The sequence below is a fragment of the Streptomyces sp. NPDC001604 genome (assembly GCF_042893475.1).
In the GTDB taxonomy this organism is placed as follows: Bacteria; Actinomycetota; Actinomycetes; order Streptomycetales; family Streptomycetaceae; genus Streptomyces.
The window spans coordinates 1-115,343 of the sequence record NZ_JBIAUY010000027.1; the positions used below are offsets into that span (position 1 = coordinate 1).

At 69.6% G+C, this 115,343-nt stretch carries 76 protein-coding genes and 3 pseudogenes (1 of these 79 running past the window's edge); 30 read left to right on the top strand and 49 right to left on the bottom strand.

Going from position 1 to position 115,343, the window contains the following annotated elements:
- The 10 genes from ACFY1E_RS44140 to ACFY1E_RS44185 all read left to right on the top strand — a co-directional run bounded on the left by ACFY1E_RS44140 (position 1) and on the right by ACFY1E_RS44185 (position 36,405).
- The gene (locus ACFY1E_RS44140; RefSeq protein ID WP_389087234.1) at positions 1-9,009 is read left to right on the top strand and encodes an SDR family NAD(P)-dependent oxidoreductase; all 9,009 of its coding nucleotides are present in this window, start codon (positions 1-3) and stop codon (positions 9,007-9,009) included.
- A gap of 37 nt (positions 9,010-9,046) precedes the next feature.
- Complete coding sequence (locus ACFY1E_RS44145) at positions 9,047-23,719, top strand: SDR family NAD(P)-dependent oxidoreductase (protein ID WP_389087236.1); 14,673 nt, start codon at positions 9,047-9,049, stop codon at positions 23,717-23,719.
- A 138-nt stretch (positions 23,720-23,857) separates the two neighbouring features.
- Positions 23,858-26,956, top strand: coding sequence for a condensation domain-containing protein (locus tag ACFY1E_RS44150; RefSeq protein WP_389087239.1), 3,099 nt, complete (start codon positions 23,858-23,860; stop codon positions 26,954-26,956).
- A 73-nt stretch (positions 26,957-27,029) separates the two neighbouring features.
- On the top strand, positions 27,030-27,896 hold the full coding sequence (locus tag ACFY1E_RS44155; protein ID WP_389087241.1) for a 3-hydroxyacyl-CoA dehydrogenase family protein: 867 nt from the start codon (positions 27,030-27,032) through the stop codon (positions 27,894-27,896).
- A 106-nt stretch (positions 27,897-28,002) separates the two neighbouring features.
- Positions 28,003-28,638: a DUF1707 domain-containing protein gene (locus ACFY1E_RS44160; RefSeq protein WP_389087244.1), complete on the top strand. Its 636-nt coding sequence runs from the start codon at positions 28,003-28,005 to the stop codon at positions 28,636-28,638.
- A 440-nt stretch (positions 28,639-29,078) separates the two neighbouring features.
- A complete protein-coding gene (locus ACFY1E_RS44165; protein ID WP_389087246.1) occupies positions 29,079-32,273 on the top strand; it encodes an amino acid adenylation domain-containing protein in 3,195 nt (1,064 codons plus the stop codon).
- A gap of 312 nt (positions 32,274-32,585) precedes the next feature.
- Entirely contained in the window at positions 32,586-33,422 is an 837-nt protein-coding gene (locus ACFY1E_RS44170) for a hypothetical protein (RefSeq protein WP_389087249.1), read from the top strand.
- 70 nt (positions 33,423-33,492) lie between these two features.
- Positions 33,493-34,173 (top strand): O-methyltransferase, encoded by a 681-nt coding sequence (locus ACFY1E_RS44175; RefSeq protein ID WP_389087251.1) that lies wholly within the window; start codon positions 33,493-33,495, stop codon positions 34,171-34,173.
- An 83-nt stretch (positions 34,174-34,256) separates the two neighbouring features.
- Positions 34,257-35,783: an FAD-dependent oxidoreductase gene (locus ACFY1E_RS44180; protein WP_389087254.1), complete on the top strand. Its 1,527-nt coding sequence runs from the start codon at positions 34,257-34,259 to the stop codon at positions 35,781-35,783.
- 307 nt (positions 35,784-36,090) lie between these two features.
- Entirely contained in the window at positions 36,091-36,405 is a 315-nt protein-coding gene (locus ACFY1E_RS44185; protein WP_389087256.1) for a hypothetical protein, read from the top strand.
- A 70-nt stretch (positions 36,406-36,475) separates the two neighbouring features.
- Here ACFY1E_RS44185 and ACFY1E_RS44190 read toward each other — a convergent pair whose 3' ends face one another.
- Both ACFY1E_RS44190 and ACFY1E_RS44195 read right to left on the bottom strand, forming a co-directional pair.
- The gene (locus ACFY1E_RS44190; RefSeq protein ID WP_389087258.1) at positions 36,476-38,656 is read right to left on the bottom strand and encodes an MMPL family transporter; all 2,181 of its coding nucleotides are present in this window, start codon (positions 38,654-38,656) and stop codon (positions 36,476-36,478) included.
- A gap of 179 nt (positions 38,657-38,835) precedes the next feature.
- Positions 38,836-39,273, bottom strand: a complete 438-nt coding sequence (locus ACFY1E_RS44195; protein WP_389087260.1) for a hypothetical protein — start codon at positions 39,271-39,273, stop codon at positions 38,836-38,838.
- Between the two features lie 265 nt (positions 39,274-39,538).
- Between ACFY1E_RS44195 and ACFY1E_RS44200 the strand changes: the two genes are divergently transcribed.
- From ACFY1E_RS44200 to ACFY1E_RS44220, 5 genes are all read left to right on the top strand, one after another.
- A complete protein-coding gene (locus ACFY1E_RS44200) occupies positions 39,539-39,991 on the top strand; it encodes a cold-shock protein (RefSeq protein ID WP_389087263.1) in 453 nt (150 codons plus the stop codon).
- Positions 39,992-40,090: 99 nt separating this feature from the next.
- Positions 40,091-40,378, top strand: coding sequence for a biotin/lipoyl-binding carrier protein (locus tag ACFY1E_RS44205; RefSeq protein WP_389087266.1), 288 nt, complete (start codon positions 40,091-40,093; stop codon positions 40,376-40,378).
- A 14-nt stretch (positions 40,379-40,392) separates the two neighbouring features.
- Positions 40,393-42,222 (top strand): molecular chaperone HtpG, encoded by a 1,830-nt coding sequence (htpG, locus tag ACFY1E_RS44210; RefSeq protein WP_389087268.1) that lies wholly within the window; start codon positions 40,393-40,395, stop codon positions 42,220-42,222.
- Between the two features lie 268 nt (positions 42,223-42,490).
- Complete coding sequence (locus ACFY1E_RS44215; protein WP_389087271.1) at positions 42,491-42,898, top strand: hypothetical protein; 408 nt, start codon at positions 42,491-42,493, stop codon at positions 42,896-42,898.
- A gap of 1,244 nt (positions 42,899-44,142) precedes the next feature.
- Positions 44,143-44,946 carry a transcriptional regulator gene (locus ACFY1E_RS44220; RefSeq protein ID WP_389087273.1) on the top strand — a complete coding sequence of 268 codons (804 nt, stop codon included), beginning with the start codon at positions 44,143-44,145 and terminating at the stop codon, positions 44,944-44,946.
- Between the two features lie 153 nt (positions 44,947-45,099).
- Here the strand turns inward: ACFY1E_RS44220 and ACFY1E_RS44225 are convergent, their stop codons facing one another.
- From ACFY1E_RS44225 to ACFY1E_RS44250, 6 genes are all read right to left on the bottom strand, one after another.
- Positions 45,100-46,014, bottom strand: a complete 915-nt coding sequence (locus tag ACFY1E_RS44225; protein WP_389087276.1) for an ABC transporter ATP-binding protein — start codon at positions 46,012-46,014, stop codon at positions 45,100-45,102.
- A gap of 233 nt (positions 46,015-46,247) precedes the next feature.
- The gene (locus tag ACFY1E_RS44230; protein WP_389087279.1) at positions 46,248-46,913 is read right to left on the bottom strand and encodes a LuxR C-terminal-related transcriptional regulator; all 666 of its coding nucleotides are present in this window, start codon (positions 46,911-46,913) and stop codon (positions 46,248-46,250) included.
- A complete protein-coding gene (locus ACFY1E_RS44235) occupies positions 46,898-48,226 on the bottom strand; it encodes a sensor histidine kinase (RefSeq protein ID WP_389087281.1) in 1,329 nt (442 codons plus the stop codon). Before ACFY1E_RS44235 ends, ACFY1E_RS44230 begins: the two co-directional genes overlap by 16 nt.
- A gap of 189 nt (positions 48,227-48,415) precedes the next feature.
- The gene (locus ACFY1E_RS44240; protein WP_389087284.1) at positions 48,416-49,096 is read right to left on the bottom strand and encodes a 4'-phosphopantetheinyl transferase; all 681 of its coding nucleotides are present in this window, start codon (positions 49,094-49,096) and stop codon (positions 48,416-48,418) included.
- 339 nt (positions 49,097-49,435) lie between these two features.
- The gene (locus tag ACFY1E_RS44245; RefSeq protein ID WP_389087287.1) at positions 49,436-49,711 is read right to left on the bottom strand and encodes a hypothetical protein; all 276 of its coding nucleotides are present in this window, start codon (positions 49,709-49,711) and stop codon (positions 49,436-49,438) included.
- 1,091 nt (positions 49,712-50,802) lie between these two features.
- Complete coding sequence (locus tag ACFY1E_RS44250; protein ID WP_389087289.1) at positions 50,803-57,138, bottom strand: AAA family ATPase; 6,336 nt, start codon at positions 57,136-57,138, stop codon at positions 50,803-50,805.
- A gap of 455 nt (positions 57,139-57,593) precedes the next feature.
- Here ACFY1E_RS44250 and ACFY1E_RS44255 point away from each other — a divergent pair, with 455 nt between their 5' ends.
- The 3 genes from ACFY1E_RS44255 (at position 57,594) to ACFY1E_RS44265 (ending at position 60,803) form a co-directional block, all read left to right on the top strand.
- Positions 57,594-58,190, top strand: coding sequence for an SLATT domain-containing protein (locus ACFY1E_RS44255; protein WP_389087291.1), 597 nt, complete (start codon positions 57,594-57,596; stop codon positions 58,188-58,190).
- A complete protein-coding gene (locus ACFY1E_RS44260; protein ID WP_389087294.1) occupies positions 58,187-59,506 on the top strand; it encodes a nucleotidyltransferase in 1,320 nt (439 codons plus the stop codon). The genes ACFY1E_RS44255 and ACFY1E_RS44260 overlap by 4 nt, the downstream gene beginning before the upstream one ends.
- Positions 59,507-59,828: 322 nt before the next feature.
- Positions 59,829-60,803, top strand: a complete 975-nt coding sequence (locus ACFY1E_RS44265; protein ID WP_389087296.1) for a hypothetical protein — start codon at positions 59,829-59,831, stop codon at positions 60,801-60,803.
- A 91-nt stretch (positions 60,804-60,894) separates the two neighbouring features.
- Here ACFY1E_RS44265 and ACFY1E_RS44270 read toward each other — a convergent pair whose 3' ends face one another.
- A complete protein-coding gene (locus tag ACFY1E_RS44270; protein ID WP_389087426.1) occupies positions 60,895-61,050 on the bottom strand; it encodes a hypothetical protein in 156 nt (51 codons plus the stop codon).
- A gap of 74 nt (positions 61,051-61,124) precedes the next feature.
- Here ACFY1E_RS44270 and ACFY1E_RS44275 point away from each other — a divergent pair.
- Positions 61,125-61,270, top strand: a pseudogene (locus tag ACFY1E_RS44275) (IS5/IS1182 family transposase); the annotation flags it as partial.
- A 392-nt stretch (positions 61,271-61,662) separates the two neighbouring features.
- Here ACFY1E_RS44275 and ACFY1E_RS44280 read toward each other — a convergent pair.
- Positions 61,663-62,178: a hypothetical protein gene (locus tag ACFY1E_RS44280; RefSeq protein ID WP_389087299.1), complete on the bottom strand. Its 516-nt coding sequence runs from the start codon at positions 62,176-62,178 to the stop codon at positions 61,663-61,665.
- A gap of 357 nt (positions 62,179-62,535) precedes the next feature.
- On the opposite strand from ACFY1E_RS44280, the gene ACFY1E_RS44285 reads away from it, so the two are divergent.
- The gene (locus ACFY1E_RS44285; protein WP_389087302.1) at positions 62,536-62,859 is read left to right on the top strand and encodes a hypothetical protein; all 324 of its coding nucleotides are present in this window, start codon (positions 62,536-62,538) and stop codon (positions 62,857-62,859) included.
- A gap of 122 nt (positions 62,860-62,981) precedes the next feature.
- The gene (locus ACFY1E_RS44290; protein ID WP_389087304.1) at positions 62,982-63,491 is read left to right on the top strand and encodes a hypothetical protein; all 510 of its coding nucleotides are present in this window, start codon (positions 62,982-62,984) and stop codon (positions 63,489-63,491) included.
- On the opposite strand, the gene ACFY1E_RS44295 is transcribed toward ACFY1E_RS44290, so the two are convergent.
- From ACFY1E_RS44295 to ACFY1E_RS44310, 4 genes are all read right to left on the bottom strand, one after another.
- On the bottom strand, positions 63,488-63,667 hold the full coding sequence (locus tag ACFY1E_RS44295) for a hypothetical protein (protein WP_389087306.1): 180 nt from the start codon (positions 63,665-63,667) through the stop codon (positions 63,488-63,490). The two genes, ACFY1E_RS44290 and ACFY1E_RS44295, sit on opposite strands and share 4 nt — an antisense overlap.
- A gap of 215 nt (positions 63,668-63,882) precedes the next feature.
- Entirely contained in the window at positions 63,883-65,481 is a 1,599-nt protein-coding gene (locus ACFY1E_RS44300) for a restriction endonuclease (protein WP_389087309.1), read from the bottom strand.
- Between the two features lie 373 nt (positions 65,482-65,854).
- Positions 65,855-67,336: a UvrD-helicase domain-containing protein gene (locus ACFY1E_RS44305; RefSeq protein WP_389087311.1), complete on the bottom strand. Its 1,482-nt coding sequence runs from the start codon at positions 67,334-67,336 to the stop codon at positions 65,855-65,857.
- Positions 67,329-69,596, bottom strand: coding sequence for an ATP-dependent endonuclease (locus ACFY1E_RS44310; RefSeq protein WP_389087314.1), 2,268 nt, complete (start codon positions 69,594-69,596; stop codon positions 67,329-67,331). The genes ACFY1E_RS44305 and ACFY1E_RS44310 overlap by 8 nt, the downstream gene beginning before the upstream one ends.
- Positions 69,597-69,815: 219 nt before the next feature.
- On the opposite strand from ACFY1E_RS44310, the gene ACFY1E_RS44315 reads away from it, so the two are divergent.
- Positions 69,816-70,781: a hypothetical protein gene (locus ACFY1E_RS44315; protein WP_389087316.1), complete on the top strand. Its 966-nt coding sequence runs from the start codon at positions 69,816-69,818 to the stop codon at positions 70,779-70,781.
- A gap of 92 nt (positions 70,782-70,873) precedes the next feature.
- Here the strand turns inward: ACFY1E_RS44315 and ACFY1E_RS44320 are convergent, their stop codons facing one another.
- Positions 70,874-71,089 (bottom strand): hypothetical protein, encoded by a 216-nt coding sequence (locus ACFY1E_RS44320; protein ID WP_389087318.1) that lies wholly within the window; start codon positions 71,087-71,089, stop codon positions 70,874-70,876.
- 89 nt (positions 71,090-71,178) lie between these two features.
- Here ACFY1E_RS44320 and ACFY1E_RS44325 point away from each other — a divergent pair, with 89 nt between their 5' ends.
- The 4 genes and pseudogenes from ACFY1E_RS44325 (at position 71,179) to ACFY1E_RS44340 (ending at position 73,708) form a co-directional block, all read left to right on the top strand.
- The gene (locus tag ACFY1E_RS44325; protein ID WP_389087320.1) at positions 71,179-71,469 is read left to right on the top strand and encodes a transposase; all 291 of its coding nucleotides are present in this window, start codon (positions 71,179-71,181) and stop codon (positions 71,467-71,469) included.
- 92 nt (positions 71,470-71,561) lie between these two features.
- Positions 71,562-71,774: pseudogene (locus ACFY1E_RS44330) on the top strand (IS3 family transposase); the annotation flags it as partial.
- Positions 71,707-72,399 carry an IS3 family transposase gene (locus ACFY1E_RS44335; RefSeq protein ID WP_389087418.1) on the top strand — a complete coding sequence of 231 codons (693 nt, stop codon included), beginning with the start codon at positions 71,707-71,709 and terminating at the stop codon, positions 72,397-72,399. The pseudogene ACFY1E_RS44330 and the gene ACFY1E_RS44335, both read left to right, overlap by 68 nt.
- A gap of 604 nt (positions 72,400-73,003) precedes the next feature.
- A complete protein-coding gene (locus ACFY1E_RS44340) occupies positions 73,004-73,708 on the top strand; it encodes a hypothetical protein (protein WP_389087322.1) in 705 nt (234 codons plus the stop codon).
- 196 nt (positions 73,709-73,904) lie between these two features.
- Here the strand turns inward: ACFY1E_RS44340 and ACFY1E_RS44345 are convergent, their stop codons facing one another.
- The 4 genes from ACFY1E_RS44345 to ACFY1E_RS44360 all read right to left on the bottom strand — a co-directional run bounded on the left by ACFY1E_RS44345 (position 73,905) and on the right by ACFY1E_RS44360 (position 82,307).
- Positions 73,905-75,896 (bottom strand): serine/threonine protein kinase, encoded by a 1,992-nt coding sequence (locus ACFY1E_RS44345; protein ID WP_389087325.1) that lies wholly within the window; start codon positions 75,894-75,896, stop codon positions 73,905-73,907.
- A gap of 559 nt (positions 75,897-76,455) precedes the next feature.
- Positions 76,456-77,079 (bottom strand): hypothetical protein, encoded by a 624-nt coding sequence (locus tag ACFY1E_RS44350; RefSeq protein WP_389087327.1) that lies wholly within the window; start codon positions 77,077-77,079, stop codon positions 76,456-76,458.
- A 914-nt stretch (positions 77,080-77,993) separates the two neighbouring features.
- Complete coding sequence (locus ACFY1E_RS44355; RefSeq protein WP_389087329.1) at positions 77,994-81,869, bottom strand: AAA domain-containing protein; 3,876 nt, start codon at positions 81,867-81,869, stop codon at positions 77,994-77,996.
- Between the two features lie 6 nt (positions 81,870-81,875).
- Positions 81,876-82,307, bottom strand: a complete 432-nt coding sequence (locus tag ACFY1E_RS44360; RefSeq protein ID WP_389087332.1) for a hypothetical protein — start codon at positions 82,305-82,307, stop codon at positions 81,876-81,878.
- A gap of 569 nt (positions 82,308-82,876) precedes the next feature.
- On the opposite strand from ACFY1E_RS44360, the gene ACFY1E_RS44365 reads away from it, so the two are divergent.
- The 3 genes from ACFY1E_RS44365 to ACFY1E_RS44375 are packed head-to-tail and all read left to right on the top strand — an operon-like array spanning position 82,877 to position 88,084.
- Positions 82,877-83,299, top strand: a complete 423-nt coding sequence (locus ACFY1E_RS44365; RefSeq protein WP_389087334.1) for a hypothetical protein — start codon at positions 82,877-82,879, stop codon at positions 83,297-83,299.
- Positions 83,296-85,365 carry a DEAD/DEAH box helicase family protein gene (locus ACFY1E_RS44370; RefSeq protein ID WP_389087337.1) on the top strand — a complete coding sequence of 690 codons (2,070 nt, stop codon included), beginning with the start codon at positions 83,296-83,298 and terminating at the stop codon, positions 85,363-85,365. Before ACFY1E_RS44365 ends, ACFY1E_RS44370 begins: the two co-directional genes overlap by 4 nt.
- On the top strand, positions 85,355-88,084 hold the full coding sequence (locus ACFY1E_RS44375; protein ID WP_389087339.1) for a TerD family protein: 2,730 nt from the start codon (positions 85,355-85,357) through the stop codon (positions 88,082-88,084). The genes ACFY1E_RS44370 and ACFY1E_RS44375 overlap by 11 nt, the downstream gene beginning before the upstream one ends.
- Positions 88,085-88,093: 9 nt before the next feature.
- Here ACFY1E_RS44375 and ACFY1E_RS44380 read toward each other — a convergent pair.
- Positions 88,094-88,226, bottom strand: a pseudogene (locus tag ACFY1E_RS44380) (IS110 family transposase); the annotation flags it as partial.
- Between the two features lie 13 nt (positions 88,227-88,239).
- Entirely contained in the window at positions 88,240-89,580 is a 1,341-nt protein-coding gene (locus tag ACFY1E_RS44385; RefSeq protein ID WP_389087342.1) for a hypothetical protein, read from the bottom strand.
- A 1,334-nt stretch (positions 89,581-90,914) separates the two neighbouring features.
- On the opposite strand from ACFY1E_RS44385, the gene ACFY1E_RS44390 reads away from it, so the two are divergent.
- Entirely contained in the window at positions 90,915-91,802 is an 888-nt protein-coding gene (locus ACFY1E_RS44390; protein ID WP_389087344.1) for a transporter, read from the top strand.
- A 443-nt stretch (positions 91,803-92,245) separates the two neighbouring features.
- On the opposite strand, the gene ACFY1E_RS44395 is transcribed toward ACFY1E_RS44390, so the two are convergent.
- The 28 genes from ACFY1E_RS44395 to ACFY1E_RS44530 all read right to left on the bottom strand — a co-directional run.
- Complete coding sequence (locus tag ACFY1E_RS44395) at positions 92,246-93,373, bottom strand: DnaB-like helicase N-terminal domain-containing protein (protein ID WP_389087347.1); 1,128 nt, start codon at positions 93,371-93,373, stop codon at positions 92,246-92,248.
- Entirely contained in the window at positions 93,373-94,644 is a 1,272-nt protein-coding gene (locus tag ACFY1E_RS44400; protein WP_389087421.1) for a DNA cytosine methyltransferase, read from the bottom strand. The genes ACFY1E_RS44395 and ACFY1E_RS44400 overlap by 1 nt, the downstream gene beginning before the upstream one ends.
- Positions 94,645-96,105: 1,461 nt before the next feature.
- Positions 96,106-97,902, bottom strand: a complete 1,797-nt coding sequence (locus tag ACFY1E_RS44405) for a type IV secretory system conjugative DNA transfer family protein (RefSeq protein ID WP_389087349.1) — start codon at positions 97,900-97,902, stop codon at positions 96,106-96,108.
- A 273-nt stretch (positions 97,903-98,175) separates the two neighbouring features.
- Complete coding sequence (locus ACFY1E_RS44410) at positions 98,176-98,994, bottom strand: DUF317 domain-containing protein (RefSeq protein WP_389087352.1); 819 nt, start codon at positions 98,992-98,994, stop codon at positions 98,176-98,178.
- Entirely contained in the window at positions 98,991-99,344 is a 354-nt protein-coding gene (locus tag ACFY1E_RS44415) for a hypothetical protein (RefSeq protein ID WP_389087354.1), read from the bottom strand. Before ACFY1E_RS44415 ends, ACFY1E_RS44410 begins: the two co-directional genes overlap by 4 nt.
- A gap of 164 nt (positions 99,345-99,508) precedes the next feature.
- Positions 99,509-100,315: a DUF317 domain-containing protein gene (locus tag ACFY1E_RS44420; protein WP_389087356.1), complete on the bottom strand. Its 807-nt coding sequence runs from the start codon at positions 100,313-100,315 to the stop codon at positions 99,509-99,511.
- Entirely contained in the window at positions 100,312-100,704 is a 393-nt protein-coding gene (locus ACFY1E_RS44425) for a hypothetical protein (RefSeq protein WP_389087359.1), read from the bottom strand. The genes ACFY1E_RS44420 and ACFY1E_RS44425 overlap by 4 nt, the downstream gene beginning before the upstream one ends.
- A gap of 307 nt (positions 100,705-101,011) precedes the next feature.
- A complete protein-coding gene (locus tag ACFY1E_RS44430; RefSeq protein ID WP_389087361.1) occupies positions 101,012-101,383 on the bottom strand; it encodes a hypothetical protein in 372 nt (123 codons plus the stop codon).
- A gap of 25 nt (positions 101,384-101,408) precedes the next feature.
- Positions 101,409-101,819, bottom strand: coding sequence for a hypothetical protein (locus ACFY1E_RS44435; RefSeq protein WP_389087364.1), 411 nt, complete (start codon positions 101,817-101,819; stop codon positions 101,409-101,411).
- A gap of 29 nt (positions 101,820-101,848) precedes the next feature.
- Positions 101,849-102,514 (bottom strand): hypothetical protein, encoded by a 666-nt coding sequence (locus ACFY1E_RS44440; protein WP_389087366.1) that lies wholly within the window; start codon positions 102,512-102,514, stop codon positions 101,849-101,851.
- Positions 102,511-103,269: a hypothetical protein gene (locus ACFY1E_RS44445; protein ID WP_389087368.1), complete on the bottom strand. Its 759-nt coding sequence runs from the start codon at positions 103,267-103,269 to the stop codon at positions 102,511-102,513. Before ACFY1E_RS44445 ends, ACFY1E_RS44440 begins: the two co-directional genes overlap by 4 nt.
- A 30-nt stretch (positions 103,270-103,299) precedes the next feature.
- Positions 103,300-104,010 carry a hypothetical protein gene (locus ACFY1E_RS44450; RefSeq protein ID WP_389087370.1) on the bottom strand — a complete coding sequence of 237 codons (711 nt, stop codon included), beginning with the start codon at positions 104,008-104,010 and terminating at the stop codon, positions 103,300-103,302.
- A gap of 21 nt (positions 104,011-104,031) precedes the next feature.
- Positions 104,032-104,937, bottom strand: coding sequence for a hypothetical protein (locus tag ACFY1E_RS44455; protein WP_389087373.1), 906 nt, complete (start codon positions 104,935-104,937; stop codon positions 104,032-104,034).
- Entirely contained in the window at positions 104,934-105,704 is a 771-nt protein-coding gene (locus ACFY1E_RS44460) for a hypothetical protein (protein WP_389087375.1), read from the bottom strand. The genes ACFY1E_RS44455 and ACFY1E_RS44460 overlap by 4 nt, the downstream gene beginning before the upstream one ends.
- On the bottom strand, positions 105,701-106,123 hold the full coding sequence (locus ACFY1E_RS44465; RefSeq protein WP_389087378.1) for a hypothetical protein: 423 nt from the start codon (positions 106,121-106,123) through the stop codon (positions 105,701-105,703). Before ACFY1E_RS44465 ends, ACFY1E_RS44460 begins: the two co-directional genes overlap by 4 nt.
- A 109-nt stretch (positions 106,124-106,232) precedes the next feature.
- Positions 106,233-106,730: a hypothetical protein gene (locus ACFY1E_RS44470; RefSeq protein WP_388818343.1), complete on the bottom strand. Its 498-nt coding sequence runs from the start codon at positions 106,728-106,730 to the stop codon at positions 106,233-106,235.
- 119 nt (positions 106,731-106,849) lie between these two features.
- The gene (locus ACFY1E_RS44475) at positions 106,850-107,182 is read right to left on the bottom strand and encodes a hypothetical protein (protein ID WP_389087380.1); all 333 of its coding nucleotides are present in this window, start codon (positions 107,180-107,182) and stop codon (positions 106,850-106,852) included.
- Between the two features lie 8 nt (positions 107,183-107,190).
- Positions 107,191-107,808 (bottom strand): hypothetical protein, encoded by a 618-nt coding sequence (locus ACFY1E_RS44480; RefSeq protein ID WP_389087383.1) that lies wholly within the window; start codon positions 107,806-107,808, stop codon positions 107,191-107,193.
- 111 nt (positions 107,809-107,919) lie between these two features.
- Positions 107,920-108,270, bottom strand: coding sequence for a hypothetical protein (locus ACFY1E_RS44485; protein WP_389087385.1), 351 nt, complete (start codon positions 108,268-108,270; stop codon positions 107,920-107,922).
- Complete coding sequence (locus ACFY1E_RS44490; RefSeq protein WP_389087388.1) at positions 108,267-108,668, bottom strand: hypothetical protein; 402 nt, start codon at positions 108,666-108,668, stop codon at positions 108,267-108,269. The genes ACFY1E_RS44485 and ACFY1E_RS44490 overlap by 4 nt, the downstream gene beginning before the upstream one ends.
- 434 nt (positions 108,669-109,102) lie before the next feature.
- Positions 109,103-109,840, bottom strand: coding sequence for a glycosyltransferase family 2 protein (locus ACFY1E_RS44495; RefSeq protein ID WP_389087423.1), 738 nt, complete (start codon positions 109,838-109,840; stop codon positions 109,103-109,105).
- A gap of 77 nt (positions 109,841-109,917) precedes the next feature.
- A complete protein-coding gene (locus tag ACFY1E_RS44500) occupies positions 109,918-110,646 on the bottom strand; it encodes a hypothetical protein (RefSeq protein WP_389087390.1) in 729 nt (242 codons plus the stop codon).
- 474 nt (positions 110,647-111,120) lie between these two features.
- Entirely contained in the window at positions 111,121-111,639 is a 519-nt protein-coding gene (locus ACFY1E_RS44505; RefSeq protein ID WP_389087392.1) for a hypothetical protein, read from the bottom strand.
- 34 nt (positions 111,640-111,673) lie between these two features.
- The gene (locus tag ACFY1E_RS44510) at positions 111,674-112,471 is read right to left on the bottom strand and encodes a hypothetical protein (protein ID WP_389087395.1); all 798 of its coding nucleotides are present in this window, start codon (positions 112,469-112,471) and stop codon (positions 111,674-111,676) included.
- Positions 112,472-112,771: 300 nt separating this feature from the next.
- Positions 112,772-113,290 (bottom strand): hypothetical protein, encoded by a 519-nt coding sequence (locus ACFY1E_RS44515; protein WP_389087397.1) that lies wholly within the window; start codon positions 113,288-113,290, stop codon positions 112,772-112,774.
- A gap of 23 nt (positions 113,291-113,313) precedes the next feature.
- Complete coding sequence (locus ACFY1E_RS44520) at positions 113,314-114,105, bottom strand: hypothetical protein (protein ID WP_389087399.1); 792 nt, start codon at positions 114,103-114,105, stop codon at positions 113,314-113,316.
- Positions 114,106-114,147: 42 nt separating this feature from the next.
- On the bottom strand, positions 114,148-114,819 hold the full coding sequence (locus ACFY1E_RS44525; protein WP_389087401.1) for a hypothetical protein: 672 nt from the start codon (positions 114,817-114,819) through the stop codon (positions 114,148-114,150).
- Positions 114,729-115,343, bottom strand: partial view of an ATP-binding protein gene (locus ACFY1E_RS44530; protein ID WP_389087404.1) — the final stretch only. The gene runs 900 nt beyond the window's last position; 615 of the gene's 1,515 nt are visible here — the last part of the coding sequence; its start codon lies off the right edge, out of view — the gene reads right to left on this strand; it ends in the stop codon at positions 114,729-114,731. Before ACFY1E_RS44530 ends, ACFY1E_RS44525 begins: the two co-directional genes overlap by 91 nt.

A 115,343-nucleotide genomic window follows, 5' to 3' on the forward strand; every position in this document is an offset into this window, starting at 1 on the left:
CTGCGGTGGCGGGTTCCGGAGACGGATTTCGTGGCGCATTCGGCGGCGGTGGAGCCGTTGGAGGGTGTGCTGGCTGCGGAGCTGGCCGGGATCACCCCGGTGGCGGGTCGGGTGCCGATGGTGTCCACGGTGACCGGGGAGTGGGTGACGGGCGAGGAGCTGGACGCCGCCTACTGGTACGCGAACCTGCGGAACATGGTCCGTTTCGAGCAGGCCACGCGTGTGCTGCTCGACGATGGCTTCGACGCGTTCGTCGAGGTGTCCACGCATCCGGTGCTGACCGGGCCGGTGGCGGAGACGGCTGAGGACGCCGGTATCCCGGGTGTCCTGACGGTCGGCACGCTGGAGCGTGACAACGGCGGCGCGGCCCGTCTGGTGCGCTCCTTCGCCCAGGCGTATGTCGGCGGGCTCCACGTCGACTGGAAGACGATCCTCCCGTCCGGCGACCGGCTGGACCTGCCGACCTATGCCTTCCAACACGAGCGCTACTGGCTCCAGGCCTCCATGGCCAGCGACACGGCCGCCGTCGGCGGAGACGGCGCGGGCACCGAGACCGAGGCCCGGTTCTGGGCCGCCGTCGAGGGCGGCGACCTTACCGGCCTCGCCGACACCCTCGCCATCGAGGACCAGGAGCAGTTGAGCGCCGTACTGCCCGCTCTGGCGTCCTGGCGCCGCCGTGAGCAGCACCGGTCCGCCACCGAGAACTGGCGCTACCGCGTGCGGTGGACGTCCGTCGCCGAGCCCGGCTTCGCCCGGCTGTCCGGCACCTGGCTGGTGGTCGGCCCTGAAACGCCGGCCGGCGAGGAGACCACGCGTCAGTGCGCGTCCTTCATCGCCGCGCGAGGCTCGGCACCCGTCACCGTCCTGATCCCGGCCGGGGTCTCGGACCGGGTCGGCGTCGCCTCACTGCTCGTGTCGACTCTGCGGGAGGCCGGCACGGACGTGGGCCAGGTGGCAGGCGTGCTCTCGCTGCTGGCGCTGGACGAGACGGACATGGACGACCACCCCGTGGTGGCCGTGGGCCTGGCGGCCACACTCGGCCTGGTGCAGGCCCTCGGGGACGCCCGCGTGGACGCCCCGCTGTGGCTGCTCACCAAGGGTGCCGTCGCCGCCGGCCCGGCCGACGCGCTCACCAACCCGGCGCAGGCGCAGGTCTGGGGCTTCGGCCGGGTCGTGGCCCTGGAGCACCCCGACCGCTGGGGCGGTCTCATCGACCTGCCCGCCGCCCCGGACGCCCGGACGGGAGAGCAACTGGCCGCCGTACTGGCCGGCTGCGACGAGAACCAGGTCGCGCTGCGGCCGTCCGGCGTCTTCGCCCGCAGGCTGACCCGCGCCCAGCAGGTCACCGCCACCAAGCGGCACCCGGTCCGGGGCACCGCCCTGATCACCGGCGGCACCGGTGCCCTCGCCGGGCACACAGCCCGCTGGCTGGCCGGCCGAGGCGTGGAGCGGCTCGTGCTGACCAGCCGCTCCGGGCCCGCCGCCCGAGGCGTCGCCGAACAGGCGGCCCACCTGGCCGCGCTGGGCACCGGCGTGGACGTCGTGTCCTGCGACGTCAGCGACCGCTCGGCGGTGACCGGGCTGGTGGACTGGACCGGCCGCAGCGGCCCGGCGCTGTCCACCGTGGTCCACACGGCGGGCGTGATCGACGACGGCATCATCGAGCACCTCTCGCCCGAACGGCTGGCAACGGTCCTGGCGGCCAAGAAGGCGAGCGCGTCCTATCTGGACGGTGCCACCGCCGGGCTGGACCTCGACGCGTTCGTCCTGTTCTCTTCCGTGGTCGCTACCACCGGCGGACCCGGCCAGGCCAACTACGGCGCGGCGAACGCCTATCTGGACGCCCTGGCCGAGAACCGGCACAGCCGGGGGCTGCCCGCCCTCGCCGTGGCCTGGGGGCCGTGGTCCGGCGACGGCGTGGCGCAGAGCAACGAGGCGGCCCGGCAACGGCTCGCCCGCACCACGTGGGAAGGCACGATGGACCCGGAGCTGGCCGTCCAGGCGCTCGGCGAGGCGCTCGACGGCCCGGACTCCGTCCTCACGGTGACCAACATCGACTGGTCCAAGGCCCTGGCGGACCCGCAGGAGGCGGCCGGCCTCCTCAAGGTGCCCGTCATGCGGGACCTGCCAGAGATCAAGCGGCTCGCCACGATCCTCGCGGACCGAGCCGCCGCCCCGGCGGAGGACGAACTCCTGCGCCGGCTGGCCGGGCAGAGCCGGGCCGAGCAACTCCGCACCCTGACCGAACTGGTCCACGCCAAGGCCGCCAAGGTGCTGGGCTTCGCCTCCTCCGAGGCCATCGAGAGCGACCGCGCCTTCAGCGATCTGGGCTTCGACTCGCTGACCGCCGTGGAACTCCGCAACGACCTCGGCGCAGCCGTGGGCCGACGGCTCCCCGCGACCCTCCTGTTCGACTACCCGAATGCGTCGGCGCTGAGCGAGTACCTGTACGACGAACTGCTCGGCGATCTGCCGGACGACACCGCGACGCCGGTCACCGGCGTGGTCGCGGCGACCGACGACGAGCCGATCGCCATCGTCGGCATGGCCTGCCGCTACCCCGGTGGAGTGGCCGGCCCGGACGGCATGTGGGCGCTGCTGTCCTCCGGCACCGACGCGATCTCCGGGTTCCCGGACGACCGCGGCTGGGACCTGGACGCGCTCAATTCGAGCGAGAACTACTCCTCCTACGTCCACGCGGGCGGCTTCATCGAGGACATGGCCGGCTTCGACGCCGACTTCTTCGGGATCAGCCCGCGTGAGGCGATGGCGATGGACCCGCAGCAGCGGCTCCTCCTCGAAGTGTCCTGGGAGGCGCTGGAGCGGGCCGGCGTGGACCCGGAGAGGCTGCGCGGCAGCACGACCGGCGTCTTCGTCGGCGGATACTTCTCCGGCTACGGCATGGGCGCGGACATCGAGGGCGCCGCACACCTGATCACCGGCAACGCCACCAGCGTGCTGTCCGGCCGCGTCTCCTACGCGCTGGGCCTCGAAGGCCCCGCCGTCACGGTGGACACCGCCTGCTCCTCCTCCCTCGTCGCCATGCACATGGCCGCGCAGGCCCTGCGGTCCGGCGAGTGCTCGATGGCGCTGGCCGGCGGTGTCACGATCATGATCACCGCCGACGGCTTCGTCGGCTTCAGCGAAAACAGCGGCCTGTCCCAGGACGGGCGCTCCAAGGCGTTCTCCGCCCAGGCCGACGGCATGGGATTCGCCGAGGGCATCGGCATGCTGGTGGTGGAGCGGCTGTCGGACGCCCGCCGCAATGGTCACCCGGTGCTGGCGGTCATGCGTGGCAGCGCGGTGAACCAGGACGGCGCGTCCAACGGCCTGACGGCTCCCAACGGCCCCTCCCAGCAGCGGGTGATCCGCGCCGCGCTGGCCAACGCCCAGCTCTCGCCCGCAGATGTGGACGTGGTGGAGGCGCACGGTACGGGGACCAAGCTCGGTGACCCGATCGAGGCGCAGGCGTTGTTGGCCACCTACGGACAGCAGCGTCCGGAGGACCGGCCGCTGTGGCTGGGTTCGGTGAAGTCGAACATCGGGCACACGCAGGCCGCCGCCGGTGTCGCGGGTGTCATCAAGATGGTGCTGGCGTTGCAGCACGAGCAACTGCCGCGCACCCTGCACGCCGACGAGCCCTCGCCGCATGTGGACTGGACCTCGGGCGACGTCAAACTCCTGACCGAGCCGGTGGAGTGGCCCGCGGGCGAGCGGGTCCGCCGGGCGGCGGTGTCCTCGTTCGGCCTGAGCGGGACCAACGCCCACGTCATCCTGGAACAGGCCCCTGCCTCCCCCGACGCCGCCGCCTCCGACGAGGAGCCGGACGGGATCGAGTCCATGGAGCGCGCCGCCGAGGCGGTGGCCCCGGTGGTGTCGGGTGCCGGCGCCTGGCTGGTGTCGGGACGTTCGGCCGCCGGTCTGTCGGCGCAGGCCGAGCGACTGCTCACCTGGACGACCGCCCGCCCCGAGCTGGAACCGGCCGACGTGGCCTGGTCGTTGGCCGCGACGCGTTCGGTGTTCGAGCACCGGGCGGTGGTGGTCGGTGCTGGTCGGGCCGAGCTGGTGGCCGGTCTGGAGAGCGTCCGAGGTGAGGTGCTGACGGGTTCTGCGGTGTCGGGGGTGGCGCGGTCCGGCGTACGTCCGGTGTTCGTCTTCCCCGGTCAGGGTTCGCAGTGGCTGGGTATGGGCCGGGAACTGGCTGAGGTGAGTCCGGTGTTCGCGGCGCGGCTGGCGGAGTGTGCGGCGGCACTGGCGCCTCATGTCGAGTGGTCGCTGATGGATGTGCTGGCGGGGACGGAGGGCGCTCCGGCGCTGGAGGCCGCCGATGTGGTGCAGCCGGTGCTGTGGGCGGTGATGGTGTCGCTGGCCGCCGTGTGGGAGGCGGCCGGTGTGGCACCGGCCGCCGTCGTCGGGCACTCGCAGGGTGAGATTGCGGCGGCGACGGTGGCGGGGATGCTGTCGCTGGAGGACGCCGCCCGGGTGGTGGCCCTCAGGTCGCAGTCGCTGAAGGTGCTGGCGGGTGCGGGCGGCATGCTCTCGGTCGCCGCCTCTGCCGAAGTGGTGGAGAGCCGTCTGGACGAGCGTCTGTCGCTGGCGGCGGTCAATGGCCCTGCTGCGGTGGTGGTTTCGGGTGAGCCGCAGGCCCTGGAGGAGCTGAAGGCGCAGTTCGAGGCCGAGGGCATCCGGGCGCGGATGGTGGCGGTGGATTACGCCTCGCACGGTCCCCAGGTCGACCGCTTGGAGACGGAGATCCGCGAAGTCCTCTCGGGCATCTCCCCGCGCCAGGGCCGGGTGCCGATGGTGTCGGCGATGTCGGGCGAGATCCTGACCGGCGAGGAGCTGGACGCCGGGTACTGGTACGACAGCCTTCGCAACACGGTCCACTTCGACCGCGCGGTCCGGACCCTGGCCGACCGGGGTCACGAGGTGTTCATCGAGGTCTCCCCGCACCCGGTCCTCACCGGCGCCATCACGGACACGCTGGAGGATGCCGCTGGTCTCACCACGCTGCCCGCAGCGGTGTGCGGCACCCTGCGGCGGGACGACGACAGCGCGGCCAGGATCGTGACCTCGTTCGCCGAGGCGTGGGTGCAGGGCGCTTCCGTCGACTGGACGAAGGTCCTGCCCGCCGCGAAGCGCATTGAACTCCCGACGTACGCCTTCCAGCACGAGCGCTACTGGCCGAAGGCGGCCGTCTCCTCGGGCGGCGACGCGTCGTCGCTGGGCCTGGGCGCGGTGGAGCACCCGCTACTGGGTGCGGCGGTGGAGCTGGCCGACGGCGCTGGGGTGGTGTGCACCGGTCGGCTGTCGGTGCGGTCGCAGCCGTGGCTGGCCGATCACCGGGTCGGTGGGGTGATCCTGCTGCCGGGTACCGGTTTTGTGGAGCTGGCGGTCCAGGCGGGCGACCAGGTGGGCTGCGGGGTGCTGGAGGAACTCACCCTCCAGGCGCCGCTCGTCGTCCCCGAGTCCGGCGCCGTCCAGGTACAGGTCGTGGTGGCCGCGGCGGACGGCGACGGACGTCGGGGGGTGGAGGTCTTCTCGCGGACCGCCGGTTCCCAGGAGCCGTGGGTCCAGCACGCCGAGGGTGTGCTGGCGCCGGCCGGGCGGACCGTGGACGCCGGTGAGGAGTTCACCGTCTGGCCGCCGAGCGGGGCCGAGGCGGTGGACGTCAGCGGCATGTACGACGCGCTGGACTCGAACGGGTACGGCTACGGCCCGGCGTTCCAGGGGCTGAAGGCGGTGTGGCGGCGCGACGGCGACGTGTTCGCCGAAGTCGAGCTGGCGCAGGACGAGGCCGCGCAGGCCACGGCCTTCGGTCTGCACCCGGCGCTGCTGGACGCGGTGCTGCACGCCGCTCCGCTGGCAGGCGTCGAAGAGAGCGGTTCCGACCAGGTGCGGCTGCCATTCGCGTGGACCGGCGTGGAGCTGCACGCCACCGGCGCGACGGTTCTGCGGGCGCGGATCCGGCGGGACGAGCAGGGCAGCCTGACCCTGGCCGCCGCGGACGCCACCGGCGCTCCGGTGGTCTCGGTGACGTCGCTGATCACCCGCGCGGTGACGGCCGAGCAGCTGAAGGCGGCCGAATCCGGCCCGGCGGACTCGCTGTTCACCATCGAGTGGGCCCCGCTCGCCGAGAGCGCCGTCCCGGTCGGGGAGTGGGCGCTGGTCGGTGAGGACCGCTTCGGCCTGGTCGAGGCGCTGGCCGGTACCGGCGTTCAAGTGCGGCCGTTCACCGACTTGACAGAGCTGGCCGAGGCGGCGGAGTCCGCTCCCGGCGTGGTGCTGGCATGTGCCGGTACCGGGCAGCCGGCCGGCGCCGACGCGGCGCGGGCGGCGCAGGAGGCCACCGGTGAGGCGCTGGCGCTGGCGCAGGACTGGCTGGCCGAGGAGCGGCTGGAGTCGGCCCGCCTGCTGGTCGTCACCCGTGGCGGTGTGTCCGCCTCGGCGGGCGAGCGTGCCACGGACCTGGCGGCAGCCGCCGTATGGGGTCTGCTGCGTTCCGCGCAGTCGGAGAACCCGGGCCGGATCGTCCTGGCCGACCTGCCTGCTGACGGCGCCGAGGCCCGGTCCGCCGCGCTGCTGCCGTCCTTCCTGGACAGCGGTGAGGCGGAACTCGCCGTCCGGGGCACGACCGCCTACGGCAGGCGTCTGACCCGCCCGTCCGGCGAGCCGGCGGTGCCGGAGGGCGCGTGGCGGCTGGTGCCGGACGAGGGCGGCTCGCTGGACGGGCTGCGGCTCGAGTCCGTTCCCGAGCCGGCCGGCGCGGTGCCCGCCGGGCACGTCCGGGTGGCGGTGAAGGCCGCGGGCCTGAACTTCCGGGACGTGCTGATCGGCCTGGGCATGTACCCGGGCGGCGGGGTGATGGGCAGCGAGGTCGCCGGTGTCGTGGCCGAGACCGGACCCGGGGTCAGTGGCCTCGCGGTCGGCGACCGCGTGATGGGGGTCGCGGACGGCGGGTTCGGCCCGCTGGCCGTCACCGACGCCCGGCATCTGGTGTGCATACCGGAGCAGTGGACCTACGCCGAGGCCGCATCGGTGCCCAGCGCCTTCATGACGGCCTGGTACGCGCTGGTCGAGCTGGCGGGTGTCCGTGCAGGTCAGCGGGTGCTGATCCACGCGGGTGCCGGTGGCGTGGGGATGGCTGCCGTGCAGATTGCGCGGCACCTGGGCGCGGAGGTGTTCGCCACGGCGAGCCCGGCTAAGTGGCCGGTGCTGGAGCGGATGGGTCTGGACGCGGAGCGCATCGCGTCGTCGCGGGACGCGGGCTTCGAGGCCCGGTTCCTGGAGGCGACCGGTGGCGCGGGTGTGGACGTGGTCGTCAACTCGCTGGCCGGTGAGCTGATCGATGCGTCGCTGAGGCTGCTGCCTCGCGGCGGGGCGTTCGTGGAGATGGGCGCAACCGACCTGCGCGACGCGGACGTGGTGGCGGCCGAGCACCCGGGGGTGACCTACCGGGCGTTCAACCTCGCAGAGGCCGGTCCCGAGGGCCTCGGTGCCATGCTGTCCCAGGTCAGCGCGCTGATGGCGAAGGGCGCGCTGTCGCTGCTGCCGGTGCGGGCGTGGGACGTGCGGCGCGCGAGGGAGGCGTTCCGGTTCATGTCGCAGGCCAAGCACACCGGCAAGATCGTCCTGACGATCCCGGCGACCCCCGTCGCCGCCCGCCTGTCGGCGCCGGTGACCGCGCGGACGGCCCTGGTGACCGGCGGCACCGGCACCCTGGGCAGCCTGGCGGCACGTCACCTCGCGGCGACCGGCCGCGCCGACTCGGTCGTACTGACCAGCCGTTCGGGAGCCGGTGCTGTGGGAGTTGCCGAACTGGCCGCGCAGCTCGCGGAGTCGGGCACCTCGGTGCACGTGGTCGCGTGTGACACGGCCGAACGCGACGGGCTCGCGACGGTTCTCGCCGGCATCCCGGCCGAGGCCCCGCTGCGCACCGTCATCCACACCGCCGGTGTGCTGGACGACGGCACGATCGGCTCGCTGACGGCGGACCGGGTGGCGTCGGTGATGCGGCCCAAGGCGGACGGCGCGTGGAACCTGCACGAGCTGACCCGTCACCTGGACCTCGACCACTTCGCCCTGTTCTCCTCGGCGGCGGCGGCGTTCTCCAGCCCCGGCCAGGGCAACTACGTGGCCGCCAACGCGTTCCTCGACGCGCTGGCCGCCGACCGCAGGGCCGCCGGTCTCCCGGCGACCTCCCTGTGCTGGGGTCTGTGGGCCGAGGCCAGCGCGCTGACCGGGCAGCTCACCGACGCAGAGCGGGCCCGCATCAACCGGGGCGGCATCAGCGCGCTGAGCGCCGAGGAGGGCCTGGCCCTGCTGGACACGGCGCTCGCCCGCGACGAGGCCGTCCTCGTCCCGGCCCGCCTCGACCTGGCCGGACTGCGCGCACAGTCCGCGCGCAGCACCGAAGTCCCGCCTCTGTGGCGGGCACTGCTCGGTGCGGGCACCGGCCGACGGGCGGCGGCGTCCGGCAGCACCCCGGCCGGACCGGAGGCGCTGCATCGGGAACTGGCCGCCCTGTCCGAGCCGGAACGGCAGGTGCGGCTCATGGACCTGGTCCGCGCCCACGCGGCGGCCGTCCTCGGACACGCCTCGGTCGGCGCGGTCGAGACCACCCGGGCCTTCACCGACCTGGGCTTCGACTCACTGACCGCTGTCGAACTGCGCAACAGGCTGAGCGGCGCGACCGGGACCCGGCTCCCGGCCACCCTCGTGTTCGACTACCCCAACCCGGCCGAACTGGCGGTGTTCCTCGGGCAGAAGCTGGCGCCGAAGCTCGGCGCCAGCGCTCCGACGGACACGCCGGACGACTCCGAGTCCACGCTCCGCAAGGCTCTCGCGACCGTGCCGCTGGCCCGCTTCCGCGAGGCGGGGCTGATGGAGGCCCTGATGCAGCTCGCGGGCGTCCGCGAAGAAGCCCTGGCGTCCGACACGGTCGAGGACATCGACGCCCTCGATACCGAGAGCCTGATCCGTATGGCCCTGGACGGCGAGTCGGAATGAAGTCTCTGAACATCAGCGCGTTCGCGTGGAGGAAGCGATGACCGGAACACCTGACAAGCTCCTGGACGCGCTGCGGGCCTCCGTCAAGGAGACGGAGCGCCTCCGGCAGCGCAACCGCCAGCTTGTCGAGGCGTCGTCCGCACCCGTGGCCATCGTCGGCATGAGCTGCCGGCTCCCGGGCGGGGTGACCTCGCCCGAGGAGCTGTGGGAGCTGCTGGGCGCGGGCGGCGACGCCATCTCCGGCTTCCCCACCGACCGGGGCTGGGACACCGAGAGCGTGTACGACCCGGACCCCGACCACCAGGGCACCTCCTACGTGGTCGAGGGCGGGTTCCTCGACGGCGCGGCGGACTTCGACGCCGGACTGTTCGGGATCAGCCCGCGCGAGGCCCTCGCCATGGACCCCCAGCAGCGGCTGCTCCTCGAAGCGTCGTGGGAGGCGCTGGAGCGCGCGGGAGTCGCCCCCGCCTCCCTGCGCGGCTCGACGACCGGTGTCTTCGTCGGCGTCGCCCCTACCGACTACGTGGGCCACCCCGGCCTGCGGACCGTCGAAGGCATCGAGGGACACCTGACGACGGGAGGAGCGGCCAGTGTGATGTCGGGCCGCATCTCGTACCTGCTCGGCCTGCAGGGGCCCGCGGTGTCCATCGACACCGCGTGCTCCTCCTCGCTGGTGGCCCTGCACATCGCGGCCCAGGCCGTGCGCTCCGGGGAGTGCTCGCTCGCGCTGGTCGGCGGTGTCACGGTGATGGCCTCGCCGCTGGGCTTCATCGGCTTCTCCCGGCAGCGCGGCCTCGCCGAGGACGGCCGCTGCAAGGCGTTCTCGGCGGACGCGGACGGCATGGGCATGGGCGAGGGCGTCGGCATGCTCGTGCTGGAGCGGCTCTCCGACGCCCAGCGCAACGGTCACCCGGTCCTCGCCGTGATCCGCGGCTCGGCGGTCAACCAGGACGGCGCGTCCAACGGCATGACCGCCCCCAATGGCCCCTCCCAGCAGCGCGTCATCCGCGCCGCCCTCGCCAACGCGCACGTGGCGGCGACCGACGTCGACGTCGTCGAGGCACACGGCACAGGCACCGCCCTCGGCGACCCCATCGAGGCGCAGGCGCTCCTCGCGACCTACGGGCAGGACCGTCCGGAGGACCGCCCGCTGTGGCTGGGTTCGGTGAAGTCGAACATCGGGCACCCCCAGCAGGCGGCCGGTGTGGCCGGCGTGATCAAGATGGTGCTGGCGTTGCAGCACGAGGAACTGCCGCGCACCCTGCACGCCGACGAGCCCTCCCCGCACATCGACTGGACCGAGGGTCACGTACGGCTCCTCACCGAGGCCCGGCCGTGGCAGCCCGGCGAGCGACCCCGCAGGGCGGGCGTCTCCTCCTTCGGCATCAGCGGCACCAACGCCCACGTCATCCTGGAGGAGGCACCCGCCGCCGAGCCTGTCGAGCCGTCCAGCGAGGTCGAGCCGGTCGTGTCCGGGGTCGGCGCTTGGCTGGTGTCGAGCCGCTCGGCTGCCGGTCTGTCGGCACAGGCGGACCGGCTGCGGGAGTGGGTGACCGCCCGTCCCGAGCTGCAACCGGCCGATGTGGCGTGGTCGTTGGCGACGTCGCGTTCGGTGTTCGAGCACCGGGCCGTGGTGCTGGGGGCGGAGGGGCTGGGGGCTCTGGCCGGGGGTGCGGCCAGCGGTGATGTGGTGTCGGGGGTGGCGCGGTCCGGCGTACGTCCGGTGTTCGTGTTCCCGGGGCAGGGTTCGCAGTGGCTCGGCATGGGGTGTGAACTGGCCGCGGCCAGCCCGGTGTTCGCGGCGCGGCTGGCGGAGTGCGCGGCGGCACTGGCGCCTCATGTCGAGTGGTCGCTGATGGACGTCCTGGCCGGTGTTGAGTCAGCCCCGGCGCTGGAGGCCGCGGATGTGGTGCAGCCGGTGTTGTGGGCGGTGATGGTGTCGCTGGCTGCGGTGTGGGAGGCGGCCGGAGTGGCGCCGGCCGCTGTGGTGGGTCATTCGCAGGGTGAGATTGCGGCGGCGACGGTGGCGGGGATGTTGTCGCTGGAGGACGGCGCGCGGGTGGTGGCGCTGCGGTCGCGGTCGTTGAAGGTGCTGGCGGGTGCGGGGGGCATGCTCTCGGTCGCCGCCTCTGCCGAGGTGGTGGAGGGCCGGCTGGGTGAGCAGGTCGCGCTGGCGGCGGTGAACGGTCCTGCGGCGGTGGTGGTTTCGGGTGAGCCGCAGGCTCTTGAGGAGCTGAAGGCGCAGTTCGAGGCCGAGGGCATCCGGGCGCGGATGGTGGCGGTGGACTACGCGTCGCACGGTCCGCAGGTCGATCGTCTGGAGGCGGAGATCCGTGAGGTCCTGGCCGGGATCTCTCCCCGTCGGGGCCGGGTGCCGATGGTGTCCTCCATGTCGGGTGAGACGCTGACCGGCGAGGAGTTGGACGCCGGTTACTGGTACGACAGCCTCCGCAACACCGTCCACTTCGACCCCGCCGTCCGGACCCTCGCCGACCAGGGCCACCAGGTCTTCATCGAGGTCTCCCCGCACCCGGTCCTCACCGGTGCCATCACGGACACCCTGGAAGAGGTCGCCGAAGTCGGTGCAGTGCCGGGTGCGGTATGCGGGACGCTGCGCCGGGATGACGACAGTGCGGCCCGGATCGTGACTTCGCTGGCCGAGGCGTGGGTGCAGGGCGCTTCCGTCGACTGGACGAAGGTGCTGCCCGCAGCGGACTCTGTCGAACTGCCCACCTACGCCTTCCAGCACGAGCGCTACTGGCCGAAGGCGGTCATGGCCTCAGGCGGTGACGCGTCGTCGCTGGGCCTGGGCTCCCTTGCCCACCCGCTGCTCAGCGCTGTGGTGGAGCTGGCCGATGGTGCCGGGGTGGTGTGCACCGGTCGGCTGTCGGTGCGGTCCCACCCGTGGCTGGCCGATCACCGCGTCGGCGGTGTGACCCTGCTGCCGGGCACCGGCTTCGTGGAGCTGGCGGTCCAGGCGGGCGACATGGTGGGCTGCGGGGTGCTGGAGGAACTCACCCTCCAGGCGCCACTCGTCGTACCGGACGGCGGCGCGGGTGTTCAGGTGCAGGTGGCGGTGGGGTCCGAGGAGGTCGACGGGCGCCGGTCGGTGGAGGTGTATTCGCGGACCGACGGCGCCGGGGAGACGTGGATCCGGCACGCGACCGGCGTGCTCGTGCCGACCGGCCGGGCCGTGGACGCCGGTGAGGAGTTCACCGTCTGGCCGCCGAGCGGGGCCGAGGCGGTGGACGTCGGCGGCATGTACGAGGCGTTGGCTGCGGCGTCGTACGAGTACGGCCCGGTGTTCCAGGGGCTGAAGGCGGTGTGGCGGCGCGACGGCGACGTGTTCGCCGAAGTCGAGCTGGCGCAGGACGAGGCAGCGCAGGCCACGGCCTTCGGTCTGCACCCGGCGCTGCTCGACGCGGTGCTCCAGGCGGGCGCGCTGGCCGAGACACCCGGGGGTGCGGCGCAGGCGGACGCGGGTGAGGTGCGGTTGCCGTTCGCGTGGACCGGCGTGGAGCTGCACGCCACCGGCGCGACGGTTCTGCGGGCGCGGATCCGCCGGGACGCGCAGGGCAGCCTGTCGTTCACGGCCGTGGACGTCGCCGGTGCCCCGGTGGTCTCGGTGGCGTCGCTGATCACCCGCGCGGTGACGGCGGAGCAACTGCGCTCGGCCGGTACGGAATCCGGGCTGGCGGACGCGCTGTTCGCGATGGACTGGGTGCCCGTCCCCGAGTCGGCACCCGGCGTCCCGGTGGGGGAGTGGGCGCTGGTCGGCGCCGACCGTTTCGGCCTGGTCGAGGCGCTGGCCGACACCGGCGTCCAGGTGCGGCCCTTCGCGGACCTGGCCGAGCTGGCCGAGGCGGCGGAGTTCGCTCCCGGTGTGGTGCTGGCATGTGCCGGTACCGGGCAGCCGGCCGGCGCCGACGCGGCGCGGGCGGCACAGGAGGCCACCGGCGAGGCACTGGCGCTGGTGCAGCGGTGGCTCGGCGAGGAGCGGTTCGAGGAAGCCCGGCTCGTCGTGGTCACCCGGGGCGGCGTCGCCGCGTCCGGAGGCGAGGGCGTGGTCGACCTCGCGGCGGCGGCGGCCCGTGGTCTGCTGCGTTCGGCGCAGTCGGAGAACCCGGGCCGGATCGTGCTGGCCGACCTGCCTGCTGACGGCGCCGAGGCCCGGTCCGCCGCGCTGCTGCCGTCCGTCCTGGACAGCGGCGAGCCCGAGCTGGCCCTGCGCGACACGGTCGCGTACGGCAGGCGTCTGACCCGCCCGTCCGGCGAGCTGGTGGCGCCCGAGGGTGTGTGGCGGCTGACGCCGGACGAGACCGGCTCGCTGGAGGGGCTGCGGCTGGCGGCGGCGGAGGACGTGGACGGCCCGCTGCCGGACGGCTGGGTGCGGATCGCGGTGCGGGCGGCCGGCCTGAACTTCCGGGACGTGCTGATCGGCCTGGGCATGTACCCGGGCGGCGGGGTGATGGGCAGCGAGGTCGCCGGTGTCGTGACCGAGACCGGACCCGCGGTCAGCGGCCTCGCGGTCGGCGACCGGGTGATGGGCGTGGCGGCAGGCGGGTTCGGCCCGCTGGCCGTCACCGACGCTCGACAGGTGGTGCGGATCCCGGACGGCTGGTCCTTCACGGACGCGGCCTCCGTCCCGGTCGCCTTCATGACGGCCTGGTACGCGCTGGTCGAGCTGGCGGGTGTCCGTGCAGGTCAGCGGGTGTTGATCCACGCGGGTGCCGGTGGCGTGGGGATGGCTGCCGTGCAGATAGCGCGGCACCTGGGCGCGGAGGTGTTCGCCACGGCGAGCCCGGCGAAGTGGCCGGTGCTGGAGCGGATGGGTCTGGACGCGGAGCACATCGCGTCGTCGAGGGACGCGGGCTTCGAAGCGGCGTTCGCGGCGGTGACCGGTGGCGCGGGTGTGGACGTGGTGGTCAACTCGCTGGCCGGTGAGCTGATCGACGCGTCGCTGCGGCTGCTGCCTCGCGGCGGGGCGTTCGTGGAGATGGGCGCGACCGACCTGCGCGACGCGGACGCGGTGGCGGCGGAGCACCCCGGGGTGACGTACCGTCCGTTCAACCTGGCGGAGGCCGGTCCCGAGGGCCTCGGCGAGATGCTCGGCCGGATCAGTGCGCTGATGGCCGAGGGCGCGCTGTCGCTGCTGCCGGTACGGGCGTGGGATGTGCGACGGGCGCGGGAGGCGTTCCGGTTCATGTCGCAGGCCAAGCACACCGGCAAGATCGTCCTGACGATCCCGAGCGCGCCGCACACGGGTGCCGCGTCGGCCCTCGTCACCGGCGGCACGGGCACGCTGGGCGCCTTGGTGGCGCGTCACCTGGTGGACACGGGCCGCGCCGACTCGGTGGTGCTGACCAGCCGTTCGGGAGCCGGCGCGCCGGGCGTGGCCGAACTGGCCGCGCGGCTCGCGGAGTCGGGCGCGTCGGTGCGCGTGGCCGCCTGCGACGCGGCCGACCGCGACGCGCTGGCCACCCTGCTGGCCGGCCTCCCGGCCGAGGCCCCGCTGCGCACCGTCATCCACACCGCCGGTGTCCTGGACGACGGCACGATCGGCTCGCTGACGGCGGACCGGGTGGCGTCGGTGATGCGGCCCAAGGCGGACGGCGCCTGGAACCTGCACGAGCTGACCCGCCACCTCGACCTCGACCACTTCGCCCTGTTCTCCTCCGGGTCCTCGGCGTTCTCCAGCCCCGGCCAGGGCAACTACGTGGCCGCCAACGCGTTCCTCGACGCCCTCGCCACCCGGCGCCGCGCCGACGGCCTGCCCGCCTCCTCGCTCGCCTGGGGCCTGTGGGCCGACACCAGCGCGCTGACCGGGCAGCTCACCGAGGCCGAGCGGGCCCGGATGAACCGGGGTGGAGCCGTCGCGCTGAGTGCCGAGGAGGGTCTGGCCCTGCTGGACGCGGCGCTCGCCCGCGACGAGGCCGTCCTCGTCCCCGCCCGCTGGGACATCGCCGGGATGCGTGCCCAGGCCGCCCGCAGCGTCGAAGTCCCGCCTCTGTGGCGGGCGCTGGTCGGTGCAGGCACCGGCCGACGGGCAGCCGCCTCCGGCAACACCGGGGCCGGCGCGGACTCGCTGCGCCGCCAGTTGGCCGCGATGGCCGAACAGGACTGCAGGCGGCTGCTCATGGACCTGGTCCGCACGCACGCAGCCGCCGTCCTCGGACACGCCGCCGTCGACGCGATCGCGCCCACCCGGGCCTTCACCGACCTGGGCTTCGACTCGCTGACCGCCGTGGAGATGCGCAACCGGCTGACCGGCGTGACCGGACTGCGGCTGCCGGCCACCCTCGTCTTCGACTACCCCAACCCGATCGCCCTCGCCGGCCACCTGCTGGCCGAACTCGTCGGCGACGGCACGCGGCTCGAAGCGCTCCCGCCGGTCCGCACGACCATGGCGACCGACGACGAGCCGATCGCCATCGTCGGCATGGCCTGCCGCTTCCCCGGCGACGCCGACGACCCCGACGCCTTCTGGCAGTTGCTCGCCTCCGGCAAGGACGCGATCAGCGACTTCCCGGACGACCGGGGCTGGGACGAGGGGCTCTACGATCCCGACCCCGACAAGGAAGGCACCGTCTACACCCGCTCCGGTGGATTCATCTCGGATGCCCGGGGCTTCGACGCCGACTTCTTCGGCATCAGCCCGCGTGAGGCACTCGCGATGGACCCGCAGCAGCGGCTGCTCCTCGAGGTCTCCTGGGAGGCGCTGGAGCGGGCCGGTATCGACCCGGAAACACTGCGCGGCAGCCAGTCCGGAGTCTTCGTCGGCGGCTTCGCCTCCAGCTACGGGCTGGGCGTCGCGGCGGGCGCCGAGGGACACGCGACCACCGGCTTCGCCACGAGCGTGATGTCGGGCCGCGTCTCCTACACCCTCGGCCTGGAGGGCCCGGCGCTCACGGTGGACACCGCGTGCTCGTCCTCCCTGGTGGCGCTGCATCTGGCCGTCCAGGCGCTGCGCGGCGGCGAGTGCACGATGGCACTGGCCGGCGGGTCCACCGTCATCGCGAGCCCGGAAGGAATCATCGGTTTCTCCCGGCAGCGCGGCCTGGCCGAGGACGGGCGCTGCAAGGCGTTCTCCGCGCAGGCCGACGGCATGGGATTCGCCGAGGGCGCGGGCATGTTGGTCGTGGAGCGGCTGTCCGACGCCCGCCGCAACGGCCACCCGGTCCTCGCCGTGGTGCGCGGCTCGGCGGTGAACCAGGACGGTGCGTCGAACGGCCTGACGGCCCCGAACGGCCCCTCCCAGCAGCGGGTCATCCGCGCCGCCCTGGCCGACGCGAGACTGACGCCCGCCGACGTGGACGTCGTCGAGGCGCACGGCACCGGCACGACGTTGGGCGACCCGATCGAGGCGCAGGCGCTGCTCGCGACCTACGGCCAGGACCGTCCGGAGGACCGGCCGCTGTGGCTGGGTTCGGTGAAGTCGAACATCGGTCACACGCAGGCCGCCGCCGGCGTGGCGGGTGTGATGAAACTGGTGCTGGCACTCCAGCACGGCGAGTTGCCGCCCACGCTGCACGCCGACGAGGCGTCGCCGCACATCGACTGGTCGGCGGGTGAGGTGTCCCTGCTGACGGAACCGGTGGAGTGGCCTGCCGGTGAGAGGGTGCGCCGAGGGGGTGTGTCCTCGTTCGGGATCAGCGGCACCAACGCCCACGTGATCGTCGAGGAGGCGCCTGCCGCCGAGCCTGTCGAGTCGTCCGGCGGGGTTGAGCCGGTGGTGTCGGGGGCCAGTGCGTGGCTGGTGTCGGCGCGTACTGCTGCGGGTCTCGCGGGTCAGGCGGACCGGTTGCGGGAGTGGGTGGCCGCCCGGCCTGAGCTGGAACCGGCCGATGTGGCTTGGTCGTTGGCGACGTCGCGTTCGGTGTTCGAGCACCGGGCCGTGGTGCTGGGGGCGGAGGGGCTGGGGGCTCTGGCCGGAGGTATGGCCAGCGGTGATGTGGTGTCGGGGGTGGCGCGGTCCGATGCGCGGACGGTGTTCGTGTTCCCGGGGCAGGGTTCGCAGTGGCTCGGCATGGGGTGTGAACTGGCCGAGACCAGCCCGGTGTTCGTGGCGCGGCTGGCGGAGTGCGCGGCGGCACTGGCGCCTCATGTCGAGTGGTCGCTGATGGATGTGCTGGCGGGAGCGGAAGGCGCTCCGGCGCTGGAGGCCGCCGATGTGGTGCAGCCGGTGCTGTGGGCGGTGATGGTGTCGCTGGCCGCCGTGTGGGAGGCGGCCGGAGTGGCACCGGCCGCCGTCGTCGGGCACTCGCAGGGTGAGATCGCGGCGGCGACGGTGGCCGGAATGCTGTCCCTGGAGGACGCCGCCCGGGTGGTGGCCCTCAGGTCGCGGTCGTTGAAGGTGCTGGCGGGTGCGGGCGGCATGCTCTCGGTCGCCGCCTCTGCCGAGGTGGTGGAGGGCCGTCTGGACGAGCGTCTGTCGTTGGCGGCGGTCAATGGCCCTGCGGCGGTGGTGGTTTCGGGTGAGCCGCAGGCTCTTGAGGAGCTGAAGGCGCAGTTCGAGGCCGAGGGCATTCGGGCGCGGATGGTGGCGGTGGACTACGCCTCGCACGGCCCTCAGGTGGACCGTCTGGAGGCGGAGATCCGTGAGGCCCTGGCCGGGATCTCTCCCCGTCGGGGCCGGGTGCCGATGGTGTCCTCCATGTCGGGTGAGACGCTGACCGGTGAGGAGCTGGACGCGGGCTACTGGTACGACAGTCTGCGCAACACGGTCCACTTCGAGCGCGCGGTGCGGACTCTGGCCGACCAGGGCCACCCGGTCTTCATCGAGGTCTCCCCGCACCCGGTCCTGTTCGGCGCCATGACGGACACGCTGGAGGAGGTGGCCGGGGCTGCGGGACCCGGTGCTGTGCCGGGTGCGGTGTGCGGAACCCTGCGCCGGGACGACGACAGTGCGGTCCGGATCGTGACTTCGCTGGCCGAGGCGTGGGTGCAGGGCGCGTCCGTCGACTGGACGAAGGTGCTGCCCGTCGCGGAACGCACAGAACTGCCGACGTACGCCTTCCAGCACGAGAGTTTCTGGCCGAAGGCGGGGGTCTCTTCGGGTGGCGACGCGTCGTCGCTGGGCCTGGCTTCCCTGGCCCACCCGCTGCTGGGTGCGGCGGTGGAGCTGGCCGATGGTGCCGGGGTGGTGTGCACCGGTCGGCTGTCGGTGCGGTCGCAGCCGTGGCTGGCCGATCACCGGGTCGGCGGCGTGATCCTGCTGCCGGGTACCGGTTTTGTGGAGCTGGCGGTCCAGGCTGGCGACCAGGTGGGCTGCGGGGTGCTGGAGGAACTCACCCTCCAGGCGCCGCTCGTCGTCCCCGAGTCCGGCGCCGTCCAGGTCCAGGTCGTGGTGGCCTCGGCCGACGACGGGCGCCGGTCGGTGGAGGTGTATTCGCGCACCGACGGCGCCGCGGAGTCGTGGGTTCGGCACGCCGAGGGTGTGCTCGCGCCGACCGGGCAGGCCGTGGACGCCGGTGAGGAGTTCGCCGTCTGGCCGCCCAGCGGGGCGAGTGCGGTGGACATCGGCGGGATGTACCGGGCGCCGGAGTCGTCGTACCAGTACGGCCCGGTGTTCCAGGGGCTGAAGGCGGTGTGGCGGCGCGACGGCGATGTGTTCGCCGAGGTGGCGCTGCCGGAGTCGGTCGTGCAGGAGGCCGGTGCCTTCGTCCTGCACCCGGCGCTGCTCGACGCCGTACTCCAGGCCAGCGGCCTGGCCGAGGCACCCGGGGGCGCCGCGCAGGACGACGCGGGTGAGGTGCGGTTGCCGTTCGCGTGGACGGGCGTGGAGCTGCACGCGGCGGGTGCGACGGTGCTGCGGGCGCGGATCCGCCGGGACGCACAGGGCAGCCTGAACCTGGCCGCCGTGGACGCGGCAGGCGCCCCGGTGGTCTCGGTGGCCTCGCTGATCACCCGCGCGGTGACGGCGGATCAACTGCGCTCGGCAGGTACGGAATCCGGGCTGGCGGACGCGCTGTTCGCCGTCGAATGGGCCCCGCTCGCCGAGAGTGCCGCCTTGACGGGGGAGTGGGCGCTGATCGGCGCCGACCGCTTCGGCCTGGTCGAGGCGCTGGCCGGCACCGGCGTGCAGGTACGGCCCTTCGCCGGCCTGGCGGAACTCTCCGCCGCAGCCGAGGCCCGCGAGATCGACCCGCAGGCGGTGCTGGTCTGCGCCGGGGAGCCGGAAGCGGCCGACGGCGACGCGGCGCGAGCCGCCCGGTACGCCACCGGCGAGGCGCTGGCGCTGGCGCAGGACTGGCTGGCCGAGGAGCGGCTGGAGTCCGCCCGGCTGGTGGTCGTCACCCGTGGCGGGGTCGCCGCTTCGCCCGGTGAGCGTGTCGCGGATCTGGCCGCTGCCGCCTCCCGGGGCCTGTGGTGCTCGGCGCAGGCGGAGCACCCGGACCGGATCGTCCTGGTCGACCTGCCGGCCGACGGCGCCGACGAGCGGTCCGCCGCGCTGCTGCCGTCCGTCCTGGACAGCGGTGAGCCCGAACTCGCCCTGCGCGGCGAGGCCGCCTACGGGCGCCGGCTGACGCGTGCGTCTGTCGCCGGGACGTCAGTTGAACACCCCCACGGCCCGCGCGTCGCCCCCTCGGTGCTGGTGACCGGCGGCACCGGCACGCTCGGCGGACTGGTCGCCCGGCATCTGGTGACCACGGGTCGCGCCGACGGCGTGGTGCTCACCAGCCGCTCGGGCCCGGCCGCCGCCGACGTGCCCGCGCTGGCCGCCGAACTCGCCGGGCTCGGTGCGGCCGTCGACGTCGTGGCCTGTGACGCGGCGGACCGGGACGCGCTGGCCTCGGTACTGGCGGCGATCCCCGCCGAGCGCCCGCTCAGGTCGGTCGTCCACGCGGCCGGTGTGCTGGACGACGGTGTGATCGCCGCGCTCACTCCGGAGCGGCTGGACACCGTCATGCGGCCCAAGGCCGACGCGGCCTGGCACCTGCACGAGCTGACCCGTGACCTCGAGCTGGACCACTTCGTCCTGTTCTCCTCGGCGGCGGCCACCTTCGGCGTCGCCGGGCAGGGCAACTACGTGGCGGCCAACGCGTTCCTGGACGCGCTGGCCGTCGAGCGCCGGGCCGCGGGACTGCCGGGCACCTCGCTGGCCTGGGGGCTGTGGGCCGACACCAGCGCGCTGACCGGGCAGCTCACCGAGGCCGCCCGGTCCCGGATGAGCCGCGTCGGTGCGCTCAGCGCGGCTGAGGGCCTGGCCCTGTTCGACGTGGCGGTGGCCCGCGACGAGGCGGTGCTCGTCCCGGTCCGGATGGATCTGGCCGACCTGCGTGCACGGGCCGCCCGCAGCGGCGAGATCCCGGCGCTGTGGCGGACGCTGGGCGGCGCCCCGGCCCGGCGCGGTGCCGCGTCCGGAAGTCCGGGCGCGGACTCGCTGCGCCGTCAGCTCGCCGCGCTGTCCCCCGCGGACGCGGACGAGATGCTGCTGGACCTGGTGCGCGCCCAGGTGGCGGTGGTGCTGGGGCATGCGTCCGGGGACGCCGTGGAGCCCGGCCGGGCCTTCAACGACCTGGGCTTCGACTCGCTGACGGCGGTCCAGCTGCGCAACCGGCTGGGCATGGCCACCGGACTGCGGCTGCCGGCCACCCTCGTCTTCGACTACCCGAACCCGATCGCGCTCGCCGCGCACCTGAGCGAGAAGCTGGGCGGCGGCACCGGCGCGAGCGCCGCCGCCGCGCAGCCCGCGCCCGTCGCGGCCACCGACGAGCCGATCGCGATCGTGGGCCTGAGCTGCCGCTTCCCCGGCGGCGTGGACGGCCCCGAGGACCTGTGGCGGCTGCTCGCCGAGGGCCGGGACGCGGTCACCACGTTCCCCGCGGACCGCGGATGGGACCTGGACGGCCTCTACGACCCGGACGCCGAGCACCTGGGCACCTCGTACACCCGGGCCGGCGGATTCCTGGACGACGCCAGCGCCTTCGACGCCGGCTTCTTCGGGATCAGCCCGAAGGAGGCCCTGGCGATGGACCCGCAGCAGCGGCTGCTCCTCGAGCTGTCCTGGGAGGCGTTCGAACGGGCCGGTATCGACCCGGTCTCCCTGCGCGGCAGCCGGACCGGCGCCTTCATGGGCGGCTACACCTCGGGCTACGAACTGAGCGTCCTCGCCGACCCCGACTCAGGGGCCGAAGGCCACCTGATGACCGGCATCGCCACCAGCATCCTCTCCGGCCGGGTGGCGTACGCCCTCGGCCTGGAAGGGCCGACGATGACCGTCGACACCGCCTGCTCGTCCGCCCTGGTGGCGCTGCACCTGGCCGCGCAGGCGCTGCGGTCCGGCGAGTGCTCGCTGGCAGTGGCCGGCGGTGTGACGGTCATGGCGACGCCGGGCACCTTCGTCGAGTTCTCCCGGCAGCGCGGGCTGGCGCCGGACGGGCGGTGCAAGGCGTTCGCGGCCGACGCGGACGGCACCGGCTTCGCCGAGGGTGCCGGCCTCCTCGTCGTCGAGCGGCTCTCCGACGCCCGGCGCAACGGGCGCCGCGTGCTGGCGGTGCTGCGCGGCAGCGCAATCAACCAGGACGGTGCGTCGAACGGTTTGACGGCGCCGAACGGACCGTCGCAGCAGCGGGTCATCCGCGCCGCACTGGCCAACGCCGGACTGCGGGCCGACGAGATCGACGCCGTGGAGGCCCACGGCACCGGCACCACGCTCGGCGACCCGATCGAGGCGCAGGCGGTCCTGGCCACCTACGGCCAGAACCGTCCGCAGGACCGGCCGGCCTGGCTGGGCACGGTGAAGTCCAACATCGGACACACCCAGGCCGCCGCGGGCGCTGCGGGCGTCATCAAGATGGTGCTCGCCCTCCAGCACGGCCTGCTGCCCGCCACGCTGCACGTGGACGAGCCGTCGCCGCACATCGACTGGACCGAGGGTCACGTGCAGCTGCTCACCGAGGCCCGGCCGTGGCCGGCCGGCGAGCGCCCGCGCCGGGCCGGCGTCTCGTCCTTCGGCATCAGCGGCACCAACGCCCACGTCGTCCTGGAGGAGGCACCGGCCCCGCAACCGCCCGCGAACGCCGAGCCGGCGCCCGTCGTGGTGCCGTGGGTGCTGGCCGGGCGCACCGACGAGGCGTTGAGGGCGCAGGCCGCGCGGCTGCGCGCGTTCCTCGCGGACCGGCCGGACGTGGACCCGGCCGACGTCGGCCGCACGCTGGCCCTGCGCACGGCCTTCGACCACCGGGCGGTCGTGCTCGGCGAGGACCGGGAGTCCCTGCTCGTCGGGCTGGCCATGGCGGCGGCGGGCGTGCCGGCCAGGAACGTGCTCATCGGCACAGCCACAGGGGAGGGCAAGGCGCTGTTCTTCTTCCCTGGCGACGCGGCTGACGAGGCGTCGGGCGAGGGGCCCGGCAACTCGCCCGGGAACGTGCCCGGATGGCTTGCCTCGGCCGCCCGGCTGCTCGACGAGTCTCCGGTCTTCGCGGCCTCGATGGCCGAATGCGCCATGGCCCTGGCCCCGTTCACGGACTGGAAGCTGAGCGAGACGGTACGCGGAGGGTCCGGCGCCGCGGCGGTGGACCGGCCCGAGGTGCGCGGTCCCGTGCAGTGGGCGGTCATGGTGTCGCTCGCCGCGCTGTGGCGCTCGGCGGGCGTGCGCCCGGCCGCGGTCGCCGGGCACGGCGTGGGTGAGATCGCCGCCGCCCAGGCGGGCGGGGTGCTGTCCCTCGCCGACGCGGCCAGGATCGCGGTGCTCACCACCCGGATCGCCGGCGCCCCGGACCCGGCCGACCTGGCCGTGATCGCCCCGCGGACGCAGGACGTGCCGGTCTTCTCCGGCCGCGACGCTGCGTGGATCGACGGTACGTCGATGGGGGCGGGCCACTGGTGCCGCCCGCCGCGGCCGGCCGCGCCCGCGGCCGAACTCGCCGAGGCCCTGGCGGAAGGCGGATACGGCATCTGCGTCGAGGTCGGCCCGTCTCTGGCGTCCACCGCCGAGATCGGCCGCGCCCCCGTGGCCGCGGACGACCCGTCCCGATCCGTCGCCGTGGTCGCGACGCTGCGCGGCGACGGTTCGGCACTCGGCGCCGTCACAGCGGCGCTGGCCGCCGCCCATGTCCGCGGTGTCGCGGTCGACTGGCCCGCGGTGCTGGGCCGCGGGCAGCACATCGATCTGCCCACCTACGCCTTCCAGCATCAGCGGTTCTGGCCCGCCGCGCCCCGGCCCGCGGCCACGCCGCCCGCGGCCGCTCCGGGCGAGGACCGATTCTGGACGGCGGTGGAGGGCGGCGACCTGGCCGCACTGGCCTCCGTACTCGGTGTGGACGAGCCGCTGCGCGAGGACATGCCGCTGAGCGAGGTGCTGGCGGGCCTGACGGCGTGGCGGCGCCGCGAGAGCGGGGACGGGCGGCCCGGCGGTCCGGCAGGTGACGAGGCGTCAGCCGACACCCTGGGCTGGCTGCGACGGCTGCTGGACCTGCCGTCGGACAAGCGTCTCGACCTGCTGGTCGACCTGCTGCGCGGACAGTTCGCCGAACTCCTCGGCTATGAGACGGCGGAGCAGATCCGGCCCGACGCGGATGTGTTCGAGTTGGGAATGACGTCGATGACGGCCGTGCAACTGCAGGTGAGCCTGATTCGGCAGCTGGGCGTGCAACCGCCCGAGGGCTTTGTTTATGATTACTATTCGCCGGCAGCGTTGGCCGATTTCCTCTCCGAGATTCTTCCGGCTTCACTCGCGGAGGCCGATCCGGGCCCTGAGGTTCTCTAGGAATCCCGCCGAATTCCATTGATGGGATGGTTAAGTGCCGAACGAAAATTCAGCGTCCGTCATATCCGTCGGCGTGTCGAACCGCATTTTCCTTTCCGCGGGCCGCCCCCTCGTCGACCTCGTCGGGTTCTGAGCGCCGTGACCTCCGACACGAGCATCCCGCCCGCGGCCCCGGCGGTCGCCCGCATCGCGGCCACCGCCAAAGAGAAGTCCATGTGGATGGTGGACAAGCTGGCTCCGGACACCGCGGCCAACAACATAGGAGTCGCCCTCCAGGTAGGCGGACGGCTGCGGCCGGACGCCCTGCAGGCGGCCATGGCCATCGTGCTCGGGCAGTACGAGGCACTGCGCACCGTCTTCCTCGAGTCCGGCGCGGACCTGTTCAAGCAGGTCGTCCCCGTCGGCGAGTCGGGCGTCGAGATCGAGCCGCTCGACCTGTCCGGAGGCCGTCCGGAGCAGGACCTGGCGGCCTTCGTCAGCCGGCCGTTCCGGTTCGACGGACGGCCGTTGGCCCGGATCGGGGCCACCGGCCACCCGGACGGCGACATCCTGTGCGTCGCCGTGCACCACCTGGTCTTCGACATGACGTCCGCGGTCCTGTTCCTCCAGGCGTTCCTCTCCGCCTACGACGCGATCGCGGCAGGCCGGCCCGTGCCCGCGCCGCCGGCCGGCGCGACCCTGACCGAGACCGGCCCGAAGCCCGCGGACCTCACCCACTGGCGGGAGGCCCTCAGCGGGTTCTCGCTCGGTGAGCTCGACCTGTGGTGCGGCCTGCCGCGCGGGCGCCGGCCCGCCATGACCGGCGCGAGCGCCGGCCATGTCCTCTCCGCCGAGGCGCAGCGGGCCGTGCAGCAACTCCAGCGCACCGCCCGCGCGCCGGTCGCGGCCATCCTGCTGGCCGGGTACACCGCCCTGCTCGCCGCGCACGGCGCCGGACCGGACCTCGTCGTCGGCTCGCCGGTCGACGTCCGCGGCTCGCGCGAGGGCGCCATCGGCAACCACGCCAACGTCGTCCCGCTGCGGGTCACGGTGGACTTCGCCGAGGGTTTCCGGGCCCTGGTCCGCAAGGCTCGCGACGCCTTCCTCGGCGCCATGGCGCACCCGACCTCCGTGGACGACCTGGCCGGCTCGGCGGTCGGCGTCGAGCAGTCCTGGCAGCGCCCGCTGTTCCGGCACCTGTTCAACTTCCTGCCCGAGATGGCCGTCGGCGAGCTGACCGTGGCCGGCCTGCCCGCCAGGCTGCTGCCGATCGAGAGCCCGCACAGCAAGTACGACCTCGAACTCGTCGGCAGGCCGTCCGGCGGCGAGCTGCTGTTCCGGTACTCCCGCGAGATCTTCTCCCGCGCCGACGTGGAGGCGCTGCTGCGTCGGTTCGACGCGCTGCTGGTCGCCGCCGCCGAGGACCCCGACCGGCCACTGGGCGAGACGGCAGGATGGAGCGGCCCCGACCGACAGGCCGTCGACCGGGCCAACGACACGGCCGGCCGCCCGCCCCACCCCCTCGTCCCCGAGGCGTTCGCCGAGCATGCGGCGAACACGCCGCGGGCCGTGGCCGTGGCCGTGGCCGTGGCCGGGGACGATCGTGTCGTCAGCTACCAGGACGTGCACGAGCAGGCGGAGGCGGTCCGCGCGCTGCTGGCCGCCGTCGGCGTCCAGGCCGGAGACGTGGTGGCGACCGCCGTATCCCCCGCGGAGCAGGCGGCCGCCGCCCTCGCCGTGTGGCGGTCGGGTGCCGTCCTGCTGCCGCTCGACCCCGGACAGGATCCCGCCTGGCTCGACCGTCGGATCGAACAGGCCCAGCCCGCCGCGGTGCTGACCGGAGCGGGCATCGACCTGGCCGACGTGCGTCTGACCCGCTTCCTGCCGGGCGACCTGGCCGGTCTCGACCTGCCCGTCGTCGTGTCGACGGACACCGCCCCGGCGCCCGGCACCGCCACGCCCGGTGACGCCGCTCCCCTCGACCCGGCCGCGCCCGCCTGCCTGTTCCACGACGGCGGGGACGACGGGCAGCCGGTTCCCAGGGTGCTGAGCCACGCGGGACTCGCCGACAGCGCCGGGCACTTCGCCGCCGAACTCGGCGTGACGCCCGCAACGGGCCTGCTCTCCCTCGCCCGGCCCGCCACACCCGGCGCGATCCTCGACCTGGGCCTGGCACTGGGCGCGGGTGCTCGGCTCGTGCTCGCCCCCGAACAGGCCCGTACCGGCGGCGCCGCCCTGCGCGCGGCGGTCGACCGGTACGACGCGTCCGTCGTGCTCGTCCCGTCCGGCACCCCGGCCCGCATCCTGGAGGATCTCGGCGACCGGCTGCCGGGACTCACCGTCCTCGTGCACGCCGGGGAGATCACCCGCGCCACCGCCGGGCGGCTGCTGGCGACGGGCTGCCGACTGCGCTGCGTCGACGGCATCGACGGCGCCACCGGCCGGGTACTGTCAGGGCCCGTCGACACGGACGACCACGCGCCCCGCCTTGCGCCCATCACCCGGATGCGTGCCCTGGTCACCGCCCCGGACGGGCGCGAGCTGCCGATCGGCGTGCGCGGCGAGTTGCGCCTGGCGGGCACCGGTCTCGCCGGCGGCACGGCCGAGGAGCCGTACGGACGGCGCCTGCGCACCGGAGTGCAGGCCCGTTGGCGTTCCGACGGAACCATCGAACTGCTCGGCCGGACCGGTCGGCAGACAGCCACCCCGGACGGCCCGGCCGACCTCGACCAGGTCGAGGCGGTGCTGCTGGACCACCCCGGCGTGACCGCGGCCGCAGCCCTGGCCGTCGCCCGCCCCGACGACACCCAGGCGATCGTCGCCTTCGCCGAGCACACCGAAGCCCCGCACACCGAAGCCGATCTCGCGCAGCAACTGCTCGCGCACGCGGCGGCCGGCCTGGACGCGCCCGCCGTTCCCCGGCGGGTCGTCCCCCTCGACGTCCTGCCCCGCGCCGTCGACGGCCGCCCCGACCGGATCGCCCTGGAACGGCTGGCCGACAAGGCACTGGGCGAGGCGCCCGCCCCGGACCCGGCCGAAGACGACCCGCTGTGCGCCGACCTGATCGGGCTGTGGCGCAGCCTGCTGCCCGACGCGGAGGTCACCGCACGGACCCACTTCTTCGAGTCCGGAGGTCATTCGCTGGCCGCGGCGATCCTGGCCGACCGGGTTCAGGAGCTGACCGGCACGTCCCTCGAACTGAAGGAGATCTTCGAGCATCCGACCCCCGCGGCCCTGGCCGCGAGGCTGCGCGGGTGACCGAGGCAAGGCAGCTCGCGGCGCGGGAGAACCGGCCGTCGCCAACCGACCACGACACCGCAGGGATGAGTCAATGACCGCTGAATTCACACAGCACCGCCTCGCCGTCATCGGCGCCGGCGTGATGGGCACGAACATCTCGACGCTCGCCATGGGGCACGGCGTCGACGTCGTACTGGTCGAGACCGACGAGTCCGCGCTCGCCGCTGCGAAGACGACGATCCGGCAGAAGCTGCGGCACGCCCAGCTGATGGACGTGCTGCCGGCCGACCGCCCGCAGGGTTCGCTGACCGTCACCGCCTCGCTCGATGACATCGTGGACGCCACCACCGTGGTCGAGGCCGTCACCGAGGTCGTCGAGGTCAAGGAGCAGGTCCTGACCGCGGCCTCCGCGCTGGTGCGGCCCGGCACCACCCTGATATCCAACACGTCCTGCATCTCCATCGACGAGATGGCCGCCTGGGTCCAGCGCCCCGAGGAACTGCTCGGCGTCCACTTCATGAACCCCTCCTACATGATCAAGATGGTGGAGGTCATCCGCGGCACCCGGACCTCCCCCGAGATCCTGGAGGCGGCCGTCGGGCTGCTTTCCGTGCTGGGCCGCGAGTCCCTGGTCATCAACGACTCCACCGGCTTCGTGATCAACCGGCTGCTGCACCCGCTGATCAACACCGCGGCCATGCTCGTGCAGGAGGGCGTCGCCTCGGTGGAGGTCGTCGACGGCCTGCTGGAAGGCTGCCTCGGGCACTCGACCGGTCCCCTGCGCACCGGTGACCTGATCGGTCTGGACAACCTGGTCGACTCGCTCAACGTGCTCTACGAGAGCCGCGGCGACGAGAGCTGCCGTCCCTGCGACCTGATGCTCCAGCTCGTCAAGGACGGCCACCACGGCCGCAAGACCGGCCGGGGCTTCTACGACTACGGTACGGCGACGGCGTGATCCGTACGGCCGTCACGGTGGGCGCCGTGCCACTCGGCGCCCACGGGCCGCCGCGCAGAACTGCCGTGAACGCAAAGGGAATTCAAGCCGGGCGGTCTTGTGCTGCGTGGGACGGACCGGCAAGGCTGGCTTGGTGGACAAACAACAGTCATCAGCCGATGCCACCGGGCCCGTGGCCGCAGAGGACATGAGGGCGTCGAACGCCGATCGAGACCAGGTGGTGGAGATCATCCGCGAGGCGGCGGCCGAGGGCCGGCTGACTCTGGAGGAACTCGAGGAGAGAGTGCAGTCGGCGCTGACGGCGCGAACCCTGCGGGATCTGGCAACACTGACCAGAGATCTGCCGGAGCAGCCGAAGCGCGCGAAATCGCCCATCCCGGTCAAGGACCTCGTGAAGATCGAGAAGCGCATCGGCTCGGTCGAGTGGGTCGGGCCCTGGGTGGTCCCGCGCCGGATGGAGATCAAGCTGACGGTCGGCAACGCCAAGATCGACTTCAGTGACGCGGTGGTGACCGATGACGTGCTGTCGATCGACGTCGACCTCGGCATCGGAGGCGATCTGCTGCTGATCACCAGGCCGGGCATCGTGGTCGTGGCCAACGACGTGATCGTGCGCATGGGCGATCTGAAGGTCCGTCCGCCGCAGCAGGACCCGAATCACCCGGTGGACCTGCGGATCGAGGTCACCGGCCGGCTGCGCGGCGGCGACTTCGTCGTGCGCTATCCGCGGGACCTGCGCTGACGGCGGGTTCGCCGCGCGGGCCGAGCGGCGCACACCGTTGAGGCCCTGCGTTCCCAGGTCGCCCTCGTCGGGTCGGAACCCGACGAGGGCGACCTGTCTCATGAGGTCATTCGCGGTGCCCGCCGAACGCCCCGGACCGCTGCGCGAGCCGGTGAGCACTGTCCCGTCCGCCCGGCGGAACGCGATGCGTGCTCAACCCTCCGTGTTTCCTTGATTCCGGTTCGCCGATCTAAAGTCAGTGCGATTTCTCAGCCGACGGACAAGCCCGCGGAGGCGGACGAGAAGTGGCGCCGTGAGCCGCCCTCGCCCGCGGCGCGGCCGCCTTCCCTCCGGCTTCGCCTGCAGCTGCCACATACCGAGGGCTTCCGCGAGATCGGCGCTGCCACCGACGGCGAAATATCCGACCTCACCGACAAAGAGCTGGATTCCTGGGGGAGCCCGTGGTCAGCAACGTGGAGCAGGACACAGAGGCTGTGGTCGGCGGCGGCGCAAGCGCTCGGCAGGACGCGCTGTGGCTGCTGGAGGCGCTCGTCCCGGGCACGGCCGTCAACAACCTGTCCGTCGCGTTCCGGGTCGGCGCGGCCGTGGACCCGGCGGCGCTGCGGGCCGCGCTGGCCGCCGTCGTACGACGGCACGAGGCGCTGCGCACCGTCTACCACTCCGACGGCGCGCGGCTGTCGGCCAGGGTGACCGCGCCCGGTGAACTGAGGCCGGAGCTGACCGAGGTCGCGACGGCCGCCGCCCCGACTGCCGCCGATCTCGAGCCATACGTCACCGCGCCGTTCCGGATCAGCGGCGAACCGCTGATCCGGGCGGCGCTGCTGCACCATCCGGACGCGGACATGTGCGCGGTGACGGCGCATCAGCTCGTCCTGGACGCTCCTTCCCTCCGCATCCTGCTGGAGGAACTCGTCGCCGAGTACGAACGTGCCGCAGCGCAACCGGCGTCGGCCGAGCCGCAGCCCGTCGAGCCCCCGTACGTGGCCCCTGCGCCGAGCCCGGCCGGCCTGGAGTACTGGCGTGCGCGCCTGGCCGGTGCCGTCACCGACGCGCTCGATCTCGGCTGTGCGCTGCCCGACCCCGAGCGGCCGACCCTCTCCGGCGCGGTCGAGCGCGTCGAGCTCTCGCCCGGGGCCGCCGCCGCGGTCCGGCGGCTGAGCGAGGACCTGGCCGTCTCCGAGCGCTCGGTACTGCTGGCCGGGTACTGCGCACTGCTCGAGGCGCACGGTGCCGGGCCCGATCTGGTCGTCGGCCTTCCCCACGACCTGAGGCCGCCCGCATCCGCGCGCACGATCGGCCCGCACGTCAATGTGCTGCCGCTGCGCATCCCGGTCGACCCCGACGAGCCCATCTGCGACCTGATACGACGCAGCCATGAGGTGGCCGGGGAGGCCGAGGCCCACGCCGACGTGGCCGTGGATGCGCATGCGCCGGAACTGCTGCGCTCCCGGTCCGGACGGCTGAGCGCGATGTTCCGCCTGCTCTTCGACTACGCCTCCGCCGCGGACGCACCCGCTGCACGGTTCACGCTCGCGGGCGCGCCGGCCGACCTCGTCGAGGTGGAGAACGGCTGCGCGAAGCCGGACCTCGAACTGCGGGTGGAGTCCACGGCCGACGGCGGACTGCGCGTGCGGGCCGTCTACCGGACCGAGGTCCTGGCGCAGGCCGACGTCCGGTTCCTGCTGGAGCGCTACGACGCGCTTCTGTGCTCGTTCGGCGCCCGGCCCGGCCAGACCGTGGGCGCACTGCGCGGCTGGAGTGCCCGGGACCACGCGGTCATCGACGCCGCGAACGACAGCGCCGGGCCGGTCGAGCCGGACACCGTCCTACGGGCGATCTGGCGGCGCGTGGCAGCCGCGCCCGATGCCGTCGCCGTGGTGGAGGACGAGCGTGAGGTGACCTACCGCGCGCTCTGGCTCGCCGCACAGCGCATCCGCTCCCTGATCGAGGCGGCGGGCGTGGCACCCGGCGGCGTCGTCGCCGTGGCACTGCCGCGCGGTGCCGCCCTGGCCGCCTCGGTGCTCGGCACATGGCTGGCAGGGGCGGCCTACCTTCCCGTCGACACGGCTCATCCCGAGGAACGGATCAGATACCAGCTCTCCGACTCCGGCGCGCGCCTCGTGCTCGGCGAACCACAGCTCGCGGGACTGGCCGAGCCCGGCGCGCAGCTGACCGTGCTGCAGCCCCCGCCGGTGGACGGGACGGCCCACGACTCGACGCACCCGCTCGACGAGCCCGACGAGCCCCAGTGGACCGATCCGGACTCCTGCGCCTACCTCATGTACACGTCCGGCTCGACGGGCCGGCCGAAGGGCACGCTCGTCCCCCATCTCGCCCTGGCCAATCTCGTCCTGCACTTCGTCGAGGAGCTGCGGGCCACGCCGCAGGACGCGACGTTGTGGACGACGACGTTCGCATTCGACATCTCCGGCCTGGAGCTGTTCGTGCCGCTCGTCTCCGGCGGGCGCGTGGTCGCCGGCCCCGATGCGGCACGCTCCAGTGGCCGGGTGCTCGGCGCGCTGCTGGACCGGCACGCCATCCGGATCGTGCAGGCCACACCCACCACCTGGCGGCTGGTGCTCGACCGGGCCGCCGACCGGCTGTCCGGCCGCATCGTGCTGTGCGGCGGCGAGCCGGTACCGGCCTGGCTGGCCGGGCGCCTGGTCGCCGCAGGCGCCGAGCTGCACCACGTCTACGGCCCGACCGAGACGACCATCTGGTCGACCTCGGCCGTGGTGACACAGGAACCGACCGGCCGGCTGGATGTCGGCCGTCCGATCCGCAACACCCGCCTGCTCGTCCTCGACGGCCGGGGCCGGCCGCTCCCGGTCGGCCTGCGCGGCGAGCTGTGCATCGCTGGAACCGGCGTGGCGATCGGCTACCACGGCCGCCCGGAACTGAACGCCCAACGCTTCGGCGTGCACCCCGAATACGGGCGCTACTACCGGACCGGCGACATAGCCGCCTGGCGGCCGACCGGCGTCATCGATCTGATGGGCCGAAGCGACCGGCAGGTCAAGCTGCGCGGCAACCGCATCGAGCTCGGTGAGATCGAGTCGACGCTGATGACGCACCCCCACGTCCGTGGTGTCGCGGTGGTCCTGGTCGGCGACCCGAGCGGCGACGGCGTCCTCGTCGCCTGGCTGGAACCCGCCACCGGGCTCGAAGCGCTCGATCCGGACGACGTCGCGGCCCACGCACGTGAGCGGCTGTCCAGGGCCATGGTCCCCGGTGAGTTCCTGCCCCTGGACGCCCTGCCGATCAACGGCAGCGGCAAGATCGACTATCCGCTGCTGGAGCGGCGCGCCGCGCAGCGCCGCGGTGCCGGCCATGCCTTCGGCGCGGGCGCCGACGCGCCCGGGGACGCCTCCGCCGGGGGCTCGGGCCCCGGTTCGGGCGACGGGCTGCTCGACGAACTCGTCGCGCTCTGGTCCGCGCTCCTGCGCCGCAACGACGTGGACGCCGACACCGACTTCTTCCAGCACGGCGGTCACTCGATGCTGGCCGCCGTCGTGCTCCAGGAACTGGAACGGATCAGCGGCGTCTCGCTCGAGCTGTCCCAGATGTTCGAGCAGCCCGCCACCCCCCGCGTCCTCGCGGCCCGCGCCCGCAGCGTCGCCGAGGACGCCGGCTGACGCGACCGTCTGTGGCCGAGACGTCAGTTGAACATCCTGTGGGCCTGCCGACCGCACCCGCGGTGCGGCATTCGCCGCGGACGTCTTTGAGCGGGGACGACCCCCAAGACCGCTGTTCAATTGCGGGACACCGGCGTCCGGCGTATCCGGGTTAATCTGCCGAACGGCTTTGGATATGACCACTCTTCGCAGGCGGCGCCGGCCGACTTCCTGTTCGCGCAACTCCCGGCGTCCGTCGAGGACGCCGATCTCGCGCAGTTGTCGAATTCGTGGCGGAAATACCCTCCGCCTTAGGACGATGGGATGAAACACATGCCGAACGCACAGTCCTGGAGCGTCATATCCGCGCCCCCCTCGAACCGGATCATTCTCGGCGTCGACTTCCCGGCCGCCGGGCGGCGCGAGGCCGGGTTCGACGAGCTGGTGGCCGGCATGGGCTCCGCATGGTCCGAGTACGGGTTCCTGCAGACCGTGCCACCGGCGGTGGGACTGGCCGACCGGCCCACCGGCGACTACTACACCGAGCACTGGATGCGGGCCGGCGACTGGGAGCAGTACGAGGTCGTCGCCGTGTTCGGGTACTGCGTCGGCAGCGTCTACGCCGCCGAGATCGCCCGGCGGCTCACCGGGACGCAGAGCACCACGCCCAAGGTCGTCCTCTTCGACCCGCAGCTGACCGACGTCCAGCTGCTCGCCAACGAGATGCACAAGATGATCGCCATGGCCGGCCCCGTCTTCTCCGAGGAAGAGGCCGAACAGGGCCGCCGACGCGCCACCGCGATCGTCGAGGGCACGTCCGCCGTCCTGGCGGAGGCAGCCGTGGAGATCGTCGACCTCTACCGCGAACTGGCGACCCTCGCCTTTCAGCGGATCGGTCTGTCCGGCAGCCGCCGAGACGAGGTCGTCCGACTCTTCGAGTCGTACATGACGTGGCTTTCCGCGGCAGCCCAGGTCGACCCCAGCGACGTCTGGCAGCGCTCCGTCGGCATCACGTCCGACGACTTCGCGGCGCAGGAGGAGGCCGGGGACCCCATGGTCGTCGACGCCGTCAAGGTCCTCGGCCGGCGGTTCCCGCTCAGCCTCGGCCACGCCGACCTCATGCGCGACGAAGCCGCGGTCCGTGTGCTTGTCGACCACGTCGGACTGTGAGCGTGCCCCACCCCGCTGTCGAACAGTGGCGTTCCGCCTCATCGAATTCACCGTACGAGAGGACGAAAAAATGAGCGATGTTGCAGATGTCCTGTCTGCCATAGCCGGTGTCGACATATTCCTCAAGGATCTCTTCGTCGGTGATGACGAGCATCTGAAGTCAGCTCTTGACCGGATCGATGAGAACGGCCTGCCGCCGGCCAGCGTTTCGCCCTCGCAAGGCAAGTTCCTCTATGTGCTCGCGAAAATCGCGAACGCGCGTAACATCCTGGAAATCGGCACACTCGGCGGATACAGCACGATCGCGATGGCCCGGGCGGTCGGCCCGAACGGGCACGTCATCACGCTCGAATACGAGCCGAAGCATGCCGAGATCGCGAAGGAAAGCATCGCACGCGCGGGCCTCGCGGACATCGTCGACGTACGCATCGGGGCGGCACTGGAGTCCCTTCCGAAGATCAAGGAAGAAGGCTTGGCCCCGTTCGACCTCGTGTTCATCGACGCGGACAAGGAAAACAACGTCGAATACATCTCGTGGGCGGTCGAGCTCTCTCGTCCCGGCGCTGTCGTCGTGGTGGACAACATCATCTGGAACGGCGCGGTCCTGGACGAGAAGAGCGAGGATCCCAATGCGATCGGCGCTCGCGAGGCACTGCTCGCTCTGAGCGCCGACGACAGGTTGGAGACCACCGTGCTGCAGACCGTGTCCTGGAAGGGCTGGGACGGATTCGCCGTGGCGGTCGTGAAGTAGGGCGCCGGCAGGCGTCTGCACCGAAGGTGACATCCAGGATCCAGCGCCGGGCACCACAGGCGACTGAAAGGTAGGCAACTCCCATGGCATCAGCAACGGTCCTTGTGGTGGGATCCGGGCCGACGGGGCTTTCACTGGCGTACGACCTGACGCGCCGCGGTGTGCCGGTGCGCATCATCGACCGACAGAAGCAGTTCACCACCGCGTCGCGCGGCAAGGCCGGTGTGCAGCCCCGGACGCTCGAAGTCTTCGACGACTTCGGGGTCCTCGACAGGCTGCTCGAAGCCGGCACCACACGGCTGCCCTTCCGGCGGTACCTCCGGGACCAGCTGATCAGCGAGGTGGTCCCGTACGAGGACAACGAGCCGCGCCCCGATGCGCCGTATCGCCGAATGCTCTACATCCGCCAGAACGACGTCGAGGAGATACTGCGCGGCCTGCTGAGCGAGGTCGGCTGTGAAGTGCAGCGGGACACAACGCTCACCGGCTTCACGCAGACCGACACCGCAGTGGTCGCCACACTGGAGGGCCCGTCCGGAACGGAGGAGGCCGAGTTCGGCTACCTGGTGGGGTGCGACGGCGGCGGCAGCACCGTCCGCAAGCAGCTGGGACTGGAGTTCCGAGGCTTCACGGACAACACCCAGTGGCTGTACGTCGGGGACGTGGAGGTCGACGGGCTGCCCAATGACGCCTGGTACCAGTGGTACGACCTGGAGCGCGGCCTGCTCCTGATGTGCCCGCTGCCGGGGTCCGACTCCTGGCAGGTCCAGGGATCGGCACCGGCCGCCCCCGACGGCACGATCCCGCCCCCGTCGCTGGAGGCCCTGCAGGACGCGGTCGACCGCATCAGCGGAATGCCCATCAAACTGAGCAATCCGACCTGGCTGTCGGTGAACAGGAAGAACGTCCGGATGGTCGATTCACTGCGCTCCGGCCGGGTCCTGCTGGCCGGCGACGCGGCCCATGTGCACCCCGTGGCGGGTGCGCTCGGCGCCAACACCGGCGTACAGGACGCGTACAACCTCGGCTGGAAACTCGCCAGGGTGGTCAGGAACGGGGCCCACCAGAGCCTGCTGGACACCTACCAGGAGGAGCGCCTGCCGATCGCGGAGTGGACCCTGCGTACGTCCCTCGCCTCCGCCGACCGGATCGCGGAAGCCGTGATCGGAGGCAAGGGCGGCGCCGAAGCGGGACTGACCGAGGAGACGATGCAGCTCGGGCTGAACTACCGCGACAGCTCCCTCAGTTGGAACCTCGCTGCTCGCGGTGGTGAGGACGGTCCGGGGATACGCGCCGGCGACCGCGCCCCGGACTCACCGTGCTCGGACGGCACCCGGCTGTTCGATCTCTTCCGCGGACCCCATACGACCCTGCTGGGCATGGGGGCGGGTTGCCGTGAGGCCGTGGCCCGGGTGCATTCCGTCGGCATCGCCGGACTGCGCACCGTGGACCTCGAAGAACGTCCTGCGACCTACGGCTATGCCGAGGACACCCTGGTTGTGGTGCGGCCGGACGGCTATATCGGACTGGTGACGACAGCTGACGACAGCGCCGGGGTCCTCAAGTACATGGACTTCCTGCAGGCCCCTCAGTCTCTCCAGGGCCGATAACCGGATCACAGGCGCGTCGACCAGGCAGGCGGCCCTCGCCTGCGCGCACGGCACCGGGGTGGGGTGCAGCGACCAGTTGCTGCACCCCCGACCCGTATCCGGGGCGGTGTCCGGTGCAGGGACCGGGGCCACCGCCGCGAGGGTGGGGCCAGACCCACCGGCAACGGGGCGTAGCGGGATACCGGGTGCGGTCCGGCCGAACGTACCTTTTCCCGGTCGGCCGACGTGTTCGCCTGCCGGCCCGCGGATCAGCGCAGCCGTAACGAACCCGTTCCCCTTTCAGGAACCAGACGTCAGGAGGGTCCCAGTGAACCGCCCTGGGTATTTCGTCGCATGTGTTCTGGCCGCTGCTCCGCTGCTCGCACTGGGCGGCTGTGGCGTGCCCGACCAGGTCGATTCGCGGTGTGCGAACAGCTCCTGCACCGTTCATGTGCACTCCGGGACGTCCGTCGACGTCCAGGGCATCCGACTGAACGTCAAAGAGGTCAGCGACGACCACGTCACCCTCAGTTCCCATGGCGTGAGCCTGCAACTGAGCAAGAAGCTCGACCTCAAGCTGGGCAGCCACACCCTTCGCCTGGTCCAGACGGGGGGCGAAACGGCGGACATCCAGATCAAGTAGGGCGCGACATACGACGACCGCCACCTCCGGGGAGGTGGCGGTCCTTTGTGTGCGGTTCTGCCGGAGGCCCTCAGCTGCGCAGTTCTGAGGAATCCTGCACGGACCGGTCCTCGGTCTCCTCGGAGGGGGAGGCGGAGTCGTCTGCCTCGGGGGCCGCGTCGCTCGCCCGGTCCGCATGGCCCGGCCACCACGCGGCGTGGCCGATGAGCGCGGTGAGGCTCGGGGTGAAGAACATCGCCATGATGAAGGCGGCGATCGCGATACCGAAGGAGACCGCGAAGCCCATCTCCCTGAGCAGTGCGTTGCCCGCCAGCATCATCGTGGCGAAGGTGGCCGCCAGGATGAAGCCGGCCGCGGCCACCGTCGGACCGGCGTGGCGAAGCGCCACCCCGGCCGCCTCACGCGGGTCGCGGCCTTCACGGGCCTCCTCGCGGAGCCGGGCGATCATGAGGATGTTGTAGTCCGTGCCGATGGCGACGACGAACAGATACATGATCACCGGGAGCAGGAACATCAGGCCCGAGTGCCCCTGCCCGTTCTGGAAGATCAACACCGTGGCCCCGAGGGTGGCGCCGAAGCCGAGCCCCACCGAGGCGATCAGGTACCAGGGCGCGACGACACTGCGCAGCAGCAGTCCCAGAATGACCATGATCAGCACAGCGGCGACGGGGAAGACCGTCCGGTAGTCGTGGTTGACCGCGGAGTCGATGTCCTTGTAGACCGAGGAGAGGCCGCCGACGACGGCTTCGCTGCCGTCGGGGGCTTGGGAGTGTGCGACGTCGCGCACCCTTTGCACCGCGGCGATCGCCTGGTCCGTCGACGCCTCGTACTTGAGCGTGACGGTGAAGTCCGCGCTGGTGCCTTCCTTGTTCAGCTGGGACATGCGGGCACTGGTGACGCCGTCTACGGCGGCGAGCTTCCCGGTGTACGCGTCGAAACCGGCCTTGTCCAGCGGCTTGCCGTCGGTGCTCGACAGGTAGACGTCGGTGGGCGCGGCGGCGCCGGCCGAGTACGCCTTCTGCATCCGGTCCTGGACGACCATGGACTCCTTCGTCTTGGGCATCGAGCCGGATGCCAGGTCGAAGGTGGCCTTGTAGCCGAGCGCGCCAAGAGCCAGTACGACCAGGACGAGGCCGGATGCCACCGCGGTGAGCGCCGGGCGGCGCTGTACGCCCCGTCCGAGGGCGGCGAAGCGGGCGTTGCTCGCCTCGTGCTTCCAGGACTTGGAGGGCCAGAAGACCTTCGGCCCGATGAGCGACACCACGGCCGGGATCAGGGTCAGCGCCGCGACCAGGGTGGCGGCCACCGCGATGGCGAGCGCCGGGCCCATCTGCTTGAGGAAGCCCAGAGTTGACAGCACCAGCGCGAGGAAGGCGATGACGACCGCCCCCGCCGCCGAGGCGATGGCCTCGCCGACCCGCGCGACCGCATTGACCATGGCCTGCTTGGGCTCGTCACCGGCGCGCAGGCGTTCGCGGTAACGGAACATCAGGAAGAGGAAGTAGTCCGTGCCCACGCCGAACAGGACGACGATCAGGATCGACGAGATCGAGCTGTTGGCCTCGAGACCGAACAGCTTGGTGGCATAGGCGATCAGGCCGTTGGCGACGGCGGACACCAGACCGATCAGGATGAGAGGCAGTACGGCCAGGATCGGCGCCCGGAAGATGATCAGCAGGCTCACCAGGATGATCGCGAAGGTACCGAACCCGACCAGGGCGTCGCCGCGCTTGGACGCGTCCTGCTGGTCGAGTGCCTGCGCGGCGGGACCGCCCAGCTGGACCTGGAGATGTGTGCCCTTGACCAGTTGCTTGACGTCGTCGCGCAACACCTTGGCAGCGTCGATCTGCGCGGGCTGACCCGCGGTCTTCCTGTTCATCTGAACCAGGGTCATGGTGTACCTGCCGTCCTTGGACGGCGGCCCGGGTACGACCTTCTGCACCTGGTCGACGTGCTTCTGGCCCAGCTCGGTGGTGATCCGGGCGGCGTCCCGCTGGTCGTCGGCGGTCAGCTTGCCGCCGTCGGTGCGCTGGTACAGCGCGATGGCCGACGGAGTGAAGGCGCCGGGGAACGCCTTTTGCTGGACGTCTGACGCCCTGATGGATTCGTAGCTCTTGGGCAGGAAACTGCTCTCGTCACTGTTCGAGGGCAGGCTGGGCGCGGTGGCCACGATGGCCACCGCCGCGATCAGCCAGGCCACGATCGTCCAGACGGGGTGCCGGACGACAGCGCTCCCAACGCGTCGGAACATGCGGGGGTCCTCCTGGATGGCAAGGTCACCGCTGCTCGGGAAGCGGCCCCGGGCATCGGCGGAGTCGGCCGGCGCTCCTCGTCGGGCCGGCCGAAGGATTGGCTTGGGAGTGGTTGCCTTGCGGTCTGATCGCACCAGTGCCTCGTACCGGACTCGCGACCTGAAAGGCAGAGCCGTTCTCAGGAATTCTTCGGAAAGGCGGCGCGCAGCACGGAGCCGCGGGCGATGACGGCGGCCCCGATCAGGCCCAGGGCGGACACACCCTGCATCCCGGCGTACCAGGTGGGGCAGAGACCGGGAATCAGGTCGATGCCGATGATCGCGATCGGCAGGATCACGCAGAACTTGCTCAGACGCTCGTAGTCCCGTCGCACTCCCTGCGAGGCGCGGACGGCGCTCCGGTAGAGCACCGGGGCGAGGGCGAGCAGAATGGCTCCCCGAATCCACATGAAACCGGTCGTCGTGTGGCCGGTGAGCGCCATCACGGCGGTGGTCGCGAGCACGATGGCGCAGACCATGCCGTAGAGGCCGACGTATTTCTTCAGCTGGCTGAAGGCCTCCTGGGTGCGGGCGCCGTCGAAGTACGCCGATCCGGCAGGGGTGTCGCTGGCGTTCATGATGTCCTTCTTTCTCCGTCTCGTCGTGGTGTCGACGCTACGGAGCGCGGGCGTGTGGCGGTATGGGCCTGGACGTACGGGGGAGTGGGGCCAGCCCCACCTCCGAATCCAATATGGCGATGGCAAGGTGTTCCCCGGAGCGTTCAACTTCGGCGGTCGCCCACGGAACCACGCGTTCAACTGGAGCGAACCGTGGACGTGACCGTTGTTACGCTCCAGCGCAGGTGGTCGGGCAGGGTGCCCGGTGTTGTGCAGGGGGTTTGTGGTGACTGTCGGTCAGGTGATCCGCTTCGACGGGACGCGCGGCTATGGGTTCATCGCGCCGGAACATGGCGGTGAGGACGTCTTCCTGCACGTGAACGATCTGCTCATTCCCGAGTCGTCCGTGCGCTCGGGACTCGCGGTGGAATTCGAGGTCGAGGACGGTGACCGCGGGCTGAAGGCCTCCCGGGTCCGGCTTGCGCAGACGCTCGGTTCGGCGGGGCAGGCGGTGGTGTCCCGGCCGCGCATCCCAGCGGCATCCGAGGGGGCGACGGGCGGTCCGTCGTCCGAGGAGAACCAGGAAACGATGTGCGACGTACTCGGTTCGGCCGAGTACACACGAGAGGTGACCGAGCTCCTACTGGCCTCGGCGCCAGAGCTGACAGGACGTCAAATTGTGGAGATCCGGGCGCAGTTGGTGCAGTCCGGGAGGCGGCACGGCTGGGTCGAGGACTGACGGTGAGCATGTGACGCGTGCCGATCCGCTCGGGGCAGCCGCCTCGTGCGGCGCCGCACCCTTGTGGCGAAGCGAGGCGTCACCGACGCGAAGCGGACCATGACGGAGGCGGCAGTGGAAGAAGTACGGGCTGAGATCGTGGCCGTCGTGAGCCAGGTGCTCACGGCGGCCGGCGACGACGTTGTCGAGGGTGAATCGCTGTTCATCCTCGAATCGATGAAGATGGAGATCCCCGTTCTCGCCGAACACCAGGGCCGGATACTGCGGGTTCCGGTCGCACCCGGTGACACGGTTCAGGAAGGTGACCTCCTCGCGGTGATCGGCTTCGACGGCCTCTGTGCAGACGAAAGGCCGTTGGCGACCGCTGTCTCGAAACGGCGGTGTTGACGAGAAGGGACGACATGAGCACCGAGACGCTGGAGTTCCAGGCGGAGGCGCGGCAACTCCTGCAGCTGATGGTCCATTCGATCTACTCGAACAAGGACATCTTCCTGCGTGAACTGATCTCCAACGCGTCCGACGCCCTGGACAAGCGCCGCCTCGCAGGCCTCACGGACGACCGCCTCGGGGCCGAGAACCTGCGCATCGACGTCGAGGTGGACAACGACGCCCGCACGCTGACCGTGCAGGACAACGGCATCGGCATGTCGCGCGACGACGTAGTGGGGCTGATCGGCACCATCGCCCGGTCCGGCACCGCCGAGACCCTGCGCCGGCTCCGGGAGAGCAAGGAGTCGGCGGAGCTGATCGGTCAGTTCGGCGTCGGCTTCTACTCCGTCTTCATGGTCGCGGACAACGTTGTGCTGAGCACGCGCAAGGCCGGCGAGGAGACGGGTGTGCGCTGGGAGTCGGACGGCGGCGGGACTTACACGATCGAGACCGTCGAGGATGTGCCGGAAGGCACTTCGGTCACCCTTCACCTGCGTCCCGCGGACGAGGAGGACGGGCTTCACGACTATGCCGACGAACGCAGGATCCGGGAACTCGTCAAGCGCTACTCGGACTTCATCTCGTTCCCCATCACCCTGGGCGACGAGACCCTCAACTCGATGAAGGCCCTGTGGGCCCGGCAGCGTTCCGAGGTCAAGGACGAGGAGTACCAGGAGTTCTACCGGCGCATCAGCCATGACTGGACGGACCCGCTCGAGATCATCCAGATGCGGGCAGAGGGCACCTTCGAGTACGAGGCGCTGCTGTTCCTCCCCTCACGTGCCCCGCACGACCTCTACCAGCGGGACGCCCGCCACGGCATCCAGCTGTATGTCAAGCGCGTGTTCATCCTGGACGACAGCCGTGAACTCCTCCCCGACCACCTCCGCTTCGTCAAGGGAGTCGTGGACGCGGCCGACCTCTCCCTGAACATTTCCCGCGAGATGCTCCAGCAGGACCGGCACATCCAGCTGATCCGCCGCCGCCTCGCGAAGAAGGTCCTGTCGACCGTCAAGGACCTCATGAAGAACGACGCCGAGAAGTACCGCACGTTCTGGCGTGAGTTCGGACCCGCGGTCAAGGAGGGCCTCCTCGACGGATCCGAGGATCACAGGGCCATCCTCGACATCGCGTCGTTCGCATCCACCGCCGGGGACGAACCCGTCGGCCTGGCCGACTACGTGGCCCGGATGAAGGACGGCCAGGACAAGATCTACTACATGACGGGCGAGAGCCGCGCGCAGGTAGAGAACTCCCCGCACATGGAGGCGTTCAGGGCCAAGGGGTACGAGGTCCTGCTGCTCACCGACCCGGTGGACGAGATCTGGGTCGAGGCCGTGCGTGACCACGACGGCAAGGAATTTCAGTCCATCGCGCGCGGAGAGGTCGACCTGCCCTCCGAGCAGGACCCGTCGCCGGAGAGGTCCGGCCAGTACACGTCGCTGCTGGCCTGGCTCAACGAGACCCTCGACGAGGTGCAGGAGGTACGTCTGACGACCCGTCTGACCGATTCGCCGGCGTGCCTCGTCAGCGATGCCGAGGGCATCACACCGGCCCTGGAGAAGGTGTACAGGGCCATGGGCCAGGCAGTTTCGCCGGTCAAGCGCATCCTTGAGCTCAACCCCGACCACCCGTTGGTCAGCGGTCTGAACTCCGCTTACGAACAGCGTGCCGCGGATCCGGGCCTGACCGAAACGGCCGAGCTGCTCTACGGGTGCGCCCTGCTCGCCGAAGGCGGCGACCTGAACGATCCGGCGCGCTTCGCCAAGCTCTTCACCGACCGCCTCGTCCGGACTGTGTGACCGACCTCCTCAGCGCCCCTTCCGCGACAGCCGACCGGCTGACGCGGAAGGGGCGCTGCCGTGTGCGAAGCAGTCGGAAATTACGGAACGTCGGCAACGGGCTTAATTTTTGTCGCGAGCCGAGTTTCCGGAATCAGACAGTTGAACGGAGACCGCTGAGCCTTTCTGATGGTACATATTTTATGGAGGACGCGTGGCTGGTTGCTGCATCGTCCCAAGGGTCCAGTCACTGTTCCAAAAAATGCGGCGACAACGAGAGGTGACGTACGTGGGGCACAAATTCTCCCTGGTTCTCAGTCGGCAGATCACCGATGAGGAGTCGGTCATCCTGCGAGAGGCCGGTTTCGCCGACGCGGCTTTCCTGAGCGATTCACTTCCCACCAACGCCGATGTCGCCGTTACGAAGATAGATTTCGATGACACGGCATCGCCCACACTGGCCGAGGCGATCGAAACGGCCCTGGAGACGGTGAAGAAGGTCCCCGACCTCACCGTTCCGGGGCTGAGTGTCCCGGCCGTGCCGAAGGAGTCCCCGGCCGACGAGCCGACCGTGCTGGTCGGCGAGGTGGTGGACGAGGCGGTCGCAGCTGAACAGCCGCCGGCGAAGAAGACGGCCGCGAAGAAGCGCAGCGCGAAGAAGGTGAGCGCCGCGGTCGAGGGGGCGGGCGGGGTGTAACCGCCGGGAACACATCGGGGCTCCGGCTGAGAGGTGACCATATGAGTCGCCTGGAACAGCCGGAGCCTCGTCGCGTTTGCCGTCTCTCGGAGTCGTACTGCTTTCAATAAAGGCGTTCAACTGGTGCGCCGTCAGGGTTGAACGCTTCTTCGGGTTTGAGTCGCGTGTATGACTGGGGTTGGCGATGGGCCTCGAGCGTCCCGAGCTCGACGAGCCCAAGCCACCGGAACTACTTGAATTTCCTACTGACATCGATGTCGACGGTGGTAAACAGCGAATGGCCCTGAGGAATTCGGTCGGTGTGGCCAAGTCTACGGTGATGTCCGATGTGCGGCGAATATTGCGTATCGGGTCCCTGTCTACCGGCAGGAGGGATACGCCCAGGTCGGGCCCCTTGTCACAGTGTCGGACGGAATGCGAGGCAGAGGTCTTGGAGTTCTGGATCGCCGCCGTTGTGTCCCAGGTGCTGCAAGCCGTCGGCATGCTGGCGCATTGTGGACCGGCGCTGAACTCGCTGGATGGGCCGAATACCGTGGGAATCTGGCCGTCGGGGCCCGGAGGAAAACCGCGCCACGCGGGTTGGGAAGATGGCCAAGATGCGTGTTGACACCCTGTCGGTTTGCTGTCGCCGGCCAATAGTCGACGCCCTAGTCCCCGCCGTTCGTATGCGGGTGTCTTCTTCGATAATTTTGGGTAATACCTGCGTGCTGCAGTTCCGTTTTGTTCCGCTGGGTGCAAAATGAGGGAAGTGGGCACGGGGCTGGGTCCGGCATTGCTGTCGAGTGTCTGCCAGGGTGCGCCGAGCGGGAAGTATTAAAGAAGTTGGCAAATCCGGATGCTGCGCTTCCATGGCGAGGTACGGACTGTTAGCCTGGAGGTACGGGATTTAACAATCCGATCGGCCTGACCAGCTATTAATCGGGGGTGTTAATGGGCAGCCTGCCAAACGTCCCTCATGGACTCCATGTGTGCGGTAGGGGCTAGATGCACCGGCTCCAGCTTCTTCACTGCGAATAACTCGGTGTTATTGTCATGGGGGTTGCAATATGGGCCTTGTAGGGCGCAATGTAATTTCGCTTGGAGTGGATAGTTTTCGGGACAGTGTTCCCGGAATTGTTTCCGTTCCAATCATGCAGGTATTACCCGGGGACTCACCCCGCCTGGCGGGTGAGGACAAGGCTCACGTATTACGGCTGGCGGCGCTCGACGGCAAGCTTCCGCCCATACTCGTCGATCGAAGAACCATGAGAGTGATCGACGGGATCCATCGTTTGATGGCGGCCTCGCTCAAGGGGCAGGAGATAATCGACGTCGAGTTCTTCGACGGCAGTCGCGAGGACGCGTTCCTCAGGGCCGTCGAGGCGAACGTCGAGCACGGGCTCCCACTGACTCAGGCCGACCGCACCGCGGCGGCACTGCGCATCCTCAAGTCGCACCCCGACATGTCGGACCGTGCCATCGCGAAGTCCACCGGCCTCGGGGCCAGGGCGGTCGCGGAGCTGCGCCGTTCGTCCGACTCCGTACCCAAGACGGATTTTCGGGTCGGGCGGGACGGCAGAGTCCGTCCGCTGAACGGTGCGAAAGGCCGGCTGCGGGCGGCGGAGCTCATCAAGGACAACCCGGAGGCCTCCCTGCGCCAGGTGGCCAGGATGGCCGGAGTATCCCCGGCGACGGCGCTCGACGTGCGGCGAAGACTGGAACGCGGAGACGAACCAGTCCCGTGCCCGCAGCCCGCCGTCGGTGGCGAGGCGGAACCCCCGCGGGATGACTGTCCGGTCCCGAACCTGTCCGAGGTCGGGCCCCAGTCGACGGCCACGCTCGAAAAGCTCATGCGCGATCCCTCGCTGCGACAGAGCGAGTTGGGGCGCCGGCTCCTGAGGATGTTCAGGGAGAACGTGCTGGGGGCGAAGGACATGACGGACATCGTTGCCTCGGTGCCCTCCCACTGCATCGAGTTGATCATTCAGCTCTCCCGCCACAACTCGCTGATCTGGGACGAGTTCGCCCAGGAGCTGAAGCGGCGGGCGCAGGTCGTCAATCCCGAATAGCGGTGGTTCTGCGCAAGGTGACCGCGGTGCGGGCACAGGCGGCGAGGACCGGACAGCCGGTCCGCCGGCATGCCCCGCGCCCGCCGGGACGGGCGGCGAGGCGTCCTGCTTCCTGATCGTGGCGGCTCCGCTCCCCAGGGGTGCGGGCGGTGGCTAGCTCTCCTCGGGGTCGGCGGCGGTCAGTGCGAGGAGCGCGTCCTCCAGGGACACCCGCTCGACCCGGAGGCCCTCCGGCACGATGCCATGGTGCGCCAGTTCGGACAGGACCGGGTGCAGCACGTCGGTGGTGGCGGTGACCGTCACCCGCTCGTTCTCACGTGTCACACCGGTCACGCCGGGCAGCCGGATCAGCAGGTCGTCGTCGAGTGGGAGGGACGGCAGGAACGTGATCCGGTGGTTGCCCCGGATCCGCTGGATCAGTCCGGCCGGGGTGTCGACCGCGGCTACACGCCCCTTGTCCAACAGGGCTACGCGGTCGCACAGACGCTCTGCCTCCTCCATGAGGTGTGTGACGAGGAGGATGGTGACGCCGCTGGCGCGGACGGTTTCGATCGTCTCCCAGGTCTCCCGCCGGGCGTGGGGGTCGAGGCCGGTGGTGATCTCGTCGAGCACTGCCACCTGAGGGTTGCCGACCAGTGCCAGCGCTGTCGACAGGCGCTGCCTCTGGACGTAGGGGAGTTCCCCCGTGCCGGTCGTGGCGCCGGGGGTGAGCCCGAGTGAGTTGACGAGTACATGCCAATCATTGGGATCGCGGTAGAAGGAGCTGTACAGCGTCAACGCCTCGGCGACCTGCCGCCTGTCGGACGTTGTGCCGTCCTGCAGCAGGACGTCCAGCCGACGGGTGATCTCGGCTCGCTCCGCATAGGGGTCGGCGCCGAGCACCCTGATGGTGCCCCCGTCGCCTTTCCGCAGCCCCTCGATGCATTCCACGGTCGTGCTCTTGCCCGCGCCATGGGGCCCGAGGATCCCGAAGATCTCACCTTGCTCGACGGTCAAGGAGACATCATCGACCGCCACCACGTCGCCGTACTTCTTGCGCAGGTTCTGCACCTCGATTACTGCGGACACAACTGTCCCTCCGTGTAGGCATCCCCCGCCGGATGTCATACGGCCGGCAGTGAGACCGGCCGACACTGAAGAACCTACGGGGGTGGCCCCGCTGCGGGGTATCCCACTACGCCCCGCGGACTGTGGGTCTATCCCCACTCACCCAGCGTCACAGTCGTGGCCCATTTTTGGCTGGAATCGGCCGCTCTGGTGTGCGGGCCATCGGTCGGCGGGACGAGATGAGGGACCGCCGTTCAGCGACCGCTCTGTTCGTCGGCACCGAGATAGGTCAGGACGGCTCGAACTCGGCGGTTTGTGTCGTCGTCGGTGGCGGCGAGGCCGAGCTTGGCGAAGATCGTGGTCGTGTACTTGCTGATGGCGCCTTCGCTGAGGAACAGCCGGCCGGCAATCGCCGCGTTGGAGAGTCCCTCGGCCATCAGGGCGAGCACCGAGCGCTCCCGCTCGGTGAGGGTGGCGAGCGGATCGGCTCGCATGGGACGCCCCAGCAGCTTCGCCACCACCGTCGGATCGAGTGCCGTACCGCCGTCGGCGACGCGACCGAGTGCGTCCATGAACTGGCCTGCGTCCAGGACGCGATCCTTGAGCTGGTAGCCGACGCCACCGTGCCCGTCGGCGAGGAGTTCGCGCGCGTAGAGCTGCTCCACGTGCTGCGAGAGGATGAGCACGGGCAGCCCCGGCACCTCCCGGCGCGCGGACAGCGCGGCCTGCAGTCCTTCGTCGGAGAACGTCGGCGGCAGACGGACGTCCACGATCGCGACATCCGGCCGGTGGGTGAGCAGCGCATCGAGGGTGGCGGGCCCCGTGTCGACCGCCGCCACCACCGAATGGCCATGGGCCTGCACGAGACGGACCAAGCCGTCGCGGAGGAGGAAAAGATCTTCGGCTACGACAACGCGCACGGCACCGCCACGGTCATTTGGGTGGGACCTCCGGCCGGGCTGTCGATCTCCAGCAGGCCACCGAATGCGGCCAGCCGACGCTGGATCCCGCTCAGTCCGGAGCCTGGTGCGGCGGTGGCCCCGCCGATCCCGTCGTCGGCCACGGTGGCGGTGAGCGTCTCATCTGCGTAGGTGAGTTCGACTGTCACCCGGGAGGCATGGGCATGTTTGGCCACATTCGCCAGCAGCTCCGCCACGGCGAAGTAGACCGCCGACTCGACCGGGCGTTCCGGCCGGGCAGGCACGGCGCTGTGCACGGTGACCTCGACAGGAGCGTCGAGTGCCAGGGCGCGCACGGCGTCGATCAGGCCGCGCTCGGTGAGCACGGGCGGGTTGATGCCGCGGACCAGCGACCGCAGTTCGGCAAGCGCCGTGGCCGATGAGGCCCGGGCGTCGGCGAGGATGGCCTTCGCGGCATCGGGATCGGTGTCGACCAGCTGTTCGGCGGCTCCCATCGACATACCCATGGCGACCAGCCGGGCCTGAGCTCCGTCGTGCAATCCCCGTTCGATGCGTTCCAGTTCGGCCGACTGGGTCTGTGTCAGATCCGCACGGATGGCTTCCAGCTCCTCCACCCGCCTACCGAGCCTGGTGCGCGGGACCGGCCCGAGGAACCGCTTCGCCAGGGGTCCGAAAACCCGCCATGCGAACGGGGCTGCGGCCAGGCTCGCGGCGATCAGGACGATGCCGTAGCCGAGGAGCCCCGGCGTCGACGTCATGTAGACGCCGCCGCCGAGCCCGAGCAACGGCAGGATCGCGACCGGCAGCACGGTGACACCGGCGATCACGGCCCACAGCCCGTCCCAGTGCAACTGAGGGTCGTGGAACCGGGCGTGCACCTTGGCTCGGCGGCGGGCTTCCCGCTCGGACCGGTGGTACTCGTGGCCGTCCCACCAGTACCCCGTCACCATGCGGGTGACCGGCGGAACGGTCCGGTAGGACACCTCGATCCGCAGGCCGAGCCAGCGCTCCGCGCGTCGGCGCGCGGCCGTCGCGAGCGCCCGGCTGGTCAACGGATGCACGACCCAGACGGCCAGGGCCATCCACAGGATGACGACCAGGGTCTCCCCGAGAGTTGCCAACGCCCGGACGGCGAGCGGGGCGGAGGCAAGTCCGTGGGACCAGGAATAGGCCACCTGGGAGCCGCCCAGAGCGACGACCACGGCCACAGTCACGAGCAGGCTGGTCAATCCAGCCAGCACCAGGGACCGGTACAGTCCCCGCGCGACCTCGACGCACCAGCGCAAGGGACCGCCTCCTGCAGGCAGCCTCATTCGCCCCATCCTTTCGCCCGGCAGTCATTGTGCCAGCCGAGATTCCATTCCCGGCATACGGCGAAAGTACGTCGGCCGTTCCGCGCCAGGCATCCCGCTACGCCCCACGAGCGGTGGGTCTAGCCCCACTTCGGCCTCGGGTGCCGGTTCGCGGGGGCTGCTGCGCAGTGTCTGACCGCGGAGGCGCGGTCAGACCGGCGGGATCGTCACCGCGGTGGCAACCAATTGGTGACGAACCGTCCACCGTCCTTCGAAATACCTGAGCCGGCGGCCGCCGACGAGCGGTCCGGGGACGAGCAGCTCGGCGCGAAAATGACCGTAAGCCGCCCCTCCGGGTTCAGCATGGATCTCGATGTCCGCCTCCTCGAAGCCGAGCCACTTGCCGGTCAGGGGGAACCAGGCCTTGTAGACGGACTCCTTCGCGCTGAACAGCAGCCTGTCCCAGTGGACGGCGGGCCGCTGCGCGGCCACCAGTGCGAGGCGTGCCCGCTCGGCAGGCAGCGACACAGCGTCCAGGACGCCCCTGGGCAGCGGCCCATTGGGTTCGGCGTCGATGCCGAGGGAGACCAGATCGGTGGTGCGGACCAGGGCGGCGGCGCAGTAGCCGTCGCAATGGGTCATGCTGCCCGCCAGACCGGCGGGCCATACCGGTGCGCCGTGCTCGCCGGGCAGGATCGGCTGCGGGGGCACGCCGAGCTTGTCCATGGCACTGCGTGCGCAGGCGCGTACTGCGGCGAACTCGCGCCGACGCTTCTGCACCGACTGCGCGACGACCTCGGCCTCCTCGGGATACAGCGGGGCCTGATCGGCCCCGTCGTCGCCGAATGACTCCAAGGCCACCACCGAGTCCGGGAGCAGGTCAGTGATCAACGGTTTCGACCTCCAGCGGCAGTAGGCGGCGCAGCTTGCCCGAAGGGCGCGGGTGCCGGCCACTCGCGGGACGCGGCGCCGGCGCGACGAGACCGATGGGCCGTCCGCTGCGAAAGCCCCACGTCTGAACCCGGCCCTTGCGTAAAAGCGCCGGGCGGGGCGGGAAGGGGAGATCGTGCCGTTCGACGACGTCCCGAGCCCCACCCGGCACCGCACCGGAACAGAGAGCCGGCCCCAGCCACTCCGGCAAGCGCCGAACACCTGAAGGTGGCCGGCCTCGGGGCCCTGGGCGAGCTCGGCTTCACCGGCCCGGCTGTGGCTACGGCAGGGATCGGGGAATCAGCTGACGTTACTGCAGCCGGACGTAATGACAGGCGCCGACTCGTCGGACCTGTAGGACCAGTTGAGGCACCGCCAGACCGCGCTGCCACCGGTGGTGGTGATGGTGCGGTATTCCCATGCGAGATCGGTCGGACCGGTGCAGTTGGTGCCTTCCAGCCACAGGCCGGTGGTACTGAAGTGCGGCTTCAGGGTCGCGCACACGTAATCGGCGGTGGCGGCGGCCGAAGTAACCGGGGCGGCATGCGCTGCGGAGGCTGGGGCGAAGGTGCCCACGAGAATCGCGGCTGTACAGGCACCGAGGTGTAAAACCCGCTTCAAGTGAATCTCCTGTCTTCGGTCCGGGCCACGGCGGCCCCGGGCGTGCGCTCCCAGTCTCGGCAGGTGAGAGAGGGGGGACAATGTTTGCCCGGGTCTCGAGGTCGAACGCTGACGGGTGATCAGGACGCGAGAGACTCACCCACGCCGTGGACGGCACCCGACCGAAGGCCATGCGTGACCGTCGGCGCGCCGCCTTCTGCCCAGCCGGTTTTCGAAGACGGTGAGGGTGAGCTGTTGATAACTGTTTCCGACCGCAGTGGCCATCGACGGGTTGAGACCCGCCGACCGGTGCGGCGAACCGACGACGCCCCTCTCATCGGCCACAGGGTCACACCGGTGGTCAGCCGGGTGCGGGGGATTCACCCGGCTGACACTGAAGAACGTAGTCATCGGCGTCGCGCGTCCGGTATCCCGCTATGCCCCACGGGCAGTGGGCCTAGCCCCACTCCTCGGCACTGGAGCGCAACGGTGCCTCCCGGCAACTGATCCCCGAACTCTAGAAGAACCCCAGTTTCTTCGGACTGTATGAAACGAGAAGGTTCTTCGTCTGCTGGTGGTACAGCAGTTACACCCACGCCGACCTGCTAAAACGGTAGTAGACGCGGCCTTTGGCCAGGAGCTGGTCCGGAAATGGTCCGGATCTTGGTCTGGCGGACCCGGTTCGGGTAGTGCTGTGGCTGAAGTGCGAGCAGTCGACATCGTCCTGCCTCGCAGCGCAGATGGACGGGCTTGCCAGTTCCGTAGCACAGGAACGGCGGTCGGCCCCCGGGCAGGGGCGCCGTCAACCATGCAGTCGTGCGGGGAATCTCAGGTCCATGGGACGCGCTCGGTCGCGCCGACCCAGCTGTTGGTTTTGGAGAGCTCCCGGTAGGAATTCGGTAAGCGATCGTGCGGATTACCAGAAGCGTCGAGGTAGTGGTGGATCAGTAGCCAGGTCTCGGCGCCAGTCCCTTTGCCCCGCCTACGGGCTCTTGTGACTCTTTGGGGTGCCCTACGGTTCCGGACTCGCGGGATGTCGTCCCAGCCTTCGGTGTTCCGTCTGCTCATCAGTCTGCTTCCAGCCGCATGACGACATCACGGATGGCGATCGGTGCGGATGCCCGCGCGGACAGGATGTCCAGCAGGTCGGGGCGGACCACGACGGCGCAGCCGGTCGTCCGTGGCCAGGGCAGGTGGTAGGCACTTCGCTTGTATTCGGTTCGCCAGCAGATGAGCCGCAGGCCCGGACCGTGGTCGTCCTCCAGAGTCAGTGGGGCTCCGGGCTTCAGGCAGAGTGCGGTGCGGAGCCACGGGGTGGGGGCCAGTGTGAAGCCGGGTAGTCCCAGGCCTTGGGCAGAGTCTGCGGCGGCGGTCATGGCGCGGTCGAGGCCGAGGAGCGGGATCCCCAGCGTGACGTCAGCGGCGGGGTGCGGCGCCGGCGGCCGGGACCACTCGTCGATGTCTCCGTCCGAGAAGGGGATAACGTCGCTGCCCTGGTTTCCGTAATCCGTCACTTCCGGGCCTGAGAAGCGCACGACGGTCAGGCCGGTCTTCCGGGTGTGCGGTGACAGGAACTTGCGCTCCTCCACGGAAGCGAGGATGCGCCAGCCCGAGAGGGCCTGCCCGCTGAGGGCGGCGGCTTGCGTCAGCGGCTGTGTGGAGATGGTCACGACGGTTGTTCCGGTCAGCGGAGTGTCCTGGCTGGCCGGATCGTCCGGGCCGGGTGGCACAGGAAGGTCGGGGCGTGGCCAGCGCACCTCTTCGAAGGCCAGCGCAATGCGGGGATCGTCTGTCAGCACGGTGGCCAGTTGGTCCTCCCAAGCCGCTGGATCACTCACGCCCAGGCCCTGCGAGAGCCTGTGCGCGCGGCTACCTGCTGCCACCGTTTGGATCGCCACTTCGATGGTCTCTTCGATGGCGAGGTAGGCGTCCGGCAACTCGCCCTCGTCGACGCTTCGGTTGGCGCGGAGTTGGGCCTTATTCCTCTCGATGATGCGCTCGGTGTCCACTTCGCGGCGGACCTTGGCGAGGACCGCTCGGATCAACCCGGGCTGCAGTTGCTCGGCTTTGTTCAGCCGCGTGCGGGCCACCTCTGCCACCATCCCCGTCACGACTTGGTCTCTCGAGCTGCCTTGCTGGGCGGCGGAGATCCACAGGCGGTTCGGCGGGTTCAGCCTGGCGGGGTCCGACGGTCCCATGGGCACATCGGTCGCATCGGTCAGCAGGCGGCGGGCGAGGGCGCGGACGGTGAGCAGCGGTCCTTGAGCCAGTGCCTCAAGTGCGTCCTGGCAGTGGTCCACGACGGCTTGGACCGCTGGCCCCTTTTCCTGGAGGAGGCACAGCAGCCACACCAGGGTCGCTGGATCTGTGAGTTGCTCGAGTGCGAGGGCCATGGCCGGTGCCGTGGTTTCGGGACGCAGTGTGATCAGGGATTGCGTCGCAACCATCGCTCGGCGTTTGCCCTCCCGGTCCGCGTGTGCGACTGCGGCCAGTGCCGCGGTCGCGAAGGCACGATCGAGATCGCCGGGTGCGGGAGTGCCGTTGTCGTTGTCGGGGGCGCGGTAGGGGTGCTGGGGGTCGTCGCTGTCGTGGACTCGGGGTGCTCTGCTCTCGATGACTGTTGCGGCTTCGTCCCAGAGGGCGAAGGCAAGGTCGAGGGAATCGGCCGGGGGCAGGCCGAGGGCTTGATGGGCGAAGGCGAAGATCAGTGCCTGGGTGATGCCGTGGGTCCCATACCGGCCGGTGCTCACCGCTGCTTCGGCCTCTTCGGTGATGACGCGGTGGGTGAGGGTGCGATCGAGTTGCGCGGCCGTACGGAGGGCGTCGAGGGCTGTCTCGCCTCCGAAGTTCAGCCATCCGCCTTGTCCGCGGGTGCGTACCCAGGTCAGTGCGAAGGCTTCGGCGGCGAGTGCGTTATGGCCGTTCTGGCGAAGCTTGTCCGCGAGCCGGCGCAGCAGGAGTGGGCCGTCGCGGAAGTCGAAGGGGCCTGCGATGGCGCGCAGGACTTGTGCGGCATCGTCGGTCTGTCCTCGGGTGGCGAGGTCGAGGAGGCCGTCGCCGACGAGGTCTGTCATCTGTTCCAGAGTGTGCTGTGGTGTGCTGGCCTCGTACGGGCTCAGATGCCATGCGCGCAGTACCCGGATCAGGCCGACCGGTTCGGAGGGCGCAGGCGCTGCGTCGGCAGGTGAGGTCGGAGCCGTGGCCGGCTGCGCGGGGGCGGGTGCGGTACGGCGGTTGGGGGACTTGCCGATGGCCGGAGGTTCGGGCAGGGGTGTGAGCTGCGGGGCGCCGGTTCGTTCGGCGACGGCATTGAGTTCCGCGACCAGCTGTGTGTCGGCCGGCATGGTCTCGTCGCTGGAGGAGTCGCGGTTGGCCTGCCGCTCGTCGGCCCTGCTCAGTGCGATGCGCAGCAGTTGTGCAAGGCCGTCGGGCGTGGAGAGATCGACTGTCCGGGCGAGCCGGTCCAAAAGCGCGGCGTCGCCTTGGAGGAGCGGGGTATCCAGGGTGATTCGCAGGGCGGTTGCCACGACCGGGTCGACGGTGTCGTTCCACGCGTGCCAGAGGTCTTCTCGGGCGCCGTGGAGGATGGTGTTCGGGCCGTTGCAGTCGCTGAGCAGGCCCGTGGCTGCGAGGTTGGCGAGAGCCGCAGGGTCTGCGCCGGCCAGGACGTTCCACCACCGCGGGCGGGCGGCGTTGGTCTCCTTGCCGTCGGTGTGATGGACAAGGCGTTCGCACAGTGGCTGGATGCGCGCCACCCGCGCGCGACCCCGGGCTGGGTCCGCGGTGACCAGGGTGGGCAGCGGATCCAGAACCTCGTAGACGGTGATGTCCTTGCGCCAGCCGTAGGCCACCAGGAAGTTGCAAGCCGCCAGCCAGTGTTCCTCGGCCTCGGCGAGGACGCCGGCGGTGAGGGCGAGGCGCGCGTGGATTAGGCGGTAGCGCGCGAGGTCGCTGTAGAAACGCCCGCCGGCCTGCTCGAGGAACTCATTGCGGACGGCTTCGTCAACGCTGGCCTGCCGTGCGGGCGTGGTCTGCTCGACGGCGATCATAAGGAGCGTGTCGGCTGGCAGCGGTCCGCCCATCTCGCCGCGCAGGCTGACGCTGATTTCCCGGCTGATGTGGATGAGGGTCTTCCACGCCTGCGGCCAGTCCTGGTCGGACACGAGGGCTGTCGCCCGGCGCACCGACTCTTCGATGAGCGGGTGGATTGAGTAGAGGTCGCAGGCGCGCGGTTTGCCGGTGAAGGGGTTGAGGTCTGCGGTCAGGAGCCCGAGGGCTTCGATGGCCAGGCCCGAGCGGGTGGGTGCTTCGGCGGCTTCGGCGCGGGCGAGAGCGATCGCGAACCGCAGCCAGCAGGGGTACCAGCCGGGCCCCTGGAGGAGAGCTGGTACCGCGTCCAGAGCGATGGGGTCGGTCTGTGCCGTGATCGCCAGGGCATCGAGCCACCTGGCCACGGGGACGGGGCTCCACCGGACCTGTTCGTTCTGTACGTCATGGGTAAGGGAAAACAGGGTGTCGCGGGCAGTCGAAGTCTCGTCTGTCGCAAGGCCTGCGGCGAGATCGGCGGCGGAGACCCCCAGTGCGAGTAGCCGGTGCGCCGTTCCTGGCAGGTATCCCAGGTCGGCAGCCTTCTGCGCCCAATCTGCGGCGCTGCCCGTCTCTCCAGGCACCGCGCCTACGGCTATCTGCTCGCCGAGTACGAGGCATACCGGGCCGCCTGTTTCAAGGCGCGGCACCAGCTCGGTGACGGCCTCGATTCCGACGGTGTCGAGGAGCGTCTTGATGACTGCGTCGGCCGTTGCCTGGTCACCCTGTTCCTCGAGCCACTCGGCGACGCGGTCCAGCGACACCGGCTGGTCGGGCCCGTCCTCGCGCGGCTCCTCCCCTGTCCCCCGATCAGTCGCTGACAGGCGCAACCGGCCCCGCAGGTATGCCAGTTCGACGGCCCGGTCGGACTCCGCCCCGTAGGTGGTGTTGTCCGATTCGGCCTCGTGGTCGTGTGCCGTCATGTAAGCGTGCCAGGGTGCCACGGCGCCTGCTGCGTCGAGGACGGCGCACATCTGCAGACCTGCCCGGGCGGGCATGACGGTCCGGCCGTCGTGCAGGAGCCGGTCCGCCAGCGTCTGAGCCCCCATCAAGGCGATGGGCACGTCGGCGAATTCAACCAGGTCCGAGTCGAAGCGCTCGAACTCGTACGTCTGTGCGGCCCTGGCCAGCTCGATGCAGCGCGCGACGAGGGGCCAGTTCGCCGTCCTGGCGGCGCAGCGCAGGCCGGTGGCCAGGTTGTCTGTGATCGCCGAGGCCGGGTGGGCGGTGGAGACGGCGCGGGTGACGAAGTCCCGCCCGATGTGGTCGAGCACCTCCGTGTCACGTCCCGCTTCGGCGAGGATCTGCAGGAGGCGGCGGAAGGCCCTCGGGTCGTCGAACAGTCCTTTCGCGGTCAGCCAGGTGGCGATTAGTGCGAGTGTCGATTCCAGGGCCGCGGGGTCGCTGTCGTAACCGAGGCGTAGGTACCGGGCGAACGACTCGTGGTAGACGCGGATTTCGCTGGGCCCGACCGCCCCGGAGAGCACCGGAGCCAGCACCTTCAGCGCGCCGTCGATCCTGTGCGCTCGGTCAGGGATGATCTGCCCGAGCTCCTCGCGGGTGACAGACATGCCGAGCAGAGCGATGATGTCCGCGACGACATCGGCTTCTGCGCCGAGGGTGTCGTAGAGGTGGGCGTAGTAGCCCTCCAACGATCCCTGGTAGGCCGGCAGGGCTCGCACGACTTCCGCAGCTTTGGTGATTGTCTCCGGTCGGAGGGTTACCTCGCGGCAGAGGTATGTCGTGTACAGGGCGTTGCCGCCCGAGCGTTCCTGTAGCGCGTCCAGAAAGTGGGTCACATCGCGTTCGTCGGTCAGGAGGGCTTCGGCGCGCTCGTTGTCCGCCGCCGGGACGAGTCCGAGCTGCTCCGCGACGGCGCGGCACTCGTGCGCGGTCAGAGGCGGCACGACGGCGGTAACTGCCCCGGTGTCCTGGAGAGGGGCGAGGTGGTTTCCGGGCTGGCTGAGGACGATCAGGACACTGCCGGGTGGAAGGTGCAGCGAGCCGAGGATCGCGGCGAGGGCCAGGGACGGATCGGCTCTCTTGGTCCTTCCCCCTTGTACGCGGGTAACGTGGTCCAGTCCGTCCACGACGAGTGCCACGCGCCGGGTGGGGTCCTTGAGTAGAGCGGTGTCTACCGCCGTGGTCAACGCTTGGGCATCGGCGGCGAAACGTGGGCGCTGCTCTTGGACGAGGTCGGGGTCCGACTCGGCCAGCCGGCCCAGCAGGCTACCGAAGACCACTTCGGTGACCACCCGGGTCATCTGGTCGCCGTCGGCGTCGCCGAGATAGCAGTAGTGCTCGGCGACCAGCCATCCGTCACTGCTGAGTTGGTCGACCAGCTGCTGGCACGCCCAGGACTTGCCCTGTCCCGGTGGGCCGGTAACCAGCAGGACTGCCCCGTCGGCTGCCGCCGTCGCGGCCGCTTCCGCCAGGACTCCGACCGTGGCGGGCCTGGCCACTTCCAGGGCGCGGTCGACAGGGTTCGCGCGCACGACGGCGCCGAGGTCGCTGCGCAGTTGGGCCTGGCGCAGTAGTTCGCGGGGTGTCACCTCGGTTCCGCGCTGCCGGGCGGAGCGGACCGTGCGGATCAGCGCCTCGGCGACGTCCACCGGTGAGCGTCCCTCGTTGGGGTAGATCCCCGCGCCGAGCTCTCCGCGTACCCGTTGAAGGAGAAGCTGCTCGGCCGGCCCTGGCTGCAGCAGGTCCGTCGTCATGGCCGGTGCGCCGACTTCCACCACCAGGTGCTCGCACAGCCATTCCAGGTCTTGCTTGGACACGGCCTTGTCACCGCTGGTCAGGAACCCGAAGACGTTGCCCGCCACGCGTCGACCTCGCGCGGGCAAGTCGAACCCTCGCCAGAGTGCTTCGGCGTCGAACCGCAGGAGTGTGGTGTTCATCCCCGGCAGGAACGGCGCGTCGGAGGATCGGGCGGGCACCATCACCGCGTTCAGCGCATCGTCGTCCGGAGGTGCGTTGCGCGTCACGATGCGCAGCTGGTGGGCGAGTGCGCCCGCACCGGCCCCGTCCCGGTCGGCGATGGCAGCCGCCACAAGGCGGTCCAGCCTCAGTCCGCGGTCGTCGGTCGTGAACGTGGTGTAGCCGAGGGGGTCTTCGTCGTCCGAGTGCTTGAACTGCGTCCGTTCACGGGATCCGTCTGCGTTGATCACCGTGAGGTCGTCGAAGCGGTCGTCTGTCACCAGCTTCTCGTCGACATGGACTCTGGCGATCCCGCCGAGCAGCAGGTCGACGACGCGGCCTGCCTCCATCAGGTCCTGGTACTCGTACCCGCGGTGCGCGGCAGTTAGATCGCTCATGTCGGCAGCATTCTCCACCGTCAAACACCCTGTTTGGGCAGAAGTGGCCACACTCCCAAGAAGGCTCCCGATCGAGTCCACCGTCTTTGATCACCGTTGAGGACCGCGGCCGCCATAATGCGTACCACCGCCTTGTTGGGCGGCACAGTCTGCGAGGGCACCGAAGCCGCTACGGCGCGCCGTTCGGGCGGGCCTCGCTCTTGCCCGGGCCCTTGGAGCCAGGAGCTTCGCGGGGCCGCCGCAGAGCAGGAAGGCGAGCGGCTCCGCGGCATCGAGTCCACCGCTTTCCCCTACCTGCGCGAAGCAGGAGAGGGCGGCAGGGCGGGCCGGATCGAGCGGCCTGAACGGGAGGTAGCTCAAGTCGGTCGGAGTGTCAGTGGTCGCCGCCATACTCAGAAGATGTGCAACTGACTTTCAGGTGCATGTCCCGGAGTCCTCGACCGAGTAGGAACGAATTGACCCCCGAGAGCGACGCGGTGCGTGACCGCGACCCCTACCTTCTGGCGCAGATACGTGAGGCCTTCGGGCGCGTGGTCTACAGCCACAAAACCCATGAGAAGCAGGCGGACATCTCCTTCACCAAGCATCGGTGGCAGCAGGGTGTCCTCATTGCTCTCACCGCGATCAGCTCGGGCACCTTCCTTGCGGCGGTGGTCGGCCTACTCGGCAACGCAGTGCTGACGAGCCTCGCGACCTCTTCTATCGCGCTTCTGGTCAGCTGGATGAGCCTTGGGACGAAGACCTTCAAGTTCGAGGAGGAGTCCGAGGCCCACCGCGGCATCGCCTCTCGGCTGTGGGACGTCCGAGAGTCCTACATCTCCCTCATCGCCGACCTGATGTCCGGCAGCGTCTCGACCGAGGAGGGCCGGGAGCGGCGGGACGAGCTGCAGCAGGCCGCGCGCGACGCGTACGCCGACGCGCCCAGGACGAGCAGCAGGGCGTTCGCGCGCGCCCAGGGCGGGCTGCAGAACAACGAGGAGATGACGTTCACCTCGCGCGAGATCGACCTCTTCCTCCCGGAGGCGCTCCGGCTCGGCGAAGGCGAGGCATGACGATGAAGACCTCAGAGATCTTCGAAACCCTGCTCCGGAATCTAAAGGTTGGGGAGACGGCCACGACGGTCGCCTCACGGCGGGACGAGATCACGAAGGCGCTCAACAAGGACTTTCGCGACAAGGACGGCTGCACCGACTACAAGCTGATGGTCGGATCGTTCGGCCGGCACACCGCGATCAAGGGCGTGTCCGACCTCGACATGATCTTCATCCTCCCGCCCGGGATCTGGTCAAGCTACGAGGGGGAAACCGGCCCGCGGAGGATTCTCGAGAGGGTCCGCGACGACCTCAAGGCGCGGTACAAGAACACGGAGATCCGCGTCGACCAGTGCGTCGTCCGAGTGCGGTTCACGTCCAACGCCTTCAAGTTCGAGGTCCAGCCGGCATTCGAGAACGCCGATGGCAGCTTCGACTACCCGGACACGAAGGCTCAGGGCTGGAAGGTCACCAAGCCGCGCGAGGAGATCGCCGCGACCAAGGAGTGCAACGACCGCACCTCGACGAACATGCGCCACCTCGCCCGGATGGCCCGGGCATGGAAGAACGCGAACGGCGTGAACATGGGTGGCCTGCTCATCGACACCCTCGTCTACAACTTCTTCGACCAGACCGACGACTACGACGCAGCGGGCACAGGCTCGTTCGGCCTCATGGCCCGCGACTTCTTCGCATTCCTCAAAGATCAGCCAGAGCAGGAGTACTACCTGGCGCTCGGCAGCCGGCAGCGCGTCCGTGTCAAGGCGAAGTTCCAGCCGAAGGCGAAAAAGGCGTACAACCGATGCCTCGAGGCGATCGCGGACGAAGGCAAGACGTCCGCCAATAAGAAGTGGCGCGAGGTGTTCGGCACGTCGGTGCCGCTGGCGAAGAGCGTGAGCGAGTCGTCCCGGTCGTTCAGGGACACCGAGGAGTTCATCGAGGACGAGTTCCCGGTCGACGTGTCCGAGACCGTGTCCATCGACTGCGAGGTCACGCAGGCCGGATGGCGTCCGACCTGGCTCCGCGCGATGCGTCACGGCGGGTTCCTACTCAAGGCCAACAAGGACTTGAAGTTCGTGGTCACCCACTGCTCGGTCGAAGAGCCCTACACGCTGAAGTGGAAGGTGCTCAATCGTGGTCCGGAGGCCGAGCGGCGGGACATGATCCGCGGCCAGATCGTCAACTCGAGCAAGGGGGGAGCCCGCATCGAGCACTCGGACTTCAAGGGCCAGCACGTCGTCGAGTGCTACGTCGTCAAGGACGGGGTCGTCGTCGCTCGGGACCGGATCGACGTGCCGGTCAGCAACACGAGCGTCAAGACGCCGAACGTCTCGTAGGGAACCGATCCTCGGAGCGCGACGAGGCCCCGACGATTCTGCCGGGGTCTCGTCGCATCAGACCCATCCACCCGTGGAGCCGAAGCAAGAGCGGTTATCTCGGTGCCATGTCCGAGTCCCTGCTTCACGCCGAGCTGGCCGTAGTGGGAGCGGTACGCTGCCGCCGCGCTGCTGAGCTGCGCTCCGAGGGTCCCAGCAGGTCCGCAGGGCAGATCGTCGGCCTGCTCCGCGACGAAGCAGATGGTGCGGAAGCGGAGTTCCGGCGGGTTCGGGACCTCCGCTGTGGCTGGTTCTTCGTCGGCCGCTTCCGGAGAATGGTGCCGTGGAACGGCAGATCGACTTCTGGCGCGAGCGGCAGATGCTCTGTGGGCGCTGCAATCATCGGTGGCGCGTCGATCTGGACTGGATCGATCGGTGGGAGCAGGAGGAGGAGATCTGCCCCGGCTGCGGCATGACCTGCGAGCACGAGGACTCGCCCCGGGTGACGGTCGACCCCGATGACCCGGCGCTCGACGACTACCGGGTCGCTCAATTCTTCTGGTACCACACGAGCACGCAGCCGGACTGGCCGACACGGGACTTCGACCCGGCAGCCGTCCTGACTCCCGAGACCCGCAGGATGATGGGCGGAGAGCAGCAGGTTTCCGCGTGGGCCGCGCGCCAGCGAGCGAAGGCCCTCCACGTTGGCACGTACGAGGCCGCTGTCCACAACATGCTGCGTCGGATCCGTGATCAGGCGGACCGGGGCAACCAGTTCTATCTGTATCGGGTCCGTCTGAAGCCATGCGTCGTGGTGCGGGAGGGGTGGCTCGTCGACCCCAGCAACTTCGTCGGCGACGTCGGGCTCGAGGAGGTCTGCCCACCAGGCGTCGATGTCGCCCGCTACCTGAACTACCACGAGGATCCGGGAGGGCTCTCGCTCGCGGTGGGCAGTGGCGCGATCGCCAGTGTTCAGCGGGTCGCGGTTCCGCTGCCCGACACCTGGGATGGCGGCTGGGTGCGCGATGCCATCGCGGCTCTCGAAGGCGTGAGCGGCACCGCCGTACCGGCGACCGGCAAGCCTGCCCGCCGGATGCGGCCGTCATCGTCGCGAGCCGTCCTGGGCCGAGAGCTCGGTGCGTCCCTGGCTGGCAGACTGCCGGTCAACCTCCAGGACCAGTTCGTGTCGGCCGCGGCGCCAGCGGAGGGAGAGGATGCAGAGCGGTGGGCGCGGCGGACCAGCGGTCTGTTCGATCTGATCGACGATCCGACTCGCGTGCTGGCTGCCCTCGACCAGCATGATCCCCGGGAGGTCTGAGAACGGCCTGCCCGCTCCTCAGGGGCAGGGAGCCCTGGGGCCGCCGTCCGTCTGCCTGGTTGGCCCCCCGAGTCGGGAGAGCGTGAGCAGCTCACACGCAGCGGAGCGTCATGCTGAGCGCGGAGACGATGACGGCTTGGGAAAGTCGTTTCCATCCGATTTCGTTATCCCGGTCAAGTGCCGCCGTGTCGAGACCGTCGAGGCCATCGTAGATTTCGCGAATCGCGCCGTGCTTCCCGGCGCGCACGGCTTACAGGAGGCGCAACATCTGCATCTGGAAGGGCATGTACGTCACCCCCGCCTGAGGATGACAAGGCCGCGCACCGCAAGGTGCGTGCCCGGGGGAGCATGTGATCGGCCGGATGAAGATTTACAAGGTCCTCCGCGACTGCCGACAGCGCGGCGACGGCCTCCACCACGCCGTCCAGGCCGTCGCCCATATGCACAACCTCGCCATCGCATCATGACCAGAAGACCGCGACCACAGGCTCTGACCTGCCCGAAAACGGCCTTGTGCAACACCCTTTAGGCGACAGGAGCTGACTGTGGTTTCGGCTGTTCGTCGCCTGGAGGCGCTGGGCCTCTACGTGATCGTCGGCAGAGGAGAGACGCAGACGCGTTGGCCGCTGAGACGGCGCCAGCCGCATGACCGCGGCCGCCTGGTGGCCATTTGTCCCTGAAGCGACTAGCGAGCGCGGTGGACGAGGACGGCACGACCAGCGCGTAGCGTATCCGGGAGGTCTGACTCGTCATACGGCGCAGCAGCTGCCCGTAGGCGATGTCGGCGTCGGTGCCCCTCTCGCTGGTGCGGCCCTTGACCCCGCATATCAACCGCTCTCCGCCGTGCACCGCTTCGACGTCAGCCCAGGGGTTCTGCGGGATCGACCGGCGTCCAGTCCTCGTCCAGCAACCATGTACGGAAGGCGTCGGCGACCCGGTCCTCGTCGCTGCTGCGTGCCAGCATCTTCCGCAGTGCCCCTAGATCCGCCTCCTGGTTGCGGCGCAGGCGTCCGCGGCCGTCAGCGTCGAGGTCGGCCGGGCGGATCGCGATCAGCCTGAGCCCGTGAGCGGGGATCTCGGTGTCGCGGCGAGCGTCGTACAGAGCCCGTTGCTCGCCCCGGTGGACGCCGCTGACGGTGAGCTTGTCAGGCTTGTCGAAGTGGGGCATTGGCTGGTCGTGCTGCAGCTCCCGGTATTCGACCACAAGCCGGTGGCCGGGCCAGTACGCGTCGACCGGCAGATTGGCACGTCGCCCGCTCGTGCCGGGGTCTCCCAGCAGCCAGTCGAACTTGTGCTGGGTCAGGGCCGTCTCGCCCAGGATCTGATCGCACAGGCCGACCACATACGCCTCATCACTGTCGTCTCTCGTTGCCATGGCGAGGCATCATGCGAGCTTCCGCTGGCAGCGGCCGACGAACGTCCCCGGCCATGGACCTCGACGGGGGCCGCTTTGACCGTGACCTTTCTCAACTGGCGCGACGCCACCGGTAGTCGCTGCCCGCGCTGTATCGGCACTGCATGCGGGATCCGGCGCTGGTGTAGCTGTACAACCCAGGATCATCGCACCAAGAGCCGGGAGGTACGGCCCTGCCGGGGGTGCTGTCCCTGCCACCCGCAGTGTCCTCTTCGGCCTCGAACGTGGGGGTGTCGGTCCCTTTGCCGTATTGGTCGGTCGGAGTGACTTCCGGCCTTTTCGAATTCCCATAGCAGGTGTTATGGGCTGCGGGTCGGCGTGGCCGGCTTCGGCGGCGCGTTCGTCGGCGAGGCGGCGCAGTTCGGGCAGCGCGCGCCGGTACTGGCCGTCGTCTATGAGGGTGGCGGTGCCCCTGTGCGGTCACAGCACTTTCGCCCTGTCTTCGAGACGGTGTTGACAGTGCGCCCAGGGGCGTCAGCTCGGCGCAAAGGCGGGTGCTCAGTCTGCGAGCTGTCCGGCCGGGCGATTTTTCGCGTCGGTTCGCGCAGCGACGCGGGCGGCAAGTTCGGCACCAATGCGGGCCAACGGCCCTGGGCGCATCATGTCGCCGTGCCGACACGGCACGTCGATGACATCAAATAGTCCCATGGCCGCCAGAGTTGTTCTGCCGCCCAGTCGGGCGCTTTGCCAACCGTCGCCACGAAGACGAGTACTGATCTATTCGGACTGTTGTCGGATGCTGATCCCTGCGGTAGGCCGGTGGCATGCGGTACGCGCAGGGTGGTGGGCTGACCGCCGAGCGGCGGCGGTTTCGGGAGCGGATCCGGTACGAGGCCGGTGAGCGGTTCGCGTGGGGTGAGAGGACCGCGGTGATCGAGAGGGATCTGTGGGTGAGTGAGCGGTCGGTGGAGCGCTGGCGTCATGCCTGGCAGATGGGTGGGATGGATGCCCTCGCCTCCACGGGGCCAGCGAAAGTTCCCAAGGTGTCCGACTGCCAGTTCGCTGAGCTGGAGCAGGAGTTGGCCCTCGGGCCGGCCGAGCGCGGCTGGGAAGACCAGCGGTGGACCCTGGCACGGGTCAGAGCGCTGATCGCGTGGAAGTTCGGCATCGGCTGCTCCTCGGCGACGGTGTGCGGCTGCTGCACCGGCATGGCTGGTCCTGGCAGTCTCGGGCGGAGTCCTCTGGTCTCTCGTCGACTTCGCCTGGCAGGGGCGGCAGGACTCGAACCTGCGGCATCCGGTTTTGGAGACCGGCGCTCTGGCCATCTGAGCTAGGCGCTTTCGGTGGGAGTCAGCGTGGCATGACCGCCCAGCTCGTCTCCAAGGGTTTTCTGTTCGGAGGAGCCGAGGAAACCGACGACCTTGCTGAGGATGCGCGCGCCGTCGCCGGGGGGCGGTTCGAAGGACGGGCTGCGCGGCATCAGCCATACCTGTCCGTTCAGTCGTTTCAAGACCTTCACGGTGGCCTCGTCGTCCAGGAGTGGGTCATGTCCCGCTGGCGAGCGAGAAGCCGGGCCTTGGGCATGTGCTGAAGGGGCTGGCCCCTGTCGGTCTGGTGCTGGCGCACCGGCGTGGTGGGGGGCCGTTTCTAGGCGGCGGTTGGCTTCGACACGGTCGGCTTGCGCCGGAGCAGGGCTTGCAAGCGGTCCCGCTGCTCGGGGGGTGGTCAGTGGGGCGCCTGGTTGGCCAGTTCCTGAGCGTGGGAGCGCCGAATGTCGGCGATCCCCGCAGCGGTCAACGCCATCAGGCCACCCTCTGGAGCGGCACGCCCGACAGCCGGTCGCTGCTCATCGCCGTCCTCGGACTCCCACCACTCGGCGAGGATGCGCAACGCGTGGGCGTCTGAAGTCCTGGCCCGCTCGTACGACCACAGCTCGTAGCGCTCCTGCGGCTTGCTGAGGGGATGGTACGAGCGCAGACTGCATACGATCACGCCAGTGCGGTCCAGGTCATTTGCCAGATCGTCGGGCGGCTGGAGGTCAGTGCCGTGGAAGGGATTCACCGCCAGGACGCCGACAACCCAGTCCTCCTCGTCCCCGCGTTGATCGGCGGCCTCGATGATGTACCCCAGCACTTGCAGCGGGATGCGGCCGTCGAATCGGTCTCGGGTGACTGACCGTTCGACCAGCGGACGGAAGTAGCCGCGGCTGGGGACGTCGAACTGTCGGTAGAGCTGCTGCAGCGATCCAGGGTCCAGCGGCACCCCGATGAGCTGGAAGGAGACATTGCAGCGCATGACGTGACGTGTTTCTTCTGCGGAGATGCTGCCTGACACGGTGTAGAAGCCGCCGTCACAGACTTCGAAGTACACGAACTCCTCGCTGTGGTGCGGATCTTCAAGCTCACTGGTCCGTTCTTCCCAGTCCTTGAGGGCCTCGGCAAAGCCATCGGCACCACAGCCATGCCAGTTCCGGCCATGCTGCTGGATGCTCCATTGACTCCGCTCTCCCATCCACCCGAGTTCGTTCAGGGCGTCAAGGAGGCGGAGGAGGTCAGGCTGGCCCCATGCGGCAACCGGCATATCCAGGCAGACGCCGCTTCCCGCCGCCGGCACCCAGTCGACATCGGGCAGGTCGAGGCAGAAGACCCCGGGGCTGAACCCTCCTGCTCCGTAGAACCATGGCACCGTGTCCCCGCTGCCGTTGAGCAGCCTGTAGCGGCTCACGGGCAGCTTTCCTGCCGGCTTGCGCGAACTGAGGGCGGCCTCCTCGGCCTCACGCTCCTTTTCGCCGCGATGGACACGCCCGTGGACAACGAGTTCATCGTGTTTCAGGCGCAGAAGGCGGTCCAACTCCTGCGGGTCCCTCAGAGACCTGAGGATGTCGACCTCATCGAAGACGAGGACCAGTCCATCCCTGCGGTCCCCGACGATCGCCTCGTCCGCTTGCTCGGTGATCCCGGACATGGTGAACAGCAGAGCCACAACAGTGCCGTCGAGACGACCCAGGCGGCTGCGGACCGCATCTACTACCCTGGATCCGGCAGGTCGGCGCTCCCACTTCGCTTCGACGAGATAGTGGCGGCTGTGGGAGATGACCGCGAAGTCGGTCTGGCGGGGGCGCGCCATCCTCGGATTGTGCACGACTTGGTAGTGGGCCCGTCGAAACATCCGCTCCAGCAGTGATTCGAGCTTGTAGCCGCGGCGCTGCGTGTTGGGGACCGACCGCAGGGCGGCCAGATCCCGGAGCAGATCCGACTCGTGCCAAGGCGCGATTTCGAGGTCGTCGTCCGCCGCGTCAGGGCGTTCCTCTTCGTGGATGGCCATGACTAGTCATCTTGGCGCACGGCTACGACAACGCGGCCCGTCCAGCGGGGCCGGCTGCCCCAAACCACTTGTTGCTCAAGGCCCGTCATCACGAGGTGGCGGGCTTCCCTCATGCCGTCACATGTCGAGACGGGTGGTTGTGGCCGCGTCGACGGGCTGGGTGTCACGTGCCGATCCTCCTGCCTACGCCGACGCTGGCCCGGTCAGAGCCGGACCGCGCCCGTCTGGCCGGACCGCGGCGATCCGGTCGAACTGCACAAGGCCAGGGTGCTCCGGCAAACCTTCGCAGCCATCTGGTTGTCGAGGAGTGAACTCCTGCTTCCCGTGTGGACGTCCACGGAGTTCGGCTTGGGATGTAAGGGGCGTGCCACTTCTACGTTAGGGCAATGGTGTTGAGGCGAGCGCGCGTGAGTGCCACGTACAGGGCGCGGTGGTCAGCCCGTGCAGGGTCGAGGCCATGTGCCAGGGCTGCAACGTCTGCCGGGCTCAATCTGACGGCTACGGTGTTCCACTCGCGTCCCTTGGACTGGTGGGCGGTAAGGCCAGGTATCAGCTGGTCCTTTGCGAGCCGGAGTTGTAGACGATTCAGGGCGCGAAGTGGCTTGCGTGTGAGCTGGGTTGAAGCGATTGCCGGGATGTGCACAGCGAGACTGCGTGTCAGCTTCTGCCACACTACGGCCGGTTGGTCGCCGTACGTGAGGTCAGTTATCGCGGACTGCAGGCAGGGGCGGAGCGTTGTCGCCAACACTTCCCTTTCCAGCCCGAGCGTGACCAGAGTGTCATGCAGAAACACTGCCTGCATGCCCAGCGCATTCTGTGCCATCTCATTGAGGAGCAGAGTGCAGATCGCCTCTTGAACCTGACCGACACCTGGCTTGATGGCGAGGGGCAGGACGTGTGGATCGCATTCCCACAGTGCCTTCCATTTGAGGGCGAGGACGATATCGGCATCGCGGGCAGAGCCGGTTGGCAGCGTGACGGGCAGGCTTCGGCGTAGGCGCCGTGCAAGCCATGCCTGTCTGTCGGATCCCCACCGGAAGGAGTTGTCCAGGTGGTGTGTGACGAAGCCGTTCTCGCTTATGTAGGCCGCCATGGCAGCGGGACGAGCGCCTCTGAACTGGTAGAGGGCCTGCCAGGGATCGCCGACCAAGGTGAGAGAGCTGGATGCTGATGCAACGAGTGAGAAGATGTCCCGGTCCAGATCGTTGGCGTCGAACACCTCATCTACGGTCAACGAGCGCACCGTGTTCTCGAAGTACGAGATGAGTGCTCGGCGTGCGGGGCCAGCTGTGAGAGCCCCTTGAAGAGCCTCCCGTACGTTGTCATGGGTACACGTGCCGGCCGAGACGGCTCCTTTGAAGTGCAGAGCTGAAGGGTGGCTGGTGTCCTGGGGCTCGTTGACGGTTCTTATGACGACGTGGCCGCCGTCGACCTGCAGAACGGGTCTTATGCGGCCGGGTTTTGTCGGCAGGACCGTCCGCCATGAGTCCAACACGTCAAGTTCCGTGTGTCCTCCTGGCCAGTGCAGAACACCTTCATTGAGTAGGTGGAAGAGCAGGTCGCACAAAAGGGTGTCCAGGGTTACGACGCGGTGTGGCCAGCGCAGGGAGGCCGAACCCCATTGTCGGGCGACGCGCGTTCGTAGTTCCTCGGTGGCTGACCTGGTGAAGCTGACTGCTACGACAGCGCGTGTGTCGGTGGGGGCGGCAAAGCGGTGCAGGCCGAAGCGCAGGGCCGACACGGTGGTCTTTCCGGAGCCGGGTGCCGCTTCGACGTAGACGCGGTCACGGGGGCTGCCACTCGCGGTGAGCTGTTGGGGTGTCAGTGCATGGAGCCCGGTGCTGGATCTAGGCATTGTTCTGTTCCTGCGGCCGGGCTCCGGGTATCGCTTGCGTGGGCCAGCTTCCTGGTTGGCGTCCTGCCGTGGGGTTCTGCCGGATCGGATGTGAGCGCAGAGGATCGTCCGAGTCCGCGGTTTCCTCGGCTTCGCCTGCCGCGGCACTGAACTCGAACTCGTGCTCGGCGTCGATGGGCTCGTCCTCTGGCCAGTACGCCGGGTCGTCGAGGTCGTCATCCCAGTCGATGACGTCAGGCAATCGGTCCCAGATGCTGTCGGGCGCAAGCCACTCGGGCGGTTCCGTGGCGGCGTCTTCGGCCGTCAGATCGCTGGGGGAGTCTGGCACGGCCGGATAGAGGAAGTCGAAGAGGTCTTCAAGGTGATCGGGTACGGATACGTCGGAGAGGCCATCGTCCGCCTCGCGGTCGGCGTCGTTGGCTTCCCGGAGCGCCGCGGCGAAAGCGAGGGCAAACTCTGCCTTGCGCCGCGCGCCCCGGCCTTCTCTGACTGCGTCCTCGCCGTCCTTTGCAGACCGTCGGCTGGCGAAGTAGGACCGCACGCTGTCCACGGTGACTTCGGCTAAAGGATGGCTGGGGTCGACCGCTTGTTGGGCTTTCGCGACAAGGTCCTCGTTGCCCGGAGTGATCGCCGGCTCAAGGGTGGGATGACTGATGAAAACCCGGACCACGGACGAGTCGTGCTCCGCCGCCCACCTGGGCACGTCGCGTGCACTGTCGAAGGGAAGGTCGCTGTCGCTGTCACGGAGGATCGCCAGCTTCGTGCATAGTTCCTTGCCCGGTGTCGCCAGGAGATGGGCGGGCCACTGGCCGACTTTGGTGCCCATCGGGACGATGCTCAGGGCATCAATGAAGGCTTGCTTGGTTTCGTCGTCACCGGCCCAGGCGCGGCCGAACTCACGCACCACCACGCCCTCGGTAACTCCTTCGACCAGGAGCAGACGTTCGGCGAAGAGAGCCGACGAACGACTTGCGTCCAGGTGCAGTCTGGCCATGCGGAGCGTAGCATCGCGATGCTGGTCCGGGACGACGTCCTTGACGCAGTGGCTCACGTTTCCATGGTCGGTGCGACGCACGACGACGAGTTCGGTGGGGTCGCAGGCTGTGATGATGTCAGTGGCGTGACTGGTGAGGATCACCTGTAGCTCGGGGCGCGCCTTGACGACTCTGCGCAGGTAGCGGACCAACGAGTGCTGCAGTTGTGGGTGGAGATGGGCTTCTGGCTCCTCGATGATGACCGTTGCGTGAAACGGGGCCGTGGAGAAGAAGGAGTCTTCCTCGGAAGCCGCCTCCGCCTGTGCTTGAGCCAGGTTCTCGAACGCCTGCCGCGCCTGGTCCTCCTCGGATGGAAGTTCGCGCTCGCCGCTCTGCGGTGAGTTCGTTGAGGCGAGGGGAACCTCGGTGGAATCAGGTATCGCAGCCAACGTCACGGCAATATGCAGCAGGTTGACGTACCCCAGGCCAGAGACTTCCAGAGGCCGGGCTGCGGAGCGACCCTCGATCACGGCGAGCATGATCTCCAGGACGCGGGCGAGATAGGTGTCGTCGATCACCTGGCCTCGCACATAGGGCCACTGTCGGCTCACGCCGGCGGACAGTCTGCCCAGCTGCTCGCCAATGCGTGCCTCAACGGTGTCTATCAAGCTGTCCTTGGCGAGATCCTCCAAGAGCCGTGAGGCACGGGCCCGTAGAGCTACCAGGTTGCGGCTGCCATGGAGTTCCTGCTGCCGTGCGCGTAGCAGCTCCACCAGGATGCGCACCTCTCGGCGCGCCAGTTCGTCCAGTGGTTGACGCCAGGCGGGAAGATAGATCAGCTTGAACTGGTCGATCTTCCGGGCGAGGCCGTGGCTGCTTGTCAGGCGCGAGGTAACTGTTCCCAGTTGTCGGTGAAGGGAGACACTCCAGGACTCAGCTTCTCCGCCCAGCCGGCGGTGCCCTGTGGTGTGAAGCTCGCGGCCGAGGCGTCCCTCGGCGTGAAGGTCGTCGGCCAGGGCGTACGAGATGTCGATGCTGCGCTCGACGCCGGCATCGGGCGACGCCAGCGCGGCTGAAGTCGGCCTCGGGAGCACCGGAAACCGGTTTCCCGGGTGCGCGAGGTAGATTGCGTCGGTGAGTGTGGTCTTGCCCGCGCCGTTGGGCCCGATCAGCACACTGAACCTGCCCGGAAGGTCACAGCTCATTGGCGTCTCTGCGCTCGCGCGCAGACCGCTCACCTTGACGCGACTCAGATGCATGGCAGGCCCCCCGATCGACTCCGTCACTCTGGCAACATCATCGCTCAGCGGTCCGCTGCACTACTCAGTCGCCCCCGCTTCGCGGAGCAGCCCGCTGCCCGCCGCGCTGCTGAGCAGCTGGCCAACGAACGGTTTGGCACAGGAATGTGAGAACGCTTCGACGGCGCGCTGAACCTTCCCCTCGGCGGTGGAGGGGGTGTGAAAACGCAGGGCTGATGCGGGGTGTTGATATGTACGGTTGCTGAGGTGAACACAGATGCAGCATTTGACCCACGTCGCCTCGGGGTGCCGAAGGAAGTCGTGGACGAGGGCGCGCGCACCCTTCGCCATGCTCGCACATCCCTCGAAGCCTTCGTTGCCAGCCTCTCCGAGGGGGGCTCCGTCGACGGGATGTCGCCCGCCGATGCCAGCTGGGTCAATTCCTCCCACCACCGGCATCGCACGGCACGTTCCCGGTTGTGGGCCTGGGCGGGCTGGAGCACGCAGCTCACTCTGGGCAACATCCTCGATCATGTGCAGGCAATCGAGCGGACGCTGGTGGGCGAGCCTGTGGCCATTTGGTCACCCGTCTCACTCTCGCGTGTCGTGCAGGAGGGCACCATCCGCGTGTGTCACCTCTACGAGCCCGGACTCAGCCCGGAGCGGCGTGCAGTGCGCATAGCAGCAGCATGGCTGAACGGAGCCCGACAGCATCAGACCGCGGCGAAGGACGTCGGCGCGCAGGCGGTTCCTGGGGCTGACAGGATCTGGCAGTCCGCCGAGCAGACCGCACAGCGTGCCGGGATGGCCATCGGCCTGGATTCGAAGGGCCGTCCGAGCTCGGCAGTGCTGGGTTCGGCGACAGCACCGTTCGCGGTGAACCTCACCGATATCGCTGCTAAGCGAACGACGCATCTTCCTGCCTGGTATCGCATATCATCCGCCACCTCGCACAGCACCGTATGGATGGTTGCTCAGGCGTTCGCGTACGACGAAGAGGACCAGCCGGTCTTGCAGGCCGACCCGGAAATCGTCACCGCGGCGGTCCTGGCCGTCCTGGGAGCCTTCGAGGACCTCGTCGAAACTCTGGGGGCCTACTACGGAAAGGATGCACATCAGGCGCTGCAGACTATTCGCCGCCGGACCGTCGCGGTCCTCAACCGCCAGCGCAAGTGGCGCCAGCAAGCTCAGGCCCATGCACACCAGGCCGCAAGCACGGGTCCGCTGACGTGAAAGGGGGCGCGCCATTCGGACCGAACGAGGTTCGCCTGCAGCCCGGTTGCAGTGCCCGTTGGTGGTGGTCTTCGGTCGTACAGCCACTGCCCTCATGCTTTGCGCCAGGTCAAGACGGTGACCGGGATACCCAGTTCGGCCAGTGCGCCGGGAGAGACGCGCTCGCAGGCCGTGTTGTAGGCGCTGGCGAAAGCGGCATGGCCAACCAGCCACGGCGCAGGTGCGTGGTGGAGGTTCAGCACGGCGAAGGCGCCGTCGTAGTGGATGCGGCCCTGGAAGAGGCCTTGCTCGGGCAGGGTGGTTGCCACTCGGACGCGTTCCTGGTCCTCAACTTGCGGTGTGGATTGACCTTCCCCTCGTAGCGTAGAGACCGTGACTGCAGGGGAAGTTGGGAGTCATGGCGGGCAAGAGACGTAAGTTCGACGCGGAGTTCCGTGAGGGGGCTGTGCGGATCGTCGCCGAGACCGGCAAGCCGATCGCGCAGGTCGCGAAAGACCTCGGGATCAACGAGACCACGCTGGCCAGCTGGGTGTCCCGGGCCCGCAGGGCCGGCGGGGCCGGGACGGCCGACGAGAGCGAGGAACTCGCGCGGCTGCGGCGGGAGAACGCCCAGCTGAAGAAGGACAACAAGGAGCTGGTCATGGAGCGTGACGTGCTCAAACGCTGCATGGTCTTGTGGGTGAAGTAGCTGCGGCGGACCCGGCCGCCGTGGTCGGGGCGATCAGCGACTGCAAGACCGGGGAGAACATTCCGTATCGCATCGCCTGCCGGGCGCTCGGCGTGTCGGAGGCGTGGTTTTACAAGTGGCGCCGCAGACCGTCCGAGCCGACGAAACGCGAGATCAGACGCGCAGAGCTGACCGAGAGGATCCGCTACTTCTTCGATCGCTCGGGCCAGACGTACGGCTCGCCGAGGATCACGCTGGATCTGTGGGAGGAGGGCTGGCAGGTGTCGCAGAACACCGTCGCCGAGATCATGGCCGAGCTCGGCCTGCAGGGCCCGCAAGCCACCTCGCCGACGACGCTCGCTCACCCGCCCCGGCAAGCGGAGGACTGCTCCTGACCTGGTACGACGCAAGTTCGACGCCGTCGCGCCCGACGTGCTGTGGTGGGGCGACATGACGGAGATCGACACCGGCGAGGGCAAGCTCTACCTCGCCTCCGTCCACGACGCCTTCTCTCGCCGTGCCCTGGGTTACGCGATGGGCGAGCGGCACGATGCCGCGCTGGTCAGCGCCGCCCTGCAGATGGCGATCGCGACCAGAGGCGGCCAGGTGGACGGCGTCATCTTCCACGCCGACCGCGGCAGCGAATACACCTCCGAGGCGTTCCAGCAGCTGTGTGGCCGCTGGGGCGTGGTGCAGTCGATGGGGAGGGTCGGGTCGGCCTTGGACAACGCCGCGGCGGAGTCGTTCCACTCGGTCCTCAAGGTTGAGTACGTCCACCGGCACCGCTTCGCCACCCGCACCGAGGCGAGGCTGAAGACCGCCACGTGGATCGCGGACTTCTACAACACGAAGCGGCGCCACAGCGCGGCCGATGGGAAACCGCCTGTCGAGTTCGAACGGATCATCCAGGAAGCGCGAGCCCGAACCGATCAGGAAGGCCGGGCCGCATAACCAACGTCTCTACGCAACCAGGGGATTGACAGGATCGATCCAGAGAGTTGCGCCTCGATCACGACTGCGGTTGCCTCGCAGCCTTCATAACCAAACGGTCCGACCAGGTACTCGCGCGTGTGGTCACGCGCGGACACGTCGACAGACGCCGCCATCGTCTGCAACCGCTTTACGCTCTGCGTCGCCGGGGTAGCCGGCGATCTTCACGCAGAGGTCCATTTTCTGGCCGACATGGCTGAGCTTCACCGGTGTATCGACGGCGAAGGGCAGCTCTTGAGGAGACACTGCCGGTGGCACCGCCCTCACCGTCGACTACTACGCAAGCGGCAGTGATACCGAGCCGATGCAGACGCCCGCCCCGAAAATCACCGACAAGTCGCAGGATATGCTGCACAGATGGGGACGGCTAAGCCGGACCGCGCGCTCACGGCTCGTCTTGCGGCGGCATAGTAAAGGTTGCCCGTCGTGTCATTCGTTGCCAGCAGCGAATGACACAGGACCCAAGGGGGATTCCCCGAAGGCGCTGCCTGCGCGGCTCCAGCAAAGGTAACGCCCATCCCCAACGGCCCACGCACACCAGCCTTCCCGACAACCGAGGCGCCACATGAACTTCCGAACCGCAGCGATCCTGGCCACCGCGATGAGCGTCCTGGCACTGACTGGCTGCGCCAGCGGTAAAGCCCCCGACGTGATCGAGCAGGTTACGGGCGGCGGTCCCGCAAAGACGACAAACTCGCCTTCAGCCAGGCCGTCCGGTCAGCTCGTCGCCAGCGGCTTCGGTCAGCAGGACGAGTACGTGTGGGTTACTTCCCTTGTCCGCAACACCTCCCCACACGTCGGTCAGACCGTGACCGTACAGTTCAACGTCCTCGACGCGAACGGCAAGATCATCAGCAGTGGAAGCCAGGTTGAAAACTTCAGCCGACCTGACCAGTTGCTCGTCGTTGGGACCCAGGTCGAAGTGAAGCCGAATGAGAAGGCTGCGAAGGTCAAGGCCACGCTCCTCGTCGAAGACGAGGGAACCTTCTCCACCAGACCGTTCCCCAAGATCCCGACCAGCGCCGTCCACGTCAGCAAGGGTGAGTACGGCGATACGACCGGCAGCTTCGAGGTCAACAACCCGACCTCGACGCCGCTGAAAGACGCACGTGTGGGGATCATCTGCTACGACGCGAAGCGCAACGTGACCGGCGGATCCTCCGAATACCCCGACCTCGTACCCTCGTCCGGGAAGATCCGCGTCGAGTCCACCCTCAACACGCTCGGCACTCCCGCCACATGTGACGCCTACGCGGGACCCGGCATCTGACCAGGCCACCCTTCCGAGCCTCTCCGTTGGGCCCTCGGAGACGCCCGCCCGTGATTGCGAGGGCGTCCGTGGGCGGCCTCGCGCGTCAGCCCGGGACCGCTCCGCTGGGTGATCCCCACGTAGCAGTCCGCCGCCGGGTCGTGGGTTCCAGCCACGCGGCGACAAACGACCGTGGGGGGCGGTGAGGATGGGGACGTCAGTGGCTGTTTTCGGTGGGAAGGCAGTTGCCGGAGGTGAAGAGCTGGGGCCATGCGCTGTTTCCCTGGTAGGCGGCGATGGCCCAGTGGGTGTAATCCCAGTGCTTGTTGGAGTTGTACTCGGCCAGCAGCCTGGGGCAGGCGGTCTTGATGACGACGTCCTGGAAGTGCGTCTGTTGGGCGCGGCCGGCCAGGGCGCCCGAGCCGTCCTGGGCCCAGACGTACATCATCTTCTGGACGGGGTCGAAGCCGAGGGTGATGGCGTCGTCGCGGTCGAAGGGCTCCAGGCCGTGTCCCTCGGCAACGCGTGTGTTCCAGGCGGCTGTGATCGCTTTGACCGTGCCGCCGGCGATGCGGATCTCGTCCATGTCGCTGCTGGGTATCTGGGCGGTGACGATGCCTTCGTCCGTGCCCTGGCGTTGTCCGGCTTCCTCGGTGTAGCAGCCGTCAGTGGCTTTGCCGAAGCCGAGGATCGTGGCCTCGTTCTGGCCGTCGTAGTCCTTCCAGTAGGCGGAGAATCGACCGTACGGCCAGCTGGTCGGCGAGTCCTTGAGCTGGTGGGCGAGGGTGATGCAGGCGGCCATCTCGCCGGCCCGGCGGAAGACCTCCTTGTAGTCGTCGGTCAGGGTGGAGATGGGACCGCCGGTCACCATCACGGTCTGCGCCTGACGGTTGAACGTCACCGTGGGCGTCATGAAGGACATGTCCTTGGTGGCGAGTATGGCCGTCATCCGATCGCGGATCGCCGCTGCGGCGCTGACTTCCGCCGCTCCGGCAGCGTTCCGGCTGGCGCTCCACTCGCCGGGGACGGGCTGGGTTTCGTCGTCCGAGCGGGTGAAGGCGGGATTGGCCACGCCGGCCAGCGGGTCGGTGGGGACGGGAATCGTGCGCGGGTCGGATGCCGCCTGGTCGGTTACGTCGGTGCCGGGCACGGTTGAGGGCGTCGAGCCGGCTCTCGTGCCGGGATCGCGATCTTTCGCGGCTGCCGCCGAGGGGGCGTTCTCGGAAGCGCTGGTGTCAGGACTCTCGTCGTGTCGGAAGGCCATGACTCCGCCCACGGTTGCGCCGACGACGGCTGCCGTGACCAGGACCGCTGCTAGGGCTCGACGCCGGGAGGATTTCTCAGGGGCGGCGGGCAGGGGCCAAGGGAACTCCTCCGGGGTGGGCACGGACCACTGTGCTGTGACCAACTCCCCCATCAGCGTGGGGGCATTGCCTGCTTCGGCCACAGTGTGGTTGTCACGTATCTGGGTGGACTGGGCGGCCAGCAGCAGTGCGCAGGCCTCGGCTGCCTCGGCGGCGTCCGGACGCTCGGCGGGATCCTTGGCGAGGGCTCGTGCCACGATCTCCTTGAGCGTCTCGGGGATCCCGTTCAGGTCCGGTTCGCCCGAGGTGACGCGGTAGGCCACCGCTTCGGGAGCGCCGCTGCCGAAGGGAAGGCGGCCGGTTGCCGCGTAGGCGACGAGTGCGCCCCAGGCGAACAGGTCGCCGTCCGCTGCGGTGACGCCGCTTTGGTAGTGCTCGGGGCTGATCCAGCCCGGGGTGCCGGTCAGGATGCCGGTCCGGGTGACGCTGGTGCCGTCGGCGGCGTGCGCGATGCCGAAGTCCAGCATGCGGGGCCCGGCCGGGGTCAGCAGTACGTTCTGCGGCTTGACGTCCCGGTGCACGACACCTGCGGCATGGATCGCCGCGAGGGCCTGCGCGGTCCCGGTGGCGAAGGCGTACAGGGTGCCGCCGGTCAGCGGGCCGTGAGCGGTCAGGTGCTGGGCGAGGGTGGGGCCCGGGGCGTAGGCGGTGGCCAGCCATGGGGCCTCGGTATCGGGGTCCGCTGCGAGGAGCGGCAGCAGAAACGGGCCCTGGACGCGGGCGGATAGCCGAACCTCTCGGCGGAAGCGGGCCCGGAATTCAGGGCCGTCGGCCTGAACGGGATGGATCACCTTCACCGCTACGCGCTCCCCGCTGTCGCTGAGCGCGGCGTACACGGTTCCCATTCCGCCCGCACCGAGCCGACCGACCACGCGGTAAGGGCCGACACGAGAAGGGTCACCGGGGCGAGCGGGCTGGATCCGCCCGCTGAAACCAACAGCGCTCACCGTTTGTCCGATCGATCAGTGTGGGGAGGCGTGTGAGGCTGGATGGTATATCGCCTGCGTCGCTGTCAGTTGAAGTCTGTCCGCCGCTACGGGGCAGATGGCTGCAGAGGACACCGTTGGCGAATTCGACGGTGTCTATGCGGGGCTCCGGGGGCTGAGGCGGAAGGTGCGAGTGGGTCCCGGCAGCCAGGCATCGGTTCTGTTGAGGTTGAGGGGCTGCGGCGGTGAGTGCAGCCCTTCCGGACGCGAGTCGGGCCACCCCGGCGGTCTGGACCGAAACCTCACCTGGCAGACGTGGACGCAGCGACACCTTGATTACCTCACGCTCGCGCTCCCACACAGTTTCGGACATCGTCTCGCCGCCGCAAGGTCATTTAGCGACCACGACCGTGTCCGATGAGGGACATCACCGCTACCGGCCCCATTGGGCCGGTAGCTGGTTGCACGCATGCAGGAACTACTCGTCTCGGAAAGGTGGGATCTGACGCATGGCCAGCACTGTGCCGTCCCGGCCGATCGAGACAACGCCGCCCCAGGTGTGGTCCCAGAATGTTCCATGTTCCTTGGCCCTTCTCGCATGGACCTGATGCCGGTAGGCGGCTATATCGGCCTGCCGTTTGGGCTCTTTCCTGGTGACGAGGGAATCGAGGACGTCGGCTGCGACGCCGGAGAATGCCTGTACTCGGTTGCCGTTGAGCCGAAAGACGTGATCCGTGCCCTCGAATTTCTCGCCCAGCAGGGTGTAGTCCTGGTCCTGGACGCTGCCGGAGGCGGCGTGGGCGAAGCCCTGGAAGAAGTCGCTGCCCTGGCGGGTGGTGAGGAGGGCGGCGGTGGATTCGCCGTCCCCGGCGAAGGCTGTCAGGCTGGCGGCTCCGACGCGGGCCAGGACACGCTGGAACCACGCGTAGTCCTTGGGGTCTTTGGGGCCGACTTGGCATCCAGGCTCGGATGAGTCGGGGTCTTTGCCTTGTCCTGGTTTGAGGATGCCGATATCCGGGTTCTTGCTGCCTAGGTCCAGGCCGATGTCGGTGGCGGGGGTTCCGTCGGGGATGTGCAACCAGCCGCCAGGGGCCGTCGACATGCAGGACGTGGACAGTGAGTGGGTCGGTCAAGGCGATCTCCGTGCTGAACAGCAGGGCCGGGGTTTCGTTCCAGGCTCCGATGTGCACTCCGTCGGCGTGGACGGCTGCGGAGGCGAGCTGTTCGTATGCTTTCTGCCGGTCGCTGTGGTTGCCCTTGCAGGCGATGGGGATGACGCGCGAGGACTCGCCTGGCTTCCAGACCTCGGCGAAGAATTGCGGGCGGTAGGGGTAGCCGACGGTCTTTGTCTTGTCCTTGTCGCGACTGGTCAGCGTCCAGCCGGCCCGTAGGGCAGTGTCGGCACGGACGATGGAGATGCTGTGGTCCGGATAGCGGCGCGTGAGGATCTGTTCGCTTACGGCCAGTGCGAAGGCGTGTCCCAACTCCTCTGACTGCAGCGCCTTGTAGTACATGGCGATCCGTTTGCCCTCGTCGGACAGGCCGAGCAGGTTGCCCTCATGCGACAGGGCGAGCTGGGTCTTGGTATGGGCGCTGAGAGCCTGGCAGTACTTCAGGCTGCCCCAGTGCTCGGCCAGTCCGCGTGATGCACCGCGCTGGGACAGTGCCAGCCCGCGGCCCAGATGGTGCAGGACGTCCCAGAACGTCAACGTGACGGACGGGCCGACCTCCGTGCCGGGGAGCGGGCGCAGGCCTGGTTTGCGTCGCAGGGGCTCGTAGGTGTCTCCCGTCTTGGTCTTGCCCTCGTCCTGCCGCTTTTCGAACGTCTCGCGGCGCTCCCGTTCCTTGTCGGCGGCAGCCTCGTCCACCTTGCCCACGAGCTCCTGCGTCGAGTGAACCGCTACGGATATCTGCTGCCTGAGACTGTTCAGGACCTCTTCAGTCTTCGGAGTGCTTGCCACGACTGCCCTCCCCACGTCGGATGTCCCGGTCGACCACCGGTGGCCGATCGGTCATTCAGTCGAACAGTGGCGCCAGTGCGTTGGGGCCGGCGAGGATGCGCCAGGCGGGAATACGTACCACGTGTGTGACTGGACCGGCCTTCGCACCCCGGCCGCCTGAGGGAAGCCCGACGAGCAGACCGGCCCGGTCGTGTACGAGCCGAAGGTGTCGTGCCGGATCACGGTCCGGCTCGGGGCCGGTGTCGACGACTACCGCGGTGTTGCCTTCGGCCGCGGTGAGCAGCAGGTCGATGCGCTGTCCACCGACCATCGCATCGCGTTCCAGCTCGACAACACCGCGTGCGGCAAGGACCTGTTGCACGGTGTCGGTGAGATCTCTGCGGTGCCGGTCCTGCCGGAGGCGAGGCTCCGGCACGGGAGTTGGCTGCATGCTGATGGTCTGTGCCGGGTCCCACAGGAGTGAGCGTGAGGAGAGCAGATGGGGGAGCCCAGTCTCCTGTTGCCAGTAGACGTGGTTGCCCACCGTGATCAACTGGGATTTGGCGCGCGTGATCGCGACGTTCCAGAGGTTGACCTGGCTGGACACCCAGTGGGCCGTGCGTTGCGGAGTGTTGGCGGTGGCTACCGGGCTGAGGATCATCACATCGCGCTGACCGCCCTGGAAGGCGTGCACCGTTCCCACCCGGACCCGGTCGCTGCCGATCATGCTCTCCAGGGCGTCCTTCTGCGCGCGGAACGGTGTCACCACGCCCACGGTCGCGCTCTCGGGCAGGCGGCGAAGCAACGCCCGGACGATGTCGGCGACAGCGGCAGCCTCGGACGGGTTGCGCCAGGACTTTCCTCCCGGGCCGCGTGCCGACTCGCCGGAGGGTACATTCGCCCAGGCCAGTACAGGGGTCACTTTCCCGGTGTCCATGAGATCGACGGCGGGTACCTGCCTGCGCACGTCGGTCATGATCTCCAGCGCGCCGGAGTAGCAATGGCCGTTGACGATGTCGGCGATTTCCGGGTGGCAACGGTAGTGCTCGTCGAGCAGCAGCGCACTCTCGCCGTTCTGCGCGGCGGCGTGGTAGGAGGAGTGGACGTGGTAGGCGAGGCGCCGGTCCTCCAGCCAGGCCGCGCTCAGCCCCGCCCTGGTGCGGGCCTGGCGTTCCTGCTCCGGCGAGATGCCGGGGATGTGCGTCAGCTGCATCGGGTCCCCGATGATCAGGGCCCTGCGGGCGCGGAACAGCAGGGGCAGGACCGCCGCGATGGAGCACTGGCTGGCCTCGTCGATGACGACCAGGTCGAAGAGTTTCGGATCAGACCTCAGCTGGCGCACTGCATGGGTGGTGATCGCCCACCCTTTGAGGTGGCGCAGCAGGTTCAGCTGGCTTCGCTGGGTCCCTTTGCGCTGACGCAACGTCTGAAGCCGTTGGTCCAGCAGCGATCGCCCGCGCTCAAGCACCTCCGCCGACACGGCCTCGCACAGCTCTGTGGACAGCTGGACCCGTGTCGTGGCGCAGTCTGAGCGGGCCTGGCGCACGGTTTCCTCGTCGTAGGCGAGCTGAGCCGGCGTGAGATCACGCACCTGGCGCTCCAGGCCGGTCAGATCCGCCAGGTCGTCGAGCAGGTCCGACGCAACGGGCCGTTCCCCCACCCATGACGGCAGTTGCAGCGCTGCATCGGTGCCGGCAGCCGCGACGAACGTCTTCATGGCACGCGACCGGCGCCAGCGCCCCCGCCAGCCGCCCACCGTTGCCGCCCGGCGGGCCCTCATTTCCCAGCGGGCCAGCGCCGAGAGGTCGCCGGATTGCCACAACCGTGACAGGAGCGGCACCGGAAGCTCGACTTTGCCGGCCACCTCGGCGCGCTGCGACAGCACTCGGGCCAGCCGCACCTCACCCTCGACCTGCCGTCCGGCCTGGTCGCGCAGCGCGGCCGCGCGCGAGCGGAGGTTGCGCAGTTCACCCGCCACGGTAGCGGAGCTGCGCCCGGGCTGGGCGGGCGGTGCGGACAGCAGTTGCTCTAGCTTCTCGGCCTCCTTGACCAAGGCCTCGACGTTGCCGGTACGCATCAGCAGGCCAGGAGCGATGTCGTCGCAGCGCTGGGCGACGACGTTCACCGCTTCGTTGTTGGTAGACGCCACCAGAACCGACTCACCTGCCGCGAGGCAGGTGGCCACCACCGAGGTGACGACCTCACTTTTTCCCGTTCCGGGCGGACCGGTGGCTACGGTCAGCGGCCGCGTCATCGCGGAGACGACTACCTGCTCCTGACTCTCGTTGGAGGGTCCTGCCGACACAACGAGAACGGGATCCGTTGTAGGCACGGGGGCGCTGCCGTTCAGGAGTGCGTCCAGTGCGGTACCGGGCATCTCGTCCGTGCGGGTGGAGATGGCCAGGAGATTCTCCACGACGCCATCGGTGGCGAACCGTTCCACGCTCGACGGGGCCAGGAGCACGGCAGCGTTGTGCGCGCCGGGACGCAGGGCCTCGTGCACCGAGTCCGCACTCAAGGCGGAGGCGTCGAGCGGTTCAAGCTCCGGAAGTCCCAGGACGTCGAGCAACTCCCGTATGGCTTTGATCATCTGTGCGTCGTTGCCGTGCTGCCATGTCGGCTGCCAACGGGCCAGGAGCTGGGCGGCCTCGTCCTCGGAGAGAAGCTCGGTCACCAGCTTGGTGTGCAAGGACGGTACCCCGCTCGGGCGGAGCACCGCGCGGCCGCTCTCGTCCGGAGCCAGCTCCATTTGCTGAATCAGCAGCGGGGCGATGCCCACGTCCGTGCGCCGGCTGCCCTCGCCGCGGGAAGGGAGCGTGATGGCGGGATACCCGTACCAGTACTCGTGCTGATCGGCGGCGCGCCCTGAGCCATTCTTTACCGTGGTGCCGCCTGATCCGTGCGCACCAGGCAGGTTACTGGGAGCCGGCAGTACTGGGCTCAGACCGGATTGAACGGTCTCGGGTCCCTCATCTATCAGGAAGTACTGCGAGTTCCGTCCCGCCCGCCGGTCGGGCAGCATGCTCGCCGCGGCCTGGGCGCTCAGGCACTGCGCGTAGTAGCGCAGCAGGCGCTGCCAGTCGTTGGCGTTCTCACGGTCAGCCGCAACCCGCTCGCGAGCTTTGAGGTGAGCCGCCGACGGCGGGGGCGGTTCATGCGGCGGAGCGGGCAGATGGACCGGGCGGGCCACGGACCGGGCGAAGTACAGCGTGTGGGTGGCGCGGATGGTGGACTTGGTCGGGCATTGCTCCTCCGGCACCCCCTTGCGCACCATCTGCGCGGTCAGATACTCGAAGAGATCCTCCGGCGATATCCAGCCGCTGTCCTTGATCCGTCCGTTCCGCAGTCCTTCGACGATCTCACCGGTGAATCGCGAAGTACCCAGCGTCGATCCTTCGGGAGCCATGGCGGAGGCGGCCTGCAGCGCGTCCGAGGCGGTGATGAAGTAGACGCCAGTGGGATGCAACAGGGTGCTGCGCTCCGCCTCGTCCGATTCCGCACCCTTCCGGCCCTTGGCATGCCAGCCCTGGACAACGGAACCGCTGGCACAGCAGTCCAGCAGCACGATCTTGGACGCGGCGCGGCAGGACTGCAGAGTCCGCTCCAGGAACTCCGCCGACACCGCCGTACGGGGAAGATCGGCCGGGTCGCTGTCGCGGGTCAGGAAGTACAACTGGTTGTCGGCCTCGCAGAACTCCCCGTGCCCGCTGAAGTACAGCAGGGCACTCTCACTTTGCTGGCGCTCTTCGAGGAACGACTCGATGGCGTGCAACATTTCCGCACGCGTCGGCTCCGGCACCATCTCGCAGTCGTTGTACTGGCCGATCTCCGTGCTCTGCAGAACAGCCTGCATGTAGTGCAGATCGGCACGGACCGCCGGAAGGTCGTGATAGTGCTCGCTGTCGTACGCGGAGACGCCGATCAACAGGGCGTAGCGGTCGTTGTTTTGCACTCTCGGTCAGTCCGCCGTGGACGTGTCGTCCTGGCCCGGCGCGTCGTGGGCGGTGCTCCCGTCCGGCGGCAGGGATCGCTCGGCCAGGAACCGTTCGAGGCGTGCGTCGTCCTCACGTGCCTCACGGCCTGTGATGCGCAGGGTGGACCCGTCGGGACGGGTCGCGATGATGGTGCGCTGAGGGATCTTGGCCAGCCATACCTGGATGCAGGCGGCTGCAAACGAGCCGGCACTCAGGACCAGGCCGACGACCTCCGAGACGTCGCCGCCCTTGTCGGTGCGCACCGAGGCGCTGGCCGAGGGCAAGCGCAGGGAGGCCGTCGGATCTGTGTCTGAGACCTCGGTCAGCAGTTCGCGGGCGTCGCTGCGAGCCCGTAACGGATCCTCGTCGATCACAGAGATCAACAGGCGCGGCAGGCCTTTGTCGTCGTTGCTCACGCGTCCCCCTGCGCTGTCAGCTGTCGCCTCAGATGCCTAGGGAAAGTACCTGACGGGACGGGTATAGAAGCGTGAACTTTCCGGAATCTGCCGATAGTTGACGCGAAAGCTACTTCGCCCTCGCATACATCATCGACCGGCGGACGATGGCGCCTTCGGTCGGCCAGGTTCCTCCCAGCACCGTGGATCAGTCAGGGCGAGGCCCAGGTCAGAATGGAGCGGACAGAACGCGAGCCGATCGCTGATAGCGCCACTTGCTTCGGCTGGCGGGCATATGGTTCGCGAGGTGGCACTACTTTCGCGGGGCACGGGAGACGTGCCATCCGGGGGATGCCCGGCAGTGGTGACGCAGTTACCTGGCGGCTGACGCAGCGGAAGCGGGAAGAGCGGAGCACGTGGCGACGTGGTTTGAACGGATGGCGGCGGTTCCCGGTATGGAGTTCCCCGGTAGCCCTGGTGTTGTTCGCGAGGCGCTGCCAGAGGCGCGAGTCCGTCCGGAAGTGTCGTACGGATCACCGATGTGGCCGACTGATGAGGGAACTACGTCGGCAACGCCGGCCAGTCGGCATGTGCCGATAGAAGCGAGCGGAGCGGACCTGGTCGCCCGGGTCTGGGAGGCGCTGGAGCTTCCCGGTGGAGCGATGGACTACCACTTTGTCTTGCAGGGAGCGGTCGACCGTTTGTGGAGCGGTCGGCGCTCCTACCCTGAAGGGCTTGAGCTGCTTGAGGTGTTCGCGCTGCTGGACCTGGAGTTGATGGAGGCCGCCCCGCAGGCGGTGTCCTTCGACACCGGTCCTGTCCCGGAGACGTTCGTGCATGTGACGTCGGTGTCCCGGCTCATTGCGCTGCTGGAACGCGAAGGCGCTCTCGAAGAAGCTCTCAGCGTGGCAAAGCGGTTGGCCCGTTTCGGACAAGGCGAGGACGCGGTGACCCGGCTGTCGGAGAAGGTCGGCGCGTTGCTGCAGGAAGCTGCGGTTGGCGGGGCTGCATGAGCACGGGACTGCACCAGCTGATCCCTTCGGCCTCCTATCTGGAAGAGGCGTTCCTGCGCTGGGTGCTCACTCCGGCTGCGGAGCGGGGCATCGTCGCGCACGTGCGCAGCCAGCATCCGGTGACGGTCAATGAACGCACCTACCGGCTGGACTACCTGATCTCAGGCGAGGCGCTGCAACTGGCCGTCGAGTTGGACGGGTTCACCTTCCACAGTGATCGGGGTGCCTTCACCTACGACCGGCTGCGGCAGAACGACCTCGCCGCTACGGGGCTGACGGTGCTGCGGTTTTCCTATGACGCGGTGCGCCTGGATACCGCGCGCTGCGTTGCCCAGCTACAGGCGATGTTGCGCCAGGATGCGGCGCTCGCACCGCTGGTGGTCGCCGTACCGCGCATCGTGGTCCCGGAGATGGCAGGGGATGCCTTGCGAGCAGCCGATCCACCTCGGGGCGGTCAGCCGTCGGCTGACGGGTCCTACTTCGCTGGTGCACGCGCTTCGGTGGCCCGGGAGCCGTTGCGCGCGTGCCAGGACGAGGCTCTGGCCGCGCTGGCCAACTACTACGCGTCCGGAGGACGGCATGCGGCCACGGTGATGGCGGTCGGGGCCGGCAAGACCGCGCTGGGAGTAGCGGCCGCGTTGTCCTTCAGCAGGCGGCGGGCGCTGGTGGTGACTCCCGGATCGGTCATCCGCGGCACGTTCGCCAAGGCACTTGATCCGGGTATGCCGGGCAATGTTCTGTACGGGCTCACGGGAGGCCCACTGCTGCCCGGCGCCCGCCCGCCGGCCACCCTGGTCCTGGACAGGGACGACGGGCAGATCAGCCGGGTGAGCCGGCAGCGGCTGCTGGCCGCGGATGTGCTGGTCACGAACTTCCACGCGCTGGGCACCGGCGACAAGGACGGGGACCTCCTGGCCAAGCTGGAGCCCGAGGATGTCGACTTCATCGTCGTTGACGAGGCACACATCGCGGCCAGTGCCTCCTACCAGCGGCTGTTCGCTCACTTTGAGGGAGCACGCACCCTGCTTATGTCAGCGTGCTTCCAGCGCCTGGACGGTAAACCCATCGAGGCCGATGTCGTCTACCGCTACCGGCTGGTGGACTCCGTCGCGGACGGCTCGGCGAAGAATCTGCGTGTGCACCGGTTCGCCCCGGAAGTGGCGACGACGGTCTACGAGGCGGTGTGGCCCGACGGGCGCCGCGAACAGATCGTGGGCCGTGATGCCTTGCTGGCCGCCCTGGGAGACGAGCGGAAGATGCCTCGCATCACAGCGCAGTCCGAGGCATCGATCCGGCACGTGATGACCGTTACGCGGGCTTGTCTGGATGCCCAGGCCAAGTTGCTGGCCCCGGTCAAACCCCGGGCGCTGTTCGCGGCAATGGGCGAGGCCCATGCGCGGCAGATCGCCCGGATCGCCGAAGAGCACGGCATCCCCTGCGGCACGCTGCACCACAGCATGTCCGCCTCGACGATCAAAGCCACCCGGCGGCGTTTCGAGTCCGACGCGGGAGACCTGCAAGGCATCGTGCAGCTGCGGATGCTCGGCCAGGGCTACGACTTCCCGCCCATCACCGTCGTGGTGCCAGTGCGCCCCTATGGCAGCTTCGGCGAGTTCTACCAGTTCATCGGGCGTGGTGTGCGCGTACTGAGGCATTCCGGCCTGGCTGTCGATCAGCAGTACCTGGACGTGGTCTGCCATGCCGAACTCGGCCTGGAGGACCATCTGGAGGCCATGTGCGCGGACAACGACATGGATCCAGCAGTGTTGCTCGACGTCCCTCTGATCGACCCCACCACCCTCGAACCGGTACAGGACGGTGACGGCACGGGAGACGCGGCCCCTGACGGCGCAGTCCCGGGCGGGGTTGAGGCGTTCGTGCTGTACGAGCAGGGGCGTGTCGAACAGCGGGTGGTGCACGATCTGGGCCGGGTGGAAGCTCGGCGGGCGGAGCGGGAGATGCAGCTGATGGCCCAGCGCTACGCCGTCTACGCACAAAACACGGCGACGCCGATGCCGTTTGAACAGTTCGTCGAGTACATGCGGAGGCTGACCGGTGGCCAGTGACGAGCCGCGCTGGTGGCAGCCTGTCACCGGCGCATGCCCCGACGAGGGGCTTGCCTTGGAGGCGGCTGCCGGGCAGCACCAGCGCTTCGCCGAGCTCGACGCGCTCACGGCCCGGCTGCTGGCCGCTGCACTGAGAGGCCAGCGAGTGGCCTCGGTGATCAGAGGCCAAGGACCACAGGATGCGGACAGCGTTGAAGTGCTTGGGCTCAGCGCATCGGAGAAGGCCTGGTGTGCTGAGAAGTTCGGAGTGCGGGAGCAACAGCAACGCGGTGCGTGGTACCTGCCGCAGAAGCTCTCCGTGAAGGCAGGAGCAGTCAACCTGCCCCATCTGCTGCGCGAACGCGCCGCCCACGCGGTGACGTTGGCCACCGATGACACCGCCCGGGTCAGCGTGGCAGGGGGCGCGGACACGGTACTGCTGTGGGCGCTGCTGGTGCCGTTGTTCGAGACGTTGCTGGAGCCGGTCCGGGTGCGGGCAACGGGACCGACCGGGACCGTCGAAGACCAACAGCAACAGTGGTGCGGTATTGAGGAACGCTACCGTCTGCTCGGCCTGGGCCAGGATGCGCTCGACGAGTTCCGCTTCGGCGGTGGCTGGCACCGCCTGGACCGACGCGGCCAGCAACGCGCCCGCCTCCGGCTCCTGGACACCCTCTCCGCCACTGATCCTCTACAGCTAGTCACCCGTCACCGTATCCAGCAGACGCAGGCCCTGATGGCCGGCTTTGGTAAGAAGGCCAAGGCCGGTACTGCCCTGGCCAGGCGGGTCCTGACCCGGGCGCTGCAGCCAGTGGTCTCCGGCTACTTCGCCGGCAGCTGGCTGACAGTACTGGACTACCTGCAGGCGCCACCGCACCCGGATGAGGAAGTCATCACCGCGCTGCCCGAGCCGCGCTTGTACGTGGGGATGTCTGCCCAGGCAGCTGGCATGGCCGCCGAGGCGGGCATCCCGGAGGACGAAATCCATGCCATGCTCGCGGCCTTCCTCGGTGGCCCGACCTCCCTTTCCCCCGTCGAAGAACGTGCTGCAGCCCTGCGTGACTGGTGGACAGCCTTCGACCACACGCATGCTGTCCAAAGGCCCGGCATGCGGCCGCTATGGGGACTCGTCGACAACGAGATCATGTCCTTCGCCTGGCAGGACGACCACGGCATCAGCCAGCAGCTGTACCGGCAGGTGCTGCCCGCCTCCGTCAACGAGCAGGTGGACCGCCTGTGGCAGTCGGCGACGCTGCAGCGCCACCCTGGTGCCATCGTCAGCAACCCCCGGCCCCACCAGGTGATGGCCCAAACGCTCGGCCCCGCCCTGGAGTTTTGGCACGGTGTCGCGCTGACCGCCTGGTTTGTGTGCGAAGGCCCCTACTCCCGCGCCCCTCTGTCCGATGTGGCCGATTACTACAGCCGTCCCCTCGATGCGCTGCGTGCCGCCGGCTGTCCTGTCTCGCCGGATCTGTTCGAGGAACTGCGCATTGCTGAGCGGTATTTGGGACCGGAGGAGGAGATCGTCCGGGAGCACAGGGAGCTACCGGTGGACACCGAGATCGGTTCCTTCACCCTGACGATAAGTCACAGCAGCGGCAGCCGCCGCGAAGGGTTCGAGCGGGTGCGTGACATCGTCACCCGCCATCGCCGTGGCTGGGCAGAGCAGTATCTCGACGCCTACCTGAAGGGGCGGTGGCGCGCCGCGTTGGAAGACGTTGCCCGTGCCCATCACCGGTTCGTGGCCGCGAAGGGCAAGCCACCTACCTTGATCCAGTTCGCCCAATTCGCCACCAGCGCGGCCAACCAATGGACCGGCGGTGACCTCGGCGCCCTGTACACCGCGATCGGCGAGCCCGCTGCCGCCCAGCAACAGCGTCCGGCTCGTCTGCTTACGAGTGACGGTCACGTCTTCGCCGAGCGCGTCTACACTGCGCTCGGCGGCGCCGCCGTAGACAACGACCTCCGCATGAATCAGCCCGAAGAAGCCCAACGGCAGTGGCAGCTCAGCCGCCTGGCCGAGGAAAGCCTGCACTATGTGCAGCTCTACGAGGCCCTCGGACATCCGCCGACACCTAAACAGCTCGGCGCCCACCGCCTGGCCTGGCCCTGGCCCGGCGAAGAAGCTCAAGGCTGGCCCCTCTTCCAGGACACCCTCGCCGCGCTGACCGGTACCAGCCGACCCGCAGAGGCATCCGACGCGGATGCGGTCAAGGCTGCCCCAGAGTCCCAGCGCGAGGCCGGGAACGTGCTGGGCAAGGGCGCTAATGCCCATCTCGCATCCGAGCGGGTAATGGTGCGCGTCACCGCCACCGGTACGCCCGTTGATGTCTCCGCCGTCCTACTCACCCGCCACGGCAAGGTCCGCAGCGACCAGGACCTCGTCTTCTATAACCATCCCCACCACGACGGGGTCCGCACGGATGGCGACATCGTCACCGTGGAGCTGCCCGAGATTCCCGACGACATCCACACCGTGGCAGTCATCGCCAGCATCGACCTCGAATCCCAGCCCGTAGCTGTCTTCGACCAGCACTCCACATGGCGCGCGGACATCACCCAACCCTCCGGTGAAAGATTGTCCTTTGAGCCAGCTCCCTTCGTTTCGCGCGAGACCGTCGCCATCGCTGTGGAGGTCTATCGACTTGGTTCGGGCTGGAAGGTGCGTGCTGTCGGCCAGGGCTACGACACCGGGCTGGCGGGCCTGGCCGCGGACTACGGCATCAACATCGATTCCTAGTGCCGTTTGTCAAGCCGCTCGGGCCATCGGCGGTGTGAGCTCATAGCATCGTCTGTCGCGCAGGAGAGCCCAGAGAACGTTGACCCTGGCGGCGGGAGAGCGCCATGACGGCCTGGGTGTGGCGTTTGCCTTTGGCACGTTGTGACCGCCGATGGTTACTGAGTCGGGCCTTGGGAGCACGTGCCGCACGCGGTACGGCCTCCTCTGATGCTGGTCAGGGTGAGTGTGATGTCCGTGCTGCACCTGCACCGGCAGCGCCACCGGTCGGTGGTCTTCCCCGGATAGGGCTCCAACGGCTCGAACCCGGCGGCGCGTGCCTCCGCGGCGGCTGCCGCCGGATCGGTTCGGCCGCCGGATCGGGGGCACTTCTTGCAGCCGGTGGTTCCCGACCGGATGGAGGACAGGCGCGTCGTGACTTCGTTTCCACAGGAACAGCGGCAGCGCCAATGGTCCGTGGTGCGGCCGGGGTACGGCTCCAGCGGCTCGAACCCGGCAGCTCGCACCTCGGCGGACGCCCGCTCGTCGGTGGCCAAGTTGAGGGCACAGAACCGGCAGCCCTTCGAACCACTGTTGACGTTGGAGTAGGTGGGGCTGGTTTCGCGACCGCATGTGGTGCAGCGGCACCGCCACGGCGTTTGGCTGCCCGGGTAGGGTTCCAGCGGTTGGAGTCCGGCCGTGCGCATGGTTTCTTGGGCCTTCGGCGCGTTCGTGGCGGCGCGTTTCGCCTGGGTTTCCTTTGCCCTGCAGACGCGACAGCGCTGGCCCGCGTTACGGACGGCATTGAACGTCGGACGCCCCTCGTACCCGCAGGTCATGCAGCGCGAGGGCCAAGTCACGTTGGTGCGGCCGGGATACGGTACGAGTGGCTCGTATCCGCAGGCCCGCATTTCGGCGGCTGCGGCCTCCGCGTCGATGAGGACCGCGGCACGGGGTCGGTCGCCGACTCGGTGTGCATAGGGTTCCGTGGCGTTCCGGGTTTCCTCGTCGACCATGGCCCAGACTTCGGCCGCCGTGACGCGGGATGCGGAGCAGGTCTCGGTCCAACCGTTCGGCATGATGTCGCTTGTGAGGAAGGGAATGAGCCCGGCCTGGCGCAGGCGGCCCAGCACGGCCTGCTCGACGTCGTAGGCAGCCGCGCCGGTGGCGTATTCACGGGCCTGATGCAGCTGCCAACCCTGGCGTTCGTGTTGGATGAGGCGAGAGGTGTAGCCGGTGCAGGCACCGATGCCGATCTTGACGGCTTTCCACTTCCGGTGGGTGATCACGTAGACCTTCGACGGTCCTGCTAGGTCGATGCCGTGGGTGGCGCAGAACTTGCATCCGCCACCAGTACGGATTTTCATGAGGGTCGGGGAGACCTCGTTGCCGCAGGTCGTGCAGCGGCACCGCCACGCCGTCATCGAGGTGGCATAGGGTTCCAGTGGCTCCAGCCCGGCGGCACGCATGGCAGCCACCGCGATGTGCGGGTCGGTTCTTCTGCCCGCTGTCGCCCTCACGTCGGCACAGTGCCGGCAGCCGCCCTGGCCCGCCAGAATGCCGCCCAGACTCGGTGACGTCTCGCGCCCGCAGCCGTTGCAGCGACACCGCCACGCCATGTCACGACGCCCCCCGTACGGTTCGAGCGGTTCCAGGCCGGCAGCACGCATGAGAGCCTCGGCTTCGTCCGCAGGCCAGCGACGTCGGCCACCCGGTGATGGAGGGCAGTACGGGCAGGACCGAAGGCCGCGCCTGAGGTTGCTCAACCTGATCTGGACGTCTCGGCCGCACGCGAGGTGGCGGCAACGCCACAGGCCGCTCGGTCCCGGGTAGGACTCCAGCGGCTCCAGGTCGAAATCCTTCACCTCGGCTGCGGCCTGGTCGCCGTCCGTGCGGGGCAGTTCGCGGCGACGCGACCATGAACGGCTGATGCCCCGCCCGGCGTTCTTGCGCCCGCACGGGCCGCAGCCCCCCTGTCCGCCCTTGACCGACCCATGAGTGGGCGTCCCGATCGTTCCGCAGGCTGTGCAGCGGCAACGCCAGGGGACGTCGGTGCCGGGATAGGGCTCCAATGGCTCCAGACCCGCCGACCTCATGAGCGCGGCGGCCTGGTCGGGATCGACCGGAGCGTTCGGCGCGCACCATCGGCACGGTCCCCCTCCGCGCTTGATGTACGAGTAGCGCGGCTTGACCTCCCGACCGCACGGCACGTGCCGGCAGCGCCAAGGCGGTGTGGCCCCGGGATACGGCTCCAGCGGTTCCAGGCCGGCCGAGCGCATCAACGCCACCGCCTCCTCCGGAGGAATCGCCGCCGTGCCCGAGCAGTACCGGCAACCGCCCTGCTGGCCCGCGACAATGTTGCCCAGCCGCGGTGCCACCTCTCTCCCACACGCCTCGTGGCGGCATCGCCAGGGCTTATTACTTCCTGGGTAGGGCTCCAGTGGTTCGAGCCCGGCTTCCCGCATGATCAGCGCCGGATCACGTGGATCCTTCCGCGGACGCCCCGTCGCCATCCGGTCTCCTCCTGAAGCGCCCGATATCCGAGGGGAGCATCGCATGCGGCACTGACAACGGCCTTGTTAACGCGGGGAGCTTGGGGGCGGGCTTACTTTGCGGCAGCCGTCCTGCCCGGCCATTCTCTGCAGAAGCTTGTTGGCGAGCGCGCCGGTTGGAGAGTATGTCCACAACCTCGCCTTGATCAGCCTGCCCTGCCCCCGGACTGAGGTCATCCTGCATCGCGTTGTTCTGTGCGTGCATGACTGCTTGTTCTGTCCTCCTCATGACTGATTTCGGTGACGGGAAATATCTTTGAGCTCTGCGGAGTTTCCCTCTGGCGCGTGTTGGCGCAGGGGGAGTGGTGGGACTGAAGCTGTTCAACCTGGAGAGCGGTGTGACCGAGGTCGTGCCCCGTCTTGCTGAGGTCGAGGCGGATGTGCAGAACCTCGTCGAGGCGCATATGGAGGTGATGTTGGGCGTCACGTTCCTGGCGAGCGAGTACGTCATCGGCTGCTGCGACGGCGGGCGGATCGACTCGCTGGGACTCGACGAGAACGGGGCGCCGGTGGTCGTCGAGTACAAGCGCGGCACTGACGCTGGGGTAATCAACCAGGGCCTCTACTACATGGCCTGGCTCACAGCCCATAAGGATGCCTTCCGCAGCCTGGTACGTGACCGGCTCGGGGCTATGGCCGCGTCCCAAATTCTGTGGAGCGCACCGCGGCTGATATGTGTCGCCGGTGACTTCACCCGCTACGACGCTCACGCCGTACGCGAGCACCGGCGCAGTATCGACCTGGTGCGCTACCGGTACTACGGCAGCGATCACATCGGCCTGGAGACCGTAGCGTCTGTCACTGGCTCCCCGGCCGCTTCCTGGCGGGTTCGCCCGCGCGCGGCCGGAGGGCCGAGGGTTCGGCGGCGGGACGAGGGGATGGCGGAGCTGGCCGCAGCGGTCGACGAGACGCTGATCGGCCTCGGTGAGGGCGTCACCCGGGTCCAGCGCAAGCAGTACGCGGCCTACCAGAGGCTGCGGAACTTCGCCTGCGTCTGCCCGCCGCAGCAGACCAAGCTCCTCGTCTACCTCAAGGCGGACCCGAAAGCGGTCGACCTCGTTGCGGGCTTCACCCGGGACGTGACGGGGCTCGGTCACCACGGCACCGGCGACCTGGAGCTGCAGCTGAGCACGGCGCGGGACCTGGAACGCGCCCGGGACCTGTTCCGCATCAGCTACGCCGCGGCGTAGCGTGCCGGTAGCTGGCATGTAAGTGCGTCCGCTGTTGGGGGTTGGTGTCGTGGTGCTGCCTTTCGGCGTGGCAGTCAGGGGTGGCGGTGGAGCTATAAGGATGCGGCGGATCCCCGGTTTCGGTAACCGGGGATCCGCCGCTACCCTGTCGGCGCTCTCCAGCGTGGAGCGTCGTCATTCCATCGGAGTGCGGCGCCACACCATCCACACTTCGCGGCAGAGTTCCGGTTCATCAGTGCGCCCTCATGTCCGTCCGACGAGGGCCTTCAGACAACGTGTCAGACCTGCGAGAGGATCGGCAATTGCCTGTGCGCGGTGGTCAGCGCCGAAGACCCGTGGAAAGGGGCGGGGGCAGCGTCACGGGCAGGCTACTGGCGATCTGCTTCACCAGCCTCCGCGAGATCGGCGAGGGCCATGCGGGGGAACCGGGCTCGGGCGCGGGGTCACCGGTGGGCCCGTGAGACAGGCAGTGCGGGCTGGAGCGGTGGACTGGTCGCCCGGGGCGGTTGCCCGGCGCGTGTCGACGGCCTGCCGACAGGCGCGGGTGCCGGTGCGGTGGCACGGTTCCAGCGATTGCGCAGGGCGTTGAGGTCGGCCAGGGCGCGGCGGCTGCCGGTGATGAGCTGGTGGGGGGTGTTGGCAGGGTCGTCGGTGTAGGCGGTGATCCGTGCCGCGACTGTCTGGGCGCGGGCGAGGAGGGCGCGTTTGACGATCTTCTCGCCCCAGTACTCGGGGGAGCCGGCGGGCGTGGAGACCAGGGCCATCACGTCCTTGGGGGAGAGGGAGCCGGTTAGAAGACCGCGGTGCTGGGCCTCACCGAGGACGGTGACCGGATCGACCATGTCACCGCGGTGGACCAGCGCCGTGATGGACTGCCAGAGCGTGGCGTGCAGCGGCAACAGGAAGTCCGCCTCGGTCAGCCACCGCATCTGCTGGACCTCCGCCGGATAGGCAGTGGCGGTCGCCAGGAGGAGGCGTTCTTCGTCGAGGTCCTCGTCGTTGGCCTGCCGCGGGACCTCCGTGGAGAGTGTCGTGCGGGGGAAAGAACCGGGGTGCGGGGCGAACTGTTCGGCGAGGGAGTCCAGGACGCAGCCGATGTCGTCCGCTAGACCGAGCGTCGTGGCGGCCGGGTTGGGCAGGCCCGAGTCGATTGCGGTGGACGCGAGGCGCTCGGCGTGCCCGCGGACGATGCGGCGGGCGTTGTCGGCACGGATCATCCTGGCGTACGCCGTAGCGTGCTTGGGCTGTGGGCAGAACTGGATGAGGGCGTGAAGGTAGGACGCGCTCAGTCCGGGAGCGTGCGGACGCGCGTGGTCCAGCACAGCGTTCAGCCAGGCGGTGTCCTTGGCGTGGGCGGTGGGGTCGGGCGCCGGCATCGTGCGGATCGCGGTGAACAGCGCGGCATTCGTGTGGCTGTCGAAGTGGTGGGCGATCAGCGGCTCGGTGTCGACCAGACGCGCAGGTTCGAGGAGGAGGGCACCGAGCAGGGCCTGCTCCGCGTAGTGGACCGGCTTCGGCGCCGGCACGAGGTCGAGGTCGTCGTTCTCGTCGGGTTCGGGGGTGTGGGGCATCAGGCGGCGAGGGTGAAGTCGTTGGGCTTGAAGGACGTTTTGAGGTGCGGGGCGAGCAGGTGGGCGGCCAGGCGCGGGGGGACGGCATTGCCGATCTGCGAGAACATTTGGCCCTTGTTGCCCTGCCACGGATAGTCGGCGGGGAAGCTCTGTAGCACGCCCGCCTCCCGAGCGGTGATCTTGATTGGGGTCGGCGCTGACCACTGTGCGCCGTCCGGAATTCCGGAGGGGGCGTCGGCTACCCAGGTGCACTCGTTGGCCCGGTGGCCGAAGAACAGAGTGCCGGCGGGCTCGTCGGCACGGCGCACGGTCGCGTTGGACTGGTTGTTGCTGCGTAGTGACCACGACCAGCGGTGCGCCTCAGCGGTGAACGTGGGGGCCGGAGCATCTACGGGGCGGTTCTCGCGGGCACCGTGCCGGGCGACCCAGCCGGAGCCCTCCCTGCGGGAAGCCAAGACGAACTCGGCGTCGGGGTGAGGTGTCCAGGTGCCCCGGTCGCGGGCGTTGGCCAGGGTCTTACGCGAGCCGGAGGGGAAGGGCTCGGGGCCGCCTCCTGGGCCGCCTCCGGCGCACACAGTGGGCACCGGGCGGTCGGTAGCGCCCCAGCCCAGAGCCTCGGCCATGGACACCCAGCGGTCGCGGCCGGGGCCGAACAGCGACTCCGGCTCGGCGCTCTGTGCGTGGGTAGGTGGTGGAGGCTCGGCAGTGCGGGTACGGGAAGCGAGCAGGATCGCGCGCTTCCGGGTCTGCGGGACGCCGTAGTCGGCGGCATTGAGGATGCCGGTCCACACGGAGAACCCCCAGGTTCGCAGGATGGCCGCGTACTGCCGCCACAGAGAAAGGACGTCGGGGACTTCCTCCATCACCACCCACTCGGGCTCGCCCGTCAGGTTCAGGGCGTGCAGGTAGCGCATGGGTTCGGCCGCGAGGAGCGAGCGTTCGTCTGCGCACGCGCCGAGCAGTTGCTCTCGGGTGTCGCGTCCGGCGGCGAGGTCGGCGACGGCCTGGTGGACAAGGGGCTGGTCGACCAGACCAAGGCGCTTGCCCGCCATGCTCCATGCCTGACAGGGAGGGGAGGCGATCAGCCCGAGGATCCGGCCCGAGAAGGTCCACGTGGGATAACGTGCGACGTCGGTCCGGATCGTCAGCTGCCCAGCCTGGGCGCGGGTCTTGCAGGCCCACTCGTCCCACTCCAGGCCGATGTCCCGCGCGCCGAGGACGGCGAGCGCGTGGCTCCAGCCGCCGGGCCCGGCGAACAGATCGAGAATGATCCGCCTCAAGAGGCCAGCCCGAAGTCGTCATGCACCGGCTCGGGGGTGCAGAAGGCGTCGCGCACGAGAGTGCGCAGGGCTTCGAAGGCCCGTGCCAGCTGGCGGGGTTGATCGGGCAGGTCGAGTAGGGGTGTGGAGATGGGATGGCTCCTGGGGGGTGGTTCAGCGGCTTCGGGTGGTTGTCTGCGTGGCGGCGGAAGGCCGGGCGGCGTGTCGTGCCGGGGGCGGTGCCTGGCCCTGGGGGGTAGTCCGACGACGGTGCCGAGGGCCGTGATGCCTGCTGCTGGGAGGCGTACGCGGTCCAGTGGCGGGCCGCCGATGTATGCGCTAGGAGCGGAGTTCGCAGCCCGCTCGGCTAGGCCCTTCGAATCCAGGGGTTGGCAGCGCGTTCATCAGGACCTTGGGCTCTCTGGAATGCGTGAACTCCCGCCCCAAGGAGCTGCTGGACATGACATGACCGCAAGCGATCTGCTCCAGGGCGGTGCGCTGGGTGGCAGCGAGCCGTTCATCCGGTGCGATGGCGCTTGACCACTGACGTCGCCGTGTCTCCGCGGCGAGGCTCGCGACGCAGTGGACCGTGGCTTCGGGAGCCAGAGCGGTCAGCTCGCATGCCGCTTGGGCGCCCAAGTCGGCTGACGCGGTATTGAGGAAGGCGAGCTGCTTGAGCCGCACGACGCACTCCGTCAACTCTGTGCTCTCGTAGAACCGCTCCTCCTGGATGGCTTTGACGGCGATGCCAGTGCCGGTGGTCAGGCGCTTCGCGGACGCGACGTGCGCTGAGGGTGCAGGTTCGATCGCGGCGCGCAGGAGGAGGCCGAGCGCGACGTTGTGTCGGGTGCACTGATCGGCGAGGTGGAGCAGCCGCTCGACGGGCGTGAGCGGTGGCGTACGTCGAACACAGGGACTCGGCGGGCGGCGTGGTCATGAGCGGCGCCGTACGGCTGGGGAGGCACGGGTACGGCGGCGGTCGTGCTCGGTGCCGCGGGAAGGTGGGGCACACCGAGACAGGCGCGGGCCTCTGCCAGGGCCTGCCCGGCGTCGTTGAGGTGGAGGCGCAGGCGGCTGAGCAGGTCGATCGCGTCGAGCTGTTCTGGAGCGTGGCCTGCGCGTCGGGCCGGGCGAGAGTGACGAGCGGGGCGAGGGCCCGGGTGTAATGGGCGATGGCCCGTCTCAGGTGCCCGGTCATCTGTCCCAGGGCTTTGGCCGGAGGGAGGCCAGCGATGTTCGGAGCGAGCTGGTACTCGCCGTCGGTGGCCATGCGGGCGGTCAGACGGCAGAGCAGACTGATGTGCCGGGTGGGGGTGAACAGGCCGCTTCCGTCACCTGTGATGCGGTGGTCGCGCAGGTCGGCAACGACGGCATCCAAGACTTCGTGCGGATCCATGTCTTCCAGGTCAGCGGGCTCGTAGGTGTGAATGGGCGCCTCCGTAGGCGAGTTGAGCGAGGGGCGGGGAGCGCGGACTAAGCAGTGGTGTCGAAGTCAGCCTGTTTCGGGGCGGCCTTGGCGACGGCGCGTTCGGTGATGCCCTTGGACGCGAGGGCGGAGGCAGCGGTCAGCTCGCCGGCACCGGGTTCGAGATACCAGGGGCGCAGGTCGAGCATGGCCGCGCGCATGCCGGTGGCGAATGCGAGCGCGGTGCCCTTGGGTAGGGCGCGGATGGCGTCGGCGGCCAGGATGCGTTCTTGCCGCATGCTGACGGATGTGGACTTGCCGGACTCGGAGGTCGAGGTGGAGGTGGTCTCGACGTCGTGGTCACCGATCAGGCGGGACAGCTTGTCGGCGAAGTCCGGGTCGTCGATGCCGGACCCGATGACCTTGATCGTGGAGGCGGACCACATGGCGTCCATGCCGGCGTCGCCCCAGACTTTCTGCCCCTGCCGGTAGCTCTGCAGGATCGTGATGGGGATGATCCCGCGGCTGCCGAGGTGGGAGTACAGGTCCGGCAGGTCCGAGATTTTGCAGACGTTGGCGGCCTCGTCGAGGATCGCCAGCATGGGCGGGTCGAGGCGTCCTCCGGCGCGTTCGGCCTGGGTGGTCGCGGCCCGCATGACGGAGTCCGCGCACGCGGCGATGAGGGCCGAGGCGCCGCCACCGCCGTCCTTCGACAGCAGGTAGAGCGTGTCCTTCGAGGTGACGAACTCGCCCGGCTTGAACTCCGCCACGTTCTTCTGCGGTGTCACCCATGCGGCGATCCCGCTGTTGAGCAGGGCGGCGGCGTACTGGCGGGCGGTCTCGTAGATCCCGTCGCGGGTCTCCGGCGGGCCCTCCACGGTGCCCTTCAACTGCGCGGCGACGGCGGCGAACCCGCGGTCGCGCAGGATGTCCAGCGGGGTCCGGTCGGCGGGGAAGGCCAGCCACTGCATCACGTCGGTGATCGGCCGTTCGTCGAGCGCGGCGGCCAGGAACAGCTGCGAGAGGATGTTGGATCCCGCCTTGGACCAGAAGTCGCCCTGCTGGGAGGCGTCCACCGAGGCGGCGAGGAAGTGGCCGGCGAGCCTGTCGGCGCCGTCGAGGGTCTTGGCGTCGGACAAAGGGTTCCACCACATGGCCCGTTCGGCGTGGGCGATCTGCTGCGGGTCCATCGACCAGGTCCGGCCGAAGGCCGCCCGCGCGTCGAGCGTGGCCGTGTAGGCGTCGCCCGCCGCCTTGTTGGAGGTGAGCAGGACCGGGCCGGGCGCGTTGAGGATGGAGGGGATCGCCAGCGACGTGGTCTTGCCGGACCGCGGTGCCATGATCGCGACGGCGACGTCCTCGTACCCCATGCGCACTTCGTGCTTCGTGCCCTGGAGGTTGCCGAGCAGGATGCCGGTGTCGGCCGGTTCGAGGCGCTTGGCGTCCTTCAGACTTGGGCGCAATGATCTTGCCTTGGCGGTGATGGCCTTGGACAGCAGCGGCTCGATGTCCCGCTGCTTGGCCATCCCGGCGACGCGCTTCCTGCGTCCGCCGTTGCCGTCCTTGTACCGCTTGTACAGCACGGCGGCCGTGATCCCGAGTGCGAGTAGCAGGGTGCTGGGCAGGATGCGGGTGCCCAGCAGCAGGGACGTGTCGCCGAGGCGGGGCCACAGCTGGTCGGGATGGAGCACGGCCTGTACGGGCTGATACGGCGCACGGGGACCGGTGTCTGTGGCCCAGGAGGTGAGGTTGCCGCCCAGCCACGCCAGGTTCGACAGGGGGACGGCGATGGCGAGGACGACGCCCAGGACGCGGAAGGCTAGGTCGTAGCCGTCGGTGGACGAGGTGGAGGAGGGCTGGGGCAAGGGCTGTTCCAGTATGTGGGTGAGGCGCGCGGCGCGGGCGGGTCCTGTCAGGGGGTGCGGCGCGGCGAAGGGCCGTGCGGTGCGGGCGGGGTAGTGGGCGCTGGGCGCTGCCGGGCGGCGAGGATCTGCCTGCTTTCCCGCAGGTAGATGGCGAGTCGGCTCAGATCGAGGCGGTGCGTTGGGCTCGCGGGTTCGAGCGAAATGGTCAAGAGGGGCCTTTGGGCATGCAGTTCTGATGGGGGTGCGGCGCGGCCGGGGGCCGCGCCGCGTGGTTCAGCGGCCCCGGGACGCAGCAGCGGCCAACTCGGCGGCGGGTGCCGGGACGGGGTGCGTGGTCGGCGCGCCACTGCGGCGGGCCTTGCGGGCGGCGGCCCGGATGGCCTTCAGGCGCGCCTCGTGGGCGGTGGCCAGTTGTTCGCCCTGGGCGCCGCGTTCCACCTGGGTGACCAGGTGGGAGTGCGGGACGTCGTAGTGGCCGCGCGGCACGGGCGCGGGGTCGGTGAGGGTGGTGGCGAAGGCGGCGAGCAGGTGGCGGGGTGTGCGGTCGTCGAAGTACGCGTGCCACAGCCGCTGGTGGCCACCGAGGCCGGTGGGGAGCGCGACGTCGGCGCTCCAGCTGAAGTAGTCGCTCGTCAGCGTCGCCCGCCGCTCCATGGTGGTGATGCCGTCCGGATGGCGCGCACTCTCATTGCCCCGCTCGTCGCGCTCGTAGGTCCAGTCCGCCGCTTGCAGGGTCGGCCACACGTCTGGCTCCGTGGCCGGGGCGGGGCGCAGGAGGGCGTCGGTGAATCCGGCGATGATCTCGGCGGGTGTGTTGCCGCCGAACGACGCGTGCCAGCGCTGTGAGGAGATCCGCCACCAGGCGGAGTACGTGTCCGCTGCGGGTTCGAGTACGAGCGTGTGGCGGAAGTCGGGGCTGGCCAGGACGACATGGGGAAAGTCGGGGTCGGCGTAGTTCTTCCAGCCGCCGGCCCGCAGCGCCTGGGTGACATGGCGCGGGTCGCCGGGCCCGGCGAGATGACGGGGACTGGTGTCGAACCAGATACGAGACCAGGGGTCGTCGGCCTTGCTGACGATGTAGGGGAGGGTCACGAAGTCGTCGGCGGACCTGCGGGCGCGAACGCCTGGCCGCCCACGCGCTGGATGTCCCAGTGCAGGACGTGCCAGTCCGTGGCCTCCTGGGCGGCGTCCCGGAGCCCGTCGATGATCAGGCGGATCTCGTCGGTCTGGGGGCTGGCGGCCTGCTGGGAGACGAGGTGCGCGGCGTTGCGCAGGACGTCGCCGAGCAGGATGGGGACGCCGGTGTCCTCGTCGAGGAGGCGAGCCAGCAGCGGCAGCACGTCGGTGACGGGCGGGTTGGTGCGTAGATAGTCCTTGAGCTGGGTCAGGGTTGCGGTCGCCTGCGCGATCTGGTCGGAGCTGGGGTGTGAGGGTTTAGGCATCAGCGTCCTTGAGTGAAACGTGGTGGTGAGCGGGGCCAGGCTGTGGACAGCCCTGTGGATATCCCCTGTGGCAAGGGTTTCGTCGCAGTTCGGATCGGTGATGAACCTCCTTGCCATCGAGGAAAGTTGGGGACAGGGCGGCGGGCGTGTCCACCCGAGGCCGGTCAGCGGCGTCGGCCGTCGGATGTCGCGTACGGGCGGGCGCCGGGAGGGGTGCGGGCCCGGTTGGTGGCGAAGGAGTTGCGGGCCCATGTGGCCGCTCTGGCGGCGGTGATCCGGGCCTGCTGCCACGCGCCGAGCTGGGACGGCAGGACGGACACGGAGGTGGTGCGGATCCGCTGGGAGGGCGGAACGTGGCCGAGCAGCCGCAGCACGGGCTGAGGTTCCGACAGCGCCGTGCTGAATGCCTTCACCAGATGCATCGGCGTGGTCGGCGTGAACATCGCCTCCCACACACGGCCGTGTTCGTTGCGAGCACCGGCCCACCAGTGCGCCTGCCCGGGGCTGGACTGGTGGAAGCGGACGAAGGCGTCGCCGTCCGGGCTGCGGGCGGTGAAGTGCTGGCCTCGCTCGGTCTCCCAGCCCTGTTGCTGCAGGGGCTCCCACACGTTGGGGGCGTGCGCCTTGCGGTCCTGGAACAGGGCGTCGGTGATACCGGCGACGATTTCGACGGGCGTCTGCCGGCCGAAGGTGGCGTGCCATGCCTCCTGGTGCGCGGTCTGCTTCCCGCTGATGGTCCAGCCGCCGGGCTGGGTGAACGGGTCGTATCCGATGCGCACGGACTTGTCCGGGCTGTCGAAGACGATGGGGCCGCCGCTCTTGGACTTGTCCTTCCACCCGGAGGCGCGCAGGTACTCGGTGACGTGGCGCAGGTCGCCGCCGCCGGCGAGATAGCGGGGCTCGACGAGGTAGTGCTGCTGGGCCTGCTGACCGGTGGCGCCCCAGCCGGACCACTGCTTGTTCTGTCTCACCGGTGCCGCCTGACGACCATCGCCGATCCGGCGGGCCGCGCAGCCGGGCTGGTGGACGGGGTGGTCGGCGTGGCGAGCTGTTTGATCGTGCCGGTGTGCTCGTTGAGGTCCTCGCCCACGCTGTCGAGTTCGTTGGCCGCGCGGCCCGGGGCCAGCCACACCTCGGGGTGCAGGATGCCGCGCTGGGAGCGGTCCTGGGCGAAGCGTGATCCGGTGGCGACCAGGTCGGTGACTCGTCCGAGCAGGCCCTCGCCGTAGTCGAGGACCTTGCCGAGAATCTGGGCGGCCTCGTGCGGCGGCGACTGGGCCAAGAGCTGCGTGAGCTGGCTGAGCTGGCGTGCGATGTCGTCAGCGAGCCGTACCGAGGTGAGGGGCGGGGGGTTGGTCATGGGCCTCCTGAACGGGCCAGGTCGGGCTGCTAGTTGTGGTGGCGGATGTGGTGGCTGTCGACGAGAGGGAACATGTCCCGGCGACGGGTTTCGTCGAGGGCCGCTTCGGGGTGCCCGCCGGCCAGCAGGTTGGTCCGTGTGCGGCTGCCGGCGGTGACGGCACGCAGGTAGCGGCGGAAGAGGGCGGTGACCAGGCGCGGCTTGCGGTCGGCTGTGATGGGCGGTGGGGTGCGGTCGGTTTCGCGGGTGACAGGTACTCCAGGTGAGGACTGGGCCGCCCCCCATGCGGGGTCGGCGCGGTGGGTGGTCAGCGCGTACGGCGAGGGCGCGACGCGCTCGGGGCAGGCGCTGCGGGCGCGGGTGCCAGCCGGTGTGCTGGGGATGCGGCGAGGGCGGCGCGGTAGGCGGTGCCGCCGAAGAGGCCCGTATCAATGGAGACCTGGAAGCCGTGGCGGGTCAGCAGCCACGCAGCCCGATCGGCCATGTCCTTCATGGCGATCTCGTCCATCTGGTCGGGGACTTGATGCCAGATCTCGCCCTCGCCGCCGTGGCGTTCGAGCCCGAGGCCGTCGAGCAGGACGAGCAGCTGCTCCGGGGCGCTGGTGCGGGTATCGACGTAGATCGTTCCGTCGCGGTGATAGAACTCGACGTCGACCTCGTGCTCGTCCGCCAGGCTCACGAGCGGGACTCCTTTCGATCGTGGCTCACCGCCGACGGGGTGTCGCCGGACTGCCGTGGGCCCGGATGACGGAGGCGGTCGCGGTGTGCGGCGCGGCTGCGGCGCCGGACTGGCGGCGCACTGCCTCTGCGGCCTCCTGATAGGCGGCGGCGTCCCAGACGGCGTTGGTGATGTTGACCAGGTATCCGGCCACGAGCAGCGAGGGAACGGCGCTGGTGGCGAGCCACTTCTTCTCGGCCTCGGTGAGGCGGTCGGGGACCTCGTGCCAGACATAGACGGGCCCGGCCGTCGCCGTCTTGCGTTCGAAGCCGAGGCTGTCGAGCAGGGCCAGGAGTTCCTCGGGCGCATCGGTGGGGGTGTCGGCGTGGACCGTGTCGGTCAGTGGTCTGATGTAGATCTCGACGTCGGTGCCTTCGTCGTCGGCGCGGTTTCCCACGTACGGCATGCTCCTGTTCGGGGATCGGGTCAGCGTCGAACGGCGGGCGCAGCCAGTGGCGAGGGCGCTGTGGACACTGGGCGGGGGCGGGTCTGTAGTGCGGGGCCGGTCCGGTCGACGTCGTTGCGGACCTGCTCGATCTGCCAGGTGAGGGTGGACAGGTTGCTGACGATGGCCCCCAGCCGCATCGCCACCTGCGGGTCACGGCCGGTGTCCTTGAGACGCCGGCCCCACGATGCCCAGGTCGCAAGCAGCGACTGCGTAAGGCGGGGCAGCAGGCCGTCGTCGGGTGCCGCGATCTCGGTCAGGATCGCCGCGACCTGCCGGTCATTGTCGGCATCGCTGCCGAGTGAAGTGAGCTGTTCGAGATGGCGGTGGGCGGCTTGCCGGTCGCTGCCCTGGGTGGCCAGGGTGTTGAGCGTGGGGTCGAGATGGACGCTGTACCCAGCCAGAAGCAGGGCATGGGCTGCGGCGGTGGCACCCTGACGCTGCTCCTCGACGGGCAGGGCGTGCGGCAGGCGGTGGTAGTCGCCGCGTGGGCCTGGGGCGGAACGGAAGCCGCCGGCGGTCTGCAGGAGGCCGGCCGCGCGCTGGTCGCCCCCGATGGCAACGACCAGCGCGGTCTTCGGGTCCCAAGTGATGGTCACGTAATCCAGGACGAGGAACGTCGGCTCGGCCTCGTGTGCGAGAGTCACCGGCCCCGGTGCGGAGAGGTGACCGGCGGGCTCGGAGGCGCTACCGCGGTGGTGCCCAGGGCGGGCCGGGCGGGCGGATTACGTAGGACGACGCCGACGCCCAGCTCGGACAAGCGGTGGCCGGCGGCTCGTACGGACGCGGCCTGGTGCGCGGAGTCGTCACCGGACAGGACGAAGACGTCGTTTTCCGCGTCGAGGGCGAAGCCGGCCTCGGTCAGGGCCTGGACGATGTCGTCGCGGTCGGGCCTGTCGACGACGAGGGCGTCTCCGGACCAGGTCATCACCACGTGTTCCGGCTCGGCGGCCGGCGGCGTCGCGAGGCGGGCGGCGTTGGTGCGGACCTGGGCGAGGGCCTTGTCGTACCGGGGCAGCAGGTCGTAATGGATGTCCTCGGCGGCGCTGAACGGATCGGCGGCCACCGGGATTCCGTCGGGCTCGCGGACGCCACGGAACGCTTCGGCCGGTGCGTCGGTGGGGGCCATAGCGGCGATGAGGTAGCCCTCACCGTGCCCGAGCGGGTCCGCGACGAACAGTCGGCTGCCGTCGTCGCGGGTCAGCACGGCGCAGTGGTCCACGGTGTGCTTGGCCAGGGTGTCGGCGACATCGTTCATGTCCCACACGTGGTCGGTGAGGGCGTCGTGGTCGTTGTTGCCGCCGCGGTCCGGGTGGTACGTGCTGGTCCAGGCGCCGGGCAGTTCGCCGGCGAGGACGGCAGCGAACGAGCCGAGAGTAGTGCCGGGGGTGGGGTCGTGCATGGTCTCCTCGAAGGAAATAGGGGGCGGGGGTCAGCGCCGCCTGTTTGCCGGGGCTGCTGCGGTGGGTGCGGCGGCGGGGCTGGTGGTCAGGCGCGGCGGGGGTGCAGGACAGGCGCAGATGGCGGAGGCTTCGTGTTCGTCCGGCCCGACGTCGGCGGTGCACGCGCGGCGCTGGGGGTGGTTCTGGTGCCGGTCGGCGAGGTCGTTTCGCATGTGGGTGAGGTCGGACCGGATGACGCCGAGCCGGTGCTCGCCGAGGTACTGCAGCCGCTTCGCGGTGTGCGGATCCGGGGCCTGGCCCAGGCCCTGGTAGAAGGCGGCGGTCGCGGTAAGGACTTCACCCAGCGCGATGAGCACTCCGTCGTGGGAGGCGGTCAGTTCGGTCAGCGCGTCGGCGACCTCGCCGCTCGTGGTGGCTTCACGGATCCGCTCGGCGAGGTCGGCGACCAGCGAGCCGAGTGGCTGGTAGTGCGCCTCGCGCGTCTCGGTGTCGAAGGCGTCATCGGCGTCGACGTGGTAGCGCACAGCGCGCAGCCGGGTCACGGCGCGAGTGGCGAGACGTTCCTCCTCGGCTATGTCGAGACCGATGGGCAGGCGGTGATAGGTCTCGTGGAGGCGGACGACGGGGACGAAGCCGGTGCGTTGAAGGATGCTGTGGGCTTCCGGATCGCCGCCGCGGGCGAGGACTTCTCCGGAGTGCGCGTCGCGCCCCAGGGTCAGGAAGCGATCGGCAAAGGCCAAGAAGCTGTTCTTTCTGTCGGGTCAGTGGGTCAGCCGGGTGCCGGGCGTGGGAGGCGCGGCGGTCATTCGGGTCGAGAGGGGCACCGGCCGTGCGGTAGCGGGCAGGGCGGCGGCGGTCGCGTCGAGGTCCTGCTGGACGCCGTGCAAGCGGCGGGCGATCAGCTCCAGTTGGTGTCCTGCGGCCGGGCCGTAGGCGTGCGGGAGGCGATCGAGACGGTGGGCTGCGTGCTCGACGAGGCCGCGCACGGTCGCGAGCGGACCGGTCTTCTCGTCGGCGAGCTGCCGGAGCAGTCCGGCGAGTTGAGTGGTGGAGTCGGCAGCGCCTGGTGAAGCGCCGTTGCCCGCCGTGGTGGTGCGCTCCGCGAAGCGGGCGGTCTGCCCGGGATCAGGGCCGAGGAGGGGAGAACGGAGGTCCAGTTCGGCCTCGATACGTCGGCACTCGGCTGCCAGGAGCGGAAGCAGCCGGTGGGGCTGCGTGGTCCATGTGTTGTCCGGGCGGATGAGGTTGGCGAGCAGGTCGAGGCGGCCGGGCTGTGCCTGGACGGCGATCCAGCGGCAGCCGTGGTCGTCCCCTGGCCGCTGGATGCCCGCGATGCGGGCGATCCGGTGGGCGATCTCGGACCACTCGGGGCCGGTGAGGTCGCGGTCGCTGGGGTGCAGGCGCACATCTGCGTGCCAGATGGCGCGTCGGTCGTCCTGCGCACTGGCCGCGAAGGGGTGCTGCCAGCTGGGGTCGTCCAGGTGCTCGGCCCACTCGGCGGAGGTCCAGGACTTCTGCTCGTCGTCGCGCGTGTAATAGTCCAGCCCCGGCCAGTGGGCGACCACCGTGTGCTCGGTCAGGCTCTCTTGGTCGCTGACCGGGCGGTCGAGGGCTTCGGCGAGCGGCTCGTTGGGGCTGATGTCACGTGGATGGATACGGATGATCATTGTGAGGTGGGCTTCCGGCGCCTACGGGCGAGTTGGGTCAGGTCGTGCGCGGCGGTGATCAGGGTGTGTTCGCGCACCAGGTCGGAGTGGACGGCCAGGTTGCCCGGCGGCAGGAGTTCCAGGGCGCGCTCGATGGCCGTGCGCGCCTGGCGGTACTGGCCCAGCGCGCGCAGCGCCGAAGCCTTGCGGAACTGCGCGATCGGATCGTCTCCACCGCCCTCGGGCAGCCGGTCCACGAGGGCGAGCAGCGCGTCCGCGCGGCCGGGAAGCAGACCGCCCAGCCACACTCCGTGCAGCAGGACGTGCAGCGTCTTGGGGTGATCCGATGCGGTGGCGAGGACCTTTTCCATCACGGCCAGGCCATCCGAGCGGGACTGGCCCAGGCGCGCGAAGGCGTACAGCGCCCAGCTGTACGGGTCCGCATTCAGCACGCTCAACGGCACCTGGTTCAGGAGGGATTCGAACGAGCGGCACCGGAAGTCGTAGCGCAGGGCGCTCAGGTAGAGGTGCCGGTACGTCCGCCAGATGACCGGGCCGGGGCCGGGGTCGGTGACGTGCTCGGGGTCGAGAAGTACCAGCGCACTGTTCCCGGCGGCGCGGGCTTGCCAGGCGACGTCAGCGCCCACCTCGGCTGACTTCTGCCACGTCGCGTCCAGATCACGCAGGGCCTCGGCCAGGCGCATGGGCCACTGGGTACCGGCGACCGTCTCGATGGCGATCGAAGCCGCGCGGGCCAGGGCCGCGTTGCGCTCGGGGCTGGGGGTCATCGCCCGCCTCGGGCGTCGGCGACGTGCACCACCTGATTGAGGTGGTTGACCGAGTACCAGCCGCAGTCGACGTCCTGTTCGGCGCTGGCCAGGCGTGGGACGAGGTAAGTACGCAGCGCCTGCTGGTAGATGAGGCAGTCCGGGCAGCGGCTGGAGAGATGGACGAGGTAGCGCGGGTGAGCGGTGAGGTACGTGCGCTCGCCGCCGGCCGGGTCGTACAGCCGCCACCCGTCCTCGTCGGTCGGCGTGTGCCACGAGGGCGTGACGACCTTGTAGGCGTCTCCCCACAGCTCGCTGCCGGAGGTGCCCTTGAGGATGACGACATGGTCGCCGGGCCGGAAGTGCTGGTGGGTGATGTCCCGTTCGGGGGTGACGACGTCACCTGGGGCATGCGGCTGGCGGGAGATGGCGTCGGGCACAGCAGGGGTTCCTTCCACGATCAGGCGCAGGGGAGGCGGTGGGAGGAACAAGGATCCGGACGATCCCCGGTTTCGGTAACCGGTGATCGTCGGGTATAAGACCCTGTGTCTACCGGAACGGATTCTCGGTTCCGGTGTCGTCGCTGGTGGCGGCGTCCAGGAGTTCGGGCAGGTCAGTGCCCTCGGCGTCGCGCTGATCGATCCACCACCCAACGCGGGTGACGGTGCGGATCGTGTCCTCCAGGGCAGCCCAGTCGGCTTCGTCCCAGCTGCCTTCGGTCACCAGTGCGCTGTACGCGGTCGTGACGAGCTGGTGGCGGGATCGTTCGCCCCAGGCGAGAGCCTTCTCGGGTCCTTCGAGCGGCGGCATGTCGAACTGCTCGGCCCACTCGGTGGCGGTCTGCTGTTCCTCCGCGCGCCTGGCGGCCAGCCACTCCTCCTTGCCGGCGCTGTCCTCGTCGCGGGCGGCCTTCCAACAGTCGGTGCAGTCGCGTCCCTCCAGCCAGCGGGCGAATCCGGCCCGCCGGTCGGCAGGGCGGTTGGAAAGATCATGCGAGATTTCGTGTCCACAGCGGTGGACGATGTTCCACGTCGTTCGGACGGCCATATGAGGGCGAATCTCCTTATTGTCGGGGGTGGTTCGGTGTGTTCCGGGCGTTCGGCGCGACCGGGGCGGAGTGTTAGCACCCCGGGCAGTGGCCTCGGCAAGGCGGTAGTGGTGGACGGTCAGCGGGTCCGCCCGGTGGCGGCAGCAGCCGCCGGCGGTTTCGGCGGCGTGCTGGTCGAGACGGTGGGGCGGGAGGGTCCCTGGGACGAACCGCCGGTGGCGCTGCGGACTACCGTGATCAGGTCCTCGTCGGACTCGAGCCACACCGCCATGGCCTCATAGGTGCCGCCTGGTTCGAGCCCGCTTCCGGCGTCGTCGCTGGACTGCGTCAGGGAGGCGAGGAGGGTCTCGAAGCGGTCGAGAACCTTCGCATCCTGCGCGGCCAGGGGCTTGGCGCCGACGCGGCGACTGGCCGTGATCAGGTAGGGCGCGTGGGTGAGGAACCGTTCCAATGCGGCGTCTAGGTCCGCGGGGTCGGGTAGGGCACGGTGCCGGGCTCGACGTGGTCCCGCAACCAGTTCAGGTCTTCCTGCACTTCGCGCAGCCGCGCGAGGTTCACCAGCTGCTCGAATTCCGGCAGGAGGCGTGAGCGCACCTCTGCAGCGACTGCATGGGCGGCGGCGACAATGCGTGGCCCTGCGCCGATCACGTGGAGGTAGTCAGGGGAGGGAAGCAGGGTGGCGACCAGGTACTGGCCGTCCCACGGGCGTTCGGCCAGGAGGAGTTCGGTGCCGCCGCCGTCGCGGAGGATCGCCGCACCTGAGTTGCGGTACTTCACCAGCGGGGACAGCACGGGGCCAGCCTCCCACACCCAGTCCAGCAGGTGGGTGGGGATGTTGCCGTCCGGGTAGTGCTCGATGTCCACCTCCCACGGACCGGGGAGACCCTCGGCGATGAGGTGCGCGATGTCGCCGAGATAGGGACGCTCACTGGTGATGACCTTGGTCTGGCAGTCGCGGGCCGTCTGGTGGAGCTGGGTGAGCGCCTCGCGCGCTTGGGAGTGGTTGTCGAGGCCAGCCGGTGGACCTCGTCCTGGTGCCGGGTGAATCCCGCCAGTTCCAGGGCGGTGGTGGCCCACCGGTGCCGCTCCCCGCTGGGGAGCGCGACGATCGTGTTGCCGACGGCAAGGTGCAGGGTGATCTCGGCGGAGGAAGTCAGGGCAGCGGGCTTTCGGTTCGGGACACCGGGGTCAGCGCCGTGGCCGCCGCGGGGCGCCGGCGGGCGAGGGCTGCGGGGTCATGGCGGTCTTCGTGCGGCGCAGCGTCGGCGGTGCGGACGCTGCGGCCGGAGTGGGGCACAGGTCAGGGTCGAGGTCGACGCTGTAGCGAGCTGCGGTGAGCATCTCCGCAGCCCAGGTGGCGTGTTCGTTCTCCCAGGTGCGGCCCAGGTCGAACGGCAACCGGATCCATACGCCGCGCAGGGTGGGATAGGTGTCGAATCCGGCACGGGCCAGGACGCTCGTGGCGAAGGCATCGACCGGGCCTTCGACTTCGACTTCGCCGCCCAGGCCGCAGGTGATGTGGATCGCTTCGTCGCTCATCGGCTCCGCCCCTTTCCGGCTGCCTGTGCTCGGTCGCCCATGGGCACAGCGGCGGTCTGCGGCACAAACTCAGGGAGGGTGGCTGTCGGGGCGGTGAGCCTTTGCGGGGAGCGGGTGGCCGCTGCCTGCGCGATGGGGTTGCGTCGCTCCATCAGCTTGTTGCGCACGGCCGGTTGCGGTGGGCCAGCGGTGAGGGCGGGGTCGAGGGGGTAGTCGGCCTGCACCTCGTAGCCGTGTCGGCGAAGGTCGAGGACGGCCTGGCGGGTACGGAGGACCCCGTCCTGCTGGGGGTGGGTGAGCCGGTACAGGCCTGGGGCCTCGGGGATCGGCTCGAACTGTTCACGGACCAGGAACCAGTCGGCCAGGTGCGCGGGGATGTTCGCGGTGGCGGCGGCCACGAAGCCGTGGTCGGGATGGGCGCTGAAGCGGAAGTGGTCAGACAGAGGCGAATCCTTTTCTTTGAGCGGTCAGCGGTGCGCTGCCGCGGAGCGCGGGGCGGGCAGCGGCGCGGGGCGGGCGGTGAGCAGTCGCGGGCTGGGCGCGGACAGCGCGGCCGGCCCGCCCGGTACGGCGGCGCGGGCCTGGCGCTCGAACGCTTCGCTGTCGGCGAGCCACGTTTCGATCGTGGGCAGGACGGCGAGGCCGAGCTGCCCGCAGACCTGGCTCCATTCGTGGGCCGGCAGTGTGCGGGGGATCGAGTACAGGTCGTGGCGCAGGTCGTTCCATTCGTTCCAGGCGTCCTGGCTGTGGTCGAGTGCCTCGCGCAGGCGGGTCAGGGCCGCGGCGTCTTCCTGTGGGATCGGGGAGCGGGCGACGAAACGGGGCGCTTCAACTAGGAGGCAGAGGAGGCGGAATCGCGGAGAGCGCGCGCTGCGGCGTGCAGGCTGGCACCGAACCGGTGAGCGAAGACCCGCGCCTTTCCCTCCAACTCGTCGTAGGAGTCTTGCGCGGTCATCTGCGCGGCGTGCTTGCGGTACCGGTAGACCGGAACGGGCAGCAGGATTCCCGGGGCGAGGCAGGTGATCGCGAGAGCGCAGTAATCCTCGCCCTGTACGAGACCGCCCATGGGGGCCGCGCGCACCAGGTCGGTTCGGGCCAGGATGGTGGTCGGGCCGAGCGGGATGGTGTCGGCCGGGTCCTTCCAGTACCGCCATACGTTCCCGGCCTCATGCCGGCCGGGCGGCGTCGGGCACCGCCACATGGTCGTGGACCCGTCCGCGTGCAGGTCCTGGCTGTATCCGGCACACCAGCCCACCCCGGTCTCCTCCAGCGTGCGCAGCCGCAGCGCCATGGCCCAGTCGGTGAACTCGTCATCGTCGTCAGCCCATTGGACGTACTCGGTGCGCACTTCGTTGAGGGCGAAGTTGCGGGCGCAGGCCGCGCCGACCGAGCGCGGCAGGGCGAGGGTGCGGATGCGCGGGTCGACGGCGAGCGCGGCGGGCAGCCGGGTGGGGTCGGCGCCGTCGAGGGCGACGACGGCCTCCCACGGGACGCTCTGGCGGCACAGGCTCGCGTGCATGGCGGCGAGGAACGCCAGCCGCTCCGGGCGGAGTTGGGTGGCGATGACCACGGTGATCTTCGAGTGAGGGTGCGGCGACAGGTGCTTCTCCGGGCGGGCTTCGGTAAGGACGGTGCGGGCCGCCGGGGCTATCGGCGGGCGGCCTTGCGGGGCGCCGGCGGCGATGCAGGAGCAGTGGCGGACAGGCGCGGCGCGGTACGCGGCGGCACGACCGGCGCCGGAGAATCCGGGTTCCATGCACCGGGACCGGCGACGATGCGGCTGCGCGGGTCGGTGTCCCACCCGACGACGGGTCCGCGGTCGTACGCCAGCAGGCCGATCACTTCGATGCCGGACTCGTGCAGGACATAGGCCCACTCCAGGTCCTCGGTGCCGTCCTGCGTGATCAGTTCACGCTCGGCCGGGGTGCCGTCGGTGTTGTACACGTTGGTGAGCTGGCGGCTGGGGTACTCTTCGCCCCCGGTCAGGGAGCGGCGCAGGCCGGCGGGAGCACCGTCGAGGAGGTCCGTGCCCAGTTCCTCCCAGCCGTGGTGCACCTCGTCGATCAGGTGCCGGGCCATCGCCTCCACGTCACCGGCGAACCGGTGCTGGTAGGCGGCCAGGAGCAGCGGGAGTTTGCTGTCGGGGTAGCCGTCGAAGTGGACGTACATGCCGGCATAGCCGTCGGCGGTGGGGCGGGCGATGACCGCACGGGTGGACAGACGAGTCTTCTGGGGGATGGGGCGGGTCAGTACGAGCGGGCGCGCGGCGCCGGAGCCGAGGTGGGGGCCGGCCGGGCTGCGGCTGGGGCAGGTGCGCTGGTCCGCGCGGTGGTCTGGGGCGGTGTGGTGGCCGGGATCGGATGGTCGGGCTTCCACAGGCCGGGGGTGTCGCGGAGCCGGACGCGGGGGTCGGTGCTCCACGCGACGAGGGGCCCGCGTTCCACGCCGGGCGCGCTGATCACTTCGATGCCGTGTGGGTGGAGGACGTATCCCCAGTTCAGGCGGGACGCCGTCCGCTCCGTGTAGATCAGAGGCGGCACGGTCGGCCGGGCCGGGTATCGCTTGCCGGGCCGGTCGCGGCCGGCGGCGAGGCGGTCGCGCAGGGCGTCGGGCGCTCCGTCGAGGAGGTCGGTGCCGAGGGAGGACCAGCCTTCCGGCGCGTCGTCGATGAGGTACGCGGCCAGGGCCTCGGTGCCGCCGGCGAACCGGTGCCGGTGCGCGGTGAGCAGCAGCGGCAGGTGATGGCTGGGGTAGCCGTCCCAGTGGACGTACGTCCCGGCGTAGCCGGTGGCGGTGGGGCGGGCGATGAGAGAACGTATGGACAGAGAGTCTTCCTGTCGACGGGACGGGTCAGCGGGAGGGGCGGCGTGCGGGCGCGGCCGGTGGCCCGGGTGCCGCCGCGGGACCGCTCGTGGCCTGTGCCGGGGCTGACGGGTGCGTGCGCCGGTAGGTGTCGGCGAGGTGGTCGTCGGTCAAGTAGCTGAGTTCGTCTCCGAGTTCGGACAGCTGCTCGGCATGCCGGCGGTACCGTTCGGCGATCTTCGGCTCATGGTTGCGCTCGCACCACTCGGCGGCCGTCTCCAGGAACTGGTGCAGCTCGCTCAGAGCGCTGTGTCCGTCGCCGAGGACGGCGGTGGCGACGGCCTGGAACTCGGCGGTCGTGCGCACTTGGTACAGCCGGCGGGTCCAGGCAATGACGCTCTGCCCGGCGTCCTCGATCGTGAGGCCGTCGGTGAACTGCTTGGCGTCGTGGGCGGCCCAGCGGTGCAGGTCGTCGGTGGCGGGCCGGTTGCCGCGGTGGTCTTTGATCTGCTCGCCGGTACGACCGACGGTGTCGTACAGGTCGAAGTCGGGGTGGGACAGGGACAAGGAACTCCTCGGGGCGTGGAGCCGGGCCGCGGTGCTACGCGTAGGTCGTGAGTCCGGAGGCGACGGGCGGCCCGGAGGCGTTGGTGCGGGCGCACGTGTAGCCGATGAGGCGGGACGGGGCGGCCTTGGCCGGCACGGTGGCAGCGTCGGAGCAGACGAACGTGTACGTGACCGAGGTGCGAGGGATGTCGTGGAGCCAGGCGCGGTCGGCCTTGCCGGGGTTGATCTGCAGCCCGGAGTGCGCGACGGCGTCGGTCTGCGTATGGGTGTGGGCGAAAAGGATCAGCGCCCCACCGTCGGTGGTCTTGAGCGCGTAGGCGTCCTTGTAGCGGTTGGCTGCCCCGGCGAAGACGGTTGTGCCCAACTTCCCGTACTTCTTGGTCGTCTTGTCGTGGACCTTGATCTGCTGCTTGCTCGCCGTGGTCGGGGTGAAGACCTTGGTGCCGGCGTTCACCCCGCCGGTCGCGAAGTTGTCGATCACTGCGGTGCGCAGCAGGTCGGCATCGGCGGCGAGCTGCTGGTTGCCGTCGGCGGCGACCGCGGTGGCGTAGCCGTGCTGGTCGAGGGCGATGTCCGGCAGGGTCTTGTCGTCGAGGTCGACGACGGAGACCATCTCCCACCGCGTGTGCTCCGGCTGCTCGGCGAAGACCGCAAGTCGGCTTGGATCCTTGCCCTTCTGGCCGGAGAGCGCTGCGGCGAACCAGCGTTCCTGGCCGGCGGTGAAGCGAGGGATGTACAGCTTGGCGTTGGCGGTGTCGTACGACCACGGCTTGTACGGCTTGCGGTCGGCCTGGGGCAGGCCCTCGTCCTCCTTGTAGTCCGCCACGGACATGGCGTACAGCGGGCCGTCCTCGATGCTGTCGAGGAGCGTGCGGTCGTTGTCGGCGTTGGCCTCGTTGTTGATCTTCGAGTAGTGGGTGATCTGGGCGAGGGCCTCCTGCTTCGTCAGCGCTGGTACGGCGGCTGGTGCGGGGGAGGCGGTGCGGGTGGCCTTCGTCGTGGCGTCGTGGTTGCTGGTGTCGGAGGTTGTGCAGGCGGACGCGGTGAGGGTGACGGTCGCGAGCGTGGTGAGCAGCAGGGCGGCGCGGCGGGCGGGGGTGTGCGAGGGGATGAGGGCGCTCCGGGGAGGGGATCAGCGGGATCGGGATGGGGTTGTGGTGGTCGACAGGGAGGGCACGGCGGTCGCGGCCGGTGGTGTGCGGGTGTCGGCAGCGGCGCGCAGGTGCTTCGCGGCGCGGGCGAGGTAGATGCGGCTGTCGCCGAGGCGGTCTCCGAGCCGTTGGTGCTCGGTGGTGATCGCCCGGTCGCGGGCGGGGCCAGGGGCCTGGTGAGCGAGGTCGGCGAGATGGCCGAGGTGATGAACTGCGGAGCTGAGGGCGGCGAGCGCGAGCCCGGTGGGTTCGGCGGCGCTCGCGAGCGCGAGGGTCGTGGGTCGAGCCGGGGAGCGGGCGGCTGCGCGATGGCGGAAGGCGCTCTCGCCGGCCAGGAATCCCAGCAGGCGGGCCAGGCGACGGACTTCGTCGTCCAGGATCTCGCTCAGCGCCGGATCCGGGCGGATCTGGTCGGGGAGCGGAAGGTGGTCGGCAACGGTGTTGAGCCGGTCGGCCACGTCGTGCAGCAGCATCCGCTGGTCGGGATCGGACAGTGGCAACTCCTTGATGCGAGGGCCGGGTTCTACCTGCGGGAAATGGATTTCGGGGAGGAGGACACCATTGGCAGCATCTTGCTCGCAGCTGCTGATGCCGCTGTGGGAGGCGGGAGGGGAGCGGCGCGGCGGAAGTTGACCCCGATGCCCTGGAGTGTGAGCCGCTGGGCGGCGAGCTGGACCAGCAGGGCGCGCTCCTTGGCGCCGTAGGAAGCCGGCAACACGAAGGCGAACTCATTCGGGCTGTACTGGATGTTGCAGCCGAACAGCGTCATGCGCGCCTCCTCCGGCACCGAGTCGTACGGTGCTCCCACCACGCCGTCCGGGTACCAGACCAGCGTGAGAGTCTGGGCGACCTCGGGCGCGGGCTGTCGGTGCGGCGGCTCGGGCTGGCCGAAGGCGTTGTGACGGACCGCGTCCAGGGCCGCCCGGTAGCGGGGCAGCAGGCGTCGGGTGACTGCGGCGGCGGCGCGGGCCGGATCGTTGGGGACGGCGATGCCGTTCGGCTCACGTACCGGGGAGATCTGGTGGGTTTTGAAGCCCTCGGGCTCCAGCGGGGCCACCACGAACTGGTGGCGGTACAGGGGCCGGTCGGTGACGTAGAGCTGTTCTCCATCGGGGCCGTTCAGGACGGCGTCATGGCCAAGGACGTACTGGCTGACGATGTAGTCGACGTGGCCGACGTCCCAGAGCCGTTCGATGGTGGGGAACTGGTCTTTGTAGGTGGGGTGGCGGTGGTACTCGCTCGTCCAGGTGCCGGGCAGGCGTTCCGCGAGTGCGGCGCCGAAGGCGGACAAAAAGGTGGTGCGGGGCGTGGGCATGGGTTCCTGAGGTGCTGCGGCGGGTGGTTGATCCGTCGGCAGTCAGCGCCGTGGTCCCCCGGACCCGGGCTGATGTCCGGGCGGGGCCGGGGGAGTGGCGGGCGTCGTGCGGGTCTGCTTCAGGAGCGCGTCGAGGTCCGGGGGTGGGTCGTAGTGCGCGCGGAGGATCTTGAGATCCGCTTCGGTGGCCATGGCCAGGGCTGAAGCGATGCTGCTGGCTGCGCCGCGGAGCAGCCAGGGCGGTGACTCGGGTTCGGCTCCGCGGTTTTGGCCCTTCCAGGTGGCGGTGGCGGCCAGGTGATCGATGACCTCGTTGAGGAACGGTCCGACCGCGTCCAGCAGGGCGTTGAGTGTGGTGCTGAACTCGGCCGGCGTCTCGGCCGCGTCCAGAGCCGTGCGGTAGGGGCTCAGGTCCGGGGCGGGGAAGGGCTCGTTCGGCAGCGGGTGCCGGGTGCGGAAGGCTTCGGTATCGCGATCCGCCCAGCGGTGCAGGTCTGCCTTTGTGGCGGAGCGGGTGTGGTAGGCGTGGATCTGATCGGCGGTGCGGCCGACGTTGTCGTACAGCTCGAAGTCGGGGTTCTGCAGGGGTGCTCCAGGTCTCGTGCGGCCGCGGCTTGCGGGGTTCAGTGCATGCGGGCGTCGGTGTCGAAGAGCGCCAGTTCGTGGGGGTGCAGGAGGTGCTGCACGATGAAGCTGCGCCCCGCGACCTTCCACAAGCCGCGGCCTCGGTTGAGGTGGGAGATCGCGTCGGTCTCCACCGAGGTCAGGCCCAGCAGGGCTGCTGCGGCATGGAGTTGGTCGGTCTCCTGCCGGTAGACGATGCGGGTGGAGCAGTCGGCGAGCAGACCTTCGGCCAGGGCCCGGCCGCGGGATCCGGCGTCGCCCGCGGTGAGCAGGTCGGACAGCCGGTGGATCACCATCAGGTTCGCGATGCCGAGTCCGCGGCTCAGCTTCCACTGGGACTGCATGCGCTGCAGGAGGCCGGGGTGGCGCATCAGGCGCCAGGCTTCGTCGTAGATGATCCAGCGCCGGCCGCCGTTCGGGTCGGACAGTGCGGATTCCATCCACGCGGACGCGCAGGTCATGGCGAGGACGAGCGCGGTGTCGTCGCCGGATCCGCCCAGGCGGGACAGGTCGATGGTGAGCATCGGCGAGTTGGGATCGAACGTGACGGTGCTCGGGGCGTCGAACATCCCGGCCAGGTCGCCGTGAACCAAGCGGCGCATGGCGTGGGCCAG

What these genes read in the sequence shown, in the direction of transcription:
- ACFY1E_RS44145 (WP_389087236.1), top strand. Translation starts at nt 9,047, where the DNA reads ATGACCGGAACACCTGACAAGCTCCTGGACGCGCTGCGGGCCTCCGTC.
- ACFY1E_RS44155 (WP_389087241.1), top strand. Translation starts at nt 27,030, where the DNA reads ATGACCGCTGAATTCACACAGCACCGCCTCGCCGTCATCGGCGCCGGC.
- ACFY1E_RS44170 (WP_389087249.1), top strand. Translation starts at nt 32,586, where the DNA reads ATGCCGAACGCACAGTCCTGGAGCGTCATATCCGCGCCCCCCTCGAAC.
- ACFY1E_RS44175 (WP_389087251.1), top strand. Translation starts at nt 33,493, where the DNA reads ATGAGCGATGTTGCAGATGTCCTGTCTGCCATAGCCGGTGTCGACATA.
- ACFY1E_RS44180 (WP_389087254.1), top strand. Translation starts at nt 34,257, where the DNA reads ATGGCATCAGCAACGGTCCTTGTGGTGGGATCCGGGCCGACGGGGCTT.
- ACFY1E_RS44190 (WP_389087258.1), bottom strand. Translation starts at nt 38,656, where the DNA reads ATGTTCCGACGCGTTGGGAGCGCTGTCGTCCGGCACCCCGTCTGGACG.
- ACFY1E_RS44195 (WP_389087260.1), bottom strand. Translation starts at nt 39,273, where the DNA reads ATGAACGCCAGCGACACCCCTGCCGGATCGGCGTACTTCGACGGCGCC.
- ACFY1E_RS44205 (WP_389087266.1), top strand. Translation starts at nt 40,091, where the DNA reads ATGACGGAGGCGGCAGTGGAAGAAGTACGGGCTGAGATCGTGGCCGTC.
- htpG (WP_389087268.1), top strand. Translation starts at nt 40,393, where the DNA reads ATGAGCACCGAGACGCTGGAGTTCCAGGCGGAGGCGCGGCAACTCCTG.
- ACFY1E_RS44220 (WP_389087273.1), top strand. Translation starts at nt 44,143, where the DNA reads ATGAGAGTGATCGACGGGATCCATCGTTTGATGGCGGCCTCGCTCAAG.
- ACFY1E_RS44235 (WP_389087281.1), bottom strand. Translation starts at nt 48,226, where the DNA reads ATGAGGCTGCCTGCAGGAGGCGGTCCCTTGCGCTGGTGCGTCGAGGTC.
- ACFY1E_RS44250 (WP_389087289.1), bottom strand. Translation starts at nt 57,138, where the DNA reads ATGAGCGATCTAACTGCCGCGCACCGCGGGTACGAGTACCAGGACCTG.
- ACFY1E_RS44260 (WP_389087294.1), top strand. Translation starts at nt 58,187, where the DNA reads ATGACGATGAAGACCTCAGAGATCTTCGAAACCCTGCTCCGGAATCTA.
- ACFY1E_RS44280 (WP_389087299.1), bottom strand. Translation starts at nt 62,178, where the DNA reads ATGGCAACGAGAGACGACAGTGATGAGGCGTATGTGGTCGGCCTGTGC.
- ACFY1E_RS44290 (WP_389087304.1), top strand. Translation starts at nt 62,982, where the DNA reads ATGCGGTACGCGCAGGGTGGTGGGCTGACCGCCGAGCGGCGGCGGTTT.
- ACFY1E_RS44300 (WP_389087309.1), bottom strand. Translation starts at nt 65,481, where the DNA reads ATGGCCATCCACGAAGAGGAACGCCCTGACGCGGCGGACGACGACCTC.
- ACFY1E_RS44305 (WP_389087311.1), bottom strand. Translation starts at nt 67,336, where the DNA reads ATGCCTAGATCCAGCACCGGGCTCCATGCACTGACACCCCAACAGCTC.
- ACFY1E_RS44325 (WP_389087320.1), top strand. Translation starts at nt 71,179, where the DNA reads ATGGCGGGCAAGAGACGTAAGTTCGACGCGGAGTTCCGTGAGGGGGCT.
- ACFY1E_RS44340 (WP_389087322.1), top strand. Translation starts at nt 73,004, where the DNA reads ATGAACTTCCGAACCGCAGCGATCCTGGCCACCGCGATGAGCGTCCTG.
- ACFY1E_RS44345 (WP_389087325.1), bottom strand. Translation starts at nt 75,896, where the DNA reads ATGGGAACCGTGTACGCCGCGCTCAGCGACAGCGGGGAGCGCGTAGCG.
- ACFY1E_RS44350 (WP_389087327.1), bottom strand. Translation starts at nt 77,079, where the DNA reads ATGTCGACGGCCCCTGGCGGCTGGTTGCACATCCCCGACGGAACCCCC.
- ACFY1E_RS44370 (WP_389087337.1), top strand. Translation starts at nt 83,296, where the DNA reads ATGAGCACGGGACTGCACCAGCTGATCCCTTCGGCCTCCTATCTGGAA.
- ACFY1E_RS44395 (WP_389087347.1), bottom strand. Translation starts at nt 93,373, where the DNA reads ATGCCCCACACCCCCGAACCCGACGAGAACGACGACCTCGACCTCGTG.
- ACFY1E_RS44415 (WP_389087354.1), bottom strand. Translation starts at nt 99,344, where the DNA reads ATGCCTAAACCCTCACACCCCAGCTCCGACCAGATCGCGCAGGCGACC.
- ACFY1E_RS44425 (WP_389087359.1), bottom strand. Translation starts at nt 100,704, where the DNA reads ATGACCAACCCCCCGCCCCTCACCTCGGTACGGCTCGCTGACGACATC.
- ACFY1E_RS44445 (WP_389087368.1), bottom strand. Translation starts at nt 103,269, where the DNA reads ATGCACGACCCCACCCCCGGCACTACTCTCGGCTCGTTCGCTGCCGTC.
- ACFY1E_RS44455 (WP_389087373.1), bottom strand. Translation starts at nt 104,937, where the DNA reads ATGATCATCCGTATCCATCCACGTGACATCAGCCCCAACGAGCCGCTC.
- ACFY1E_RS44460 (WP_389087375.1), bottom strand. Translation starts at nt 105,704, where the DNA reads ATGACCCCCAGCCCCGAGCGCAACGCGGCCCTGGCCCGCGCGGCTTCG.
- ACFY1E_RS44470 (WP_388818343.1), bottom strand. Translation starts at nt 106,730, where the DNA reads ATGGCCGTCCGAACGACGTGGAACATCGTCCACCGCTGTGGACACGAA.
- ACFY1E_RS44485 (WP_389087385.1), bottom strand. Translation starts at nt 108,270, where the DNA reads ATGAGCGACGAAGCGATCCACATCACCTGCGGCCTGGGCGGCGAAGTC.
- ACFY1E_RS44510 (WP_389087395.1), bottom strand. Translation starts at nt 112,471, where the DNA reads ATGTCCGTGGCGGACTACAAGGAGGACGAGGGCCTGCCCCAGGCCGAC.
- ACFY1E_RS44520 (WP_389087399.1), bottom strand. Translation starts at nt 114,105, where the DNA reads ATGCCCACGCCCCGCACCACCTTTTTGTCCGCCTTCGGCGCCGCACTC.